This is a genomic window from Pseudomonas sp. B2021 (assembly GCF_018135665.1).
Lineage (GTDB): Bacteria > Pseudomonadota > Gammaproteobacteria > Pseudomonadales > Pseudomonadaceae > Aquipseudomonas > Aquipseudomonas lactis.
The window spans coordinates 5,105,862-5,188,370 of the sequence record NZ_SMOF01000001.1 but is presented as its reverse complement, the minus strand read 5'-3'; the positions used below and the strand labels follow the sequence as shown (position 1 = coordinate 5,188,370).

The following is an 82,509-nucleotide window of genomic DNA, read 5'->3' as shown; positions in this document are numbered from 1 at the left end:
ATGGTAGTGTGGGGTTTCCCCATGTGAGAGTAGGTCATCGTCAAGATTAAATTCCGAAACCCCAATTGCGAAAGCAGTTGGGGTTTTGTTTTGGGCGCTCGAAAAGTGTCCACCTTGTCCCCGTACACTTGTTCGTCCTGTGTCCGCCCCGTGCACCACAGTGCTAAAGTCCATCCCTCGATTTTGCTTTTCCCAAGGAAGCCGTTATGCCGGACGCGACGTCCCTCAGCCCTGGATTCATGGTGGTTCATGGCAACCGCCTGGACGAGCTGCGAAGCCTGGTGGTCAGTTGGATGCGCCGTTACCCGCTGGCGCCTTTGGAAAACGAAATCGCCCTGGTACAAAGCAACGGCATTGCCCAGTGGCTCAAGCTGGCCTTGGCCGAAGACCCGCAAGCCGATGATATGGGCGGCTGTGGCATTGCCGCAGCTATCGACGTGCAACTGCCTGGCAGCTTTATGTGGCAGCTTTATCGCATGGTCTTGGGCCGTGATGAGATCCCGCCCAAGTCCCTGCTTGATAAAGCCCCGCTGACCTGGCGCCTCATGCGCCTGTTACCCGAGTTGATCGACCAACCGCACTTCGAGCCGCTGCAACGCTTCCTGACGCAAGACACCGACCTGCGCAAACGCTACCAACTCGCCGAGCGCCTGGCTGACTTGTTCGACCAATACCAGGTCTACCGTGCTGACTGGCTGGAAGACTGGGCCGCAGGCCGGCACCAACTGCGCAATGGTCGAGGCGATTCCAAACCGCTCAACCCAGCCAACTGCTGGCAAGCCGAGCTATGGCGCGCGCTGCTGTTGGATGTAGGTGAATCAGGCATGGCCGAAAGCCGGGCCGGCGTTCATCAGCGCTTCATCGAGCGCATCAACAGCCTTGAACAAGCACCTCCCGGCTTGCCTCCCCGGGTGATTGTCTTCGGCATCTCATCGCTGCCGGCCCAGGCGCTGGAAGCCTTGGCGGGCTTGGCTCGTTTCAGCCAAGTCCTGCTCTGCGTGCATAACCCCTGCCGCCATCATTGGTCGGACATCGTCGCCGACAAGGACTTGCTGCGTAACGAATACAAACGCCAGGCGCGCAAAACGGGCATGCCCGTCACTATCGACCCACAAACTTTGCACCAGCACGCCCATCCGCTGCTCGCTGCCTGGGGCAAGCAGGGCCGTGATTACATCAGTCTGCTGGACAGCTACGACGACCCCAACAGCTACCGCGCCGCATTTCGCGACGGCCGTATTGACCTGTTCAGCGACAGCGAACCCACCACGCTCCTCAACCAACTCCAGGACGATATCCTCGAACTGCGCCCGTTGAATGAAACCCGTGAGCTCTGGCCCGCTGTCGACTTGCAACGCGATACGTCGATCCGTTTCCATATCGCCCACAGCGCCCAACGCGAAGTGGAAATCCTCCACGACCAATTACTTCATCGCTTCAGCGCCGACCCCACACTGCGCCCTCGGGACATCATCGTCATGGTGCCCGACGTCGACAGCTACGCGCCGCATATTCGCGCGGTCTTCGGCCAGCTCGAACGCCATGACCCACGCTTTATCCCCTTCACCCTTACAGACCAAGGCCAACGTGGTCGCGACCCGCTGTTGATCGCCGTCGAGCACTTGCTCAAACTCCCCGACAGCCGCTTCCCCGTCAGCGAAATCCTCGACCTGCTCGACGTCCCGGCCCTGCGCGAACGCTTCGCCATCAAAGAGCGTGACCTGCCCACCTTGCATCGCTGGATCGAAGGCGCCGGCATCCGCTGGGGCCTGAACGCCGAGCAACGCGCCGGTTTAGGCCTGCCCACGGAGCTGGAGCAAAACAGTTGGCGATTCGGCCTGCGCCGTATGCTGCTGGGCTATGCCGTCGGCACTGGCTCGGCCTGCGGCGGTATCGAGCCGTATGACGAAATCGGTGGCCTCGATGCGGCCTTGATCGGCCCGCTGGTCGCCTTGCTCGATGCCTTGAACGATGCCCATCAGGCGTTATCAGAACCCGCCTCCCCACAGGCCTGGGGCGAGCGTCTACAACGCTTGATGCAGCTGTTTTTCCTGCCCAGCAGCGAGCACGATGACTATCTGCTGGGACAGCTCGAACAATTAAGAGAAACCTGGCTGGAAACCTGCGAGTCCGTCGGCTTGCAAGACGAGCTACCCCTTACGGTAGTACGTGAGGCATGGCTGGCCGGATTGGATCAGGGGCGCCTGTCCCAGCGCTTCCTGGCGGGGGCGGTCAATTTCTGTACGCTGATGCCCATGCGTGCGATCCCGTTCAAGTTGGTTTGCCTGCTGGGCATGAACGACGGCGATTACCCGCGGGCCCAGCCACCCCTGGATTTTGACCTGATGGGCAGCGATTACCGCCCCGGCGACCGTTCTCGCCGCGAAGACGACCGCTACTTACTGCTCGAAGCGCTGCTGTCTGCCCGTGACCAGCTGTATATCAGCTGGGTAGGCCGCAGCATCCGTGACAACAGCGATCGCCCGGCCTCGGTACTGATCGGCCAACTGCGCGACCACTTGGCCAGCGGCTGGCAGCACGCCAACAACGATCAGCCGCTGCTCGACGCAATGACCCAGGAGCACCCGCTGCAACCCTTCAGCGCCCGCTACTTCCACGAAGGCGATTCACTGTTCAGCTATGCCCGCGAATGGCAATTGCTGCATCAGGCACCAGCGGTCATCACCCAAGAGCAAGGCTTGACCCCTCACCAACAGGAAGAACCCCTGAGCCTCGGCCAGTTACAGGATTTCCTGCGCAACCCGGTCAAGCACTTCTTCAGCCAGCGCCTGAAAGTATTCTTCGAAGCCGCCGAAGTGCCGCTGGCTGACGAAGAACCCTTCGTGCTGGACGCGTTGCAACGCTACAGCCTCAGCGATAGCCTGCTGAACGCGGCGCTCACCCAACCCGATCAGCTCGATCAGGCGCTCAACGCCCAGGCCCTGCGCCTGCAAGGCAGCGGCCTGCTGCCGATGGTCGGTTTCGGTGAATGCCTGCGTAACGAACTGATCGAGCCGCTGCCAGACCTGGTGCAACGCTATCAAGACCTTCTGGCGCTGTGGCCCACCCCGCATACCGGGGCTGAACCGATCAGCTTTGCGTACCAGGGCATCCAGCTGGAAGGTTGGATCAGCGGCCTGCACCGACGCAGTGATGGCGGGCTGTTAAGCGTCACCACCATCCCCAACAGCATTGGCTCGATCAAGACACGCAAGTGGCATCGCCTCATCCGCCCCTGGGTCAATCACGTGGTGGCCTGCGCCTGTGGTCTGCCCTTGAGCACCGGTCTGGTAGCCAGTGACGACACCTTACTGTTGGCCCCGCTGGACAAGGCCAGCGCCGAGGAAATCCTCGGCAACCTGCTTTTGGCCTGGCGCACGGGAATGAGTACACCGCTACCTGTCGCGGTGAAAACCGCGTTCGCCTGGCTCGGCCAGACTGACCCCGCCAAGGCCCAAGCGGCTGCGAGCAAAGCCTATGAAGGCGATGGCATCACCACTGACGGCGAACGCCGCGAAACGCCAGCCCTCACGCGGCAATTTCCCGACTACGCGGCCCTGGTCGCCAGCGAAGAGTTCGAAGGCTGGTGCGAAACCCTGTATCGCCCGCTGATCAACGCCCCCTGGCGATCGCTTTCCAGCACGGAGGCCAACGCATGATCGGCAAACCCTTGGCCCTGGCGTTCCCGCTCAAAGGCAGCCAGTTGATTGAAGCCAGTGCCGGCACCGGCAAGACCTTCACCATCTCCGCCTTGTACCTGCGCCTGGTGCTCGGCCACGGCGGTGATGAGTCCGGTTTCGGCCGCGAACTGCTGCCACCGCAAATCCTCGTGGTGACGTTCACCGACGCCGCCACCAAGGAGCTGCGAGAACGCATTCGCATCCGCCTGGCCGAAGCCGCACGCTTCTTCCGTGACGAAATCGAACAGCCCGATGCGCTGATCGCAGACCTGCGCGAGCACTATGATCCGCAGCAATGGCCGGCCTGTGCCAATCGCCTGGACATCGCCGCGCAATGGATGGATGAAGCGGCGGTTTCGACGATCCACAGTTGGTGCCAGCGCATGCTGCGCGAACACGCGTTCGACAGCGGCAGCCTGTTCACACAAACCCTGGAAACCGACCATAGCGACCTGCTGGGCGAAGTGCTGCGCGACTACTGGCGCTTGTTCTGCTACCCAATGCACGACGATGCGCTCAACTGGGTGCGCAATAATTGGGGTGGCCCCGCGGCGCTGATGCCACGGGTGCGTGCATTGTTCGGCAGCGAGCGGCCCACCGACGAAACCCGCGAGCCAGCCGAACTGATCAGCGCCTGCCTGCAAGAACGCCGTGCCGCGCTGGTTGCCCTCAAGGCACCCTGGCAACAATGGGCCGCCGAGCTGCGGGATATCTGCCTGCAAGCCGTCGCCGCCAAAGCGGTCGATGGGCGAAAGATGCAAGCGCGTTACTTCGAACCCTGGTTCGAAAAGATCAGCGCCTGGGCCGCTGACGAAACTCTGGAACAACTGGATATCGGCACCGGCTTTACCCGCCTGACGCCCGATGGCATGGCCGAAGCCTGGAAAGGCGAGCCGCCGCAGCACCCCGGCATCCAAGCCATGGCCGGCCTCAAAGCCAGCCTCGACGCCTTGCCAACGCCCGACGCGGCGGTGCTGCAACATGCCGCCGGCTGGGTTGGCAAACGCTTCGAGGAAGAGAAACGTCACCGTGCCGAGATGGGGTTTGACGACATGCTGATCCGCCTCAACGCCGCCCTCCAGGCAGACGGTGGCGAGCGCCTGGCCAGTGTGATCCGCGAGCAATTTCCGGTGGCCCTGATCGATGAATTCCAGGACACCGACCCGGTGCAATACAGCATCTTCGACAGCATCTACCGCATCGAGGAAAACCACCTCGACAGCGGCCTGTTCCTGATCGGCGACCCCAAGCAGGCGATCTACGCCTTTCGCGGCGCCGACATCTATACCTACCTGCGCGCCCGGCAGGCCACCACCGGCCGCCATCACACCCTGGGCACCAACTTCCGCTCCAGCCATGCGATGGTCGAGGCGGTGAACCATGTGTTCCAGCGTGCTGAAACCGCCCGTGGTGCGTTTCTGTTTCGAAAACCCGATGGCGACAACCCAGTGCCGTTCCATTCGGTACTGTCCCAAGGCCGTAGCGAGCAGTTGCAGGTCGACGGCCAGACGCTGCCGGCTATGAACCTTTGGCACCTGCCCACCGACCAGCCGATTTCCAACGCGGTTTACCGTCAGCAACTGGCCGCCGCCTGCGCCACGCAGATCGTTGCGTTGCTCAATGGCGGCCAGCAAGGCAGCGCAGGCTTTGTGAAAGCGGGGCGCTTGAAGGGCGTGTTGCCGTCAGACATCGCCATCCTTGTGCGCGACGGCAAGGAAGCCCAAGCCGTACGTGCCGAACTGGCCAGCCGTGGCGTGCGCAGTGTGTACCTGTCGGATAAAGACTCGGTGTTTGCCGCCCAGGAAGCCCATGACCTGTTGGCCTGGCTCAAGGCTTGCGCGGAACCGGACGTCGAACGGCCATTAAGGGCGGCCCTGGCCTGCGTCACCCTGAACCTGTCCCTGGCGGAGCTGGAGCGTCTGAACCAGGACGAGCTGGCGTGGGAATCGCGGGTGATGCAGTTTCGTGGCTACCGTGCCATCTGGCGTACCCAAGGCGTGTTGCCGATGCTGCGTCGCCTGCTCCACGACTTCAAGCTACCGCAAACCCTCATCGCCCGCAGTGATGGCGAGCGGGTGCTGACCAACCTGTTGCACCTCAGTGAATTGTTGCAACAGGCCGCCTCGGAACTGGATGGCGAGCAGGCGTTGATCCGTCATTTGGCCGAGCATCTGGCGCTGTCGGGGCAGGCCGGTGAAGAACAGATCCTGCGCCTGGAAAGTGACGAGCAACTGGTCAAAGTGGTGACCATCCACAAATCCAAGGGCCTGGAATACGACTTGGTGTTCTTGCCGTTCATCTGTTCGGCCAAGCCCGTGGACGGCAGTCGCTTGCCGCTGCATTACCACGATGAACAGGGCAAGTCCCACGTCAGCCTACGACCCACGGCCGAGCTGATCGCCCAAGCCGATGACGAGCGCCTGGCTGAAGACCTGCGTTTGTTCTACGTGGCCTTGACCCGCGCCAAACATGCCTGCTGGCTGGGCATCGCTGACCTCAAACGCGGTAATAACAGCAGCTCGGTCTTGCACCTCTCAGCGCTGGGCTATCTGCTGGGAGCCGGCGCGTCGTTGGGCGAATCAGCAGGTCTGGCGCGCTGGTTGTTGGACTTGCAGCAAGGCTGCGCGGCCATCCGTTATGACCTTGTGCCGGACGCCCAAGACGTCTTGTTCCATCCGCCGCGCAATCAAGCGACCCTGCTCGCGCCATTGCTGCCTGTGCGTAAGGCCGCAGAAAACTGGTGGATTGCCTCCTACAGCGCCTTGCGCATTGGCGACAGCATGAGCGCCACCAGCCTTGAAGCGCCGGAAAGCCCACAGGCCCAGAAGCTGTTCGATGACGAACGCCTCGACCCCGATGCCCCTCGGGAAACGGTCGCGTCCGGCGGGGATATTCACCGTTTCCCACGCGGTCCCAACCCAGGCACCTTTCTTCACGGCTTGTTGGAATGGGCCGGTGAAGAAGGTTTCAACGTGACGCCCGAGGCCATCGAAAAAGCCGTGGGCGCACGCTGTAACCGCCGCAACTGGGAAGGCTGGATCGTCACCCTCAGCGGCTGGCTGGAGCACCTGCTGCAAACGCCGCTGCCCCTGCACAACGAGCGCTTCGCCCTCAGCGGCCTGCAGCAGTACCAGATCGAGATGGAATTCTGGTTCGCCAGTCACACCGTCGACGTGCTCGCCCTCGACAAACTGGTGTGCCAGCACACCCATGGCGGCGTGTCCCGCGTGGCCGCCGAACCGGTGCTGCTCAACGGCATGTTCAAAGGCTTTATCGACCTGACGTTCGAGCACGATGGCCGTTACTACGTGGCGGACTACAAATCCAATTGGCTCGGCCCTGACGACTCGGCCTACACCTTTGAGGCCATGGAACACTCGATTCTCGAGCATCGGTACGACCTGCAATACGTACTTTACCTGCTGGCCCTGCACCGCCAACTCAAGGCGCGCCTGCCGCATTACGATTATGACCAGCACGTCGGCGGTGCCCTGTATCTGTTCCTGCGCGGTAGCCAGTCGGTGAGCCAGGGCGCGTATTTCACCCGGCCGCCCCGTGAGTTGATCGAAAGCCTGGACCTGTTGTTCCAGGGCAAGCCCATCCCACCCAAGGTTGAGCCTGCCTGGGAACAAGGAGTGCTGTTATGAGCCTGTCACCGTTACCGCTGGAGGCGCTTTTGCCCCTTGATCGCGCCCCCGACCTGCTGCAGTTGCTTGCACGTTGGGTCGAGCGGGGTTGGCTGCGGGCCTTGGACAAAGCCTTCGTCGGCTTCCTGTACGAGTTGGACCCAAACGCCGATCCGCTGGTGCTGCTGGCGGCGGCCTTGACCAGCCATCAACTGGGGCATGGCCACGTCTGCCTGGATGTGTTCGAAACCCTCAAAGCGCCGGATTTTGCCCTGTCGTTGCCGCCCGAAGGCGACCTGCATACCGGCGCCATGCTGCTGCCCTCGCAGTTGCTGCACGGCCTGGATGGCGGCCATTGGTGCCATGCCCTGGCTTCAAGCCCGTTGGTCGCGCTGGCCGTCGATGGCCGCGAGGAGGCCCGCAGCCGCCCGTTGGTGATGTCCGGCAAGCGCTTGTACCTGCGCCGTTACTGGACCTACGAGCGGCGTATCGACCACGCCCTGCGCCTGCGCCTGGCCAGCGTGGAAGACGCCACCGCCGATCTGCCGCAACGCCTCAATCGCCTGTTCGACCAACCGGCGCCCAATGGGGTGATTGACTGGCAAAAGCTCGCCTGCGCCCTGGCGACCCGCGGCGCCTTCAGCATCGTCACCGGCGGCCCCGGTACCGGCAAGACTACCACCGTGGTGCGCCTGCTCGCGCTGTTGCAGGCGCCCGCCGTGGAGTCCGGCAGCCCGTTGCGCATCCGCCTGGCCGCGCCCACCGGTAAAGCCGCTGCCCGCCTGACCGAATCCATCAGCCAGCAAGTGCTGTCACTGACAGTGCCCGACAACGTGCGGGAAAAAATCCCGACCCAAGTCACCACGGTCCACCGCTTGTTGGGCAGTCGTCCGGGCACTCGGCACTTCCGTCATCACTTGGGCAACCCGTTGCCCTTGGATGTGCTGGTGGTGGACGAAGCCTCGATGATCGACCTGGAAATGATGGCCAACCTGCTCGACGCTCTGCCGCCCCACGCACGCCTGGTGTTGCTGGGCGACAAGGACCAACTGGCCTCGGTAGAAGCGGGGGCCGTACTCGGCGATTTGTGCCGCGATGCCGAAGCTGGCTGGTACAGCCCGCAGACTCGCCATTGGCTGCAAGCCGTCAGCGGTGAAGACCTGAGCACCAGCGGCCTCCAGGAAGACCTCGATGGCAGCCATCCCCTGGCCCAGCAAGTGGTGATGCTGCGCTATTCGCGCCGCTTCGGTGAGGGCAGCGGTATCGGCCAACTGGCGCGTTGGGTCAACCAGCAAAATGCCGAAGAGGCCCGCCAGCTACTAGCCGCAGGCCGTCACGACGACCTGTTCTGTGTCAGCCTCAAGGGCGAACATGACCACGCCCTTGAGCGCCTGGTCCTGGACGGGCAAGGCGATGGCGCCCAGGGTTACCGCTACTACCTGAACCTGCTGCAATCGGCACGCCCCTCTGCCGACACACCGCGTGACGATCCAGCCTGGACCGCTTGGGCGCAACAATTGCTGCACGCCTTCGACGCGTTTCAGCTGCTTTGCGCCGTGCGCAAAGGCCCCTGGGGCGTTGAAGGGCTCAACCTGCGCATCACCGCGGCGTTGCGCAAAGTACGCCTGATCGAAGGTGACGAGCAGTGGTACGAAGGCCGCCCGGTGCTGATGACCCGCAACGACTATGGCCTGGGCCTGATGAACGGCGACATCGGCATCGCGCTGAAATTGCCCGAAAGCGACGGCGGCCCCCACGTGCTGCGGGTGGCCTTTCCACGTAACGATGGCCAGGGCGGTGTGCGCTTTGTATTGCCCAGCCGCTTGAATGATGTGGAAACCGTGTACGCCATGACCGTGCACAAATCCCAGGGCTCGGAGTTCACTCACACCGCGCTGATCCTGCCGGATGCCCTCAACCCGGTGCTGACCAAAGAGCTGATCTATACCGGTATCACCCGTGCCAAGCGCTGGTTCAGCCTGATCGAGCCGCGCGGCGGTGTGTTTGAGGAAGCAGTACGGCGCAAGGTCAAGCGCCTAAGTGGATTGATGTTGGAGTTGGACCATCTGTCTGAAAAAAATGACTGATAGGTCAGGCGATATTTCTCATTCAGACGTCTGATTTTTCTGAAAAAATAGCGAACCCCTCGAATGCTGTGCTTCGTGGGGATGTCCGCCGCTGTGCTATCGTTGCGGCATCACCCTGAAAACCCTTGAGAGTATCGCTGCATGAACGTGGCTGTCTCGCCCAAAGCGCGCAGTTTGAGTTGGAGACGCCTGTTACTGGTGACGGTGCTGTGCCTGCTTGCGCCGCGCGTATTTGCGCAGACGCCCAGCCTGGCCGAGCATCGTGCCCAGGCGGTCACCCAAGTGGTGCTCGGTATCCTCAGCTACGCCCGTTGGCCGGTTGAACCGCAGACGTTGCGCTTGTGCATCGTCGGGCCCACCCAGTACACCGACGACCTGATCAAGGGCACAACACAAGCCACTGGTCGTCCGGTGTCGGTGCGCCGTTTGCTGGCCGACCATCCCGATATCGTCAGTGCCTGCGACGCGGTCTACATCGGCAAGCTGAGCATGGATGAACGCAACCGGCTGTTCACGTCGTTGATTGGTCACCCGGTGCTCAGCATCAGCGAAGGCGGTGACCAATGCACCGTAGGCAGCCTGTTTTGCCTGCGGGTGAGCGATGAGCAAGTATCGTTCGAAGTCAACCTGGACTCCGTTGCCCGCAGCGGCGTGCGCATTCACCCTAGCGTGCTGCAACTGTCGCGCCGTCGAGCGCCTGCGCCATGAGGTTCGCTAAAGGGCGGCCGACTCTGCGCTCGGTCATTGGCCGGGGGCACATGATCCTGGCGCTGGTGGCGGTGACCCTGGCCAGCGTCTCCCTGACTTTGCTTGGCGTGCTGGCGCTACGTGTTTACGCCGAGCACAACTTGCATTTGATCGCACGTTCCATCAACTACACCGTGGAAGCGGCCGTGGTGTTCAACGACAGTTCGGCGGCCACCGAAGCCCTGAGCCTGATCGCCTCCACCGAAGAGGTTGCCCAGGCCGAAGTCTTCGACGATGAAGGCAAGCTGTTGGCGCAATGGGTGCGGCCGAACACCGGCATGTTGTCGCAGGTTGAGCTTCAGCTGGCGCATGCCTTGCTCGAGCAGCCCATCAATCAACCGATTCTTCATCAAGGGCAAACGGTCGGCAGCATCCACCTGACCGGGCATGGCGGCAGCCTGCTGCGCTTCTTGCTCAGTGGCCTGGCGGGGATCCTGATTTGCACCGCCCTGAGTGCCTGGGTGGCCTTGCACTTGTCGAGGCGACTGTTGGACGGGATCACCGGGCCGCTGCAAAGCCTCGCTGCCGTGGCCCATGCCGCTCGCAGCGAGCGCGACTTTGACCGTCGTGTGCCCCCGGCAGAGATCGCCGAGCTCGACAGCCTGGGCAGTGACTTCAATGCCCTGCTCGGCGAAATGGGCGCCTGGCAGACTCACCTGCAAAGCGAAAACGAAACCCTGGCCCACCAGGCAAGCCACGACAGCCTCACCGGCCTGCCCAACCGCGCGTTCTTCGAAGGCCGGCTGATCCGCGCCTTGCGCAGCGCGGCCAAGGTCAACGAGCGGGTGGCGGTGCTGTTCCTCGACAGCGACCGCTTCAAAGACATCAACGACCGCTTTGGCCATGCCGCCGGCGACGCCGTGCTGGTGGCCGTTGCCGACCGCGTGCGGGCGCAACTGCGCGAGGACGACCTGGTGGCGCGCCTGGGCGGCGATGAATTCGCGGTATTGCTGGCGCCCCTGCACAAGGCCGAAGACGCCCAGCGCATCGCCGACAAAATCATTGCCAGCATGGATATGCCGATTCCACTGCCTGGAGACACCCAGGTGTTGACCTCCCTCAGTATCGGCATTGCGATTTATCCCGAGCATGGCGCCACACCCGGCACCTTGCTCAACGCCGCCGACGCGGCGATGTACCAGGCCAAACGACTGTCCTCGGGCGGCCAGCAAACGGCGGAGTCGGAGCACCCCGTCGCCAACGTTCAACACAGGAGTTGATTCCCTTGTTCGCTAACACACGCGTTTTATTTATCTCTTTGCTCGTGGCCTTCCTGGCCCTCAGCGGCTGCCAGACGCCACCCAAAGGCCTGACCCCGGCGCAAGTCGCCGTGCTCAAGCAACAAGGCTTCGAGCTGACCGATGAAGGCTGGGCCTTCGGCCTGTCCGGCAAAGTGCTGTTTGGCAGCGACGTCGAAACCCTCAACAAACCCAGCACCGACATCGTCGAACGCATCGGTAGCGCCCTGGTTGGCGCCGGCATCGAGCGCGTGCGCGTTGACGGCCATACCGACGCCTCAGGCAAAGAACCCTACAACGTGGCCCTGTCCCTGCGCCGCGCTAAAAGCGTGGGCAAGGTGCTGACCCGCGTGGGCATGAAAGAAGAAAACATCCAACTGCGCGGCCTGGGCAGCAGCGAGCCGGTGGCGCCGAACACGACCCCAGCAGGCCGCACCGAGAATCGTCGGGTATCAATTGTAGTGATCGCAGACTAAGCGGGTTCTCCTACCCCCAGCTGAAATGCATTCAATATGTGGGAGCTGGCTTGCCTGCGATGGCGGTTGATCGGTAGATATAGCTTTTGCTGATACACCGCTATCGCAGGCAAGCCAGCTCCCACATTCAGTCGGCAAAACGCATCTCCCGCGTTTGCCCCATCAACAACCCCTGGTTCTGCTCCGTCACCTCTCGAATGTAATCCCACAACAACGTAATCCGCTTCAACTTCCTCAAATCCTCCCGGCAATACATCCAGAACTGCCGCGTAATCGTAATCTGCTCCCCCAGCACCGGCAGCAAGCGCGGATCCTGCGCCGCCAAAAAGCACGGCAATATCGCCATCGACCGGCCTTGCTGGGCCGCCACGTACTGCGCGATCACGCTGGTACTGCGCAGGCTGGCGCTGGCGCCGGGCACCACATTGGCCAGGTACAGCAACTCCGAGCTGAAGGCCAGATCATCCACATAGCTAATAAAGGGATGCTCGGCCAAATCCGCAGGTTTGCCGATCGGCGGGTGTTGGTCCAGGTAGTCCTGGGTGGCGTAGAGCTGCAATGTGTAGTCGCACAGTTTGCAGCACACATACGGCCCGTGTTCCGGGCGTTCCAGGGCGATGACGATGTCCGCTTCACGCTTGGACAGGCTGATGAAGTGGGGCAGGGGCAGGATGTCCACCGAGATCGCAGGATAAGTGTCGACGAAATGGCTCAGTTGCGGGGTGACGAAGAAGCTGCCGAAGCCTTCGGTGCAACCCATGCGCACATGGCCCGACAGTGCCACGCCGGAGCCGGACACCTGTTCGCAGGCCATGTGCAGCGTGCTTTCAATGGATTCGGCGTAACCCAGCAACCGCTGGCCTTCGCTGGTGAGCACGAAGCCGTTGGTCCGGGATTTTTCGAACAGCAGCGTACCGAGGGACACTTCCAGAGAGCTGATGCGCCGCGACACGGTGGTGTAGTCCACCGCCAGGCGCTTGGCGGCGACGCTGGCCTTGCGGGTGCGCGCCACTTCGAGGAAAAACTTCAGGTCATCCCAGTTCAGGGCGCCCAGGGAGGTGATGTTTTTTTGCATATTGGACCGGCTTTTATGTGCGTTCTTATTAGAAGTTTGCACATCTATACTCCAAAAACAGTCCGAACGCCTCATTCTTCAAGGCGATTCAACGCCTTGGTTCTCTGCATAACTACAAGATTCTGGAGACCACATGAACGCATCTGCCGATATTTCCGTGCAACAGGTCAAGTTGCTGATCAACGGCGAGTGGGTCGAATCCAAGACCACCGAGTGGCAAGACATCGTCAACCCGGCCACCCAACAAGTGCTGGCCAAAGTCCCGTTTGCCACTGCCGATGAAGTCAACGCTGCCATCGACGCCGCCCATCGCGCCTTTCAGACCTGGAAGCTGACGCCGATCGGTGCGCGGATGCGCATCATGCTCAAGCTGCAAGCCCTGATCCGTGAACACTCCAAGCGTATCGCCGTGGTCCTCAGCGCCGAGCAGGGCAAGACCATTGCCGATGCCGAGGGCGATATTTTCCGTGGCCTGGAAGTGGTGGAGCACGCCTGTTCCATCGGCACCCTGCAAATGGGCGAGTTCGCCGAGAACGTGGCCGGCGGTGTGGACACCTACACCCTGCGCCAGCCTATTGGTGTGTGTGCCGGCATCACTCCGTTCAACTTCCCGGCGATGATTCCGCTGTGGATGTTCCCGATGGCGATTGCCTGCGGTAATACCTTCGTCCTCAAGCCTTCCGAGCAAGACCCGTTGTCGACCATGCTGCTGGTGGAGCTGGCGCTGGAAGCCGGCGTACCGGCCGGCGTGCTCAACGTGGTGCATGGCGGCAAGGACGTGGTGGATGCACTGTGCACTCACAAAGACATCAAGGCGGTGTCCTTCGTTGGTTCGACGGCTGTGGGCACCCATGTCTACGACCTGGCCGGCAAACACGGCAAGCGTGTGCAATCGATGATGGGCGCCAAGAACCATGCGGTGGTGCTGCCGGATGCCAACCGTGAGCACACCCTCAACGCCCTGGTCGGCGCCGGTTTCGGCGCGGCTGGCCAGCGTTGCATGGCCACCTCGGTGGTGGTGCTGGTGGGCGCGGCCAAGCAGTGGCTGCCAGACCTCAAGGCGCTGGCACAAAAGCTCAAGGTCAATGCCGGCAGTGAAGCGGGCACGGATGTCGGCCCGGTGATCTCCAAGCGTGCCAAGGCACGTATCCTGGAACTGATTGAAAGCGGCGTGAAACAAGGCGCCAAGCTGGAGCTGGACGGTCGCGACATCCAAGTACCGGGCTTCGAGAATGGCAACTTTGTCGGCCCCACCCTTTTCTCGGGCGTGACCACCGACATGCGCATTTACACCGAAGAAATCTTCGGCCCGGTGCTGGTGGTGCTGGAAGTCGATACCCTCGATGAAGCCATCGCCCTGGTCAACGCCAACCCGTTCGGTAACGGCACGGGTCTGTTCACCCAGAGCGGTGCGGCGGCGCGTAAATTCCAGAGCGAGATCGATGTGGGCCAGGTCGGCATCAACATTCCGATCCCGGTGCCAGTGCCGTTCTTCAGCTTCACCGGCTCGCGCGGTTCCAAGCTCGGCGATCTCGGCCCGTACGGCAAGCAAGTGGTGCAGTTCTACACCCAGACCAAAACCGTCACCAGCCGCTGGTTCGACGACAACACGGTCAACGATGGCGTCAACACCACCATCAACCTGCGCTGAACCTGGGAGACGAGCATGAAGATTGCATTTATCGGCCTGGGCAACATGGGCGCGCCCATGGCCCGCAACCTGATCAAGGCTGGCCACGCGCTGAACCTGTTCGACCTGAACCAGGCCGTACTCAAGGAGCTCGCCGAACTGGGCGCCACTATCAGCGGTTCACCGCGTGACGCCGCCCAAGGCGCCGAATTGGTGATTACCATGCTGCCGGCCGCCGCTCACGTGCGCAGCGTATGGCTGAATGAAGACGGTGTACTCGCCGGCATCGGCAAAGGCATCCCAGCGGTGGATTGCAGCACCATCGATCCGCAAACCATCCGTGATGTCGCGGCAGCAGCGGCGAAACAAGGCGTGGCCGTGGCCGATGCACCGGTCTCTGGTGGTACCGGCGGTGCCCAGGCCGGGACGCTGACCTTTATGGTCGGCGCCAACCCGGAATTGTTCGCCACCCTGCAACCGGTGCTGGCGCAGATGGGCCGCAACATCGTGCACTGCGGTGACGTCGGCACTGGGCAAATCGCCAAGATCTGCAACAACCTGCTGCTCGGCATCAGTATGGTCGGTGTCAGCGAAGCCATGGCCCTGGGCGATGCCTTGGGTATCGACACTCAAGTGCTGGCGGGCATTATCAACAGCTCCACCGGGCGTTGCTGGAGCTCCGACACCTACAACCCATGGCCGGGCGTGATCGAAACCGCGCCGTCATCGCGTGGCTATACCGGTGGTTTTGGTGCCGACCTGATGCTCAAGGACTTGGGCCTTGCGACGGAGGCTGCGCGCCAGGCGCATCAGCCGGTGATTCTCGGTGCGGTGGCCCAGCAGTTGTATCAGTCGATGAGCCAGCGCGGGGAGGGCGGTAAAGACTTCTCGGCGATCATCAACAGCTATCGCAAGCTGTAGGAGCGAGCTTGCTCGCGAAAAATGTGAGAGCAACGCGTTCATCCTGGATGAGCGCGTTTTCGTTGGCGATCTTCGCGAGCAAGCTCGCTCCTACAGGGACGGGGATGGGTCAGGCAAACACAAAATACTTACGCACCGTCTCGACCACTTCCCACGTCCCCTTCATCCCCGGTTCCACCACAAAGATATCCCCAGCCCGCAGGTGGATCGGCTCCATGCCTTCAGGCGTGATCACGCAGTAGCCTTCCTGGAAATGGCAGTATTCCCACTTCACGTATTCCACGTACCACTTGCCCGGTGTGCAGATCCAGGTGCCCATAATTTTGCTGCCGTCTTCGCTGGTGTAGGCGTTGAGGTTGACAGTGTGCGGGTCGCCTTCGAGCTTTTCCCATTTGCAGGCATCCAGGACCGGCAGTGGGTGGGTGTCGCGCAGTACGGTGATGGGCTTGGACATGTTGACTCCGAGGCAGGGAAGGGAAAGATGCACCCTAAGGCCTTGGGCGTTGCGCAGATGGTCTGAACTCGACATTGGGATGCCCAGAAGCGCAGACACGTGAACACCGCAGTCCCCTGTGGGAGCCGGGCTTGCCCGCGATGACGGTGGTACAGCGAGCATCTCCCTTGCCCGACACTCCGCTATCGCTGGCAAGCCAGGCTCCCACAGTAGGTCGTGGCGTATCTGGAGCGACAGATCTGTGCATAAAACCGATGTTTCCTCGCAGTAACTGCGAAAGATTTCCCGTGTCGCGCCAGAATTCGCAAGAAAATTCAGAGCTGGCCCTCGTATCATTCACCTCAGTACCCCGTGAGAGCCTTGCAATGAACCCAATAAAAACGTGGTGGGATATCAGCCCGCCCTTGAGCACGGCCACCCCGACCTGGCCGGGCGATACGCCGTTCCAGGAAGAGCGCGTGTGGCAGTTCGGCCCGGAGTGTCCGGTAAATGTGGGCCGCGTAACCCTGTCGCCGCACACCGGTGCCCATGTGGATGCACCGCTGCATTACAGCGCCGATGGCGCGCCGATTGGCGAGGTATCGCTGGACGTGTACATGGGCCCTTGCCGCGTGTTGCATTGCCTGGGCAGCGGCGCGTTGGTTGAGCCCCATCAGTTGCAAGGGCGTGTGGATAACGTGCCCGAGCGTGTGCTGCTGCGCACTTATCCACAAGCGCCGCTCACCGAATGGGATTCGAATTTCACCGCCATCGCGCCCCAGACCATTGAGCTGCTGGCCAGCCTGGGGGTGCGCCTGATCGGTATCGATACGCCGTCCCTGGACCCACAACAGTCCAAGACCATGGATTCCCACAACGCCGTGGCTCGTCATGGTATGGCGATCCTCGAAGGCATCGTGCTCGATAACGTACCGGAGGGCGACTATGAATTGATCGCGCTGCCGCTGCGCTTCGCCAACCTGGACGCGAGCCCTGTGCGCGCCATTCTCCGCCCGCTCAAGGAGCCCACGCGATGAGCCAATGTCCTTTCTCACCAGACTATAAGCCTGCCGATAACCAATCCCCGGAAGAATGGCATAACGCCGAACTGAATTTTTCCGAGTCCATGAGCTATGGCGACTACCTGGACCTGGGCAAAGTCCTCAGTGCCCAGCACCCGCTGTCGCCGGACCACAACGAAATGCTCTTCATCATCCAGCACCAGACCTCGGAGCTGTGGATGAAGCTGATGCTCCACGAACTCAAGGCCGCCCGCGAACATGTGCGCCTGGGTGAGTTGCCGCCAGCGTTCAAGATGCTGGCGCGGGTGTCGCGCATCTTCGATCAACTGGTGCACGCCTGGGCGGTGCTGGCCACCATGACCCCGTCAGAGTACAAGGCGATTCGCCCGTTCCTGGGGCAGTCGTCGGGGTTCCAGTCGTTCCAGTACCGCGAGATCGAATTCATCCTCGGCAACAAAAGCCCGGCGCTGCTGCGGCCCCATGCCCATCGCCCGGAATTGCTGCAGCAATTACAGGTGGCGATCGCCACGCCGTCGCTGTATGACGAGGCGGTGAACCTGATGGTCAAGGCGGGGCTGGCGATTGATCCCAAGCGTGCCGAGCGCGACCCGACCGCAGCCACAGTGCATGATGACTCTGTGGAGGCGGCGTGGCGCGAGGTGTATCGCGACCCGAGCCGTTACTGGGATTTGTATCAGTTGGCCGAGAAGTTTATCGACCTGGAAGATTCGTTCCGCCAGTGGCGCTTCCGGCATGTCACCACGGTGGAGCGCATCATCGGCTTCCAGCCGGGCACCGGCGGTACGGAAGGCGTGGGGTACCTGCGCAAGATGCTCGATACGGTGTTGTTCCCCGAACTCTGGCGCGTACGCTCCACGCTTTAAACAAAAAGCCCCGGATTACCGGGGCTTTTTTTATGTGAAATACAGTCAACTGTGGGAGCTGGCTTGCCAGCGATGGCGGTGTATCAGCCGGCTCACCCGTTGGCTGACACGCCGCAATCGCGGGCAAGCCCGCTCCCACAGGGGTTACTGGGTTACGGCAACCTTCCCGCTTCTGATCCGAAACCGATAGGCGATGTAGATAATCCCCACCCACACCGGCATCGCATACACCGACTCGCGAATCCCTGGAATCGCCAGCATCACGCCGATGATCATCACCATGAACGCCAGGCACAGGTAGTTGCTGAACGGGAACCAGAAGGTCTTGAACGACGGCGTCACGCCTTGCTCGCCCATGGCCTTGCGGAACTTGATGTGGGTCAGGCTGATCAGCGCCCAGTTGATCATCAACGAGGCAACCACCAACGCGAACAGCAACTCCAGCGCACTGTGCGGCGCCACGTAGTTGACCACCACGCACAGCATCGTCACCAGCGCCGAAATCGCCAGGGCCCGCAGCGGCACGCCTTGTTTGTTGAGCTTCATCAGCGCCTTGGGCGCATCACCTTGTTCGGCCAGGCCGAACAGCATGCGGCTGTTGCAGTACACGCCGCTGTTGTACACCGACAACGCCGCGGTCAGCACCACGAAGTTGAGGATGTGGGCGGCGGTGTCGTTGCCGATCAGCGAGAAGATCTGCACGAACGGGCTGCCGCTGTAGGCATCGCCTGACGCGCCGAGGGTTTGCAGCAGTTGATCCCACGGGTACAGCGACAGCAGCACAGTCAGAGCACCGACGTAGAAGATCAGGATGCGGTATACCACCTGGTTGATCGCTTTGGGGATCACCTTGCGCGGTTCGCTGGCCTCGGCGGCGGTGATGCCGACCAGCTCCAGGCCACCGAACGAGAACATGATGAAAGCCATCGACATCAACAGCCCCATGCCGCCATTGGGGAAGAATCCACCGTGGCTCCACAGGTTGCTGACCGAGGCTTGCGGGCCGCCGGTGCCGCTGAACAGCAGGTAGCAGCCGAGCACGATCATGCCGACAATCGCCACCACCTTGATGATCGCAAACCAGAATTCGGCTTCACCGAAGAACTTCACGTTCAGGGTGTTGATCAGGTTCACCGCAACAAAGAACACCAGTGCGCTGACCCAGGTTGGAATTTCCGGCCACCAGAACTGGATGTACTTGCCCACGGCCGTCAACTCGGCCATGCCCACCAGCACGTAGAGCACCCAATAGTTCCAGCCCGCCAGGAAGCCCGCGTAACCGCCCCAGTATTTATGTGCGAAGTGGCTGAAGGACCCGGCCACCGGCTCTTCGACGATCATCTCGCCGAGCTGGCGCATGATCAGGAACGCGATAAACCCGGCTACCGCATAACCCAGGATCATCGACGGCCCCGCCGACTTGAGCACCCCGGCCGAGCCGAGGAACAAGCCTGTACCAATCGCCCCTCCCAAGGCGATCAGCTGAATGTGCCGGTTTTTCAGGCCTCGCTTGAGGCCCACCGGGTTAACCATGTCATCCGCCATTAACATTCCCTTCTACTTGTTTTTCTCAAGGGTGATTGCACGCCGCATCGGCCCCTCAGAACTGCTGAGGGTCAGATATTACTCTGGGTAAACTTTTCGTAATACAGCTGGACGCCATCAAGTGCCTGATCCACCAGCCATTGTTGGATGGATTCGACCATTGGAGGCGGGCCGCACACGTACATATCCGCCGATCTGTCCCGCAATTCGGCCAGCTCGAAATGCTCGGTGAGGTAGCCGCGTTTGCCCGTCCACTCGGTTGAGGCGTCGCTCAGCACTTCGGTGTAGCGAAAGTTCGGGATTTTCGCCGCGTAGGCGTGGATACGCGCCGCTTCACATAAATCCTCAGCGCCGCGCACGCCGTAGTACAGGTGCACAGGTTGTGTGCAGCCCGTGACGGCCAGCTCATCAAGCATGCCCAGCAATGCCGACAACCCGGTGCCGCCCGCCACCAGTACCAACGGTTGGGTGACGTGCCGCAGATAGAACGCGCCCAAGGGCGCCTCCATCAGCATTTCATCACCCACCTGGCAGCGTTCACGCAGGTAGTTGCTCATCACCCCATCGGACAGCAGGCGCACCAGAAACTGCAATTGACTGCCCGGCCGGTTGGCGAAGGAATAGGAGCGCCAACTATCGGTGCCCGGCACCGACAGACGCGCGTATTGGCCCGGCAAAAAATCCAGAGACTGGTCCAGTTGCACCTGCAAAATGGCGGTGCTGGTCGATACCTGCTGCACCGCGCTCACCGTACCGCGTACCTGCACAGGCCCGGGGGCGTTGCACAGGCTTGAATCGAAGTCGAAATAGAAAGTGGCGTCGGACTTCACCCGGGTCTGGCAACTGAGCATCTTGCGTTGTTGCAGGTCGAGGCTGGAGAGGGCTTCCTCATCGACATAGTCCTGGGTGTACTCGCCGGACTCACAGCGCCCCTGGCAGGTGCCGCACACGCCTTCGCGGCAATCGAGCGGGATCTTGATGCCGTTGCGCAGGGCCGCGTCCAACAGGATCTCATGGGCGCCCACCGGGAAGAACAGGGTCTTGCCATCGGCGAAGCTGAAGGCCACTTTGTGATTCATTCACATAACTCCGTGAATAGGTATGAACCCCCTGTAGGAGCGAGCTTGCTCGCGAAAAACCCAACGATGACGCAGAACATCCTGGATGCTCGCGGCGTACTTACGTTTTTCGCGAGCAAGCTCGCTCCTACAGGGCGATGCACCACCGTTACAGGTGATAGAAATCCAGCACCGAGTTGATGGTGTCGTTGAGCAACAAGGCGTGCTTGCGCATGATCAGCCAGCTGTCGCCCGCAGGCTTGAGGCGGTACGTGGCATGCCCGTAAAACTGCTCGGACGTGGCCAGGCGATAAAACAATGTGTGCCAGTTCAAACGCACCTCCAACGTGCCATCGGCCTGCTCGGCAATGCGTACGTTATTGATCAGGTGCAAAGTGCGCGGCATCGGCGTGGCAGAGGCGGCTTTGCCGGTGCGCAGGCGGAACACACGGTCTTCCAGGCCCGAACGGTTGGCGTAGTAGATCAATGACATCTCGCGCTTGGGGTCTTGGGTGTAGACGTGTTCGGAGTCCCATTGCGGCAGGTGGAATTCACTCTGTGGGTCGAACAACTGCACGTAGGCGTCCCAGTCCTGGGCGTCGCACAGCTCGGACTTGCGATAGAAGAACTGCTCGATCTGGTACTGCAATTGCGCATTCATCACTTCACCTCCCGCAGTGCCAGGGCTCGCTGGTCCAAACCCTTTAGCAGGAACTGCTGCCAGTTGCGATGCTGGTTGACGTACAGGCCTTCATGGGTGAATTCGGTACCGGTCATCGCCGGTTGGATGCCGATGGCCTCGCTGTTTGGCGTCGGCCCGGTCTCCCAGCGATGGCTGCCCCGTGAGATGTCGCTCCAGCGTTCCAGGCGGCCCTGAAAGCCACGCTGGGCTTCGCGAAACTCCACCAGGTCATCGGGCGTGCCCATGCCTGAAACGTTGAAGAAGTCTTCGAACTGACGAATCCGGTTTTCGCGGTCGGCGTCGGACTCGCCCTTAACCCCCAGGCACTGGCTGATGATCTCGGTCTTGTTCCAGGCCACCGGGCGGATGATGCGCAACTGCGAGCTGATCTGGTCGAGGAAAAACAGGCTGGGGTAGATATTCAGGTTGCGCAGGCGGTGCATCATCCACTCGGCCTTCTGCTGGCCGTGTTCTTCTACCAGGCGCGGCATGATGGTGGCGTAGCCGGAGCGCACGCTGGGGTTGGGCATGTCGCTAAACAACACGCTGTGGCCGTTGTTGAAGGCGAACCAGCCGTCGTCGGTATTGGCGTCGCCGGCGCCGAGCTTGCTGTAGTCCAACGTCGTGCTGGAACCTGCGCCGTTTTCGGTGTTGACCTGCTGGCGATGCTGCACGGTGGCCACGTAGTTGTAGTGCACGGTGCTGACGTGATAACCGTCCAGGCCGTTTTCGTTTTGCAGCTTCCAGTTGCCGTCGTAGGTGTAGGCGGACTTGCCCGGCAGCACTTCCAGCTCACCGGTGGCCGATTGCGCCACCATCATGTCGAAGAACACTTTGGCATCGCCCAGGAAGTCCTCCAGGCTGTTGGTGCCGTTCACGTCCAGGCTGATAAACACAAAGCCCCTGTAGCTTTCGATGCGCGCTTTTTTCAGGCCGCGGGTGGCCTTGTCGAAACCTTCCGGGTATTCCCCCGGCGCCTTGACCTTTACCAGTCGGCCATCGCTCTTGTAGCACCAGGCGTGGAACGGGCAGGTGAAGGTGGACTGGTTACCCTTGCCCACGCGGGTGAGGGTGGTACCGCGATGCTGGCAGGCGTTGATCAACGCGTTGAGTCGGCCTTCGCCGTCACGGGTGATGATCATCGGCTGGCGGCCGGCGCGCATCGTCACGAAGTCGTGGTTATTGGCCAGTTCGCTTTCGTGGCAGGCGTAGATCCAGTTCTTCTCGAAGATCAGCTCCATCTCCAGGTCGAACAACTCGGGCTCGGTGAACATGTCGCGGGCGATGCGGAACACTTCATCCGCCGGGCGAAAGTCCAGGCAGCTTTCGATAAAGGATTTCCATTGCTCGACGGTTCTTGCACCACTCATGGGAGGCACCTTTTGATCATGGCTAAACGGTGAGCCATTAAGCGGCTGCGATGCGGTGGCGGGCTATCCGCTTAATGGGGGAACGTAGGCCGCAAAGTTGGGCAGCAAATACCCATGACGGTGCGCGCCGGTGACGGCATGCGCTACTGTGATGGCGGGCGATGGTCGCAAAACTCTGGGGTTTATCCACATAGTCGACCGTTGCTATCCACCCAGTGAGAACTGCACTGGCGTGGCCTGGAACTTGCTGTCGAGGTTCAACGACGCGCCGTCAGAGCGCGCAAACGCCTAACCGCCGTGGGTGCACCCTGATGAGTAGCCAGACACGCGATATTCATATTCAACGCTTCGACCTGGAAGGCGCGCGCAGCTGGATGTCCGGCATCTGCGGGCCCCATCGCCTGGCGACGGCAACGCCCGAGCGCCTGCGCTTTCACCACAGCGCCAACGTGTTCAAATCTCGCGCAACCACCCTGGGCGTGATCGAGTACGGCACTGACGTGACCATCGACATCGAAGACGCCGAGCACTTCAGCAGCTACAGCTTGAGCCTGCCGTTGGTGGGCGAGCAGGAGCTGAGCAAGAACGGTGAACGTCTCAGTTCCAACCGCGACCAAGGCGTGATCATTTCGCCCAATGAGCATCAGGTGCTGGCGATTTCCGGTGACTGCCGCAAGTTGCAGGTGGTAATCACCCGTGCGGCGATGAGCGAGTCGCTGGAAGGTTTGCTGCAACGGCCCATCGATGCGCCGCTGCGCTTTGAGTCGGTGATGGATGCTGTGGACGGAGCACCGGCTTCGTGGTGGCGCATGGCGCGTTATTTCATCGCCGAACTGGAGCGCAGCAGCGAACTGTACGAGCAGGCGGCGTTTACCCGCGACCTGGAAAGCTCATTGATCAAGGGGCTGATCCTGGCCCAACCAAATAACTATTCTGAAGAACTGCGCGACGTGCTGGGGGTGAAACTGCCGCACTACCTGATCCGCGCGCGGCAATTTATCCACGACAACGCCCGTGAAGCGCTGCACCTGGAAGACCTGGAAGCGGCGGCGGGCGTGTCGCGGTTTAAACTGTTCGATGCGTTTCGCAAGTACTTCGCGCTGTCGCCCATGGCGTATCTGAAGAAGCATCGGTTGGGGGCGGTGCGCCAGGAGATTCTGGAGCAGGGCTCGATCCGCACCATCTCTGAAATCGCCCTGGGTTGGGGCTTTACGCACCTGGGACGGTTTTCGGCGGAGTACCGCAAGCTGTTCGATGAGTCGCCCAGCCAGACATTGCAACGCAAGCGCCTGCGCATTACTTGAACTGGATGAAAAACAATCTGTGGGAGCTGGCTTGCCTGCGATAGCGGCCGGCCGATCAACACGATGCCAACTGATCCGCCGCCATCGCAGGCAAGCCAGCTCCCACATGGAGTATGGGGTGCCTGGAGGATCTCAGATCAACTCTTCAACCAGTTGCAGGCAATGAGTCAGCCCCGGCGACTGGTCATTCACCCGCCGGCTGAGGATGATCGGCGAGCTCGCCGTCGCCTCCACCACCGGCGTATAGCCAATATCCGCCCGATGCAGCACCTGCACCGACGCCGGCACCAGCGTCACCCCCATGCCTGCACCCACCAGGCCGATAGCGGTCTGCAATTCGTTGGTCCACTGCGCCACCTTAACGCTCAAGCCATGGGCGTCGAACAGTGCGATCACATGGTCGGCATAACTGGGGCGCGGGTTGCCGGGGTAGAGCACAAAGGGTTCGCCGGCCAACTGGGCGAGGGTGGCCGGGGCGCCCAGCAACGGGTGACCGCTGGGCAGCACGGCCACCAGACGATCCTCCACCAGTACGCGCTGGACGATGGCCGGGTCGTCGATGCGAATGCGCCCGAAGCCCACGTCAATGCGGCCAGCCTTGAGCGCTTCGACCTGCTGCAAGGTGGTCATCTCCGACAAGCCCAACTCCAGCTCCAGGGCCTTGTGAGTGCGCAGGCGTCGAATCAATTCCGGCAGCACGCCGTACAAGGTCGACGGTGCAAAGCCAATGCCCAGCCAGGTTTTCTCGCCTTGGCCGATGCGTCGGGTGTTGTCGCAGACCTTGCCCAGTTGTTCGAGCAGCACATTGGCATGTTCATAGAAAAACCGCCCGGCCTTAGTCAGGCGCAAGGGCCGGCTGCGTTCCAGCAGCATCACCCCGAGTTCATCCTCCAGTTGCTGGATCTGCCGGCTCAACGGCGGCTGGGCGATATGCAAGCGTTCGGCGGCGCGGGTGAAGTTGAGGGTCTCGCCCAACACCTGGAAGTAGCGCAGGTGACGCAGTTCCATATCGACTCCTTTTATACCTTGAGGGTATTGCTTGAGACCAATTCTATATTGGAAGCCATAAAAAATGCGGCACAGAATCGGCGCAAATCTATAAAGAACCCAACGGGTATTGCCATGCCGATTTGCGCCATCGAGTCGATTGAAACTGTCATCGTCGATCTGCCCACCATTCGCCCGCACAAGCTGGCGATGCACACGATGCAAAACCAGACCCTCGTCATCATTCGCCTGCGTTGCAGCGACGGCATCGAAGGCATCGGTGAAGCCACCACCATCGGCGGCCTGAGCTACGGCAACGAGAGCCCCGACAGCATCAAGGTCAACATCGACCGCCACTTCGCACCGCTGCTGATCGGCCAGGACGCGAGTAACGTCAATGCCTCCATGTTGCGCCTGGAGCGCAGTATTCGCGGCAACACTTTTGCCAAGTCCGGTATCGAAAGCGCCTTGCTCGACGCCCTCGGCAAACGCCTCGGGCTGCCGGTCAGCGAGCTGCTTGGCGGGCGTGTGCGTGATGCGTTGCCAGTGGCCTGGACCCTGGCCAGCGGTAATACCGAACAGGACATCAACGAGGCCGAGAAGATGCTCGACCTGCGCCGTCACCGCCTCTTCAAATTGAAGATCGGCGCGGGCGAGGTCGACCGCGACCTGGCCCATGTGATCGCGATCAAAAAAGCCCTGGGCGAGCGCGCCAGCGTACGCGTCGACGTCAACCAGGCCTGGGATGAAGCCGTGGCCCTGCGGGCGTGCAAGGTGCTGGGCGAGCACGGTATCGACCTGATCGAACAACCGATCTCACGTAATAACCGTGGTGGCATGGCCCGGCTCAACCTGTCGAGCCCGGCGCCGATCATGGCCGATGAGTCCATCGAATGTGTCGAAGACGCCTTCAACCTGGCGCGTGAAGGCGCGGCCACGGTGTTCGCCCTCAAGATCGCCAAGAACGGCGGCCCGCGTGCCGTATTGCGCACGGCGGCGATTGGCGAAGCGGCCGGCATCGGCCTGTACGGCGGCACCATGCTTGAAGGTGGCATTGGCACCCTGGCCTCGGCCCATGCCTTTCTCACGCTGGACACACTGGCGTGGGGCACTGAATTGTTCGGCCCGCTGTTGCTCACCGAAGACATCCTCACTGAGCCACCGGTGTACCGCGATTTCCAGCTGCATGTGTCCACTGCGCCGGGCCTGGGCCTGACGCTTGATGAAGAGCGCCTGGCGTTCTTTCGCCGTGACAAACACTAAGAGGCCCCTGCCATGTTGTTCCACGTAAAAATGACCGTGAACCTGCCCCTCGACATGCACCCCGAGCGCGCTGCCAGCCTCAAGGCCGAGGAAAAAGCCTTGGCGCAACGCCTGCAAGAGGAGGGTAAATGGCGCCACCTGTGGCGCATCGCCGGGCATTACGCCAACTACAGCGTATTCGATGTTGACAGCGTGCAGGACCTGCACGACCTGCTGATGCAATTGCCGTTGTTCCCCTACATGGCCATCGAAGTGAATGCGCTGTGCCGCCATCCGTCGTCGATCCATGCGGACGACCGCTGAGACGGCTTGCACCTATAACTACAAGATGAGGAATGCACCATGTCCATCCGTCTGTCCCAGACTGCCCACGCCCAACAGTTTCTCGAAGAAGCCAGCGGTAACCTCAATGACGCGGGCAACCCACGCACCAAGGCGCTGATTTATCGGATCCTGCGCGACACCGTAAACATCATCGAAGACCTGGAAGTGACCCCGGAAGAGTTCTGGAAGGCGGTCAACTACCTCAATGAACTGGGCAAAAACCAAGAGGCCGGCCTGCTCGCCGCCGGCTTGGGCCTGGAGCATTACCTGGACCTGTTGATGGACGCCGCCGACGAGCAGGCCGGCAAGTCGGGTGGTACGCCGCGCACCATTGAAGGCCCGTTGTATGTGGCCGGTGCGCCGCTCTCCAAGTACGAGGCACGGCTGGATGATGGCAAGGACGACGCGGTGCCGTTGTTCATGCGCGGGCAAGTGCGCGATACCGAGGGCAAGCCGTTGGCAGGGGCGATTGTCGATGTGTGGCAGGCCAATACGGGCGGCACTTATTCGTGGTTCGACCCGACGCAGTCTGAGTTCAACCTGCGCCGGCGCATCGAGACCGACGCCCAGGGCAACTACCGTTTTCGCAGCATCGTGCCTTCAGGCTACGGCTGCCCGCCGTCCGGGCCGACGCAACAGTTGCTCGACCAGTTGGGGCGCCACGGGCAACGGCCGGCGCATATCCACTTCTTCATCTCGGCGCCTGGGCACCGGCACCTGACCACGCAGATCAACCTGTCGGATGACCCGTACCTGCATGATGACTTTGCCTATGCCACCCGGGATGAACTGATTGCCGAGATTCGCTTCAGCGACGATCCGCAGTTGGCTCGGGAGTTTGGCGTGCAGGGGCGCTTTGCGCAGATTGATTTTGACTTTGAGTTGCAGGTGGCGGATGCGCCAATAGAGCAGCAGCGCATGCAACGAGTGCGTGCTCTGGAAGACTGATCAACTCGGTCAACTGTGGGAGCTGGCTTGGCTGCGATAGCGGTGGAACATTCACCACCGCTATCGCAGCCAAGCCAGCTCCCACATTGGTTTTGGGGTGTTTGTGTTATTTGCGCAGGACCAGGTCCAACACCTCATCCCGGTCCTTGATCTTCTGCAGCACAATCTCCGAACGGATATCCATCACTCCCGCCGTGCGGTTCAGGTGGTTCACAATGAAATCCGAAAAGTGCTTGAGGTTGCGCGCCTGCACCCGCAACACATAGTTGCTGGCGCCGGTGATCACATAGGCGCTCGCCACCTCTGGCCAGCCTTGCACCTTCTTGATGAACGTCTCATGCCAGTCCTCCACATCCTGGCGCAACGACAGGTGCACGATGGCTTCCAGCTCGATCCCCAACTGCTCGGCATTCAATACCGCACGGTAGCCGCTGATGATTCCCTCGCTCTCCAGCAGGCGCAAACGGCGCAGGCATGCGGACGGCGACAGCGCGACTTTTTCCGCCAATTCCTGGTTGCTGATGCGGCCATCCTGTTGCAGGAAATGCAGGAGGCGCAGGTCGGTGGCGTCGAGAATCATGCTTGGAAGATATCCGCGTATTTGGAGGTTAAATTCGAATTTCCTACAGCTTAAATAGCCCTTTACCCACCACTTTGCACGAAAATTCTCTAAAAGTTCGTTCATTATTTGGTCCATCCTCACTTATAAAAACCAGGACGACCCATGACCACTCGAAGCCATTGCCAAGCCCTTGACGCCCAGGACCCTTTGGCCCCCCTGCGTGCCCAATTCGCCTTGCCCGAGGGCTTGATCTACCTCGATGGCAACTCCCTCGGCGCGCGCCCGGTGGCGGCGCTGGAGCGGGCACAACAGGTGATCGCCGAAGAGTGGGGCAATGGCTTGATTCGCAGTTGGAACAGCGCAGGCTGGGCGGATTTGTCCCAGCGCCTGGGCAATCGCCTGGCGCCATTGATCGGTGCGCGTGACGGCGAGGTGGTGATCACCGATACCACCTCCATCAACCTGTTCAAAGTGCTCAGCGCCGCCTTGAGTGTGCAGCGCCAACGTACGCCGGCGCGTAAGGTCATCGTCAGTGAAGCGAGCAACTTTCCCACCGATTTGTACATCGCCGAAGGCTTGGCCGAACTGCTGCAACAAGGCTATTCCCTGCGCCTGGTGAACAGCCCGGCCGAACTGCCCCAGGCCATTGATGCAGACGTGGCGGTGGTGATGCTCACCCACGTCAACTACAAGACCGGCTACATGTACGACATGGCGGCGCTGACCGCACTGAGCCACGAGTGCGGCGCGCTGAGCATCTGGGACCTGGCGCATTCGGCGGGCGCGGTGCCTGTCGACCTGCACCAGGCCAATGCGGATTATGCGATTGGCTGCACCTACAAATACCTCAACGGCGGCCCGGGCTCCCAGGCGTTTGTGTGGGTCAACCCGGCGTTGGTGGATGTGGTGCGCCAGCCGTTGTCCGGGTGGTTCGGGCATACCCGGCAGTTCGCCATGGAGTCCACCTACGCCCCCAGCGCCGGCATCGCTCGCTACCTGTGCGGTACGCAGCCGATTACCTCGCTGGCCATGGTGGAATGTGGCCTGGAGATTTTTGCCCAGACCGATATGGCCCGCCTGCGGACTAAATCCCTGGCCTTGACTGACCTGTTCATTGCCTTGGTCGAAAGCCGCTGTGCCGCCCACGGCCTGGAGCTGATCACCCCGCGTGAGCACGCCCGGCGCGGCAGCCACGTCAGCTTTGAACACCCTGAAGGTTACGCCGTGATCCAGGCCTTGATCGCCCGAGGCGTGATCGGCGATTACCGTGAACCGCGGATCATGCGTTTTGGCTTCACGCCTTTGTACACAAGCTTCATCGAGGTATGGGACGCCGTGGAAATCCTCGGAGAAATACTCGACAAGCGCACGTGGGACCAGGCGCAATTCAAAGTGCGCAACAGCGTCACTTAAGAGCAATACAGACCAAATATGGGAGCTGGCTTGCCTGCGATAGCGTCGGTGCATTCACTACCGTTATCGCAGGCAAGCCAGCTCCCACAGGTTCAGCGTCAGCCACCATCACAATAATAAAGGGGCACACCAGTGACCACGCCAGACAACGGCTTTGCAGAGATTACCCACCGTGAACTGGGCCTGAGGCGCCAGCTCACTTCCGGCCAGATGAGCATGATCGCCATCGGTGGCGCCATCGGTACCGGGCTGTTCATGGGCAGTGCCTACGCCATCGGCTATGCCGGGCCGAGCGTGCTGGTGAGCTACGCCATCGGCGCGTTGATCACCTTGCTGCTGATGGGCTGCCTGGCGGAGATGACGGTGGCCCACTCCACCTCAGGCTCCTTTGGCGCGTATGCCGAGTTCTACATCAGCCCATTGGCTGGGTTCCTGGTGCGGTATGCCTATTGGGCGGCGATTGTGCTGGCGGTGGGCGCCGAGGTGACGGCGGTGGCGATGTACATGAAGTACTGGTTCGCCAACGTGCCGGAGTGGGTGTGGATCGTGTCGTTCTCCAGTGTGCTGATTGTGCTCAATGCGATCAGCGTGAAGACCTTCGGCAACTTCGAATACTGGTTCTCGACGATCAAGATCAGCGCCATTGTCGGTTTCATCATCCTGGCAGTGTATGTGGTGTTCGGCTCCGGCAACCCTGACTACGGCGTGCAGAACTACACGGCCCACGACGGCTTTTTCCCCCATGGCTTGAGTGGCATGTGGATCGCGGTGATCGTGTCGATCTTCAGCTACCTCAGCGTCGAGATGATCGCCGTGGCCGCCGGTGAAGCCGCCGACCCGGAGCAGGCAGTGAAGAAAGCCTTTCGCGCTACCATCGTGCGGTTGGTGGTGTTCTACCTGCTGACCCTGGCACTGATGCTCGCGATCGTGCCCTGGAACCAGGCCGGCCAGGCCCAGAGCCCGTTTGTCACGGTGATGCAGACCATCGGCATTCCCGGCGCCACTGGAGTGATGAATTTCGTGATCCTGATCGCGGCGCTGTCGGCCATGAACAGCCAGCTCTACATCACCACGCGCATGATGTTCAGCCTGTCGCGCGCTGGTTTTGCGCCCAAGTCCATGGGCGCGCTGAGCAAGAACGGCATCCCGCTCAACGCATTGCTGCTGTCCAGCTCGGGCATTGCCCTGGCGACGTTGCTCAACGTGGTGTACCCGGAAAGCTCGTTCACCCTGATGATGGCGATTTCGATGTTTGGCGCGATCTTCACCTGGTTCATGATCTTCCTCACGCACCTGTTTTTCCGCCGCTATCGCAAGCGTCATGGCGGGGCGAAGTTGTCGTTCCAGTTGCGCCTGTTTCCCTACAGCACGTTGCTGGGGTTGGTGCTGATGGGGGCGGTGATGATCACCACCTATTTCACCGACGCCTTCAAGATGACACTGGTGTTTGGCGTGCCGTTCCTGCTGATTCTGTCGGCTGTGTATTACGGGTTCTTCCGCAAGGGCAGGGCCAAGGCCTCGAACAAAGCCCTGGCATAACTCGGCAGGTGCTCGAACGAGCGTGCGCATAACAGCAACGTGCGGCAGGCCCACTCCTCTTGCAGGAGGTGGGCCTTGAAACGGCGTTCTGACGGCCAGCGGTCCAAGGCGGCCTGAGGCACGATGCCCAGGCCCGCGCCGCCGGCGACCATGCGAATCAACCCATCAAAACCGTCGGCGCGAATGCGCGTCCGCAAGCGAAAGCCTGCATGCAATGCCTGTTCTTCCAGGTATACCGCCAACGCGCTGTTGGCCCCCAGGCCCACGTAGTCGCATTGCAAGCTGTCGATAAAACTCGCGCTGGTCAACGGGTGGTCCAGGGGCATGATCAGCACCAGCGGGTCGTCGCGAAACGCCAGGGTCTGCAAGCCGTGGGTGTCCACTGCATCGGAAATAATCCCCAGGTCGGCCGTGCCCTGGCGCAACGCGTGGGTGATGCGCAGGCTGGGCAGCTCTTGCAGGTCGATATCGAGGTTGGGGTGTTCGCGCAAAAACTGCGCGAGCAGTTCCGGCAGGTATTCGCTGAGGGCGGTGGTGTTGCACAGCAGGCGTACCTGGCCTTTGACGCCATTGGCGTATTCGGCCAAGTCCTGTTGCAGGTGGTCGGCCTGTTGCAACAGCAGGCGAGCATGCCGGGCCAGGGCTTTGCCCGCAGGTGTCGGGGTGACGCCACGGCGGCCGCGCTCGAGAAACGCAATACCCAGTGAAGATTCCATTGCCCGGATGCGTGCACTGGCGGCAGCCAGGGACAGGTGGCTGCGGGCCGCGCCGGCGGTGATATTGCCGGTGTCCAGGATGTGCAGGTAGAGGCGCAGGTCGATCAGGTCAAAGTGCATGGCTGCAGGTTTCCGGTGACTGGGCGGGCCTCATCGCAGGCAAGCCAGCTCCCACATTTTGAACTGTGAATACATTCAAATGTGGGAGCTGGCTTGCCTGCGATAGCGGTATCAGCCTCACACAAAACAAGAGGCTGCCTCAGTATATGGCGAATTTCACAAGCTATCGAAAAGCACCAGAATGCAGCCATGAATACCTTCCTCGCGTTCTACCAAAACCTCGGCCCCGCCCTGACCGCGTTGGTCATCACTACCTTCCTACTGGCCGGTACGGTCAAGGGCGTCATCGGCCTGGGCCTGCCCACCGTGGCCATGGGCATGCTTGGCCTGGCTATGTTGCCCGCGCAGGCTGCGGCATTGCTGATCATTCCTTCGACGGTGACCAACCTCTGGCAACTCACCTGTGGCGGCCACTTGGGTGCCTTGCTCAAACGCCTGTGGCCGATGCTGTTGCTGATTTTTCTCGGCACCGGGCTGGGCACCTTGTGGCTGGGCATGGGCAGCGGGCCTTGGGTGGTACGCGCCTTGGGCGCGGCGTTACTGGTGTATGCGTTGAGCGGGTTATTCCTGCCGACCTTCAGGGTCGCACCCCGCACCGAGCGCTGGCTGGGGCCTTTGTGCGGTGTGGTCACCGGCATCATCACCTCGGCCACCGGTGTCTTCGTGATCCCTGCGGTACCGTATCTGCAAGCCCTGGGCTTGAGCCGTGATCAGTTGGTGCAGGCGCTGGGGCTGTCATTCACCGTGTCGACACTGGCGCTGGCCGCCGGGCTGGCTTGGCGTGGTGCGTTGGGCGGTGCTGAAGTCGGTGCATCGGTGTTGGCGCTGTTGCCGGCCTTGCTAGGGATGTGGCTGGGCCAAGTGGTGCGTCGGCGCATCAGTGCCTTGTGGTTCAAACGTGGATTTTTCACCGGCATGGCGTTGTTGGGAGGCCATTTGTTGCTGGCTGGTTAATAATGACCGGGCATTTGTCAGCCGTTTAATGAAGGACTGCCCGTGAAAGCCCGATCTGATGAGCTACAGATTTTTGTCAGCGTGATCGAGTGCGGCTCGATTTCCGCCGCCGCCGAAAAAGTCGGGCAAACGCCATCGGCGGTCAGCCGCACGTTGTCGCGCCTGGAAGCCAAGCTCGACACCACCTTGATCAACCGCACCACGCGGCGCATGGACCTGACCGAAGAGGGCAAGTACTTCTTCGAACAGGCCAAGGTGATCCTGGCGCAGATGGACGAGCTGGAAGAGCGCCTGTCCTCGCGCCAGAAAAAACCGGCCGGGCGCCTGCGTATCAACGCCGCCGTGCCGTTCATGCTGCATGGGATCGTGCCGTACATCGCCGAGTTTCGCAGCCTCTACCCGGATATCCAGCTGGAGCTCAACAGCGATGATTTGATCATCGACCTGCTGGAGCAAAGCACCGACATCGCCATTCGCATCGGCGCCCTGGCCGACTCGACCCTGCATGCGCGCTTTTTGGGCAGCACGCCGCTGCATATCCTGGCCAGCCCCGGCTACCTCAAGCAGTTTGGCACGCCGACGACCGTTGCCGAGTTGGCTGATCACACCTTGCTGGGCTTCACCCACACCGAAACCCTCAACCACTGGCCGCTGCGCCATGGCGAAGGTGACCGCTGGCTGATCCAGCCCGGCGTCAGCGCGTCCAGTGGTGAAACCTTGCGGCAGTTGGCGCTGGAAGGGCAGGGCATTGCTTGCCTGTCCAATTTCATGACGGCCCAAGACCTCGACGCCGGACGCCTGGTGCCCTTGCTGGAGGCGTTCAACAGTGGCTATCGCCAGCCGATCCACGCCGTGTTCTACCGCAACTCGCAATTGGCGTTGCGCATCCAGTGCTTTCTGGACTTTATTCAGGCCAAGCTGGCGCGGTATGCGAGCTGATTCGTGATCTGAGCGCAAGAGTGAATTGGGCCGCACGGGCTTATTCGACAGCGGTGTGGGTTGGATACTGGGCGCATTACTTACCCAGTCAGGAGCAACCTCCATGAATGTATTCGTTACCGGCGCCGCAGGGTTTATCGGCGGTTCCATCGCTACCGGCCTGGTCAACGCCGGCCATCACGTCACCGGCCTGGTGCGCAGCGCTGAACAAGCCACCGAAATGACCGCCCTGGGCATCACGCCCGTGATTGGCACCCTCGACGACGCAACGGTATTGACCGAGCAGGCGCAGAAGGCTGATGCGGTGATCAACGCCGCCAGCAGCGACCATCGCGGCGCCGTGCAAACCTTGCTGGCCGCTTTGAAAGGTTCGAACAAGCCGTTCCTGCATACCAGCGGTTCGAGCATCGTAGGGGATGCGTCGGGCGGTAAGGCCAGCGATGTCATCTACTTCGAAGACAACCTGCCTGAGCCGACCGTCGACAAGGCCGCCCGTGTGGCCATCGACAACCTGATTCTCGCGGCCGCCAACGACGGCGTGAATTCGGCGGTGATCTGCAACACCCTGATCTACGGCCACAGCCTGGGCGTGAAGCGTGACAGCGTGCAATTGCCGCGCTTGCTCAAGCAGGCACGCAAAAGCGGGGTGGTGCGCCATGTGGGCCCTGGGCAGAACATTTGGTCCAACGTGCATATTGAAGACGTGGTGGCCTTGTATCTGCTGGCGTTGACCAAGAACGTACCGGGCACTTTCTATTTTGTGGAAAGCAGCGAAGCGGCGTTCATCGACATGACCACGGCGATTGCCCAAGCCCTAAACCTGGGCAAGCCACAGGATTGGCCATTGGCCGAGGCTGAGGCCGAGTGGGGCTATGAAATGGCCAACTACGGGTTGGGCTCCAATAGCCGAGTGCGTGGCAAGCAGGCCCGTGAATTGTTGGGGTGGGCACCTAAGCGCACTTCGGTGGTGGAGTGGATTCGCGACGAGATGGTGTGATGTTCGCTTAGCACCGCGGTGCGGCCTTCGCAGGCAAGCCAGCTCCCACATTGTTCAGGTGTGAACCCTGTCAAATGTGGGAGCTGGCTTGCCTGCGAAAGGGGCGACTCGGTGCATCGGACCAGACACTTCACTAGCCCCACCCGCCGCAATTCCGTACCATTCCCCGCCTTATCCCCCGCAATTCCCTGGTACTCCATGAACCTCACCCGTCTGCGCGCCGACGCCCTGGCCGGCCTCACCACGTCTTTCGCCTTGCTGCCCGAATGCATCGCCTTTGCGCTGGTGGCCCATCTCAACCCGCTGATGGGCCTCTACGGCGCCTTCATCATTTGCACCCTCACCGCATTGTTCGGCGGCCGTCCCGGTATGGTGTCCGGTGCGGCAGGTTCGATGGCAGTGGTGATCGTCGCGTTGGTGGTGCAGCACGGCGTGGAGTATTTGCTGGCGACGGTGTTGCTCGGCGGGTTGATCATGGTCGCTTTCGGCCTGCTGCGCCTGGGCAAGCTGGTGCGCATGGTGCCGCATTCGGTGATGCTCGGCTTCGTCAACGGCCTGGCGATCATCATTGCGCTGGCGCAACTGGAGCATTTCAAGAGCGGTGAAACCTGGCTCAGCGGCACGCCGCTGTACGTGATGGCCGGGCTGGTGGCGGCGACCATGGCCATTGTGTACCTGTTGCCCCGCCTGACCCGTGCCGTGCCGCCCGCGCTGGTGGCGATTCTGGGGGTGGGCCTGGCGGTGTACCTGCTGGGTTTGCCGACCCGTACATTGGGGGATATGGCGCACATTGCCGGTGGCTTGCCGACCTTCGCGCTGCCGCAGATCCCCTGGACCCTGGAAACCCTTGGCATCATCGCGCCCTACGCGTTTTTGATGGCGATGGTCGGCCTGTTGGAAACCCTGCTGACCCTCAACCTCACCGACGAAATCACCGAGACCCGTGGTTATCCTGACCGCGAAAGCGTGGCTCTGGGCGCGGCGAATATGGTCTCGGGCCTGTTCGGCGGCATGGGCGGTTGCGCGATGATCGGGCAAACCGTGATCAACCTCAGCTCCGGCGGGCGTGGGCGTTTCTCCGGGGTGTTTGCCGGGGTGATGATTCTGTTGTTCATTCTGTTTCTGTCGCCACTGATCGAGCGGATTCCGCTGGCGGCGTTGGTGGGCGTGATGTTCGTGGTGTCGCAACAGACCTTCGCCTGGGCGTCGTTGCGGGTGATCAACAAGGTGCCGCTCAATGATGTGCTGGTGATTATGGCGGTGACGATCATCACCGTGTTCACCGACCTGGCCACCGCCGTGCTGTGCGGTATCGTCATCGCCGCGCTGAACTTCGCCTGGCAGCAGGCGCGGGAACTGTACGCTGATGAACATCTGGAGGCCGATGGCAGCAAGCTCTATCGGCTGCACGGCACGTTGTTCTTCGCCTCGACCACGCCGTTTTTGAATCAGTTCGACCCAGCCAACGACCCGGCCCAGGTCACGCTGGATTGCCGTCACCTGAGCTTTGTCGACTATTCGGCAATTGCCGCGCTGATGACCCTGCGCGAGCGCTACACCAAGGCCGGCAAGCACCTGCGGGTGCTGCATTTATCCGAGCGCTGCAAAAAGCTGCTCAAGCGCGCCAAGGTTCATCACGACTGAACCTTTACCTCTGTAGGAGCGAGGGGGACGCCTAGTTCTTGCTCGCGAAAATCGTCAACGATAACGCGGGCATTCTGATGCACTGCGGCGTTCTCGGGTTTTTCGCGAGCAAGCTCGCTCCTACAGGGGGCAAGGTCGCGATTACGGGCCGACCAGGTCTTCCAGTTCCTGAGCGCGGGTCTGGGTCATGTCCAGCACACAACCTGTGCCGTTGACCTGATCAATCGTGCCGCCGGTGGCACTGCCGGCGAAGGCGCAATTGGCGTCGCGGTATTTGATCCACAGGCGCTGCACGTCTTGCAGTTGTTGTTTGCGCACGCCTTCCTGGGCGGCGAGGGCGGTCTTGTAGGCGCGGTTCAGGCGGTCGTCTTGCACCTTGGTTTGCTTGGCGTTGCAATTGACCATGTCTGCGGTGGTATTGGCGCTGTCCATGCATTTTTTCAAGGCAGGGTTGTCGGCGGCATAAGCGCTGCCGCACAAGAGCAGGACGCTGGCGGCAATTGTGGTGCGAATCATGAGCGGTTTCCTGGGCAGTGGATGCGCAGTCTATGACTCAAGGGCGGCGTTTGAGTTTCCGCCTTCTCTGATCTTCATGTAAGAACACCCCTCGAATTTTCATCCGTTAACGTCGGGCATATCCCCAAGCGACAGCGCTTATCCGTGGGCGAAAATTACTTTCATAAAAATTGAAAATCCTCCTCGGGAATGATTTATGAGTTTCACAACCTATTCGACGTGACCCTTTCCGAGGAGTACCGCATGGCCGCATTACCGGGCTTCGGGCTGTTGGCATACGCTGCCATCGCCATCATTGCATTGATCGTGCTGATTGCACGCTACCGACTCAATCCCTTTATCGTGATTACCCTGGTGTCCATCGGCCTGGCGCTGATGGCCGGGATGCCAGCGGACACCATCATGGGTTCGTACGAGGCGGGTGTCGGCAAGACCCTGGGGCATATCGCCCTGGTGGTGGCGCTGGGCACCATGCTCGGCAAGATGATGGCCGAATCCGGTGGCGCCGAGCAGGTGGCGCGCACGCTGATCAACCGCTTCGGTGAGCGCAATGCCCACTGGGCGATGGTGTGTATTGCATTCCTGGTGGGGCTGCCGCTGTTTTTCGAGGTCGGCTTTGTGTTGCTGGTGCCGATTGCCTTTACCGTGGCGCGGCGCGTGGGCGTGTCGATCCTGATGGTCGGGCTGCCGATGGTCGCCGGCCTGTCGGTGGTGCATGCGTTGGTGCCGCCGCACCCGGCGGCAATGATGGCGGTGCTCGCCTATAACGCCTCGGTCGGGCAGACGGTGCTGTATGCGATCCTGATTGGCATCCCCACGGCGATCATTGCCGGGCCCGTCTACGCCAAATTCATCGTGCCGCACATTCACTTGCCAGCGGAAAACCCGCTGGAGCGCCAGTTTATCGAGCGTGAACCGCGTACGCGCCTGCCCAGTTTTGCGCTGACCATGGGCACTATCCTGTTGCCGGTGGTGTTGATGATGATCGGCGGCTGGGCCAACGTGATTTCCACGCCGGGCAGCGGGTTCAACCAGTTCCTGTTGTTTATCGGTAACTCGGTGATCGCCCTGTTGGTGGCGACCCTGGTGAGCTTCTGGACCTTGGGCCTGGCCCAGGGCTTTAACCGCGAGTCGATCCTCAAGTTCACTAACGAATGCCTGGCGCCGACCGCCAGCATCACCTTGCTGGTGGGCGCGGGAGGCGGGTTGAACCGCATCCTGGTGGATGCCGGGGTCACCCATGAAATCCTCGGCCTGGCCCATGCGTTCCAGTTGTCGCCGCTGGTGATGGGCTGGTTGTTCGCCGCGTTGATGCGCGTTGCTACCGGCTCGGCCACGGTGGCCATGACCACCGCGTCCGGGGTAGTCGCGCCGGTCGCCTTGGGCCTGGGTTATCCCCACCCTGAATTGCTGGTGCTGGCGACCGGTGCAGGCTCGGTGATCTTTTCCCACGTGAACGACGGCGGCTTCTGGCTGATCAAGGAATACTTCAATATGACGGTTATCCAGACCTTCAAGACCTGGACCGTACTGGAGACCTTGATTTCGCTGGTCGCCTTCGGCCTGACCTACGGTCTGTCCCTTTTTTTATGAGCCTGTAACCCGGAGCCCCCATGGACATCCTCTATCAGATCCGCGCCCGCCAGGACGCTTTCAGTGCCGGCGAAGGGCGTATCGCCAAGCTGATGCTTGAGGATGTGGGCTTTGCCGCCTCCGCCAGCCTGGAGGAACTGTCGCAACGGGCTGAGGTAAGTACCGCCACCTTGTCACGCTTCGCCCGCAGTGTCGGCTGCCGTGACTTGCGCGATTTGCGCCTGCAATTGGCCCAGGCCAGCGGCGTGGGCAGCCGCTTCCTGGACCCGGCGGGCAAGCCTGAACAGTCAGCGTTTCATCGGCAGATTCTGGGGGATATCGAGGCGACGTTGCGTCAGCATCTGTCGGGTTTCAACCAGCGCAGTTTTGGCGATGCGGTCAAGCTGTTGGGCAAGGCGCGGATGATCCATGCGTTCGGCATGGGCGGGCCGTCGAGCCTGTGCAGCGATGAGTTGCAGGTGCGCCTGGTGCGGCTGGGTTATCCGATTGCCGCCAGCCATGACCCGGTGATGATGCGTGTCACGGCGGCGACCCTGGGGCCCGAACATGCCGTCATTGTCTGCTCGCTCACGGGCCTGACCCCTGAATTACTTGAAGTGGTGACGCTGGCGCGCAACTACGACGCGCGGATCATTGCCATCACCCTTGCCGATTCGCCCCTGGCGCAGTTGGCAGATGTCGTGCTGCCGCTGCAATCGGCGGAAACCAGTTTTATCTACAAGCCTACTGCGGCCCGCTACGGCATGCTGCTGGCTATCGACCTGCTCGCCACTGAGTTGGCGCTGGCCCTGCCGGACGATAACCAGGAACGCCTGCGCCGGATCAAACTGGCCCTGGACGATTACCGCGGCGGCCCTGGCAGCCTGCCGCTTGGAGACTGATATGAAGTACGACACGTTGATTCGCCAGGCGCTGATCATCGATGGCAGTAACACCCCAGGGTATGTCGCCGATGTGGGCGTGCACGCAGGGCGCATCCGCACGATTGGCGACTTGTCCACAGCCCAGGCCGAGCAGGTCATCGACGCCCATGGCCGAGTATTGGCGCCGGGCTTTATCGACGTGCACACCCACGATGACACGGTGGTGATCCGCCAGCCGCAGATGCTGCCCAAGCTCAGCCAGGGCGTGACCACGGTGATTGTCGGCAACTGTGGCATCAGCGCCGCGCCGGTCAGTTTGCGCAGCGACCCGCCAGACCCGATGAACTTGCTGGGCAGCCGCGATGCGTTCTCTTATCCACGGTTTGCCGACTACCGCGCCGCGGTGCAACGAGCCTGCCCGGCGGTGAACGTCGCCGCGTTGATCGGCCACACGGCGCTGCGCAGCAACCATATGGACGACCTGCACCGCACCGCCACACCCTATGAAATCGCGGCCATGCGCGTGCAGTTGCAGGAAAGCCTGGAGGCCGGTGCCCTGGGTTTATCCACAGGCCTGGCCTACGCCAGCGCGTTCAACGCCGAGACCGATGAAGTGCTGCAACTCACCCAAGAGTTGACGGCCTACGGCGCGGTCTACACCACTCACCTGCGCAGCGAGTTCGAACCGGTGCTGGAGGCGATGGATGAAGCGTTCTTGATCGGCCGAGAGGCGAGGGTGCCGGTGATCATTTCCCATCTTAAATGCGCCGGCGCCGGTAATTGGGGGCGCAGCCCACAGCTGTTAGCGGCCTTGGAAGCGGCGGCCAAAGATCATCCGGTGGGCTGTGATTGCTATCCTTATGCAGCCAGCTCCTCGACTCTGGACCTCAAGCAAGTGACCGACGCGTTTCGCATCACCATTACCTGGTCGACACCGCACCCGCACATGGGCGGGCGCGATTTGCAGGACATCGCTGGCGAGTGGAACGTTTCGCTGTTGGAGGCCGCTCGCCGTTTACAGCCGGCAGGGGCGGTGTATTACGGGATGGATGAGGCCGACGTTCGGCGCATCCTCGCGCATCCGTTGTCGATGGTGGGCTCGGACGGCTTGCCTGAAGACCCGTTTCCTCATCCACGCTTGTGGGGGGCCTTCCCACGGGTACTCGGGCATTTCAGTCGGGATGTCGGTTTGTTCCCTTTGCACACGGCGGTGCACAAGATGACCGGCTTGTCGGCGGCGCGTTTTGGGCTGGCCGAGCGTGGCGAGATCCGTGAAGGCTACTGGGCTGACCTGGTGTTGTTCGACCCCCTGCGGGTGCGGGATGTGGCGGATTTCACCGCACCGCAGCGCGCAGCTGAAGGGATTGATGGCGTGTGGGTCAATGGCGTATTGAGCTATCGCGATGGGCAGGCGAACGGCGCGAGAGCAGGCCGGTTCCTGGCGCGTAGCGGGGATTTGCGTGGTGGGTTTACGGCTCTATAGTGGGGCTTCTTTTATACGGAGCTGTCGCCATGCACTTAGGAAAAGTCGTCCCCATTCTGCGGATTTTCGACGAGGTCAAAGCCTTGGAGTTCTACGTCGACTTCCTGGGGTTCAAGGTCGATTGGCAGCATCGTTTCGAAGCGAATTTCCCGTTGTACCTTCAGGTCTCGCTGGGGGAATGCGTGCTGCATTTGTCCGAGCATCATGGTGATGCTTCGCCGGGGGCGGCTGTGCGAATTCAGGCCCAAGGGGTCGATGCGTATCAGCAGCAGTTGCTGGGCAAAGAGTACCGATATGCCAAGCCTGGGGTTGAGGACACGCCCTGGGGTTCGCGGGAAATGAGCATCCGTGACCCGTTTGGAAATCGGCTGGTGTTTGTCGAGGACAGCGAGGTCTGAAGGGTAAATGGCAGGCAAAAAAAAACCGCCTTAGTAGGGCGGTTTTTTATTGCAAACCCAGTGAGTGGCTGGGGTTTGCTATCTCAAAGGACGCATTGACCCGCAGGTGGATACTAACTGCCGGTCACGTCGTCACGCAAGACGGAACGATGGCCGGCATGGATCCTTTAGGCATCTTTCTCTTGCCTGATTTTGACTGCAAAAGCTTGCAATGAATCTATCGGCGATACTGGATATTTGACCACTGTTAGACACACCTTAGACGGGAATGTTGGTTAGGATCTTCCCCGTTCTGCGTTTGTCGCTTTTGGGGGGGCCGGGTACGCGCGCGAATTCTGGACTGACCGCCACGGGCTAGTAATCCGTGCCGGATTGATGCGGAAGGCCCACTAGCCCGGCCACCTCAAAGGACGCATTGACCCGCGTCCAAAGGCTCACGTGTTCCGGTAAGTGCGCTGGAGGTAAGGCCCAACTCTAGGAGGGCCGAGTATGTCTAAGTTTGCACGACGTACGTGGAACCTCGTAGTGAATGCTTTACGTGTTTATCACGTGTGGACATTCCTGCGGGACAGCTTTGATGACCAATAAGGTCTGAGAAGTGGAGCCGCCTCGGCTTAAATTGAGGCGGCTTTTTTTGGTTTTTTAAACCCGGAAATGACTGACCATCTGCTGCAACTGGCTACCCAACCGTGCCAGCTCCACACTCGACTTGGCCGTCTCATCACTGGCAGTCGCGGTCTGCTCGGACACGTCCCGCACATTCACGATACTGCGGCTGATCTCTTCCGCCACGGCGCTTTGCTGTTCGGCGGCCGCTGCAATCTGCTGGTTCATCGACTGGATATTCGACACGGTGCGGGTGATGTTTTCCAGGGATACCCCGGCCTTGCGCGTCAGTTCGACACTGCTGTCGGTGAGGCTGCGGCTGTTGTTCATCACGCTGGCGACTTGTTGGGTGCCGTTCTGCAAGCCGGCCACCAGGCCTTCGATTTCTTCGGTGGACTTCTGTGTACGTTGCGCCAGGCCACGCACTTCGTCGGCGACCACGGCAAAGCCTCGACCGGCTTCCCCGGCACGCGCAGCTTCAATGGCGGCGTTAAGTGCCAGCAAGTTGGTCTGTTCGGCCACGGCCTTGATCACGTCCATCACGCTGCCGATCTTGTTGCTCTCTTGTTGCAGGTGCGTCATGGCGTCGGTGGAGCGCGCCACTTCGGCCGCCAGGCGTTCGATCTGGGCGATGGCTTCAGCCACCACTTTATCGCCTTCGCGGGCCTGGCCGTCAGCGTCGGAAGCGGCTTGGGAGGCCTGCTCGGCATTGCGCGCAACTTCTTGCACAGTGGCGGTCATTTCATGCATGGCGGTAGCGACCTGGTCGGTCTCGATCTTCTGGCTGTTCACGCCGGCGCTGGTCTGCTCGGTCACCGCTGACAACTCTTCGGCGGCGCTGGCGATCTGAGTGACGCCGTCGCGAATGCCGCTGATCAGCTCGCGCAAGGTGGTGCCCATGCGCTGGATGCCTTGCTGCAACACGCCCAGTTCGTCACGACGGGTCACCTGGATGTTGTGGCTCAGGTCGCCCGAAGCGATGCGTTCCACTACGGCCAGCGTCTCCTGGATCGGACGGGTGATCTGGCGCGTGATTACCCACGCGGCAATCACGCCGACCAACAGTGCCAGCAAGGTGCTGATCAACTGGAGGCTACGGGCCTGGGTGCTTTCAGCGTCGCGACGTTCCAGTTGGATGTCGTACAGCTTGTCGCTGATTGTCACGATGTCGGCGCCCTGGGTAGTCATTTCGGCACGGGCGGTGACGATATTGGCGTTGGCCGCCTTGTAGCTCTGCACCGCACTGCGATAGGCGCCAAGCGCGGTTTCCAGTGCGGACAATGCGCTTTGCTGACCGGCACCGAAGGCAACGCTGAGGCCTTTCAAACCGGCGACAGCTTTTTCCAGCTGTGTAGCAGCGCGGGCTTCGGTTTCTGCGTTGGGGCTATTGGTATAGCCGCGCACCTCGTAGCGAGCCTGCAGGAATTCGTTCTTGGCCTGGGTCACGGCCAGGAACTGCGTGAAGCGCTCCGGGCTGTCGGGTGACTGCTGCACACTGGTTTCCAGCGCATTGATCTGTGCGTTGGCGATGTCTGCCTTGGCGCCCATGACGTCGCGCGCAGCGTTGCCATTGCGATAGGCCTCGCGCATTTTGTTCAGGGACTGGCGGTAAGCGGTAATGACGGCTTTCTGCTCATTGAGCAGCTTGAGGTTTTCCGGGCTCTTGAAGCTGTCCAGCAATTTCTGTTGTTGAGCTGCGAAGGCATCCAGGCTGGTCTGCACATTCTGCGCCACGGCCTCGTCGCCATTGGCCAGCATGTATTGCAAGCGCACGATACGCAGCTTGGTCAACGAGGCGTTGAGCTGAGTGATATCGCTCATCCAATTGCTACGGTCGATCAAGCCGCCCAGGCTGGTCCAGCCCGTGAGTGCGAGGACTGAAGTGAGGACCAACACCAGACCGAAGCCCAGGCCGAGTTTGAGATTGACACTGATGTTACCGAACCAGCTGTTCATCGAAAGCTCCTTGAAGAGTGATGTCTGTCTGCTGGACGGTGTGTTGTTGTTTGAGCCAGCCAAGATGTGTAGGGCTGTATCGGCGGCAAAGGATGATTCTGAAGTACTTTTCTTGCGGGGTGACGAAGGGTCGCCATTACCGTGCAGCAATGGCGATCCGATGCGCTCAGGACTCCGCCGTGTTGGGCACCACGGTAAGCCTGAGGCAGGAGGCGGCGGCGTGGCTCAGGTGCACCCTATTGTGGGCAACCCGAGGGTGGCTGGCTTGGCCTGAAGGTTCGCCGCTGTTGGGGTTGACGTCAAAGCGCGGGAAGTTGCTGCTGGCGATATCCAGGCGCAACCGATGGCCGCGCTTGAACAGGTTGCAGGTGGCGAAAGGTTCGATCAGCACCTTGACCCGTTCGCCGGGCTCCAGGGCCGTCGGCTGTTCCCATGAGTCGCGATAACGGCAGCGGCGGATGCCGTCGGTGATGTTCATCGCAAAGCCCTCGGGGTAGTCGGCGCTGGGCGGGTACACGTCCACCAGCTTGGCGGTGAAGTCGGTGTCGGGAGCATCGCTGTCGATCCACAGCTCGATCTGCACGTCACCGGCGACGATCAGGTCGTCGTCCAGAGGCTCGGTCTGGAACACCAGAACGTCATCGCGCTGAGCCAGGGGGCGGTTATCCCCTTGGGTGCCGAAAAAGTCGGGACGCTCCCGTTGGTCGAAGGCCCCGCCAACAAACACAGGGGCGCCGGAGGTCAGCGCGCCGCCGATGGTCGGGACCGGGTGGGCGGGGTCGGCGCGGTAACTCAAGTGGGCGTCAGCCTCGACAGGTGCCGTGCGGCTCAACTGCCTGTGTGCATTCAGGTAGAGGGTCAATGTCTGGCTGCCGGGGAGTGGCCATTGCGTGGTGTGCAGCCAGCGGCCGCCATGCTGCAAACGTCCGTTCTCATCGCGGTTACCGCTGCCACCGCCCATCAGGAACACCTGCACGCTGGCCGTCGTGGTGTGAGGCGATGGTTTGAGGGAATGCTCGAACCACGCCAGGCGGCAACTGAGCCAATCCTGATCGACCTGCCCATCGAAGGTGGCTTGCTGGCCGAACTCCACATCGCCGCTGTGGCTGATATTGCGGTCGCCATGCAGCCATGGGCCCATCACCAACCGCTGGCGGGCAGTGCCGTTCTGGGTGAAGGCGCGGTAGTTGGCCAGGGTTGAACTGACGTAGGCGTCGTACCAACTGGACATGAACAGCACCGGTATATCGGGCAGTCGCGCGTAATGGCCTTCGGCGTAGATCCCCGACTGTTGCCAATATTCACTGAAGGTGCCCTGGGCCCATTGCTCCAGCACGTAGGCTTCATATTCCGGCACATGGCGCAGGGGTGATTGCCCGGGTTGCCAGGGCATACGTGTGAACCATTGATGAATATCCTCCTGCTCCAACGCTTGGCGAATCAGCGGGTCGTCCAGGGCCGCTGGGCTTTCCTTGGCCTGGCGAAAGGCCCACGTCGCCTGTTTGAGTTCGAAGGCGCCGCCCTGGCGAATCCCGCACTGGTAGGCGTTGGCGAAGCCGCCGCTGTCGAGCACCATGCTGCTCAGCCCCGGTGGGTGCAGGCAGGCCATCGCCAACTGCGTGTGGGCCGCGTAGGACAGGCCCATGCTGCCGATCCTGCCGTTGCACCAGGGCTGTTGGACGATCCAGGCCAGGGTGTCGAAACCGTCCTCACCCTCGGCCGTGTATTTGGTGAACGTGCCTTCGGAGGCGTAGCGCCCACGGCAGTCCTGGAAGATCGCGACAAAGCCTTGCTCGGTAAACCGTGCGGCCATTTGTGCACGGGAGATGTGTTGGCCGTCGAGCTGTTTTTCCGAGCGCGAGGGCTTGCTTTTGTCGTAGGGCGTGCGTTCGATCACCACCGGAAACGGCCCTTTGCCGCCCGCTGGCAGGTAGATATCGGTGGCCAGGTGGATGCCGTCACGCATCGGGATCATTTGGTCAGGCAGAATTTGCATGCAGATAACACTCATCGATTCAGTACCCGCTCGTCACCGCAATGGCCAGCAACACCATCGCCAGCACGGCGTAGATCAGGAACAGTGGCAGGATGTAGCGCGCCCACTGGCCCCAGCCGACATTGGCGGTGGCCAGCAGTACCAGCAGGCCGCTGGAGGTGGGGGTGATCATGTTGGTCAGGCCGTTGCCTAGCAAAAAGGCGAACACCGTGGTCTGCGGGCTGACGCCGGACAACTGGCCCAAGGGCCCGAAAATCGGCATGGTCACTGCCGCCTGGCCAGAGGTAGAGGGAATCAGTACATCGAGCCCCAGTTGCGCGAAGAACATGCCATAGGCCGACACTATCGGGCCGTGGTCGCCCACCAGGTTGGCCAGGCTGTTGACGATGGTGTCCAGTACTTGGCCGGTACTGAGGATGATCTCTACGGCGGTGGCCAGGCCGATCAACACGCCAGCGATCAGCACCTTCTTCATGCCATCGACAAAGGCACTGGCAGTAGTGCTCGCGCCGAGCCCGGCGATCACACTGAAGGCCAGCGTCAGCAGCAGGTAGAACGCCGACAGTTCATGGTATTTCCAGCCCCAGCGGTTGGAGGCGTAGACCAGGAAAGCGATGCCCGTCAGCAGTACGATCAGGTTGATCAGATGGCGCAGGGGCAACGGCGTACTTTCGAAAGTGATCTGCGCCGTGGCATCGTAACCGTGCTTGCGAATACTCCACAGCACGAAGGCAATGCCCACCAGCAGGAAGCTGCAGTAGGCGAGCACACGCATGCTCAGGCCACTGAAGATCGGCAGCCCGACCATCGGCTGCGCCACGGACAGCGCCACGGGATTGGAAATAGAAGCCAGGTAGCCGATCTTCACCGAGATCGTGACGATGGCCAGCCCGATCAGGTTCGATAGCCCCAGCCGATTAGCCATGGCAACCATCAACGGCACGATGAGGATAAATTCCTTGGCCAGCCCCATGAAGGTACTGCCGGCGGAAAACACCAGCATCAGGCATGGCACCAGTACATAGATATTGCCCCGGGTCAGGCCCAGCATGCGTTCCAGCCCGGCGTCGATCACTCCGGCCTTGTTCAGCACCCCGAACATGCCACCGATGAACAGCACCATGAAAATCAGCGCCGCACGTTTCTCGATGCCCTGGGGAATGGCCATGAAACCTTCCACCAAGGACACCGGGCGGGCCACGGTGTCGCCGGCTTTGCGCGGCTCCAGGCTGAACAGTTGGCCCAGGGAGTCGTGTTTTTCCAGCACCTGGTAAGAGCCCGGTATCACCAGGCCATTCTGGCGCTGGAACGTGCCCGAGTTCACCGCGTAGGTAAACGCCACTGCGAGCAGGACGATGCTCAGCAGGATGATGGCGGGATTGATCTGCTTGCGTTGCGTGGTATTTCCCACCACTGCTTGGGTAGGGATGCTCTGGGATTCGCTCATGCTAGTGGCCCCGGCGTGCGCCGTTATTGTTATAGGGGTGACACGTGTGGGGCGGACACTAGGGCAAAGTTTTCGCGGCGACAACGTTATGCGTGGGGTGGGTTGGGCTATGCGTTTTGTGCGGCCAGACCCTGCTTGAGGTGCTCGGCAAACGCGTGTACCAGTTGCGAGCGCGGCTCATTGGCGCGAAACGCCAGGCCGAATGCGTAGGGCAGCGCCGGGCGAAACGGGCGGGTGACGATGGGCAAATGCCGGAAGTGGCTGGCCAGCAGACCATTGACGATCGACACCCCCAGGCCCTCGGCAACGAAGCTGCACGCTGCCCCGACCGAGTGCACCTCGACCCGCACCTGCGGTGTGAGGTTGGCGGCACGAAACACCTGGTTCAGCTCGGCCCGCAATGCGCGTTGCCGGCCGAGCATCACCAACGGCACATCGCGCAGGTGCTGCACTTGGATGCAGGCGTGACGGGTCAGCGGATGGTCGGCGGGCATCACGCAGACGCCTTCGGTTTGTAGCACCGGCTCGACATCGAAGTCAGGTATTTCCGTGGGCAGGCGTACAAAGCCCAGGTCGGCGGAACGGTCCAGCACCGCACGCTCGATCGTGTCGTAAGAACCGGTCAGCAGTTCCACGACAATGTCGTCATGCTCCTTGAGAAACTGCGCCACGATGCGTGGCAACAGCTCCTGGGTCATGCTGGTGGGTACCGCGACCTTGAGCAGGCTTTTGCGTGAGCGGCCCACGCGCATCTCGTCAGCCAGGCGCTGGATACGCTGCATCCCATCGACCAGTCCGGCGACTTCGGTGAGCAGTTCCTCGGCCTCTGGCGTGGCCATCAGGCGGCCTTTCTTGCGCAGGAACAGGGCAAAACCCACATGCTCTTCCAACTGGCTCAGCAGGCGGCTGACTGCCGATTGCGAGAGGCCCATGCGTGTCGCGGCACCGATGGTCGAGCCGGTAGACATGATCGCTTTGAAAGCTTCGAGTTGCTTGAGATTCACCGTGTTCTTCCTGTCGGTTGGCAAGGGCGGCGGGTGCTTCACGCATAGCCTGATGCGCTTCTCGCATAACGTTGTGGGGCAGTTGATGAGCCGTTAGTGTCCGCTGCAACGCGACATGCCGTCCAGCCTGTCGCGCCTGCGCAACTGCCCATAAAAAAACACAACACGGCATTGAGGAACGGTTTATGCGTGATTTTTTCACGAGGGGGGGAATAGTCTCCGCGGGGTTGCTAGCGAGCTTGTCGCCTGCAGTAATGGCCCAGGGGTTCTGGGAGGATTCCCAAGGCCGATTGACCTTGCGTAACTTCTACTTCAACGACGGCTACCGCGACGGGGGCGAAGACCGCAAGGAGTGGGCCCAAGGCTTTCTGCTCAATCTGCAGTCAGGTTATACCGAGGGCACTGTTGGGTTTGGCCTGGATGCCCTGGGGCTGGCGGGCTTGCGTCTGGACTCCAGCCCGACCCACGCCGGCACGGGTTTGCTGCCGGTGCATGACGATGGTCATGCGGCCAGCGAGTTTTCCAGCCTGGGAGTCACGGCCAAGCTGCGCTGGGGCGACGCGGTGGTGAAAACCGGTACGTTGCTGCCAAAGATCCCGGTGCTGGTGCACAACGATGGCCGCCTGTTGCCGCAGACCTTCCAGGGCACTCAAGTGGAATACACCGGCATTCACGACCTGTACCTGCACGCCGGGCACCTGGATAAATTCAAGCTGCGTAACTCCACCGACAGCGTGGATATTTATCCCCAGGGCTACAGTGGCAAGAAGGGCAGTGACTTCGATTTCGCTGGCGCCACCTACGCCTTTACGCCAAAGCTCAGTGGCACGTGGTACTACGGCGAAATGCGCGAATTCTACCGCCAGCAATTCTTCGGCCTTGTGCATAAGCAGCCGTTGGGCCGGGGCACGCTGACCAGCGACTTGCGCTATTTCATCAGCAGTGAAGCCGGTGAGGCACGTAACGGTGCAGTCGACAGTGACATGTTCAGCGGCCTGTTTACCTATCGCCTGGGTGCGCAGGCGCTGGGTGTGGGCTATCAGAAAGTCAGTGGCGAGACGGCGTTGCCATATGCAAGTGTGTCGACGTTGTATTCCTTTAGTAACGCGGGTGTGGGCAAGTTCATCCAGGCGGGTGAGCAAACCTGGATGCTGCGCTACGACTATGACTTGGCGGCGGTACTGCCTGGCTTGAGTTTCATGACCCGCTACTACAAAGGGCAAAACGGCGACTTCAAAGGGCGTGAGGCACGGGAGTGGGAATCCGACACGAATCTGCGGTACGTGGTTCAGGACAGCACCTTCAAAGGCCTGGGTGTGGAGGTGCGCAAGGCCACTTATCGCTCAACCTATGCCAGTGACCGGGACAACTACCGGTTGTACCTGACCTATGATCTGGCGCTTTGGTAGCCGGGGTGGGGCTGATCACGGCCCGCTCATGTGTGCTAGTCTGCGGGCCCTTTTAGTTCTGGGCGGCGCGGGAAACTGTGGCGTCCTACAGCGGAGCCTCTTCATGTCCGAAGTTAATCTGTCCACCGACGAAACCCGCGTCAGCTACGGTATCGGCCGTCAGTTGGGCGACCAACTGCGTGACAACCCGCCACCGGGCGTCAGCCTGGACGCGATCCTGGCCGGCCTGACCGACGCGTTCGCAGGCAAGCCTAGCCGTGTTGACCAAGAGCAAATGGCGGCCAGCTTCAAAGTGATCCGTGAAATCATGCAAGCCGAAGCCGCTGCCAAGGCTGAAGCTGCAGCAGGCGCTGGCCTGGCTTTCCTGGCGGAAAACGCCAAGCGTGATGGCATCACCACCCTGGCTTCCGGCCTGCAATTTGAAGTGCTGACGGCTGGTACCGGCGCCAAGCCGACCCGTGAAGACCAAGTGCGTACTCACTACCACGGCACCCTGATCGACGGCACTGTGTTCGACAGCTCCTACGAGCGCGGCCAGCCTGCAGAATTCCCGGTTGGCGGCGTGATCGCCGGCTGGACCGAAGCCCTGCAACTGATGAATGCCGGCAGCAAATGGCGCCTGTACGTGCCGAGCGAACTGGCTTACGGCGCTCAAGGCGTTGGCAGCATCCCGCCGCACAGCGTTCTGGTATTCGACGTCGAGCTGCTCGACGTTCTGTAAGACCCGCTGGTTACCTGTTGGGACGAACGCGTTCGCCCCAACAGGCATTTGCCAGTTTCTTCATGGATGGAACTTGCCATTAAGCTCCGTCGCCGGGCGCAACGCTCGTGCATAGCAGAACAGAAACAGATTCCTCACCACTTCCTTCAGCACCCCAGGCTCACTGGAACTCAGGCCATTGACGTCCAGATCGCCCTGGTCCTGCAGCTCGTTCAGCGCTTCTTCTTCAAGCACCGCACAGACTTCACCGGTTTCCCGATGCAGGATTCGCAGGTAAGGGTGAGGGCGATCCAGCCAGGCATCTATCAAATAAGTCATGGTCGTTCTCCTTGATGGGTTTCAATGAGAATAATTCTTATTCGTAGAATAGCAAGCGTCTATTGGCAGTTTCTGTTTTTTTCTGTGTGGGTATTGCGTTCGATCAACGCAGAGGGCAAAACGCCACCCCGCGGCGGGCGCGGGATGGAATGCAGCAGGATCAGACTTTGCGCACGAACTCGGACTTGAGCTTCATAGGGCCGATACCGTCGATCTTGCAATCGATATCGTGGTCGCCGTCGCACAGGCGGATGTTCTTGACCTTGGTGCCGACTTTGACCACCAGGGAAGTGCCCTTGACCTTGAGGTCTTTGATCACTGTGATGGTGTCGCCGTCCTGCAGGACGTTGCCCACAGAGTCTTTCTTCACGGTTTCATCGCCAACCACTTCGGCCTCGCCAGTGGCGGACCATTCATGGGCGCATTCCGGGCAGATCAGCTGGGCGCCGTCTTCGTAGGTGTATTCGGAATTGCATTTGGGGCAGGGAGGCAACGTGCTCACTAAAGCTCCTAGAAAGTCAGGGATGGCTAAAAGTCGCACATTATATAGGGTTTTAAACGCGGATGGGGTTGGACTCGTCCTAATGTGGGAGCTGGCTTGCCTGCGATAGTGGCAGTGAATTCACTCTAGTTATCGCAGGCAAGCCAGCTCCCACATTAAACAGCGCGGAATCAGTGAGTACGGGCGACCGCAAACTCACTCAGCTCAACCAGGGCATCCCGGTATTCACTGGCCGGCAGGGCTTCCAGACACGTAATCGCACGGGCCACGTAGTCACGCGCCAGTTGCGCGGTGTACTCCAGGGAACCCGAGGCTTCCACGGCGGCACGGATGGCTTCCAGGTCTTCGATCCCGCCTTTCTGGATCGCCTTGCGCACCAGAGCGGCCTGTTCCGGCGTGCCTTCGCGCATGGTGTAGATCAGCGGCAAGGTCGGCTTGCCCTCGGCCAGGTCGTCACCGACGTTCTTGCCCAGGGTTTCGGCGTCGCCCTTGTAATCGAGCAGGTCATCCACCAGTTGGAACGCCACGCCCAGGTGGTCACCGAACGTGCGTAGGGCCTCGGCCTGTTCGGCGGTGGCGCCACACAGCGCGGCGGCACTGTGGGTAGAGGCTTCGAAGAGCATCGCGGTTTTGCCGCGAATCACTTCCATATAGGTTTCTTCGGTGGTGCTGGCGTCGCGGACTTTGGACAACTGCAACACTTCGCCTTCGGCGATGATGCGTGTGGCCTGTGAAAGAATCTTCATCACGGGCATCGAGCCCAGCTCGACCATCATTTCGAACGAACGCGAATACAGGAAGTCGCCCACCAACACGCTGGGCGCGTTGCCCCACATCGCGTTTGCGGTCTCGCGACCACGGCGCATGCCGGACATGTCGACCACGTCGTCATGCAGCAGGGTGGCGGTGTGCAGGAATTCGATGGTGGCAGCCAGCAGGCGCAGGTCGTCGCCTTGACGGCCCAGGGCCTTGCCGCACAGCAACACTAATAAAGGACGCAGGCGTTTGCCGCCCGCCGACGTAATGTAGTCGCCAATTTTGGAGACCAGCGGCACTTTAGACGTCAGCTGCTGCTTGATGATGCCGTCGACGGCGCTAAAATCGTCCGCGACCGCGCGGTAGAAAGCTTGGGGTTGCATCAGCGACAGTCGCTCCAGAAGGGTTGCGCGGCATGCTAGGACCCTCACCCCGCAGTGTCAAGGCGCGATAGACGGCCCCTTGCAACACCTCTTTACCTTGCGTACAATCGCGCACCCTGAACTTCCTGGGCAGCACCTGCCTTACGCAATTGCATTAGGGACGTCCATCCCATGCAGCCATGCCAGCCAATACCTCTTCTTATAAAGCGCTGGGTGAGCAGGATTATCGGAGAAATACCATGTCGTACGCAGTAATTGTTACTGGTGGCAAGCAATACAAAGTCGCCCCAGGTGAATACCTGAAGATCGAGAAACTGGAAGTCGCTACTGGCGAATCCGTTACTTTTGATCGCGTTCTGTTGGTCGCCAATGGCGATGACGTGAACATCGGCGCTCCAGTTGTTGCTGGCGCTACCGTTGTGGCTGAAGTGATCTCCCAAGGTCGTCACGATAAAGTCCGCATCATCAAGTTCCGTCGTCGTAAGCACCACATGAAGCGTATGGGCCACCGCCAGTGGTACACCGAGATCAAAATCACCGGTATTCAGGCTTAATTTCAGCCTAATTCCTCACTAGGAGAATTGACTCATGGCACACAAAAAAGCTGGTGGTAGTACCCGTAACGGTCGCGACTCAGAAGCCAAACGCCTTGGCGTGAAGATGTATGGCGGCCAGAAAATCATTCCGGGCAACATCATCGTGCGTCAGCGCGGCACCCAATTCCACGCCGGTTACGGTGTTGGCATGGGTAAAGATCACACCCTCTTCGCTAAAATCGAAGGCGTGATCAAGTTCGAAGTAAAGGGCGCGTTCAACCGCCGTTACGTGAGCGTTGTCGCAGCTTAATTGCGAGATCGCTGGAAAAGCCCTGTCTTGCGACGGGGCTTTTTCGTTTGTGGAGTGAGTCTCTTGCAAAGCTGTCTGTGATGAGCTCAGGCGCTGGTTTGCGGTCGCTGATTGAGGTCGCTGCGCTCATTTTTGCAAGAGTCTTATGTCTTGGTTTCTTAAGCTCGTCCATGCGGCGAGAGGCGTTTTGTTATGAAGTTCGTTGATGAAGTTTCCATCCGAGTAAAAGCAGGCGACGGCGGTAACGGTTGCATGAGTTTCCGTCGCGAAAAATTCATCGAAAACGGTGGCCCGAACGGCGGTGACGGCGGTGACGGCGGTTCCATCTACATGATGGCCGACGAGAACCTCAACACTCTGGTCGACTACCGTTACACCCGGCACTTCGATGCCGAGCGTGGCTCCAACGGCGGCAGCACCGACTGCACCGGTAAAAAAGGTGAAGACCTGGTACTGCGCGTACCGGTCGGCACCACGATCATCGACTCCGCGACCCAGGAAGTAATTGGCGACCTGACCAAGGCCGGCCAGAAACTGATGGTTGTGCAGGGCGGCTGGCACGGTCTGGGTAACACCCGCTTCAAGTCCAGTACCAACCGTGCACCGCGCCAGACCACGCCGGGCAAGCCCGGCGAGCAGCGTGACCTCAAGCTGGAAATGAAAGTACTGGCGGACGTGGGCCTACTGGGCCTGCCGAACGCGGGTAAAAGTACCTTCATTCGCTCGGTATCGGCCGCCAAGCCGAAAGTTGCCGACTACCCGTTCACGACCCTGGTGCCAAACCTGGGTGTGGTCAGCGTAGACCGCTGGAAAAGCTTCGTGGTTGCCGACATTCCTGGCCTGATCGAAGGCGCTTCCGACGGCGCAGGCCTGGGTATCCGCTTCCTCAAGCACTTGTCCCGCACCCGTTTGCTGCTGCACCTCGTCGATATGGCGCCGCTGGATGACACCAGTGCCGCCGATGCCGCCGAAGTCATCGTCAGCGAACTGACCAAGTTCAGCCCGGCCCTGGCCGAGCGCGATCGCTGGTTGGTACTGAACAAGTGCGACCAGATCCTGGAAGAAGAGCACGAAGAGCGCGTCAAGGAGATCGTTGATCGCCTGGAGTGGGAAGGTCCGGTCTACGTCATCTCGGCCATCGCCAAAGAAGGCACCGAGCGCCTGACCCGCGACATCATGCGTTACCTGGAAGACCGTGCCGACCGCCTGGCGGCCGACCCGGTGTACAAGGCCGAACTCGCCGAGCTCGACCAGCAGATCGAAGACGAAGCCCGCGCCCAGTTGCAGGCCCTGGACGACCAGCGCGCCCTGCGCCGCAGCGGCGTGAAGTCGGTCCACGACATCGGCGACGATGATTGGGACGAAGAAGACGTGGATGATGAAGACGGTCCGGAAATCATTTACGTGCGTGACTGATCCGTTGCGATAAACTTGAACGCCGCTCCCTGGAGCGGCGTTTTGGTATCCGGGTATAACGTTATGGGCAGCGCTGGGTCGCGCGGCCCTCACTCTAAGGTTGAAGATGATGCGGAGCAAAGTGACAGGTGCGCAGCGCTGGGTCGTGAAAATCGGCAGTGCGCTGTTGACGGCGGATGGCAAAGGTCTGGATCGCGCAGCCATGAGCGTCTGGGTCGAGCAGATGGTGGCCTTGCATGAGGCAGGCGTTGAGTTGGTATTGGTGTCGTCCGGAGCGGTTGCCGCCGGGATGAGCCGTCTCGGCTGGACCGCGCGACCCAGCGCGATGCACGAACTGCAAGCCGCTGCCGCCATCGGCCAGATGGGCCTGGTGCAAGCCTGGGAGTCCAGCTTTGCCGAGCACGGCCGCCACACGGCGCAGGTGCTGCTGACCCACGACGACCTGTCCGACCGCAAGCGCTACCTCAACGCCCGCAGCACCTTGCGCGCGCTGGTGGAGCTCAAGGTCATCCCGGTCATCAACGAGAACGACACCGTGGTCACCGACGAAATCCGCTTCGGTGACAACGACACCCTGGCCGCCCTGGTGGCTAACCTGGTAGAGGCCGACCTGTTGGTGATCCTCACCGACCGCGATGGCATGTTCGACGCCGACCCGCGCAACAACCCCGATGCCCAGCTTATCTATGAAGCCCGCGCCGATGACCCGGCGCTGGATGCGGTCGCCGGCAGTGTCGGCGGTGCCCTGGGTCGCGGTGGCATGCAGACCAAGCTGCGCGCTGCGCGCCTGGCCGCGCGTTCGGGGGCCCACACCATCATCGTCGGCGGGCGCCTGGAGCGCGTGCTCGATCGCCTCAAGGCCGGTGAGCGCATCGGTACGTTGCTTTCGCCGGAGCGCGGCATGCTGGCGGCGCGCAAGCAATGGCTGGCCGGTCATCTGCAAACCCGTGGCACCCTGGTGCTGGACGCAGGCGCAGTAGCGGCGTTGTCCCAGGGCAACAAGAGCCTGCTGCCGGTGGGTGTGAAGTTGGTGCAGGGCAGCTTCCGCCGTGGCGAGATGGTGGTGTGCGTTGCGCCAGACGGTCGCGAGATTGCGCGCGGCCTGGCCAACTACAGCGCCCTGGAAGCACAGAAGATTATCGGACAACCCTCCGACGCCATTGTCGGACTCTTGGGTTATATGGCAGAACCGGAACTGGTTCACCGCGACAACCTGATCCTGGTCTAACCATAGGAAATACACGATGCGCGTGATGAAGGGATTGCTCGGCCTGCTGTTGGCCATGCCACTGCTGGCCTCGGCCGAAGAGGTCGGCCAGGTGTCGACGGTGTTCAAGTTCGTCGGCCCCAACGATCGGATTGTGGTCGAAGCGTTTGACGACCCCAAGGTCGATGGCGTGACGTGCTACCTGTCCCGCGCCAAGACCGGCGGCGTAAAGGGCGGCCTGGGCCTGGCCGAAGACCGTGCCGAAGCCTCGATCGCCTGCCGCCAGGTGGGCCCGATCCACTTCAAGGGTGAGCTCAAGGACGGCGACGAAGTGTTCAAGGAGCGCACCTCTCTGGTGTTCAAGACCATGCAGGTCGTGCGTTTCCTCGACAAGAAGCGCAACACCTTGGTGTATCTGGTCTACAGCGACCGCCTGATCGAAGGCAGCCCGCAGAATGCGGTGACGGCGATTCCGATTTTGCCCTGGCCGACCGCTCAGTAACCTGCAGGCGAGTTTCGTCATCGGCGTCTATGATTGCAGCTTTGCCGGTTGTAAGCTCCGAAGGGCTGCAATGCAAAGAACATGGGATATCTGGAGTTCGTCATGAGTGCTTTCCACGATCTGAAACTCAAAGCCTTGGACGGACAAGCGCTACCGCTGGCGCCTTTCAAGGGCCAAGTCGTGCTGGTGGTCAATGTGGCGTCCAAATGTGGTTTGACCCCGCAATACGCGGCGTTGGAGAACCTCTACCAGCAGTACAAGGGCCAAGGGTTTACGGTGCTCGGCTTGCCGTGCAATCAGTTTGCCGGTCAGGAACCGGGCAGCGAGGAAGAAATCCGCGAGTTCTGTAGCCTGAACTATGGCGTGACCTTTCCACTGGGCAGCAAGATCGACGTCAACGGCCCTGATCGGCACCAGTTGTACCGCTTGCTGGCGGGCGAGGGCGCTGAATTCCCCGGGGATATCACCTGGAACTTCGAGAAATTCCTGTTAGGTAAAGATGGCCGCGTACTTGCGCGCTTCTCACCCCGTACGCCCCCAGAAGATCCCTCCATCATCCAGGCCATCGAAAAAGCCCTGAGCTGACTCCCATCCGCTGTAGGAGCGAGCTTGCTCGCGAAAAACGCCAACGATAACGCGCGCTTCCTTAAATACGCGACGTCCTCAGGTGCTTCGCGAACAAGCTCGCTCCTACAGGTATTCGGGTGCTTCTGTACCTTAATCATTTAGATCAATAGTGCTATGAGTGGCGCTGTGGTCTGCATATTATCCACGTCATAAATTTCTTTGCCGTGGAGCGTTCCATGCCCGTCCAAGCCTTGTTCAAACCCTTCCAGCTCGGTGCATTGCAACTGTCGACCCGCGTGGTCATGGCGCCCATGACCCGTTCGTTCTCCCCAGGTGGCGTACCCAACTCCAAAGTCATCGAGTACTACCGTCGCCGTGCCGCTGCCGGTGTGGGCTTGATCATCACTGAAGGCACGGTGGTCGATCATTCAGCCTCCAACGGCTACCCCAACGTGCCGCATTTTTACGGTGAAGCCGCCTTGGCTGGCTGGAAGAAAGTGGTCGATGCGGTCCACGCTGAAGGCGGCAAGATTGTCCCGCAGCTGTGGCATGTGGGCAGTGTGCGCCGTATCGGCACCGAGCCTGACGCCAGTGTGCCGGCTTATGGCCCGATGGAAAAGCTCAAGGACGGCAATGTCGTTGTGCACGGCATGACCAAACAGGACATCAAGGAGGTGATCAACGCCTTCGCCCAAGCCGCCAAGGATGCCCAGGCCATCGGCATGGACGGCGTGGAAATCCACGGTGCCCACGGCTACCTCGTCGACCAGTTTTTCTGGGAAGGCAGCAACCAGCGCACGGACGAATACGGTGGCAGCCTGGCCAACCGTTCGCGCTTTGCCATTGAACTGATCCAGGCGGCCCGCGCCGCTGTCGGCCCGGACTTTCCGATCATCTTGCGTTTCTCCCAGTGGAAGCAGCAAGACTACACCGCGCGCCTGGTACAAACCCCTGAAGCGTTGGGTGAGTTCCTCAAGCCACTGGCTGACGCTGGCGTGGATATTTTCCACTGCTCCACTCGCCGTTTCTGGGAGCCGGAATTTGAAGGCTCCGACCTCAACCTGGCCGGCTGGACGCGTCAGCTCACCGGCAAGCCAACCATCACCGTGGGCAGCGTGGGCCTGGATGGCGAGTTCCTGCAGTTCATGGTCAACACCGACAAGGTCGCCCAGCCTGCCAGCCTGGAGAAACTGCTGGAGCGCCTGAACAACGATGAGTTCGACCTCGTGGCCGTAGGCCGTGCGCTGCTGGTGGACCCGGATTGGGCCGTGAAGGTACGCGAAGGGCGCGAGGGTGACATCTTGCCCTTCAGTCGTGAGGCGCTGACAACGCTGGTGTAAGGGAAGTGCTCCCTGTGAGGGTCACAGGGAGCACTTCGCCTCAGTGATTAATACTCTGGGCGCTTGTTCAGCTCTTTGCTGTGATCAGTCTTGAGTGCGTCTTTATGCCCTGGCTGGCCGTAAGTTGACGGCTCTGCGCGGGATTGATCCAGCCATTGTTGCTGTTGGGTCCATTGTGCCGTTGGCATGTTCACGCCATTGCGTACACCCATTCCATAAATTGCCATTGCGCGGTCTCTCTATTCGTTGAAAGGCCTGCTCTATTGCAGGTGCTACTGATTGGCACCGCACGGCTGCTGGTTCCTATTTTAAATATTAGGCAAAACTTAAAGGGCGTACCCCAGGCGCTTCCCTGCCTGTTGCGAAATACGCCTTCAAGGCACGTAAGGTTGCGCTGAGAGGGCATAACGCTGCGCACACACACCGCGTAACTGCTGCTCGAATTGCTCGATAATCGCCGGCCAGCCCTGGCGGCTGGCATGCTGGCGGGCGTTCAGTCGCATACGGCGTAAACCTTCTGCATCCTCCAGTAGCCAGTTGGCGGCCTCGCAAAACGCACGCTCATCCCCTGGCATCGCCAGCACGCCGTTGTAGCCGTGGCGTAGATGCTGGCTTGCGGCAGCCTGGTCATAAGCTACTACTCCAAGCCCCGACGCCATGGCTTCCAATACCACGTTGCCGAAGGTTTCGGTCAGGCTGGGGAACAGGAACATATCGCCGGATGCGTAGTGCCGCGCCAGTTCCTCACCGCGCAAGGCACCGCAGAAAACCGCTTCGGGCAGGTCCTTCTCCATCATGGCCCGCTGCGGGCCATCGCCGACGACGATCAGTTTCATCTGGCGTAGCGGGTACCTGTCCTGCAGGGTGTCGAAGCAGCGTTTGAGCAAGCCCAGATTCTTTTCCTGGGCCAGTCGCCCGACATGCAGTACGGCGATCTGGTTACTGCTCAACCCCCAGCTTTCACGTAGTGTGTTATCGCGCTTGGCCGGGTGGAACAATTGGCTGTCGACCCCCCGGGACAACAGGTCCAGGCGCTCAAAATGCCGGCGCTCCAACTCCAGGCGCTGGCTGGCACTTGGCACCAGGGTCAGGCTTGAGCGGTTATGAAACCAGCGCAGGTAATGGGTGACCACGCGGCTCAACAGGCTCAAGCCATACTGGTTCGAATACTGCTGGAAATTGGTATGAAAGCCGCTGACCACGCTGATGCCCAAGCGCCGTGCGGCGCGCAACGCCGAGAGCCCCAGCGGCCCCTCCGTGGCGATATACAGCACATCGGGGCGCTGGCGCGTCCAGCGTCGCAATAACTTACGCATTGACGATTGGCCCCATTGCAGCCCTGGGTAGCCCGGCAGTGGCCAGCCGCGGCACAGCAGCAGTTCATCGTCGCTGGGGCGGCTTTGGTCGGCACTCTGGCGTGGGCGTACCAGCTCGACCTGATGGCCGCGTGAGCGCAAGCCCTCGCACAGGCGGCCAAGGGTATTGGCCACCCCGTTGATTTCCGGCGGGAAGGTTTCGGTAATGAGGGTGATGTGAAGCGAGGCTGTCGTCATGACCCACAGTGTCGGCGTGGGCCATGTCGCCATTGTGTCAGTGCGATGATGGATTTATGACTTGACCACCGCTTGCTGCGCCATCGCTTCGGCGCCTTGCTCACGCACCCAGAACAACGTCGCCCCGGCCACCGCCGCTGGCATCATTAACAGGTTGACCACCGGCACCAGCAGCACCAGGTAAACAATGCCGCCAAAGCTCATGCTCTGCCAGCGCTTCTGGCGCAGCCAGGAGAGCATTTCGTTCCAGCCCAGCTTGTGGTTGTCGGCCGGGTAGTCGATGTACTGGATCGCCATCATCCACACGCCAAACAACAGCCACAACGGCGCCGCGATCAGGTTGACCACTGGGATGAACGACAGGATAAACAGGCCGATGGCACGTGGCAGGAAATAACCCAGCTTGCGCATCTCCCGCGCCAGGGTGCGCGGAACCATAGCGGCCAGTTCAGCCCAACTGAACGGCGGGAAGTCATCGGTGCCACGTACCACGACCTCAACCTTCTCGGCGAGAAACCCGTTGAACGGTGCGGCGATGATATTGGCGAGCATGGTGAAGGTGAAAAACACCATCAGCACCACCAGCACCACAAACAGCGGCCACAACAGGTAATTCAAAAAACCTAGCCAGTGGGGCAGCGTCGGCATCAAGCTATCGACCCACAGGCTGAACTGATGGCCGGCAAAATAGATCAACCCGACGAACAGCACCAGGTTGATCGCCAACGGTAGCAACACGAACAGGCGCAGGCCAGGGCTCAACACCAGTTTGAGGCCTTCACGTAGGTATTGCGGGCCAGAAAGGGCAGGGGCGGGCATGGAATACTCCGAGCAAAATGGCGAACGCGCCGACCTTACCGGCTTTGCACCTGATGTGAAAGCTCCGGCAGGTAGGCGACATCCAGGGTTACAAAGGGGTCGATTAACTCAATCGCGCGCATAGAGAACACCTATGAGCTGGATTGTTAATGCGTATTTCCTTAATCTTGCCCCCCTCGATACGCTGCACCCATTATTTTTCAGGACCTGGCGAGTCAAAGCCTTCCCCAAGTGCTTCGCCGTCCTTTTTTATTCCCGCCGCCCTGTGGTCTGGGCGGTCGGTAGGAGTGAGTCATGTCTGATACCCGTCATTCCCGAGTGATTATTCTCGGTTCCGGCCCTGCCGGTTACAGCGCCGCTGTCTACGCTGCCCGGGCCAATCTCAAGCCGCTGCTGATCACCGGCATGCAGGCGGGCGGTCAGTTGACCACCACTACTGAAGTCGACAACTGGCCTGGCGATGTCCACGGCTTGACCGGCCCGGTGCTGATGGAGCGTATGAAAGAGCACGCCGAGCGCTTTGAAACCGAGATCGTCTTCGACCATATCAACAAGGTCGACTTCTCGAAAAAGCCTTATAGCCTGACCGGTGACAGCGGTGTGTACACCTGCGATGCGCTGATCATCGCCACCGGCGCCAGTGCTCGTTACCTGGGCCTGCCGTCGGAAGAAGCGTTCATGGGCAAGGGCGTTTCGGCCTGCGCCACCTGCGATGGTTTCTTCTACCGCAACAAGCCGGTTGCCGTGGTCGGCGGTGGCAACACTGCCGTTGAAGAGGCGCTGTACCTGGCCAACATCGCCAGCACCGTGACCCTGGTTCACCGCCGCGAGACCTTCCGCGCCGAGAAGATCCTGATCGACAAGCTGCACGCCCGTGTCGCCGAAGGCAAGATCATCCTCAAGCTCAACGCCACCCTGGATGAAGTCCTGGGCGACAACATGGGTGTGACCGGTGCCCGCCTGAAAAACAACGACGGCAGCTTCGACGAGCTGAAAGTCGACGGCGTGTTCATCGCCATCGGCCACACCCCGAACACCTCGCTGTTCGAAGGCGTGCTGGAAGCCAAAGACGGGTACCTGGTGGTGCAAGGCGGCCGTGAAGGCAATGCGACCGCGACCAACATCGAAGGTATCTTCGCTGCGGGCGACGTGGCAGACCACGTTTACCGCCAGGCCATCACCTCGGCCGGCGCCGGTTGCATGGCGGCCCTGGATGCCGAGCGTTACCTCGACGGTTTGAAGGACGCTTCGTTCTAAACCCGCTGACTAAAAAAAACCGGCGAAAGCCGGTTTTTTTATGGTGCGATCTAACCTACTCCGCTAAACAAATGTGGGAGCTGGCTTGCCTGCGATAGCGGTGTGATAGTCACCACCGCCATCGCGGGCAAGCCCGGCTCCCACATTGAGCGGGGTTGGTTATGAAATCAGCGGCGGGTCAGAGGCTGTTCAGCAAATTTCACTGCGGCCAACCCATGGGCAATCAACGCTCGGATATTGCCATGGTCACTGCCCTCAGGCGTCGCCACCACCGACCGGTAATGCTCACCAAACGCCAGCAGTGCTTCCTTATCACTCAACCCTTCCAGCAGCGCCAAACCCAGGGTCTTGCACGAACCTTCGTTCTGCCCGGCAGCGTTTTCCACACCGCCGTTGGTGAAAGCTTGCGGCTGGTAGTCATAACCGGCAGCGACAAATGCCAACGTGTCGGCAAAAACGTGTTCGCCGCTGTTGAGGCTGGCGCGCAGGGTGTTCAAATCAATCATGAGGCTTACCTTTGGCAAACGCGGCCTGTTGGTCGGCGTTGGCTTCTTGCTGGTATTGGGCTTTCCACTCGGCGTACGGCATGCCGTACACCACTTCACGGGCGTCATCGAGGCTGAGCTCGATCTGGCGTTCGTCGGCTTCGGCCTTGTACCACTTGGACAGGCAGTTGCGGCAGAAGCCGGCAAGGTTCATCAGGTCGATGTTCTGCACATCCTTGCGGCTGTCCAGGTGGGCTACCAGTCGGCGAAAGGCGGCGGCTTCGAGTTCGAGGCGTTGTTGGTCGTTCATAGGGCTCACTTGCTATCAGCGGCTGGCGGCCAGAGTGATCGAAACCGACTCGGCAAAACGCAGCGCGTGGGGTTTGTCTACTTCGACTTCGGCGTACAGCACCGATTCGTTGCTCATCACCAGGTCCAGCAATTCCTGGGTCAGGCGCTCCAGCAGGGCAAAGCGATTGCCTTCGACGTGAGCGATGATGGCCTTGGTGATGGTGCGGTAGTTCAGGGCGTGGTCGATGTCGTTGTCACGCACGGCTTCCTGGGCGGCATACAGGATGGTCAGGTTGATCAGCACATCCTGCTTGTTGAGGATCTCGTCCTCGTTGATGCCGATAAAGGTGCGCAGGCACAGGTCCTTGACCCGGATACGCGCCATGCCTGGTTGAAGTTGTGGCATTGCTACTTGCTCCGTCCAATCAGTTGCAGGAACTCCATGCGGGTGGTGTTCGACTCGCGAAAGGCGCCGAGCATCACCGAGGTGTTCATGGTTGAATTCTGTTTCTCCACGCCGCGCATCATCATGCACATGTGCTTGGCTTCGATCACCACCGCCACGCCGGCGGCCTGGGTCACGTCCTGGATGGCATCGGCGATTTGCCGCGTGAGGTTCTCCTGGATCTGCAGGCGCCTGGCGAACATATCGACAATGCGCGCCAGTTTTGACAGGCCCAGCACCTTGCCGGTCGGAATATAGGCCACATGGGCCTTGCCAATAAAGGGCAGCAGGTGATGCTCGCACAACGAGTACAACTCGATGTCCTTGAGGATCACCATCTCGTCATTGTCTGACGCGAACAGCGCGCCGTTGACGATCTCCTCCAGATTCTGCTCATAGCCATGACACAGGTACTGCATGGCCTTGGCCGCGCGCTTGGGCGTATCGAGCAGGCCCTCGCGCTGCGGGTCTTCGCCCAGGCCCTTGAGGATTTCGCGGTAGTGGTGGGGCAGGGATAAGGTCATACAACATCCTCAAAAACGGCTTACTTGATATGCCGCCCACCGTTGACGGTCAGGGTGGTACCGGTGACATAGGGGTTGTCCAGCAGGTAACGCACGCTCTGGTAGATCACCTCGGGCCCGGGCTCGATGCCCAGGGCCGACTTGGCCAGGACCTTGGCGCGATAGGTTGCGTCATCGCCTTCGTTGAACATCACCATCGCCGGGGCGATGCCGTTGACCTTGATCAGCGGCGCAAACTGCGCGGCAAACGATAACGTGAGGCTGTCGAGCCCGGCCTTGGTGGCGCAATAGGCGATGTGCTGCCGGCTGCCCTTGCGCACCACGTCATCGCTGATATGCACGATATCGGCGGGTGTCGAACGTTGCAGCAAAGGTGAACAATGCAGGTTGATCAGGTACGGCGCAAGCATGTGCACGCTGAACATGTCGATAAAGGCACGGCTTTCGTCGCCCGGGGTTTCGGCGACCCAGGCGGAAGCGTTGTGGATGATCGCCCGCAGGTTTTGGGTATGGGTTTTGACGGCGCCAATGAAAGCCAGCACTCCGGCTTCGCTGGAGAAGTCGGCAAACACGCCGATGGCGCCCCGCTCACGCAGTGCCTGCACGCCGGGGCGTTCGCTGCGGTAGCTGAAAATCACCGATTGGCCTTCATCCAACAGGCGCTGGGCACAATGCAGGCCGACACGCTGGCCGGCACCGGTGATCAGGATCGGAGCGTTGGTTGCATTCATGGGAGGCTCAAGTCGCTGGCAGGCTCAAACTATACCAGCGCCCCGGCCTCCCTGTACTCAAGCGGCGGCTTCAGTGACTTTGCGAGGGGGCGAAGGGTGCAGCCAGTTCGCCAGCAGGTGGGTCGACAGCGGGATAAAGAGATATACCATCAACGGGGTCAGGGCTGCGGTGCTCACCAGTACGCGGCTGAACAGGTCCAACTCGCTGAGCAGCGGCCCCAGGCCGAAGTTGAACAGCAACGATACCGGGAAAAATGCCAACCAGATGGCTACCGCCTGTTTCCAGCGTGGCGGGCGTGCACCCACGGCACCAAACCAGCCATCGATACCGCTGACGCGGTGCTCCGACGGGTCGGCAAACAGCTCGCTGCCACGGCTCAGCCACGTGCTGCGCGAAGCGGAGAACTCCCATGCGTGCAGGGTCTTTTCATCGGCAAAGCGAAAGATGATCTGGAACTCATCATCATGAGGTGGCGGGGCCAGCACGCCGGAGCCCAGGTAACCGGGGAAGTCAGTCGCCAATTGCTCGCCTTCGCGCAGCCAGGCCATCAGTTCTTCGTAGCGACCTTTTGCCACGCGGCGCGCAACCATCAAGGTGACGGGTGAGGTAGACATCGTATATCTCCAAATCAGCAAGTGCGCCGAGCCGGGTAGGCGGCGCACGGACGAAGCTGCGGGGTGGTGCAGCGACGCAAAAGAACAGGCAAGGATTATTCCGGTTTTGCCCAAATACGCCAGAAACTTTGGATGGATCGCCGCAGATCTTGAATCATGCAGATCAATCGGCGTTAAATAGTATTCAAATTCATATAAGTTTCTTGACCGCTGATGCCCGAAATCACTGCGCCATTTCGTGAAACGACACCCGACAGCCACACTGACTGCGAGGGGCTGTTTCCGATTCGTGAAGTGGCAAGACTCACAGGCGTAAACCCGGTGACGTTGCGTGCGTGGGAGCGTCGCTACGGTTTGATCCAGCCTTTACGCACCGAAAGTGGGCACAGACTTTACTCAAGCACCGATATCGACACCGTGCACCGCATCCTCGACTGGATCGAGCGGGGCGTGGCGGTGAGCAAAGTCGGCAAGCTTTTGGCGCGCGACCCACAGGCCAACGAACCGGCCACGGCGTCACGCAGCGATACCGAACTGGAGTGGCGCCAGTGGCAGGCGCAACTGCGGCTGGCCATCAGTGCTTTTGATGATCGTGAGCTCGACCGGTTGTATGGCCAGATCTTCAGCGTCTATTCGACGACCGTGGTGTTCCAGGACATTTTGGTCCCGCTGTGGAAGCAGTTGTTACGTCACCAAGGCCGCTTTGGCCAAGCCAGCGAGTGGCTGTTCTTCGACAATTTCCTGCGCTCGCGCGTCGCACGGTGCCTGCAAATGGCCTGTGCCTCGCCAGCGCCCCGGGTATTGCTATCAGCCATTGGCGGAGAGTGCCGTGAGCTGGAGTTGCTGGTGGCGGGCTTGTTGATGTCGAGCGAGAAGCTGGCGGTCAAGGTCCTGGGCGTTGGCCAGCCACTGGATGAATTGACGCTGATCTGCGAGCGCACCCGACCGCAAGCCTTGGTGCTGTTTTCCAACCACGCTCCTGGCACAGAGTTGGCGTCGCGGCTCAATCGCCTGGCCTTCACCCTCGATTGCCCGTTGTTACTGGCTGGAGAAGCGTCGGACCTGGCAGAGCACAGCCTGGAGGGTTCGTCGATTGGTTGCCTGGGCAATGACGGACGCTTGATGCCGCGCCGCTTGCAGCAACTGCTCAGCGGCCATCTGGAGCCCGAGTCTCAGGCGTGAACGTGCGGATGCACCAGGCGGTGTTGGTGCAGGATGAACTGGCGTAGCCGTTCGATCTCATCGGCATCGCTTTGGCTCAGGCGATAGGCGAACAGGCCGCGGGCGGTTACCCGCTCCAGCGTACCGCGCAGGGCGATGCGTTCGTAGCCGGAAGGGCTGAACCACAAAGAAAAGGTCTTTGGCGGTTTGACCCGGCCACGCACTTCTACCAGCACCCCTTTGAATGACACTTCGTGCACCCACAGCGCGCTGGGGTAGCCCTTGATGTTTTCCAGCGCCACCGGCGTTTCAAGCGCCAGGCGCCATGGGCGGATCATCGGCCCATCTTCAAAAATACTCGGTACGCCCAGGCGCAAATGCACAGCATGAAACTCATCTTCCACCAGGTGCAACGGGAAGGTGAGTTGCTGGTTGTCGAACTGCGCCTGGATGGTGACCTGGTCGTGGGCGGCCAGCCGCGTGAGCAAATCGCGAATCTGTGCGCCGCCATTAACCGTCAGGCTCGACCATGCATCCCGCAGGTTGAGCTGCGGGTTGTGCTGCATGTCCTGGATAAAATCCAGCTCGTCCTGCGTCAATAGCGTGTCGCGTTGCATTGATCTAGCTCAAGGCTGAGGCATTAAAAAGCCATTATCGCTCTAAAGACCGCGTTTTTTACAGTTTGTTAATTCCACTCGTCGCCTTGAGTGCGGCGATCTCACTTTTGAGCTCGGCTAACTGGGCTTCCAGTTGGGCGACGCGCTGCTGTGCCTTGACTTGGGTGGTGACGTCTTTTTGCACGCCGACGAAATAGGTTTGCTTGTCGACCTCGTTGTACACGGTTGAAAGCGATAGCTCGTTCCAGAAAGGCGTGCCGTCCTTACGGTAGTTACGCAGTATCTCTCGGCAGGCGCCGCCGCTGTCGAGCGCATCACGAATGGCGATCAAGGCCGGTTGGTCGCGGTCCCCCGCCTGCAGGAAGCGGCAGTCCTGATAGAGGATCTCGTCCAGCGTGTAGCCGGTCAGCCGTTCGAAGGCAGGGTTGACGTAGATCAGCGGTTTTTCCCGGCCTTCGCGCTCGGCAACAACGATTCCGTCGTTGGACGCATTGACGACCATTTGCAGCAGTTTGGCGTTAATCATAGAGCGGTCCCTGGCCTGGTTTTGACCCTGCCAGTTTATGGCAAGTCTTGAATGTTGCACGGTGCGCACTGAAATATTGGCACAGGCTGCTAATATCCCACGCTTTCACTCAACTACAGGATCAGATTGATGAAAGTCGCCATCCTCTCCGGCTCGGTCTACGGTACGGCTGAAGAAGTCGCTCGCCACGCGGAAAAAATCCTCAAGGACGCAGGTTTTGATGCCTGGCACAACCCTCGTGCCACGCTGGCAGACGTGCAGGCCTTTGCTCCCGATGCATTCCTGGCAGTGACCTCGACCACCGGCATGGGCGAGCTGCCCGACAATCTGCAGCCTCTGTACTCAACCCTCCGCGACCAACTGCCCGCCGCCTGGCGCGGCCTGCCGGGAGCGGTCATCGGCCTGGGCGACGCCAGCTATGGCGATACCTTCTGTGGCGGCGGTGAACAAATGCGCGAATTGTTCGCCGAAATGGGCATCCGCGAAGTGCAGCCGATGCTGCGCCTGGATGCCAGCGAGAGCGTTACCCCGGAAGCCGACGCCGAGCCTTGGCTGGCCGATTTGATCACCGCGTTGCGCGGTTGAATCCCAAGGAGCGCCGTTGTTGACGGCGCTTGTCTGACACGTATTTGTACTATTCTCTTGACTGACTCGCTCAGTCATCAAGCTGGCTGCTAAGGAAACTCCTTACGCCTCGGCGTCTGACTAGACTGGCTCTCACTTTAGACACCATAAGAAGTGCGCCAAGGAGGTCATTGCCATGAGCCTAGCCCCTGCTCCATCGCCACAAAACGTCAAAGCCCAGGTCAGCCCCGCTGAATGGCAAACCCGTGTGGACCTGGCGGCCTGTTATCGGCTGGTGGCCATGCACGGCTGGGATGACCTGATCTTCACGCATATTTCGGCGAAGGTGCCGGGCACTGAAGATTTCCTGATCAACCCCTATGGGCTGATGTTCCACGAGATCACCGCGTCGAGCCTGGTCAAGGTTGACCAGGCCGGCAATAAGCAAATGGACAGTTCCTACGAGATCAACCCCGCGGGCTACACCATCCACAGCGCCATCCACGAAGTGCGCCACGACGTGACCTGCGTGCTGCACACCCACACTGCTGCGGGCGTGGCGGTGTGTGCGCAAAAGCAGGGTGTGTTGCCCATCAGCCAGCAATCGCTGTTCGTGCTGTCGAGCCTTGGCTATCACGCCTATGAGGGCGTGGCGCTCAATCACGAGGAAAAGGCCCGGCTGCAAGCGGATCTGGGCCAGAACAATTTCCTGATGCTGCACAACCACGGCCTGCTGACCTGCGCCGGCACCATCGCCGACACCTTCCTGATGATGTTCACCTTCCAGCGCGCCTGCGAGATTCAGGTACTGGCCCAAAGCGGCGGCACCGAGTTGATCGCCATCGAACCGCAGATTCTCGCCGGTGCCAAGGCGATGGTGGCAGCTGTCACAAAAAGCGCCCAAGGTATGGGTGGTGCGCTGGCCTGGCCGGCGCTGCTACGCAAATTGGACCACCAGGACCCCGGGTATAAAAGCTGATGCCACTCGCCGAGATACCGCTCAGAGCCTGGCGCAAGCGCGGCCAGGACTTCGTCTTTCGTGACCACACCGTGCGGTATTGGGTGGCCGGGCAGGGCGAGCCGTTGCTGCTGATTCATGGTTTCCCCACGGCCAGTTGGGACTGGCACTACCTGTGGCAGCCCCTGGCCCAGCGCAACCTGGTGATTGCCTGCGACATGCTCGGCTTTGGCGACTCGGCCAAACCCTTGAACCACGACTATTGCCTGCTGGAACAGGCCGACTTGCAACAGGCGCTGCTTGAGCACCTGCGGGTAGAGCAGCCAGTGCATGTATTGGCCCACGACTATGGCGACAGCGTCGCCCAGGAATTATTGGCCCGGCATTACGAGGGACGATTCCAGATGGCGAGCTGCGTATTTCTCAACGGCGGCCTGTTTCCCGAAACCCATCGGCCGACGCTGGTGCAAAAGCTGCTGCTCAGTCCTCTGGGCTGGATGATCGGGCGGGCCTTTGGGCGCAATGCCTTGGCCAGCAGTTTCAACCAGATCTTCGGCCCCCAGACGCGGCCCAGTGAAAGCGTGCTGGATGACTTCTGGAGTTTGATCAGTTGCAATGACGGCCCGCGTATCCTGCACAAACTCATCGCCTACATTCCCCAACGCCGCCGCCTGCGCGAGCGCTGGCTGGCGGCCATGCAGCAAGGCGAAGTGCCGCTGCGGGTGATCGACGGCGAGGTAGACCCGATTTCCGGTGCCCATATGGTCGAGCGTTATCGCCAACTGGTGCCCGATCCCGACACGATATGGCTGGCCCATATCGGCCACTACCCGCAGATCGAGGCGCCGGTCCAGGTGCTCAGGCACTACCAAACGTTTCGTGAGCGCATCGGCCAGCCTTCACCGCGTGCGGCCTATTCCTGAGCCTGCGCATCATCCCGCTGCCTTATCAGGCACCATTCAGCCGTGGGCGTCTTTATTGTGACCAAAGGCTGCGTGCGTGACACTCTGCGTATTCCCATTGTCGCCAGCGGAGTTCGGTATGAGTGAGTCAGTGCAGTTCCAGGATAAGGTCGTGATCGTCACCGGCGCCGGTGGTGGCTTGGGCCAGGCCCATGCGCTGCTGTTCGCCAAGCACGGGGCCAAAGTGCTGGTCAACGACCTGGGTGGCTCAACCCAAGGCGAGGGGGCCAATGCCTCGGCGGCTGACCGGGTGGTGGCGCAGATTCGCGCGGCGGGCGGCATTGCCGAAGCCAACCATGACTCCGTCACCGACGGCGACAAAATCGTACAGAACGCCTTGGATGTTTTCGGCCGGGTCGACGTGGTGGTCAATAATGCCGGGATCCTGCGCGACAAGACTTTCCACAAAATGGACGACAGCGACTGGGACCTGGTTTACCGGGTGCATGTCGAAGGCGCCTACAAAGTCACCCGCGCCGCCTGGCCGCATTTGCGCGAGCAGGGTTATGGCCGGGTGATTTTCACGGCGTCGACGTCCGGTATCTACGGCAACTTCGGCCAGTCCAACTACGGCATGGCCAAGCTGGGCTTGTATGGCTTGACCCGCACCCTGGCGCTGGAAGGGCGCAAGAACAACATCCTGGTCAACGCGATTGCTCCTACCGGTGGCACGCGCATGACCGAAGGGCTGATCCCGCCGCAAGTGTTCGAGCGCCTCAAGCCGGAACTGGTCAGCCCATTGGTGGTGTTCCTGGGCAGTGAAGCCTGTGAAGAAACTGCCGGCTTGTTTGAAGTGGGGGGCGGCTGGATCGGCAAGACCCGCTGGGAGCGTAGTCTGGGTGTGGGTTTTGATCCAGAGGCCGGTTTTTCGCCGGAAGATGTGGCCGCGCACTGGCAGCAGATCTGCGATTTCGAAGGGGCTGCGCACCCCAAGGACAACATTGAGGCGTTGAAGGAAATGATGGCTAACTTGCAGAAGTTCAGCCTCTGATCATTGCCGGTAAATCAATGAATCCCACGGGGCGTCGATGACGCCCCGTTTTATTTGGGGCATAAAAAAGGCCGCTGCATAGGCAGCGGCCGAAGTAAGACGTTGGATCAAGGAGCGACAAATCAACGTCAGTGAACACCGGGAACAGACTGATTACTGGATCAATCCGTTATAAATCGGCTTTTCTCCCCGATGCGGGAGCGGGCGTTTGCCCTGAAAGCCAGGCAAGAATAATCGGTTGTAACAGAATGAGTAATAGCAAATCGGGACAAGGACTATTACCAGATCGGCAATAATTACAAGGCGCCATCGATTCTTCTGATAACCCTTCATCCATCGCATGCATGCCACCAGGCCAACGCCCTGCCAGAGAACCCTTTCATCCTTTCGAGCGACAACACGAATACCTCCTTGGTGCGCTTATCGCTCCTCAAGGGCGGCAGTAGGGTGGGGCCTTCTGTCACTCACCGGGGAAGACGCATGACAAAAACAATAATGCGCGCCATCTTCACGCCACAGGCGCTGGCCACTGCGGTTGCGCTGGGCTGCTGTGCCCAGGCGCAGGCTGTTTCGTTCAATATCGGCGAGATCGAAGGGCAATTCGACTCCTCGCTGTCCGTCGGCGCCAGTTGGGGCATGCGCGATGCCGATAAAAGCCTGGTCGGCACGGTCAATGGCGGGACGGGCCAGGCGTCCACCGGGGATGACGGGCGCCTCAACTTCAAGAAGGGCGAGACCTTCTCCAAGATCTTCAAGGGGCTGCACGACCTTGAGTTGAAGTACGGCGACACCGGCGTATTCGTGCGTGGCAAGTATTGGTACGACTTCGAGCTCAAGGACGAAGGCCGCGAGTTCAAGCCCATCAGCGACCACAACCGTAAGGAAGGCGCCAAGTCCAGCGGTGCGCAGATCCTCGATGCCTTCGTCTACCACAACTACTCCCTGGGCGACCTGCCCGGCACCGTGCGCGCCGGCAAGCAGGTGGTCAGTTGGGGCGAAAGTACCTTCATCGGTAACTCCATCAACAGCATCAACCCGATCGACGTGTCGGCGTTTCGCAGGCCCGGTGCCGAGATCAAGGAAGGCTTGATCCCGGTGAACATGCTGTTTGCCTCCCAGAGCCTGACCAATCAACTGACCGTGGAAGGTTTCTACCAACTGGAATGGGACCAGACGGTGCTCGACAACTGCGGCACCTTCTTCGGTGGGGACGTGGCGGCGGACGGCTGCACCAATAACTACACCGTCGGCAGCCCAGCGATCCGACCGCTGCAACCGGTGGCGGCTGCCTTTGGCCAAGGGTTTGGCGTGACCAATGAAGGGGTGATTGTACGGCGTGCCGGTGACCGCGATGCGCGTGACTCCGGCCAGTTCGGCGCGGCCCTGCGCTGGCTGGGTGATGACACCGAATACGGCCTGTACTTCATGAACTACCACAGCCGCACACCGACCGTCGGCACCCTGACCGCCAATACCAACCTGGCGACCATCGGGCGCATCATCAACACCGCCAACAGCCTGGCACCTGGCTCCGGTGCCGGTTTGGCGCAAAGCACCATGCTCGGCCGTGGCCAGTACTACCTGGATTACCCCGAAGACATCCGCCTGTTCGGCGCCAGTTTCTCTACTACCTTGCCCACGGGCACGGCGTGGACCGGCGAAATCAGCTATCGGCCCAATGCGCCGGTGCAGCTCAACACCACTGACCTGACCCTGGCCCTGGTCAACCCCATCGCGGGCCAACTCGCTTCACCCATCCGCAGCAATTTCGGCGATGACAACAAAGGCTACCGCCGCAAGGAAATCACCCAGATCCAGACCACCATGACCCAGTTCTTCGACCAGGTACTGGGCGCCGAGCGCCTGACATTGGTGGGCGAAGCGGCGGTGGTGCACGTCGCCGGCCTGGAAGACAAAAGCAAACTGCGCTACGGCCGAGACTCGGTATACGGCGCCTATGGTTTTCAAGGTGACACCGACGGTTTTGTCACCTCCACCTCATGGGGCTACCGGGCGCGGGCGATCCTTGACTACAACAACGCCATTGCCGGTGTGAACCTCAAGCCCAACCTGTCCTGGTCCCATGACGTGGCCGGTTACGGCCCCAACGGCCTGTTTAACAAAGGCGCCAAGGCCATCAGCGTCGGCGTGGATGCGGACTATCGCAGCACCTACACCGCAAGCCTGAGCTACACCGATTTTTTTGGCGGTGACTACAACACCCTGACCGACCGCGACTTCCTCGCCCTCAGCTTCGGCGTGAACTTCTGATCTGGCTTAAAAGAAGGACAAGACCCTATGCGTAAGATGATTGCAGTGTTGGCCCTGAGCGTATTGGCCGCCAACGTAATGGCGGCAGTATCGCCCGAAGAAGCCGCCAAGCTCGGCACCACCCTCACCCCGGTCGGCGCCGAAAAAGCCGGCAATGCCGACGGCTCGATCCCGGCCTGGACCGGCGGAATCCCGAAAAACGCCGGCGCGGTGGACAGCAAGGGTTTCCTGGCTGACCCCTTCGCCAACGAAAAACCGCTGTTCGTGATCACCGCCGCCACGGTGGACAAGTACAAGGACAAACTCTCCGACGGCCAAGTGGCGATGTTCAAGCGCTACCCAGAAACCTACAAGATCCCGGTGTATCCCAGCCACCGCACGGTCAACTTGCCGGCGGACATTTACGAGTCGATCAAGCGCAGCGCCGTGAATGTGAAGGCGATCAACGATGGCAACGGCCTGGAGAATTTCACCGGCAACCGTTACTACGCGTTCCCTATCCCCAAGAATGGCGTGGAGGTGCTGTGGAATCACATCACCCGTTACCACGGCGGCAACCTGCGGCGCATCATCACCCAGGCCACGCCCCAGACCAATGGCAGCTACACGCCGATCCGCTTCGAAGAAGAAGTGGCGGTGCCCCAGGCCATCCCGGATATCGACCCGGCCAAGGCCGCCAACGTGCTCAGCTATTTCAAGCAGTCGGTCACCGCCCCGGCGCGGCTGGCAGGCAATGTGCTGCTGGTGCATGAAACCCTTGACCAGGTGAAGGAACCCCGCCTGGCCTGGATCTACAACGCCGGCCAGCGCCGTGTGCGGCGCGCGCCGCAGGTGTCCTACGACGGCCCAGGCACCGCCTCCGATGGCCTGCGTACCACCGACAACTTCGATATGTTCTCTGGCGCGCCCGACCGTTATGACTGGAAACTGGTGGGCAAGAAGGAGATGTACATCCCCTACAACAGCTACAAACTCGATTCGCCGAGCCTCAAGTACGACGACATCATCAAGGCCGGGCATATCAACCAGGACCTGACCCGTTATGAACTGCACCGCGTGTGGGAAGTGGTCGGCACCGTCAAGCCCAACGAACGGCACATCTACGCCAAGCGCCACATGTATATCGACGAAGACAGCTGGCAAGTCGCCCTCGTGGACCACTACGACGGCCGCGGCCAACTGTGGCGCGTTGCCGAAGGCCATGCGCAGTTCTACTACGACCACCAGGTGCCGGCCTACACCGTGGAAACCCTGTATGACCTGATTGCCGGGCGCTACATCGCGCTGGGCATGAAGAACGAAGAGAAAAGCAGCTTTATGTTCGGCTTCGCGGCCAAGGCAGCGGATTACACCCCGGCAGCACTGAGGTCGGAGGGCGTTCGCTGATTGCGGATCGAAGTGAGGTCAAAAATGTGGGAGCTGGCTTGCCTGCGAAGGCTGCCTGACAGTCAACACAGTTGGATTGTGTACATATCCATTGCTGCGGTAACGGCAGCTTAGGGTTCCGCCCTGACGGCGGGTCACTTTGGAAAAGCCCCAAAGTAACCAAAGGGCTCTTGCCCCACCACTCGGCACCTCGCTTAGGCTCGGTGTGCCCGTAATTCGCCGGCATCCCTGCCGGTTTACCCCCCAAATCCCTGTCGAATTCCGGCCAGCGTGGTTTAACGGGGCGCCTGAGATCAAGATCACAAGCAGATCAAGAGCAAGATCAAGAGCAAGATCAAGAGCGGCTCGCTTCGCATCGTGGTTACCGTCTGCTGTTACAACCCACAAAGTTGTGTAGATACCTATGGCCATCCCAGGCAACCCAGCTCCCACACCGAATGGTGTCCACCGCGGTTTTTATGGTCTTCAATCACCCCGCTGAATACTTCTTCAACAACCGCCAACCACAGGTCTAGGGTGACGCAACAATAAAAACAGCAGGATGCAGCAATGACCGCCATGACCCGCTGCCTGGACCGTCCTGGATGCATGCCACGGCTGTCCGCCCACCACCTGTTGCGTCCGCGCTTGTCACAGCCTTTGCTCGCGGCGCAGGCGCGTGTGAGGTTGCTGTGCGCGCCGGGTGGCAGCGGCAAGAGTGCGCTGCTCGCCGAGTGTGCATTGCAGGCGCCGGCGGGATGCCTGGTTCATTGGATGCCGCTCCATGGCGCAGCACTCAGCCCGTTGGAGTTGTGCACACGGCTGGCGCAACAGCTGGGCCTGGTGTTTATCGATGAAGCCACCTTATTGCTCGACCTCAGCCGCTGGCCCAATCCTGCGTGGCTGTTTCTGGATGACTTCTGCCGCCTGCCGGGCCCCGAATTGGACGCGTTGCTCGACCGTCTGCTCAGCGCCAGCAGTGCGCAACTGACGTGGTGGCTGGGTGCGCGGCGGCGCCCGGTGTGCAACTGGCCGCGCCTGTTGCTGGAGGATGAATTGCTGGAGTGCAGTGAGTTGTCGTTCAGCGCTGCGGAGGTCCAGGCGTTGCTCGCCCCAGGGCAGAACGTCGACAGTGTGATGCAATTCAGCGGCGGTTGGTGTGCCGGTGTGCGCATCGCCGCGCTGGGCGATAGCCACCCTGATAAGACCTTGCTGGATTACCTGCAACACGAACTCTTCAGCACCTTGTCGGCGCCACTGGCCGAAGCCTGGCGTGTACTGGCTCACTTGCCGCGTTTTAACCTGAGCCTGTGCGAACACCTGTTCGGCTATGGCGACGGCGATCAGTACCTGCGCGAGCTACAGGCGCTCGGGGCGTTTATCCAGCCCTGGGAAGACACCAGCGACTGGCTGCACATCTTCCCACCGTTGGCGCGCCTGCTGCGCGACGAACCCTGGCCGGCCAAGCGTTCGTGGCACCGCCGCGCCTGCCAGTGGTTCAGCGCCGAGCGCGACTGGCAAGCCGCCTTCGAGCAGGCGTTGCTGGCGCAGGAATATGAAGTGGCGGTGAGCCTGTTGCAGCACTTCAGTTTCGAGGATTTGTTTCGCCAGCAGAACGCCGTGTTGCTGTTACGCCTGCATGAACAGCATGGCGATGAGTTGATGTTGGGTTCCGCGCAGTTGGTGGGGCTGCTCACGGCCGCGTTGTTGTTCGCCGGGCGATTCGAACAGGCGGCCTTGTGCATCGAGCAACTGGCCCGCTTTGCCCCGCAACCGACGGCCGCCGCGCAACGCTATCTGCTGGCGCGCTGGCAGGCGCAATGGGGCTGGTTGCTGCATTTGAGCGGCGATGCCGAACGCTCCCGTGAGCACTTTCTCGAAGCCCTGCAAGCGCTGCCTGACAGCGCCTGGACATCACGGCTGATGTGCCTGTCGGGCCTGACCCAGCAAGCCTTGCTGCGCGGTGAGTTGGAGGCCGCCCAAGGCTTGAACCGTGAAGCGCTGTGCCTGGCCCGGGCCCACGGTTCGCTGGTATTGGAGGCCCTGCTGGAGTTGGACCACGCCCAGTTGCTGGAGCAGCGTGGCGCGCCGTACCGGGCACAGAGCCTATTGGAGACGGTGCAGGCGATGTTGGCCGGGCAACGTCTCACCGCCGGGCCGTTGGTGGGGCGTATTGTCCTGCGGCGCGGGCATCTAGCCTTGCGTCGGGGCCAGGACGGCCTGGCCGCTGAATGTTTCGAGGCTGGCTTGAGCATGTGCCTGCAGAGCCAGGACAAACGCGTGCTGTATGGCTTTCTGGGCCTGGCGCTGTTGGCAGCCAATCGTGGCGACTACGCCCAGGCGTTCATTCAATTGCGCGACGCCGAGCGCCTGATGCAGCAGCGTCAGGTACCCGACACGGTGTACCGCGCGGTACTGCTATTGGTCAGTGGGCACTTCTGGTTGCAGCAAGGCCGCGCTGAATTGACGGTGCAAGCCGTGCGCCGGGTGTTGCGCCACTTTCGCGGGCCTTGCGCCAAGCAGGCACCGCCGGCCACCTTGGAGCTGATCCCGCGCCTGGAGTATTTGCTGGTGCTGGCCGAGGTCAAGCTGGGCTGCGCCGAGCAACCCATTGCGCGGCTCAATGCCTTGCTCGACACCTCACGGCAACGCGGCATGCTTTGCCTGGAAACCGAATTGCACCTGGTGCTCGGTGAAGTGACCTGGCAGCTTGGCGACCCGGCGTTGGCGCGCCGGTCGCTGCAAGCGGGCTTGGCGCTGGCAGAGCGTTGCCAGGTGCAGCAGGCGGTCCGCGAGTTGCGTTTACGCGCGCCGGGGCTTTTGAGTGAGCTGGGCCTGGAGCCCCAGGCCGCGCCTGCCGGGGCGGCGCAAAACCCGCTGAGCCAGCGTGAGCTGGAGGTGCTGCAACTGATCGCGCTCGGCAACTCCAACCTGGAAATCGCCGATCGCCTGTATATCTCCCTGCACACCGTCAAGACGCACGCGCGGCGTATCCACAGCAAACTGGGGGTAGAGCGACGCACCCAGGCGGTGGCCAAGGCAAAGACGTTGGGCTTGATGGTCTAGGCGCAGAATGCCTGGCGGTATTGGCTCGGCGTGGCGCCCATGGCGTGACGAAAGCGCTGGTTGAAATGGCTGGCGCTGGAAAAACCGCACAGCAAGGCCACCTCACTGATCGCTAAAGCACTGCTGCGCAGCAGGTTTTGCGCGCGCGCCAGACGCCGTGCCAGCAGGTATTGATGGGGCGGCACACCGAAGCTTTGGCGGAACATCCGGGCGAAATGGTATTCGGACAGCGCGCACATGGCGGCCAACTGGCCGAGGCTGATGGCGTCTTCCATATGCTGGTCGATGTACTCTACCAACCGCCGCCGTTGGTGCGCGGCCAACCCGCCTTTCAAGCGCAGGCCTTCGCGGGCGCCGACCTGGCTGAGCAAGGTATGGCTGAGCAGTTCATGGGCCAGGCTGCTCGTCAGCAGTCGCTCGCCGGGCTCGTGCCAGTTGAGGCTGACCAACTGGTGAAAACGCCGGGCCTGGAAGGGGTCTTCAAGGAAGGTGCCCTCACGCAATTGCAACTCCCGTGGCTCACGGTCCAGCAGGGTGACGCAGCCGAGGGCAAATTGTTCCGGGCTGAAATACAGGTGGGCCAGGCGAATATCGCCATTGATCACCCAGGCCGACTGATGCTCGGCCGGCAGGATGCACAGTTTGTCGGGGCCACCCTTGAGGCCCGGCTGATCACGCCGAAAGGTGCCCGTGCCGCCGCCGATGTAGCAGGACAAGGTGTGATGGCTGGGGGCCTGGTAATCCTGGGCGTCATGGTGGTTGCTCCACACGGCCGCAGCCAACCCGTCACCGAGCTCGGCGCAGGCTTGCAAGCGTGCGTGGGGCGAGCGGTTGAGGGCTTGGAAGACGTGCAGCGATTGCAGTTCTGGCATGGTGTGTTCTCCGACACTTTGCATCCTACGCTCCACCGCTGGTGCTGTGAGCCCATCGCCCGACAAAAGCGCAAGAATGTGCAAGAGCCTGCGAGGGGGTGAAGGCCACACTGTGGCTCAATCGACGGAGCCGGCTATGAATCTTTTCCTGTACCTACTCACCGTACTCATCTGGGGCACCACTTGGATCGCCCTCAAATGGCAGTTGGGCGTGGTCGCGATTCCCGTGTCGATTGTCTATCGCTTCGGCCTGGCCGCTCTGGTGCTGTTCGTGCTGTTGCTGCTCAGCCGCAAGTTGCAGGCGATGAACCGGCGCGGGCACCTGATCTGCCTGGCGCAGGGGCTGTGCCTGTTCTGCGTTAACTTCATGTGCTTTCTCACCGCCAGCCAATGGATCCCCAGTGGCCTGGTGGCGGTGGTGTTCTCCACGGCGACCTTGTGGAACGCGCTCAATGCCCGGGTGTTTTTCGGCCAGCGGGTGGCGCGTAACGTGCTGATGGGCGGCGCGCTTGGGCTGCTGGGGCTGGGCTTTTTGTTCTGGCCGGAGCTGGTTGGGCATACCGCCAGCCCGCAAACCTTGTTGGGCCTGGGCTTGGCCCTGCTGGGCACCCTGTGCTTCTCGGCGGGCAACCTGTTGTCTAGCCTGCAACAGAAGGCCGGGCTCAAGCCGCTGACCACCAATGCCTGGGGCATGGCCTATGGGGCGGCGATGTTGGCGACCTATTGCGCGGTGCGTGGCATTCCCTTCGAGATGGACTGGAGTGCACGGTATATCGGTGCGCTGTGGTACCTGGTGATCCCGGGCTCGGTGATTGGTTTTACCGCTTACCTCACCCTGGTGGGCCGCATGGGGCCGGAGAAAGCGGCGTATTGCACGGTGCTGTTTCCGGTGGTGGCGTTGAATGTGTCCGCATTCGCCGAGGGCTACCAGTGGACGGCGCCGGCGTTGATGGGGCTGGTGCTGGTGATGCTGGGGAATGTGCTGGTGTTTCGTAAGGCCCGTGCGCTCGATTGTTCCCACGCTCTGCGTGGGAATACCGCTCGGGACGCTCCGCGTCCGCTCTCGAGGCCATGACGCGGAGCGTCGGGTGAGGCATTCCCACGCGGAGCGTGGGAACGATCAACGGAGGTGCCTGCTTTATTTGAGGCCCAGCCGCTTGGCCATGCGCCCCAGGTTGGCGCGGTCCAGGCCCAGTTCGCGGGCGGCGCTGGCCCAGTTGTGCTGGTGGCGTTCCAGGCAGGCGCTGATGAGTTGGCGTTGGTAATGCTCGGTGGCCTGGCGCAGGTCGCCGCTGACCATGGGCAGGGCTTGGGCCGGTGCTTCTTCGGCCACCGCCGCAGTCACGTCGGGCAAGTCCAGGTCCAGGGCGCTCAGGCTCGATTGTTCCCACGCTCTGCGTGGGAATACCGCTCGGGACGCTCCGCGTCCGCTCTCGAGGCCATGACGCGGAGCGTCGGGTGAGGCATTCCCACGCGGAGCGTGGGAACGATCAACGGAGGTGCCCGCTTTATTTGAGGCCTAGCCGCTTGGCCATGCGCCCCAGGTTGGCGCGGTCCAGGCCCAGTTCGCGGGCGGCGCTGGCCCAGTTGTGCTGATGGCGTTCCAGGCAGGCGCTGATGAGTTGGCGCTGGTAGTGCTCGGTGGCCTGGCGCAGGTCGCCGCTGACCATGGTCAGGGCTTGGGCCGGTGCTTCTTCGGCCACCGCCGCAGTCACGTCGGGCAAGTCCAGGTCCAGGGCGCTCAGGCTGAGAATCTTCGGGCGCTCGCGGCAGTTGCCCAGGGCTTTCAACGCGCTGCGTCCGATCAAGTGCTCCAGCTCGCGCACATTGCCCGGCCAGCTGTAGGCCAGCAGGGCCGCCTGGGCATCAGTGGTCAGGCGCAGGCTGCCCAGGCCCATGCGCGAACGGTTCTGTTCGAGGAAGAAGCCCGCCAACAGCAGCACATCACGCCCGCGCTCGCGCAGCGCTGGCACTTGCAGCGGGTAGACGCTCAAACGGTGGTAGAAGTCGGCGCGGTAGCGGCCATTGCGCACCTCTTCGGCGAGGTCGCGGTTGGTGGCGGCAATCAGGCGCACGTCCACCTGGTGCTCCTTGTCCGAGCCCAGTCGCTGTAACTGGCCGCTTTGCAGCACGCGCAGCAACTTGGCCTGCACGGTCAACGACAACTCACCCACTTCATCCAGGAACAGGGTGCCGCCATTGGCCAGTTCGAACTTGCCCCGGCGCTCGTTCAACGCGCCGGTAAAGGCGCCGCGCACATGCCCGAACAGTTCGCTTTCGACCAAGGTCTCGGGCAGGGCGGCGCAGTTGAGGCTGATCAGCGGTTTGTCGGCGCGCGAAGAGGCGGCGTGGATCGCCTGGGCCACCAACTCCTTGCCGACCCCGGTTTCGCCGGTGATCAGCACGGTCAGGTCGCTGCCGCCGACCAGCTTGATTTCCTCGACCAGGCGCTTGTGCGCTTTGCTCTGGCCGATCATTTCCTTGTGCTGCTGGCCGCTGGCCTGGCGATAGATCTCGGCGCGCTGGTGCTCGTCTTCGGCCCGCAGCGCCAGGCGCTCGATGCGCTCAGCCACGTTGACGGTGGCCGCGGCGAGGCTGGCGAAGGCTTGCAGGGCGTCCAGTTCGACCCGTTCAAACCGCTCGGTATCGAGGGCGTCCAGGGTCAGCAGGCCCCAGGGCTGGTCGTCGATAAACAGCGGGCAGCCCATGCAGTCGTGGACTTCCAAGTGGCCATGCAAGCCGGCGACCAGGCCGTCATAAGGGTCGGGCAATTCGCTGTCACTGTCGAAGCGGGTAGGGCCGGGGCTGCTCAGCAGGATCTCGAAGCGCGGATGTTCGCTGACCTTGAAGCGTCGGCCCAAGGTATCGGCGCTCAAGCCGTCCACCGCCAACGGCACCAACCACTCGCCATCCAGGCGTAACAACGCGGCGGCGTCGCAGGGCAGCAGGGCGCGCATGGCTTGCAGCAGGCGTCGGTAGCGCTCGCCTTCGGGCAAGTCCCGGGACAGGTCAGCGACCAACGGAAGCAAGGTGGTGAGCAGGGGTTGTGCAGTCATAATGACTCCTTGTAGTCCTTATGACTATAAAGTGTAGGAGGTCATACTGACTACATAATATTTAACTCGTTGAAATTAAAGGATTTATAAGTTGGCATGATTGCTGACTGCTTTAAGGCAATCAGTAAGAAGACCCAGGAGTCTCCCATGCTTAGTGCCCAAGACCGTGCAATCATCAAATCTACCGTGCCCCTGCTGGAAAGTGGCGGCGAAGCGCTGATCACCCATTTTTATCGCATGATGCTGTCCGAGTACCCCGAGGTGCGCCCGCTGTTCAACCAGGCCCACCAGGCCAGCGGTGACCAGCCTCGCGCCCTGGCCAATGGCGTGCTGATGTACGCGCGGCATATCGACCAGTTGGACCAACTGGGCGATCTGGTGGCCAAGATCATCAACAAGCACGTGGCCTTGCAGATTCTGCCGGAGCATTACCCCATCGTTGGGGCCTGCCTGCTGCGGGCTATTTCCGAAGTGCTGGGCAGCGAGATTGCCACCCCCGAGGTCATGAGTGCCTGGGGCGCGGCCTACGGCCAGTTGGCGGACATTCTGATCGGCGCCGAAGCGGCCATCTACGACGAAAAAGCCCAGGCGCCCGGCGGCTGGCGGGGTGCGCGGCCGTTCCTGTTGGTCAAACGCGTGGAGGAGAGCGACGAGATCATCTCCTTCTACTTCGCCCCGGTGGACAACGGCCCGATCCTGGCCGCAGCGCCCGGCCAGTACATCGGCCTGAAACTGGTACTCGATGGCGAAGAGGTGCGTCGCAACTATTCCCTGTCGGCCCTCACTGACACCGGGATGTACCGCATCAGCGTCAAGCGCGAAGCGGGTGGGCGGGTCTCCAATTACCTGCATGACCAGATGCACGTCGGCGCGACCATTGACCTGTTCCCACCGTCGGGCGAGTTCACCCTGGCCGCCAGTGATAAACCGCTGGTGCTGATCAGCGGCGGGGTAGGCATTACGCCCACACTGCCGATGCTCGAAGCCGCCCTGGCAACCGAACGCCCGGTGCACTTCATCCACTGCGCTCGTAACGGCGGCGTACATGCCTTCCGTGATTGGGTGGACACCCTGGCGGCCCAGCATCCGCAGCTCAAGCGTTTCTACTGCTATGCCGAGGATGACGGCATCAGCCCGGCGGCAGACAAGGTCGGGATGCTCAACCAGGAGCAACTGGCGGCCTGGTTGCCCGAGCAGCGTGATATTGATGTCTACTTCCTGGGGCCCAAGGGCTTCATGGCGGCGGTTAAGCGGCATCTCAAGGCGCTGGGTGTGCCGCAGAAGCAGGCGCGCTATGAGTTCTTTGGGCCCGCGGCGGCGCTGGAATAGAGTTTGGCCAGTTGACCGTATCGGCATCATCGCGGGCC

Annotated in this window: 74 protein-coding genes and 1 pseudogene; 44 read left to right on the top strand and 31 right to left on the bottom strand. The window is 61.1% G+C overall.

From position 1 onward, the window contains the following. Nucleotides 1-206: 206 nt before the first annotated feature. The 6 genes from recC to E1K68_RS23350 all read left to right on the top strand — a co-directional run bounded on the left by recC (nucleotide 207) and on the right by E1K68_RS23350 (nucleotide 11,854). On the top strand, nucleotides 207-3,659 hold the full coding sequence (gene recC, locus E1K68_RS23375; RefSeq protein ID WP_212614717.1) for an exodeoxyribonuclease V subunit gamma: 3,453 nt from the start codon (nucleotides 207-209) through the stop codon (nucleotides 3,657-3,659). Further along, nucleotides 3,656-7,327, top strand: coding sequence for an exodeoxyribonuclease V subunit beta (gene recB, locus E1K68_RS23370; RefSeq protein ID WP_212614716.1), 3,672 nt, complete (start codon nucleotides 3,656-3,658; stop codon nucleotides 7,325-7,327). The genes recC and recB overlap by 4 nt, the downstream gene beginning before the upstream one ends. Continuing rightward, on the top strand, nucleotides 7,324-9,393 hold the full coding sequence (gene recD, locus E1K68_RS23365; protein WP_212614715.1) for an exodeoxyribonuclease V subunit alpha: 2,070 nt from the start codon (nucleotides 7,324-7,326) through the stop codon (nucleotides 9,391-9,393). The genes recB and recD overlap by 4 nt, the downstream gene beginning before the upstream one ends. A gap of 141 nt (nucleotides 9,394-9,534) precedes the next feature. After that, nucleotides 9,535-10,101, top strand: coding sequence for a YfiR family protein (locus tag E1K68_RS23360; RefSeq protein ID WP_003194125.1), 567 nt, complete (start codon nucleotides 9,535-9,537; stop codon nucleotides 10,099-10,101). Beyond that, nucleotides 10,098-11,360: a diguanylate cyclase gene (locus tag E1K68_RS23355; RefSeq protein ID WP_169856368.1), complete on the top strand. Its 1,263-nt coding sequence runs from the start codon at nucleotides 10,098-10,100 to the stop codon at nucleotides 11,358-11,360. Before E1K68_RS23360 ends, E1K68_RS23355 begins: the two co-directional genes overlap by 4 nt. Nucleotides 11,361-11,365: 5 nt before the next feature. Then, nucleotides 11,366-11,854, top strand: a complete 489-nt coding sequence (locus E1K68_RS23350) for an OmpA family protein (protein ID WP_047711781.1) — start codon at nucleotides 11,366-11,368, stop codon at nucleotides 11,852-11,854. 127 nt (nucleotides 11,855-11,981) lie between these two features. Here E1K68_RS23350 and E1K68_RS23345 read toward each other — a convergent pair whose 3' ends face one another. After that, entirely contained in the window at nucleotides 11,982-12,929 is a 948-nt protein-coding gene (locus E1K68_RS23345; RefSeq protein WP_137203852.1) for a LysR family transcriptional regulator, read from the bottom strand. A 133-nt stretch (nucleotides 12,930-13,062) separates the two neighbouring features. Between E1K68_RS23345 and E1K68_RS23340 the strand changes: the two genes are divergently transcribed. Both E1K68_RS23340 and mmsB read left to right on the top strand, forming a co-directional pair. After that, nucleotides 13,063-14,580, top strand: a complete 1,518-nt coding sequence (locus tag E1K68_RS23340; RefSeq protein ID WP_003194117.1) for a CoA-acylating methylmalonate-semialdehyde dehydrogenase — start codon at nucleotides 13,063-13,065, stop codon at nucleotides 14,578-14,580. Nucleotides 14,581-14,595: 15 nt separating this feature from the next. Beyond that, nucleotides 14,596-15,480, top strand: coding sequence for a 3-hydroxyisobutyrate dehydrogenase (gene mmsB, locus E1K68_RS23335; protein WP_137203853.1), 885 nt, complete (start codon nucleotides 14,596-14,598; stop codon nucleotides 15,478-15,480). Nucleotides 15,481-15,589: 109 nt separating this feature from the next. Here mmsB and E1K68_RS23330 read toward each other — a convergent pair whose 3' ends face one another. After that, on the bottom strand, nucleotides 15,590-15,934 hold the full coding sequence (locus tag E1K68_RS23330) for a cupin domain-containing protein (protein WP_003230905.1): 345 nt from the start codon (nucleotides 15,932-15,934) through the stop codon (nucleotides 15,590-15,592). 365 nt (nucleotides 15,935-16,299) lie between these two features. Between E1K68_RS23330 and kynB the strand changes: the two genes are divergently transcribed. Together kynB and kynA are read left to right on the top strand one after the other, a co-directional pair. Continuing rightward, nucleotides 16,300-16,950 carry an arylformamidase gene (kynB, locus tag E1K68_RS23325; protein WP_212614714.1) on the top strand — a complete coding sequence of 217 codons (651 nt, stop codon included), beginning with the start codon at nucleotides 16,300-16,302 and terminating at the stop codon, nucleotides 16,948-16,950. Then, on the top strand, nucleotides 16,947-17,819 hold the full coding sequence (kynA, locus tag E1K68_RS23320) for a tryptophan 2,3-dioxygenase (protein WP_047711777.1): 873 nt from the start codon (nucleotides 16,947-16,949) through the stop codon (nucleotides 17,817-17,819). The genes kynB and kynA overlap by 4 nt, the downstream gene beginning before the upstream one ends. Nucleotides 17,820-17,963: 144 nt before the next feature. Here kynA and E1K68_RS23315 read toward each other — a convergent pair whose 3' ends face one another. The 4 genes from E1K68_RS23315 to antA form a co-directional block, all read right to left on the bottom strand. Further along, nucleotides 17,964-19,364, bottom strand: coding sequence for an amino acid permease (locus E1K68_RS23315; RefSeq protein WP_003194112.1), 1,401 nt, complete (start codon nucleotides 19,362-19,364; stop codon nucleotides 17,964-17,966). A gap of 71 nt (nucleotides 19,365-19,435) precedes the next feature. After that, nucleotides 19,436-20,443, bottom strand: coding sequence for an anthranilate 1,2-dioxygenase electron transfer component AntC (antC, locus tag E1K68_RS23310; protein ID WP_212614713.1), 1,008 nt, complete (start codon nucleotides 20,441-20,443; stop codon nucleotides 19,436-19,438). A 148-nt stretch (nucleotides 20,444-20,591) separates the two neighbouring features. Continuing rightward, nucleotides 20,592-21,083 carry an anthranilate 1,2-dioxygenase small subunit gene (antB, locus tag E1K68_RS23305; RefSeq protein ID WP_034133666.1) on the bottom strand — a complete coding sequence of 164 codons (492 nt, stop codon included), beginning with the start codon at nucleotides 21,081-21,083 and terminating at the stop codon, nucleotides 20,592-20,594. Next, nucleotides 21,083-22,474: an anthranilate 1,2-dioxygenase large subunit gene (gene antA, locus E1K68_RS23300; protein ID WP_047711775.1), complete on the bottom strand. Its 1,392-nt coding sequence runs from the start codon at nucleotides 22,472-22,474 to the stop codon at nucleotides 21,083-21,085. The genes antB and antA overlap by 1 nt, the downstream gene beginning before the upstream one ends. Before the next feature lie 311 nt (nucleotides 22,475-22,785). On the opposite strand from antA, the gene E1K68_RS23295 reads away from it, so the two are divergent. Next, on the top strand, nucleotides 22,786-23,778 hold the full coding sequence (locus E1K68_RS23295; protein ID WP_212614712.1) for a helix-turn-helix domain-containing protein: 993 nt from the start codon (nucleotides 22,786-22,788) through the stop codon (nucleotides 23,776-23,778). A gap of 132 nt (nucleotides 23,779-23,910) precedes the next feature. Here E1K68_RS23295 and E1K68_RS23290 read toward each other — a convergent pair whose 3' ends face one another. After that, nucleotides 23,911-24,786, bottom strand: coding sequence for a LysR family transcriptional regulator (locus E1K68_RS23290; RefSeq protein WP_212614711.1), 876 nt, complete (start codon nucleotides 24,784-24,786; stop codon nucleotides 23,911-23,913). 114 nt (nucleotides 24,787-24,900) lie between these two features. On the opposite strand from E1K68_RS23290, the gene E1K68_RS23285 reads away from it, so the two are divergent. The 3 genes from E1K68_RS23285 to catA are packed head-to-tail and all read left to right on the top strand — an operon-like array spanning nucleotide 24,901 to nucleotide 27,300. Continuing rightward, complete coding sequence (locus E1K68_RS23285; protein WP_212614710.1) at nucleotides 24,901-26,028, top strand: muconate cycloisomerase family protein; 1,128 nt, start codon at nucleotides 24,901-24,903, stop codon at nucleotides 26,026-26,028. Between the two features lie 12 nt (nucleotides 26,029-26,040). Continuing rightward, nucleotides 26,041-26,331 (top strand): muconolactone Delta-isomerase, encoded by a 291-nt coding sequence (catC, locus tag E1K68_RS23280; protein WP_003194105.1) that lies wholly within the window; start codon nucleotides 26,041-26,043, stop codon nucleotides 26,329-26,331. Nucleotides 26,332-26,370: 39 nt separating this feature from the next. Continuing rightward, entirely contained in the window at nucleotides 26,371-27,300 is a 930-nt protein-coding gene (catA, locus tag E1K68_RS23275) for a catechol 1,2-dioxygenase (protein WP_192002319.1), read from the top strand. A 106-nt stretch (nucleotides 27,301-27,406) separates the two neighbouring features. Here catA and E1K68_RS23270 read toward each other — a convergent pair whose 3' ends face one another. Continuing rightward, nucleotides 27,407-27,880: an Lrp/AsnC family transcriptional regulator gene (locus E1K68_RS23270; RefSeq protein ID WP_003194103.1), complete on the bottom strand. Its 474-nt coding sequence runs from the start codon at nucleotides 27,878-27,880 to the stop codon at nucleotides 27,407-27,409. Nucleotides 27,881-28,024: 144 nt separating this feature from the next. Here E1K68_RS23270 and kynU point away from each other — a divergent pair, with 144 nt between their 5' ends. Then, on the top strand, nucleotides 28,025-29,275 hold the full coding sequence (kynU, locus tag E1K68_RS23265; protein WP_212614709.1) for a kynureninase: 1,251 nt from the start codon (nucleotides 28,025-28,027) through the stop codon (nucleotides 29,273-29,275). A 132-nt stretch (nucleotides 29,276-29,407) separates the two neighbouring features. After that, nucleotides 29,408-30,814: an amino acid permease gene (locus E1K68_RS23260; RefSeq protein ID WP_003194101.1), complete on the top strand. Its 1,407-nt coding sequence runs from the start codon at nucleotides 29,408-29,410 to the stop codon at nucleotides 30,812-30,814. On the opposite strand, the gene E1K68_RS23255 is transcribed toward E1K68_RS23260, so the two are convergent. Then, entirely contained in the window at nucleotides 30,760-31,650 is an 891-nt protein-coding gene (locus E1K68_RS23255) for a LysR substrate-binding domain-containing protein (RefSeq protein WP_212614708.1), read from the bottom strand. The two genes, E1K68_RS23260 and E1K68_RS23255, sit on opposite strands and share 55 nt — an antisense overlap. Nucleotides 31,651-31,839: 189 nt before the next feature. Here E1K68_RS23255 and E1K68_RS23250 point away from each other — a divergent pair, with 189 nt between their 5' ends. From E1K68_RS23250 to E1K68_RS23235, 4 genes are all read left to right on the top strand, one after another. After that, nucleotides 31,840-32,604 (top strand): sulfite exporter TauE/SafE family protein, encoded by a 765-nt coding sequence (locus E1K68_RS23250; protein WP_003194099.1) that lies wholly within the window; start codon nucleotides 31,840-31,842, stop codon nucleotides 32,602-32,604. A 42-nt stretch (nucleotides 32,605-32,646) separates the two neighbouring features. Next, complete coding sequence (locus tag E1K68_RS23245; RefSeq protein ID WP_003194098.1) at nucleotides 32,647-33,543, top strand: LysR family transcriptional regulator; 897 nt, start codon at nucleotides 32,647-32,649, stop codon at nucleotides 33,541-33,543. Nucleotides 33,544-33,646: 103 nt separating this feature from the next. Continuing rightward, nucleotides 33,647-34,540: an NAD-dependent epimerase/dehydratase family protein gene (locus tag E1K68_RS23240; RefSeq protein WP_057710548.1), complete on the top strand. Its 894-nt coding sequence runs from the start codon at nucleotides 33,647-33,649 to the stop codon at nucleotides 34,538-34,540. Between the two features lie 198 nt (nucleotides 34,541-34,738). Beyond that, a complete protein-coding gene (locus E1K68_RS23235; protein WP_034128761.1) occupies nucleotides 34,739-36,184 on the top strand; it encodes a SulP family inorganic anion transporter in 1,446 nt (481 codons plus the stop codon). 141 nt (nucleotides 36,185-36,325) lie between these two features. Here E1K68_RS23235 and E1K68_RS23230 read toward each other — a convergent pair whose 3' ends face one another. Beyond that, nucleotides 36,326-36,700, bottom strand: coding sequence for a lysozyme inhibitor LprI family protein (locus E1K68_RS23230; protein WP_212614707.1), 375 nt, complete (start codon nucleotides 36,698-36,700; stop codon nucleotides 36,326-36,328). 243 nt (nucleotides 36,701-36,943) lie between these two features. Here E1K68_RS23230 and E1K68_RS23225 point away from each other — a divergent pair, with 243 nt between their 5' ends. From E1K68_RS23225 to E1K68_RS23210, 4 genes are read left to right on the top strand one after another with little or no spacing between them, the layout of a single operon-like run. Further along, a complete protein-coding gene (locus tag E1K68_RS23225) occupies nucleotides 36,944-38,293 on the top strand; it encodes a gluconate:H+ symporter (protein WP_241666007.1) in 1,350 nt (449 codons plus the stop codon). Between the two features lie 20 nt (nucleotides 38,294-38,313). Continuing rightward, nucleotides 38,314-39,174 carry a MurR/RpiR family transcriptional regulator gene (locus tag E1K68_RS23220; protein ID WP_003194093.1) on the top strand — a complete coding sequence of 287 codons (861 nt, stop codon included), beginning with the start codon at nucleotides 38,314-38,316 and terminating at the stop codon, nucleotides 39,172-39,174. 1 nt (nucleotide 39,175) lies between these two features. Continuing rightward, on the top strand, nucleotides 39,176-40,639 hold the full coding sequence (locus tag E1K68_RS23215) for a D-aminoacylase (protein WP_212614706.1): 1,464 nt from the start codon (nucleotides 39,176-39,178) through the stop codon (nucleotides 40,637-40,639). 29 nt (nucleotides 40,640-40,668) lie between these two features. Then, nucleotides 40,669-41,037, top strand: coding sequence for a glyoxalase superfamily protein (locus E1K68_RS23210; RefSeq protein WP_014719894.1), 369 nt, complete (start codon nucleotides 40,669-40,671; stop codon nucleotides 41,035-41,037). A gap of 642 nt (nucleotides 41,038-41,679) precedes the next feature. Here E1K68_RS23210 and E1K68_RS23205 read toward each other — a convergent pair. The 4 genes from E1K68_RS23205 to E1K68_RS23190 all read right to left on the bottom strand — a co-directional run bounded on the left by E1K68_RS23205 (nucleotide 41,680) and on the right by E1K68_RS23190 (nucleotide 48,046). Next, nucleotides 41,680-43,599 (bottom strand): methyl-accepting chemotaxis protein, encoded by a 1,920-nt coding sequence (locus tag E1K68_RS23205; RefSeq protein ID WP_169856339.1) that lies wholly within the window; start codon nucleotides 43,597-43,599, stop codon nucleotides 41,680-41,682. A 166-nt stretch (nucleotides 43,600-43,765) separates the two neighbouring features. Next, nucleotides 43,766-45,595 (bottom strand): CocE/NonD family hydrolase, encoded by a 1,830-nt coding sequence (locus E1K68_RS23200; RefSeq protein ID WP_212614705.1) that lies wholly within the window; start codon nucleotides 45,593-45,595, stop codon nucleotides 43,766-43,768. A 19-nt stretch (nucleotides 45,596-45,614) separates the two neighbouring features. Then, nucleotides 45,615-47,042 (bottom strand): AbgT family transporter, encoded by a 1,428-nt coding sequence (locus E1K68_RS23195; protein WP_212614704.1) that lies wholly within the window; start codon nucleotides 47,040-47,042, stop codon nucleotides 45,615-45,617. A 107-nt stretch (nucleotides 47,043-47,149) separates the two neighbouring features. Continuing rightward, entirely contained in the window at nucleotides 47,150-48,046 is an 897-nt protein-coding gene (locus tag E1K68_RS23190) for a LysR family transcriptional regulator (protein ID WP_034133650.1), read from the bottom strand. Between the two features lie 254 nt (nucleotides 48,047-48,300). Between E1K68_RS23190 and E1K68_RS23185 the strand changes: the two genes are divergently transcribed. Both E1K68_RS23185 and E1K68_RS23180 read left to right on the top strand, forming a co-directional pair. Continuing rightward, nucleotides 48,301-49,455, top strand: coding sequence for an OprD family porin (locus tag E1K68_RS23185; RefSeq protein ID WP_244858932.1), 1,155 nt, complete (start codon nucleotides 48,301-48,303; stop codon nucleotides 49,453-49,455). Nucleotides 49,456-49,558: 103 nt separating this feature from the next. Further along, nucleotides 49,559-50,176, top strand: coding sequence for an FKBP-type peptidyl-prolyl cis-trans isomerase (locus E1K68_RS23180; RefSeq protein ID WP_003194089.1), 618 nt, complete (start codon nucleotides 49,559-49,561; stop codon nucleotides 50,174-50,176). Between the two features lie 60 nt (nucleotides 50,177-50,236). On the opposite strand, the gene E1K68_RS23175 is transcribed toward E1K68_RS23180, so the two are convergent. The 3 genes from E1K68_RS23175 to E1K68_RS23165 all read right to left on the bottom strand — a co-directional run bounded on the left by E1K68_RS23175 (nucleotide 50,237) and on the right by E1K68_RS23165 (nucleotide 52,135). Next, nucleotides 50,237-50,494 (bottom strand): hypothetical protein, encoded by a 258-nt coding sequence (locus E1K68_RS23175; protein ID WP_003194088.1) that lies wholly within the window; start codon nucleotides 50,492-50,494, stop codon nucleotides 50,237-50,239. A gap of 160 nt (nucleotides 50,495-50,654) precedes the next feature. Then, nucleotides 50,655-50,996 (bottom strand): zinc ribbon domain-containing protein YjdM, encoded by a 342-nt coding sequence (locus E1K68_RS23170; protein WP_003194087.1) that lies wholly within the window; start codon nucleotides 50,994-50,996, stop codon nucleotides 50,655-50,657. A gap of 170 nt (nucleotides 50,997-51,166) precedes the next feature. Beyond that, nucleotides 51,167-52,135 (bottom strand): polyprenyl synthetase family protein, encoded by a 969-nt coding sequence (locus tag E1K68_RS23165; protein ID WP_003194086.1) that lies wholly within the window; start codon nucleotides 52,133-52,135, stop codon nucleotides 51,167-51,169. 239 nt (nucleotides 52,136-52,374) lie between these two features. On the opposite strand from E1K68_RS23165, the gene rplU reads away from it, so the two are divergent. The 7 genes from rplU (at nucleotide 52,375) to E1K68_RS23130 (ending at nucleotide 58,013) form a co-directional block, all read left to right on the top strand. Next, nucleotides 52,375-52,689, top strand: a complete 315-nt coding sequence (gene rplU, locus E1K68_RS23160) for a 50S ribosomal protein L21 (RefSeq protein WP_007950961.1) — start codon at nucleotides 52,375-52,377, stop codon at nucleotides 52,687-52,689. Between the two features lie 34 nt (nucleotides 52,690-52,723). Further along, nucleotides 52,724-52,981: a 50S ribosomal protein L27 gene (gene rpmA, locus E1K68_RS23155; RefSeq protein WP_003176049.1), complete on the top strand. Its 258-nt coding sequence runs from the start codon at nucleotides 52,724-52,726 to the stop codon at nucleotides 52,979-52,981. A gap of 192 nt (nucleotides 52,982-53,173) precedes the next feature. Beyond that, nucleotides 53,174-54,397, top strand: coding sequence for an Obg family GTPase CgtA (gene cgtA, locus E1K68_RS23150; protein ID WP_003194084.1), 1,224 nt, complete (start codon nucleotides 53,174-53,176; stop codon nucleotides 54,395-54,397). Between the two features lie 109 nt (nucleotides 54,398-54,506). Further along, nucleotides 54,507-55,625 carry a glutamate 5-kinase gene (gene proB, locus E1K68_RS23145; protein WP_003194083.1) on the top strand — a complete coding sequence of 373 codons (1,119 nt, stop codon included), beginning with the start codon at nucleotides 54,507-54,509 and terminating at the stop codon, nucleotides 55,623-55,625. A 16-nt stretch (nucleotides 55,626-55,641) separates the two neighbouring features. Next, nucleotides 55,642-56,106 (top strand): CreA family protein, encoded by a 465-nt coding sequence (locus tag E1K68_RS23140; protein WP_003194082.1) that lies wholly within the window; start codon nucleotides 55,642-55,644, stop codon nucleotides 56,104-56,106. A gap of 102 nt (nucleotides 56,107-56,208) precedes the next feature. Continuing rightward, nucleotides 56,209-56,691: a glutathione peroxidase gene (locus tag E1K68_RS23135; RefSeq protein WP_003194081.1), complete on the top strand. Its 483-nt coding sequence runs from the start codon at nucleotides 56,209-56,211 to the stop codon at nucleotides 56,689-56,691. Nucleotides 56,692-56,909: 218 nt separating this feature from the next. Beyond that, entirely contained in the window at nucleotides 56,910-58,013 is a 1,104-nt protein-coding gene (locus E1K68_RS23130; protein WP_212614702.1) for an NADH:flavin oxidoreductase, read from the top strand. A 47-nt stretch (nucleotides 58,014-58,060) separates the two neighbouring features. Here the strand turns inward: E1K68_RS23130 and E1K68_RS23125 are convergent, their stop codons facing one another. The 3 genes from E1K68_RS23125 to cysZ all read right to left on the bottom strand — a co-directional run bounded on the left by E1K68_RS23125 (nucleotide 58,061) and on the right by cysZ (nucleotide 60,385). Then, nucleotides 58,061-58,240, bottom strand: coding sequence for a hypothetical protein (locus E1K68_RS23125; RefSeq protein ID WP_003194079.1), 180 nt, complete (start codon nucleotides 58,238-58,240; stop codon nucleotides 58,061-58,063). Between the two features lie 147 nt (nucleotides 58,241-58,387). After that, a complete protein-coding gene (locus tag E1K68_RS23120) occupies nucleotides 58,388-59,566 on the bottom strand; it encodes a glycosyltransferase family 1 protein (RefSeq protein ID WP_032900877.1) in 1,179 nt (392 codons plus the stop codon). Between the two features lie 54 nt (nucleotides 59,567-59,620). Further along, on the bottom strand, nucleotides 59,621-60,385 hold the full coding sequence (cysZ, locus tag E1K68_RS23115) for a sulfate transporter CysZ (protein WP_212614701.1): 765 nt from the start codon (nucleotides 60,383-60,385) through the stop codon (nucleotides 59,621-59,623). Nucleotides 60,386-60,679: 294 nt separating this feature from the next. On the opposite strand from cysZ, the gene trxB reads away from it, so the two are divergent. Continuing rightward, nucleotides 60,680-61,642 carry a thioredoxin-disulfide reductase gene (gene trxB, locus E1K68_RS23110; RefSeq protein WP_003194076.1) on the top strand — a complete coding sequence of 321 codons (963 nt, stop codon included), beginning with the start codon at nucleotides 60,680-60,682 and terminating at the stop codon, nucleotides 61,640-61,642. Nucleotides 61,643-61,809: 167 nt separating this feature from the next. On the opposite strand, the gene E1K68_RS23105 is transcribed toward trxB, so the two are convergent. The 6 genes from E1K68_RS23105 to E1K68_RS23080 are packed head-to-tail and all read right to left on the bottom strand — an operon-like array spanning nucleotide 61,810 to nucleotide 64,733. After that, nucleotides 61,810-62,148: a HopJ type III effector protein gene (locus E1K68_RS23105; protein WP_034133643.1), complete on the bottom strand. Its 339-nt coding sequence runs from the start codon at nucleotides 62,146-62,148 to the stop codon at nucleotides 61,810-61,812. Then, nucleotides 62,141-62,437 (bottom strand): DUF1244 domain-containing protein, encoded by a 297-nt coding sequence (locus E1K68_RS23100; protein WP_003194074.1) that lies wholly within the window; start codon nucleotides 62,435-62,437, stop codon nucleotides 62,141-62,143. The genes E1K68_RS23105 and E1K68_RS23100 overlap by 8 nt, the downstream gene beginning before the upstream one ends. Before the next feature lie 15 nt (nucleotides 62,438-62,452). After that, a complete protein-coding gene (gene folX / locus E1K68_RS23095; RefSeq protein ID WP_003194073.1) occupies nucleotides 62,453-62,824 on the bottom strand; it encodes a dihydroneopterin triphosphate 2'-epimerase in 372 nt (123 codons plus the stop codon). Nucleotides 62,825-62,826: 2 nt separating this feature from the next. Then, nucleotides 62,827-63,387, bottom strand: a complete 561-nt coding sequence (folE, locus tag E1K68_RS23090; RefSeq protein WP_003194072.1) for a GTP cyclohydrolase I FolE — start codon at nucleotides 63,385-63,387, stop codon at nucleotides 62,827-62,829. A 20-nt stretch (nucleotides 63,388-63,407) separates the two neighbouring features. Continuing rightward, nucleotides 63,408-64,118, bottom strand: a complete 711-nt coding sequence (gene folM / locus E1K68_RS23085; protein ID WP_212614700.1) for a dihydromonapterin reductase — start codon at nucleotides 64,116-64,118, stop codon at nucleotides 63,408-63,410. A gap of 57 nt (nucleotides 64,119-64,175) precedes the next feature. Further along, the gene (locus E1K68_RS23080) at nucleotides 64,176-64,733 is read right to left on the bottom strand and encodes an antibiotic biosynthesis monooxygenase (RefSeq protein ID WP_003194070.1); all 558 of its coding nucleotides are present in this window, start codon (nucleotides 64,731-64,733) and stop codon (nucleotides 64,176-64,178) included. Between the two features lie 213 nt (nucleotides 64,734-64,946). On the opposite strand from E1K68_RS23080, the gene E1K68_RS23075 reads away from it, so the two are divergent. Beyond that, nucleotides 64,947-65,915 carry a MerR family transcriptional regulator gene (locus E1K68_RS23075; RefSeq protein ID WP_212614699.1) on the top strand — a complete coding sequence of 323 codons (969 nt, stop codon included), beginning with the start codon at nucleotides 64,947-64,949 and terminating at the stop codon, nucleotides 65,913-65,915. Here the strand turns inward: E1K68_RS23075 and E1K68_RS23070 are convergent. Both E1K68_RS23070 and E1K68_RS23065 read right to left on the bottom strand, forming a co-directional pair. Then, the gene (locus tag E1K68_RS23070; RefSeq protein WP_116666704.1) at nucleotides 65,906-66,511 is read right to left on the bottom strand and encodes a hypothetical protein; all 606 of its coding nucleotides are present in this window, start codon (nucleotides 66,509-66,511) and stop codon (nucleotides 65,906-65,908) included. The two genes, E1K68_RS23075 and E1K68_RS23070, sit on opposite strands and share 10 nt — an antisense overlap. A 58-nt stretch (nucleotides 66,512-66,569) precedes the next feature. Next, nucleotides 66,570-67,037, bottom strand: a complete 468-nt coding sequence (locus E1K68_RS23065) for a PAS domain-containing protein (RefSeq protein ID WP_212614698.1) — start codon at nucleotides 67,035-67,037, stop codon at nucleotides 66,570-66,572. A gap of 129 nt (nucleotides 67,038-67,166) precedes the next feature. Here E1K68_RS23065 and E1K68_RS23060 point away from each other — a divergent pair, with 129 nt between their 5' ends. The 7 genes from E1K68_RS23060 (at nucleotide 67,167) to E1K68_RS23030 (ending at nucleotide 77,214) form a co-directional block, all read left to right on the top strand. Further along, a complete protein-coding gene (locus E1K68_RS23060) occupies nucleotides 67,167-67,622 on the top strand; it encodes a flavodoxin (RefSeq protein ID WP_003194066.1) in 456 nt (151 codons plus the stop codon). A 175-nt stretch (nucleotides 67,623-67,797) separates the two neighbouring features. Next, complete coding sequence (locus tag E1K68_RS23055; RefSeq protein ID WP_212614697.1) at nucleotides 67,798-68,580, top strand: class II aldolase/adducin family protein; 783 nt, start codon at nucleotides 67,798-67,800, stop codon at nucleotides 68,578-68,580. Then, entirely contained in the window at nucleotides 68,580-69,482 is a 903-nt protein-coding gene (locus E1K68_RS23050) for an alpha/beta hydrolase (protein WP_192002307.1), read from the top strand. The genes E1K68_RS23055 and E1K68_RS23050 overlap by 1 nt, the downstream gene beginning before the upstream one ends. Nucleotides 69,483-69,600: 118 nt before the next feature. After that, the gene (locus tag E1K68_RS23045) at nucleotides 69,601-70,512 is read left to right on the top strand and encodes an SDR family oxidoreductase (RefSeq protein WP_034133638.1); all 912 of its coding nucleotides are present in this window, start codon (nucleotides 69,601-69,603) and stop codon (nucleotides 70,510-70,512) included. A 480-nt stretch (nucleotides 70,513-70,992) separates the two neighbouring features. After that, a complete protein-coding gene (locus E1K68_RS23040) occupies nucleotides 70,993-72,783 on the top strand; it encodes a DUF1302 domain-containing protein (RefSeq protein WP_212614696.1) in 1,791 nt (596 codons plus the stop codon). A 27-nt stretch (nucleotides 72,784-72,810) separates the two neighbouring features. Beyond that, a complete protein-coding gene (locus E1K68_RS23035) occupies nucleotides 72,811-74,169 on the top strand; it encodes a DUF1329 domain-containing protein (RefSeq protein ID WP_034133637.1) in 1,359 nt (452 codons plus the stop codon). Between the two features lie 549 nt (nucleotides 74,170-74,718). Next, complete coding sequence (locus E1K68_RS23030) at nucleotides 74,719-77,214, top strand: LuxR C-terminal-related transcriptional regulator (RefSeq protein WP_212614695.1); 2,496 nt, start codon at nucleotides 74,719-74,721, stop codon at nucleotides 77,212-77,214. On the opposite strand, the gene E1K68_RS23025 is transcribed toward E1K68_RS23030, so the two are convergent. After that, nucleotides 77,211-78,086, bottom strand: a complete 876-nt coding sequence (locus E1K68_RS23025) for an AraC family transcriptional regulator (RefSeq protein WP_003194059.1) — start codon at nucleotides 78,084-78,086, stop codon at nucleotides 77,211-77,213. The two genes, E1K68_RS23030 and E1K68_RS23025, sit on opposite strands and share 4 nt — an antisense overlap. A gap of 136 nt (nucleotides 78,087-78,222) precedes the next feature. On the opposite strand from E1K68_RS23025, the gene E1K68_RS23020 reads away from it, so the two are divergent. Next, entirely contained in the window at nucleotides 78,223-79,161 is a 939-nt protein-coding gene (locus tag E1K68_RS23020; protein ID WP_034133627.1) for a DMT family transporter, read from the top strand. Between the two features lie 63 nt (nucleotides 79,162-79,224). On the opposite strand, the pseudogene E1K68_RS23015 reads toward E1K68_RS23020, so the two are convergent. Both E1K68_RS23015 and norR read right to left on the bottom strand, forming a co-directional pair. Continuing rightward, nucleotides 79,225-79,464: pseudogene (locus E1K68_RS23015) on the bottom strand (helix-turn-helix domain-containing protein); the annotation flags it as partial. A 130-nt stretch (nucleotides 79,465-79,594) separates the two neighbouring features. Beyond that, nucleotides 79,595-81,142, bottom strand: a complete 1,548-nt coding sequence (gene norR / locus E1K68_RS23010) for a nitric oxide reductase transcriptional regulator NorR (protein WP_094774538.1) — start codon at nucleotides 81,140-81,142, stop codon at nucleotides 79,595-79,597. Nucleotides 81,143-81,289: 147 nt separating this feature from the next. Between norR and hmpA the strand changes: the two genes are divergently transcribed. Then, complete coding sequence (gene hmpA / locus E1K68_RS23005) at nucleotides 81,290-82,471, top strand: NO-inducible flavohemoprotein (RefSeq protein ID WP_003194056.1); 1,182 nt, start codon at nucleotides 81,290-81,292, stop codon at nucleotides 82,469-82,471. Nucleotides 82,472-82,509 lie beyond the last annotated feature (38 nt).

Coding starts and splice junctions, on each gene's coding strand:
- recC (WP_212614717.1), top strand. CDS start 207: ATGCCGGACGCGACGTCCCTCAGCCCTGGATTCATGGTGGTTCATGGC.
- recB (WP_212614716.1), top strand. CDS start 3,656: ATGATCGGCAAACCCTTGGCCCTGGCGTTCCCGCTCAAAGGCAGCCAG.
- recD (WP_212614715.1), top strand. CDS start 7,324: ATGAGCCTGTCACCGTTACCGCTGGAGGCGCTTTTGCCCCTTGATCGC.
- E1K68_RS23360 (WP_003194125.1), top strand. CDS start 9,535: ATGAACGTGGCTGTCTCGCCCAAAGCGCGCAGTTTGAGTTGGAGACGC.
- E1K68_RS23355 (WP_169856368.1), top strand. CDS start 10,098: ATGAGGTTCGCTAAAGGGCGGCCGACTCTGCGCTCGGTCATTGGCCGG.
- E1K68_RS23345 (WP_137203852.1), bottom strand. CDS start 12,929: ATGCAAAAAAACATCACCTCCCTGGGCGCCCTGAACTGGGATGACCTG.
- E1K68_RS23340 (WP_003194117.1), top strand. CDS start 13,063: ATGAACGCATCTGCCGATATTTCCGTGCAACAGGTCAAGTTGCTGATC.
- mmsB (WP_137203853.1), top strand. CDS start 14,596: ATGAAGATTGCATTTATCGGCCTGGGCAACATGGGCGCGCCCATGGCC.
- E1K68_RS23330 (WP_003230905.1), bottom strand. CDS start 15,934: ATGTCCAAGCCCATCACCGTACTGCGCGACACCCACCCACTGCCGGTC.
- kynB (WP_212614714.1), top strand. CDS start 16,300: ATGAACCCAATAAAAACGTGGTGGGATATCAGCCCGCCCTTGAGCACG.
- kynA (WP_047711777.1), top strand. CDS start 16,947: ATGAGCCAATGTCCTTTCTCACCAGACTATAAGCCTGCCGATAACCAA.
- E1K68_RS23315 (WP_003194112.1), bottom strand. CDS start 19,364: ATGGCGGATGACATGGTTAACCCGGTGGGCCTCAAGCGAGGCCTGAAA.
- antC (WP_212614713.1), bottom strand. CDS start 20,443: ATGAATCACAAAGTGGCCTTCAGCTTCGCCGATGGCAAGACCCTGTTC.
- antB (WP_034133666.1), bottom strand. CDS start 21,083: ATGAATGCGCAATTGCAGTACCAGATCGAGCAGTTCTTCTATCGCAAG.
- antA (WP_047711775.1), bottom strand. CDS start 22,474: ATGAGTGGTGCAAGAACCGTCGAGCAATGGAAATCCTTTATCGAAAGC.
- E1K68_RS23295 (WP_212614712.1), top strand. CDS start 22,786: ATGAGTAGCCAGACACGCGATATTCATATTCAACGCTTCGACCTGGAA.
- E1K68_RS23290 (WP_212614711.1), bottom strand. CDS start 24,786: ATGGAACTGCGTCACCTGCGCTACTTCCAGGTGTTGGGCGAGACCCTC.
- E1K68_RS23285 (WP_212614710.1), top strand. CDS start 24,901: ATGCCGATTTGCGCCATCGAGTCGATTGAAACTGTCATCGTCGATCTG.
- catC (WP_003194105.1), top strand. CDS start 26,041: ATGTTGTTCCACGTAAAAATGACCGTGAACCTGCCCCTCGACATGCAC.
- catA (WP_192002319.1), top strand. CDS start 26,371: ATGTCCATCCGTCTGTCCCAGACTGCCCACGCCCAACAGTTTCTCGAA.
- E1K68_RS23270 (WP_003194103.1), bottom strand. CDS start 27,880: ATGATTCTCGACGCCACCGACCTGCGCCTCCTGCATTTCCTGCAACAG.
- kynU (WP_212614709.1), top strand. CDS start 28,025: ATGACCACTCGAAGCCATTGCCAAGCCCTTGACGCCCAGGACCCTTTG.
- E1K68_RS23255 (WP_212614708.1), bottom strand. CDS start 31,650: ATGCACTTTGACCTGATCGACCTGCGCCTCTACCTGCACATCCTGGAC.
- E1K68_RS23250 (WP_003194099.1), top strand. CDS start 31,840: ATGAATACCTTCCTCGCGTTCTACCAAAACCTCGGCCCCGCCCTGACC.
- E1K68_RS23240 (WP_057710548.1), top strand. CDS start 33,647: ATGAATGTATTCGTTACCGGCGCCGCAGGGTTTATCGGCGGTTCCATC.
- E1K68_RS23235 (WP_034128761.1), top strand. CDS start 34,739: ATGAACCTCACCCGTCTGCGCGCCGACGCCCTGGCCGGCCTCACCACG.
- E1K68_RS23230 (WP_212614707.1), bottom strand. CDS start 36,700: ATGATTCGCACCACAATTGCCGCCAGCGTCCTGCTCTTGTGCGGCAGC.
- E1K68_RS23225 (WP_241666007.1), top strand. CDS start 36,944: ATGGCCGCATTACCGGGCTTCGGGCTGTTGGCATACGCTGCCATCGCC.
- E1K68_RS23220 (WP_003194093.1), top strand. CDS start 38,314: ATGGACATCCTCTATCAGATCCGCGCCCGCCAGGACGCTTTCAGTGCC.
- E1K68_RS23215 (WP_212614706.1), top strand. CDS start 39,176: ATGAAGTACGACACGTTGATTCGCCAGGCGCTGATCATCGATGGCAGT.
- E1K68_RS23210 (WP_014719894.1), top strand. CDS start 40,669: ATGCACTTAGGAAAAGTCGTCCCCATTCTGCGGATTTTCGACGAGGTC.
- E1K68_RS23205 (WP_169856339.1), bottom strand. CDS start 43,599: ATGAACAGCTGGTTCGGTAACATCAGTGTCAATCTCAAACTCGGCCTG.
- E1K68_RS23200 (WP_212614705.1), bottom strand. CDS start 45,595: ATGCAAATTCTGCCTGACCAAATGATCCCGATGCGTGACGGCATCCAC.
- E1K68_RS23195 (WP_212614704.1), bottom strand. CDS start 47,042: ATGAGCGAATCCCAGAGCATCCCTACCCAAGCAGTGGTGGGAAATACC.
- E1K68_RS23185 (WP_244858932.1), top strand. CDS start 48,301: ATGGCCCAGGGGTTCTGGGAGGATTCCCAAGGCCGATTGACCTTGCGT.
- E1K68_RS23180 (WP_003194089.1), top strand. CDS start 49,559: ATGTCCGAAGTTAATCTGTCCACCGACGAAACCCGCGTCAGCTACGGT.
- E1K68_RS23175 (WP_003194088.1), bottom strand. CDS start 50,494: ATGACTTATTTGATAGATGCCTGGCTGGATCGCCCTCACCCTTACCTG.
- E1K68_RS23165 (WP_003194086.1), bottom strand. CDS start 52,135: ATGCAACCCCAAGCTTTCTACCGCGCGGTCGCGGACGATTTTAGCGCC.
- rplU (WP_007950961.1), top strand. CDS start 52,375: ATGTCGTACGCAGTAATTGTTACTGGTGGCAAGCAATACAAAGTCGCC.
- rpmA (WP_003176049.1), top strand. CDS start 52,724: ATGGCACACAAAAAAGCTGGTGGTAGTACCCGTAACGGTCGCGACTCA.
- cgtA (WP_003194084.1), top strand. CDS start 53,174: ATGAAGTTCGTTGATGAAGTTTCCATCCGAGTAAAAGCAGGCGACGGC.
- proB (WP_003194083.1), top strand. CDS start 54,507: ATGCGGAGCAAAGTGACAGGTGCGCAGCGCTGGGTCGTGAAAATCGGC.
- E1K68_RS23140 (WP_003194082.1), top strand. CDS start 55,642: ATGCGCGTGATGAAGGGATTGCTCGGCCTGCTGTTGGCCATGCCACTG.
- E1K68_RS23135 (WP_003194081.1), top strand. CDS start 56,209: ATGAGTGCTTTCCACGATCTGAAACTCAAAGCCTTGGACGGACAAGCG.
- E1K68_RS23130 (WP_212614702.1), top strand. CDS start 56,910: ATGCCCGTCCAAGCCTTGTTCAAACCCTTCCAGCTCGGTGCATTGCAA.
- E1K68_RS23125 (WP_003194079.1), bottom strand. CDS start 58,240: ATGGCAATTTATGGAATGGGTGTACGCAATGGCGTGAACATGCCAACG.
- E1K68_RS23120 (WP_032900877.1), bottom strand. CDS start 59,566: ATGACGACAGCCTCGCTTCACATCACCCTCATTACCGAAACCTTCCCG.
- cysZ (WP_212614701.1), bottom strand. CDS start 60,385: ATGCCCGCCCCTGCCCTTTCTGGCCCGCAATACCTACGTGAAGGCCTC.
- trxB (WP_003194076.1), top strand. CDS start 60,680: ATGTCTGATACCCGTCATTCCCGAGTGATTATTCTCGGTTCCGGCCCT.
- E1K68_RS23105 (WP_034133643.1), bottom strand. CDS start 62,148: ATGATTGATTTGAACACCCTGCGCGCCAGCCTCAACAGCGGCGAACAC.
- E1K68_RS23100 (WP_003194074.1), bottom strand. CDS start 62,437: ATGAACGACCAACAACGCCTCGAACTCGAAGCCGCCGCCTTTCGCCGA.
- folX (WP_003194073.1), bottom strand. CDS start 62,824: ATGCCACAACTTCAACCAGGCATGGCGCGTATCCGGGTCAAGGACCTG.
- folE (WP_003194072.1), bottom strand. CDS start 63,387: ATGACCTTATCCCTGCCCCACCACTACCGCGAAATCCTCAAGGGCCTG.
- folM (WP_212614700.1), bottom strand. CDS start 64,118: ATGAATGCAACCAACGCTCCGATCCTGATCACCGGTGCCGGCCAGCGT.
- E1K68_RS23080 (WP_003194070.1), bottom strand. CDS start 64,733: ATGTCTACCTCACCCGTCACCTTGATGGTTGCGCGCCGCGTGGCAAAA.
- E1K68_RS23075 (WP_212614699.1), top strand. CDS start 64,947: ATGCCCGAAATCACTGCGCCATTTCGTGAAACGACACCCGACAGCCAC.
- E1K68_RS23070 (WP_116666704.1), bottom strand. CDS start 66,511: ATGCAACGCGACACGCTATTGACGCAGGACGAGCTGGATTTTATCCAG.
- E1K68_RS23065 (WP_212614698.1), bottom strand. CDS start 67,037: ATGATTAACGCCAAACTGCTGCAAATGGTCGTCAATGCGTCCAACGAC.
- E1K68_RS23060 (WP_003194066.1), top strand. CDS start 67,167: ATGAAAGTCGCCATCCTCTCCGGCTCGGTCTACGGTACGGCTGAAGAA.
- E1K68_RS23055 (WP_212614697.1), top strand. CDS start 67,798: ATGAGCCTAGCCCCTGCTCCATCGCCACAAAACGTCAAAGCCCAGGTC.
- E1K68_RS23050 (WP_192002307.1), top strand. CDS start 68,580: ATGCCACTCGCCGAGATACCGCTCAGAGCCTGGCGCAAGCGCGGCCAG.
- E1K68_RS23045 (WP_034133638.1), top strand. CDS start 69,601: ATGAGTGAGTCAGTGCAGTTCCAGGATAAGGTCGTGATCGTCACCGGC.
- E1K68_RS23040 (WP_212614696.1), top strand. CDS start 70,993: ATGACAAAAACAATAATGCGCGCCATCTTCACGCCACAGGCGCTGGCC.
- E1K68_RS23035 (WP_034133637.1), top strand. CDS start 72,811: ATGCGTAAGATGATTGCAGTGTTGGCCCTGAGCGTATTGGCCGCCAAC.
- E1K68_RS23030 (WP_212614695.1), top strand. CDS start 74,719: ATGACCGCCATGACCCGCTGCCTGGACCGTCCTGGATGCATGCCACGG.
- E1K68_RS23025 (WP_003194059.1), bottom strand. CDS start 78,086: ATGCCAGAACTGCAATCGCTGCACGTCTTCCAAGCCCTCAACCGCTCG.
- E1K68_RS23020 (WP_034133627.1), top strand. CDS start 78,223: ATGAATCTTTTCCTGTACCTACTCACCGTACTCATCTGGGGCACCACT.
- norR (WP_094774538.1), bottom strand. CDS start 81,142: ATGACTGCACAACCCCTGCTCACCACCTTGCTTCCGTTGGTCGCTGAC.
- hmpA (WP_003194056.1), top strand. CDS start 81,290: ATGCTTAGTGCCCAAGACCGTGCAATCATCAAATCTACCGTGCCCCTG.